The organism is Fibrella musci (genome assembly GCF_041321105.1).
Classification (GTDB): Bacteria; Bacteroidota; Bacteroidia; order Cytophagales; family Spirosomataceae; genus Fibrella; species Fibrella musci.
Genome location: NZ_JBGGWD010000008.1, coordinates 115,344 through 230,686, shown reverse-complemented (window position 1 = coordinate 230,686; position 115,343 = coordinate 115,344). Strand labels below are relative to the sequence as shown.

The 115,343-nt window shown below is 57.2% G+C and carries 79 protein-coding genes (2 of these 79 cut by a window edge); 31 read left to right on the top strand and 48 right to left on the bottom strand.

All coding sequences use genetic code 11. From position 1 onward, the window contains the following. From ACAW74_RS25365 to ACAW74_RS25355, 3 genes are all read right to left on the bottom strand, one after another. Positions 1–463, bottom strand: the 5' portion of a protein-coding gene (locus tag ACAW74_RS25365; protein WP_370701067.1) for an NAD(P)-dependent oxidoreductase. It extends 161 nt beyond the left edge of the window; the window shows 463 of its 624 coding nt (coding positions 1–463); its start codon is at positions 461–463; its stop codon lies off the left edge, out of view. 66 nt (positions 464–529) lie between these two features. Next, positions 530–1,345, bottom strand: a complete 816-nt coding sequence (locus ACAW74_RS25360) for a helix-turn-helix domain-containing protein (RefSeq protein WP_370701066.1) — start codon at positions 1,343–1,345, stop codon at positions 530–532. A 26-nt stretch (positions 1,346–1,371) separates the two neighbouring features. Then, positions 1,372–1,806 (bottom strand): hypothetical protein, encoded by a 435-nt coding sequence (locus ACAW74_RS25355; protein ID WP_370701065.1) that lies wholly within the window; start codon positions 1,804–1,806, stop codon positions 1,372–1,374. Between the two features lie 285 nt (positions 1,807–2,091). Between ACAW74_RS25355 and ACAW74_RS25350 the strand changes: the two genes are divergently transcribed. Beyond that, entirely contained in the window at positions 2,092–2,541 is a 450-nt protein-coding gene (locus ACAW74_RS25350; RefSeq protein ID WP_370701064.1) for a PPC domain-containing DNA-binding protein, read from the top strand. Between the two features lie 127 nt (positions 2,542–2,668). On the opposite strand, the gene ACAW74_RS25345 is transcribed toward ACAW74_RS25350, so the two are convergent. From ACAW74_RS25345 to ACAW74_RS25295, 11 genes are all read right to left on the bottom strand, one after another. Next, positions 2,669–2,965, bottom strand: a complete 297-nt coding sequence (locus ACAW74_RS25345; RefSeq protein WP_370701063.1) for a hypothetical protein — start codon at positions 2,963–2,965, stop codon at positions 2,669–2,671. Between the two features lie 127 nt (positions 2,966–3,092). Then, the gene (locus ACAW74_RS25340; RefSeq protein ID WP_370701062.1) at positions 3,093–4,430 is read right to left on the bottom strand and encodes a Gfo/Idh/MocA family protein; all 1,338 of its coding nucleotides are present in this window, start codon (positions 4,428–4,430) and stop codon (positions 3,093–3,095) included. A gap of 54 nt (positions 4,431–4,484) precedes the next feature. Continuing rightward, on the bottom strand, positions 4,485–5,339 hold the full coding sequence (locus ACAW74_RS25335) for a TIM barrel protein (protein ID WP_370701061.1): 855 nt from the start codon (positions 5,337–5,339) through the stop codon (positions 4,485–4,487). A gap of 115 nt (positions 5,340–5,454) precedes the next feature. Beyond that, the gene (locus ACAW74_RS25330) at positions 5,455–7,146 is read right to left on the bottom strand and encodes a S41 family peptidase (protein WP_370701060.1); all 1,692 of its coding nucleotides are present in this window, start codon (positions 7,144–7,146) and stop codon (positions 5,455–5,457) included. A 108-nt stretch (positions 7,147–7,254) separates the two neighbouring features. Next, positions 7,255–9,393, bottom strand: a complete 2,139-nt coding sequence (locus ACAW74_RS25325; protein ID WP_370701059.1) for a hypothetical protein — start codon at positions 9,391–9,393, stop codon at positions 7,255–7,257. Between the two features lie 42 nt (positions 9,394–9,435). Continuing rightward, entirely contained in the window at positions 9,436–10,341 is a 906-nt protein-coding gene (locus ACAW74_RS25320) for an NADP-dependent oxidoreductase (protein ID WP_370701058.1), read from the bottom strand. A 151-nt stretch (positions 10,342–10,492) separates the two neighbouring features. Further along, a complete protein-coding gene (locus tag ACAW74_RS25315; protein WP_370701057.1) occupies positions 10,493–11,035 on the bottom strand; it encodes a hypothetical protein in 543 nt (180 codons plus the stop codon). Positions 11,036–11,062: 27 nt separating this feature from the next. Continuing rightward, positions 11,063–11,401 carry a YrdB family protein gene (locus ACAW74_RS25310; RefSeq protein WP_370701056.1) on the bottom strand — a complete coding sequence of 113 codons (339 nt, stop codon included), beginning with the start codon at positions 11,399–11,401 and terminating at the stop codon, positions 11,063–11,065. Between the two features lie 35 nt (positions 11,402–11,436). Further along, the gene (locus ACAW74_RS25305) at positions 11,437–12,288 is read right to left on the bottom strand and encodes a ThuA domain-containing protein (protein WP_370701055.1); all 852 of its coding nucleotides are present in this window, start codon (positions 12,286–12,288) and stop codon (positions 11,437–11,439) included. A gap of 189 nt (positions 12,289–12,477) precedes the next feature. Further along, positions 12,478–13,536, bottom strand: coding sequence for an endo-1,4-beta-xylanase (locus ACAW74_RS25300; RefSeq protein ID WP_370701054.1), 1,059 nt, complete (start codon positions 13,534–13,536; stop codon positions 12,478–12,480). Positions 13,537–13,707: 171 nt separating this feature from the next. Continuing rightward, a complete protein-coding gene (locus ACAW74_RS25295; RefSeq protein WP_370701053.1) occupies positions 13,708–15,249 on the bottom strand; it encodes an alpha-N-arabinofuranosidase in 1,542 nt (513 codons plus the stop codon). Between the two features lie 270 nt (positions 15,250–15,519). On the opposite strand from ACAW74_RS25295, the gene ACAW74_RS25290 reads away from it, so the two are divergent. From ACAW74_RS25290 to ACAW74_RS25275, 4 genes are all read left to right on the top strand, one after another. Continuing rightward, positions 15,520–18,732, top strand: a complete 3,213-nt coding sequence (locus ACAW74_RS25290; protein ID WP_370701052.1) for a SusC/RagA family TonB-linked outer membrane protein — start codon at positions 15,520–15,522, stop codon at positions 18,730–18,732. Between the two features lie 69 nt (positions 18,733–18,801). Further along, positions 18,802–20,241, top strand: a complete 1,440-nt coding sequence (locus ACAW74_RS25285) for a SusD/RagB family nutrient-binding outer membrane lipoprotein (RefSeq protein ID WP_370701051.1) — start codon at positions 18,802–18,804, stop codon at positions 20,239–20,241. A gap of 54 nt (positions 20,242–20,295) precedes the next feature. Beyond that, positions 20,296–21,675, top strand: coding sequence for a sodium:solute symporter family transporter (locus ACAW74_RS25280; protein WP_370701050.1), 1,380 nt, complete (start codon positions 20,296–20,298; stop codon positions 21,673–21,675). Continuing rightward, positions 21,641–22,486: a metallophosphoesterase family protein gene (locus ACAW74_RS25275; protein WP_370701048.1), complete on the top strand. Its 846-nt coding sequence runs from the start codon at positions 21,641–21,643 to the stop codon at positions 22,484–22,486. The genes ACAW74_RS25280 and ACAW74_RS25275 overlap by 35 nt, the downstream gene beginning before the upstream one ends. A 42-nt stretch (positions 22,487–22,528) precedes the next feature. Here ACAW74_RS25275 and ACAW74_RS25270 read toward each other — a convergent pair whose 3' ends face one another. The 10 genes from ACAW74_RS25270 to ACAW74_RS25225 all read right to left on the bottom strand — a co-directional run bounded on the left by ACAW74_RS25270 (position 22,529) and on the right by ACAW74_RS25225 (position 35,948). Then, positions 22,529–23,578: a glycoside hydrolase family 43 protein gene (locus ACAW74_RS25270; protein ID WP_370701047.1), complete on the bottom strand. Its 1,050-nt coding sequence runs from the start codon at positions 23,576–23,578 to the stop codon at positions 22,529–22,531. Between the two features lie 56 nt (positions 23,579–23,634). Next, positions 23,635–24,486 carry a pirin family protein gene (locus ACAW74_RS25265; protein WP_370701046.1) on the bottom strand — a complete coding sequence of 284 codons (852 nt, stop codon included), beginning with the start codon at positions 24,484–24,486 and terminating at the stop codon, positions 23,635–23,637. A gap of 24 nt (positions 24,487–24,510) precedes the next feature. Continuing rightward, positions 24,511–24,915 carry a Dabb family protein gene (locus ACAW74_RS25260; RefSeq protein ID WP_370701045.1) on the bottom strand — a complete coding sequence of 135 codons (405 nt, stop codon included), beginning with the start codon at positions 24,913–24,915 and terminating at the stop codon, positions 24,511–24,513. Positions 24,916–24,970: 55 nt separating this feature from the next. Beyond that, a complete protein-coding gene (locus ACAW74_RS25255; RefSeq protein WP_370701044.1) occupies positions 24,971–25,774 on the bottom strand; it encodes an SDR family NAD(P)-dependent oxidoreductase in 804 nt (267 codons plus the stop codon). After that, positions 25,774–27,876: an alpha-glucuronidase family glycosyl hydrolase gene (locus ACAW74_RS25250; protein ID WP_370701043.1), complete on the bottom strand. Its 2,103-nt coding sequence runs from the start codon at positions 27,874–27,876 to the stop codon at positions 25,774–25,776. The genes ACAW74_RS25255 and ACAW74_RS25250 overlap by 1 nt, the downstream gene beginning before the upstream one ends. 36 nt (positions 27,877–27,912) lie before the next feature. Continuing rightward, positions 27,913–29,169 (bottom strand): mannonate dehydratase, encoded by a 1,257-nt coding sequence (gene uxuA / locus ACAW74_RS25245; protein ID WP_370701042.1) that lies wholly within the window; start codon positions 29,167–29,169, stop codon positions 27,913–27,915. Between the two features lie 123 nt (positions 29,170–29,292). Further along, on the bottom strand, positions 29,293–30,669 hold the full coding sequence (locus ACAW74_RS25240) for a glucuronyl esterase domain-containing protein (protein WP_370701041.1): 1,377 nt from the start codon (positions 30,667–30,669) through the stop codon (positions 29,293–29,295). 14 nt (positions 30,670–30,683) lie between these two features. After that, entirely contained in the window at positions 30,684–33,614 is a 2,931-nt protein-coding gene (locus ACAW74_RS25235) for a glycosyl hydrolase 115 family protein (RefSeq protein WP_370701040.1), read from the bottom strand. Between the two features lie 70 nt (positions 33,615–33,684). Continuing rightward, the gene (locus ACAW74_RS25230) at positions 33,685–34,977 is read right to left on the bottom strand and encodes a mandelate racemase/muconate lactonizing enzyme family protein (RefSeq protein WP_370701039.1); all 1,293 of its coding nucleotides are present in this window, start codon (positions 34,975–34,977) and stop codon (positions 33,685–33,687) included. Positions 34,978–35,003: 26 nt separating this feature from the next. Next, positions 35,004–35,948: an RraA family protein gene (locus ACAW74_RS25225; RefSeq protein ID WP_370701038.1), complete on the bottom strand. Its 945-nt coding sequence runs from the start codon at positions 35,946–35,948 to the stop codon at positions 35,004–35,006. A gap of 687 nt (positions 35,949–36,635) precedes the next feature. Between ACAW74_RS25225 and ACAW74_RS25220 the strand changes: the two genes are divergently transcribed. The 15 genes from ACAW74_RS25220 to ACAW74_RS25150 all read left to right on the top strand — a co-directional run bounded on the left by ACAW74_RS25220 (position 36,636) and on the right by ACAW74_RS25150 (position 60,192). Then, positions 36,636–37,673 carry a LacI family DNA-binding transcriptional regulator gene (locus ACAW74_RS25220; protein WP_370701037.1) on the top strand — a complete coding sequence of 346 codons (1,038 nt, stop codon included), beginning with the start codon at positions 36,636–36,638 and terminating at the stop codon, positions 37,671–37,673. 105 nt (positions 37,674–37,778) lie between these two features. After that, entirely contained in the window at positions 37,779–38,288 is a 510-nt protein-coding gene (locus ACAW74_RS25215; RefSeq protein WP_370701036.1) for a cupin, read from the top strand. A 244-nt stretch (positions 38,289–38,532) separates the two neighbouring features. Beyond that, on the top strand, positions 38,533–39,177 hold the full coding sequence (locus ACAW74_RS25210; protein ID WP_370701035.1) for a response regulator: 645 nt from the start codon (positions 38,533–38,535) through the stop codon (positions 39,175–39,177). Positions 39,178–39,181: 4 nt separating this feature from the next. Beyond that, complete coding sequence (locus ACAW74_RS25205) at positions 39,182–40,930, top strand: ATP-binding protein (protein WP_370701034.1); 1,749 nt, start codon at positions 39,182–39,184, stop codon at positions 40,928–40,930. Positions 40,931–41,019: 89 nt separating this feature from the next. Then, on the top strand, positions 41,020–44,226 hold the full coding sequence (locus tag ACAW74_RS25200; RefSeq protein ID WP_370701033.1) for a SusC/RagA family TonB-linked outer membrane protein: 3,207 nt from the start codon (positions 41,020–41,022) through the stop codon (positions 44,224–44,226). A gap of 126 nt (positions 44,227–44,352) precedes the next feature. Further along, a complete protein-coding gene (locus tag ACAW74_RS25195) occupies positions 44,353–45,924 on the top strand; it encodes a RagB/SusD family nutrient uptake outer membrane protein (protein ID WP_370701032.1) in 1,572 nt (523 codons plus the stop codon). Between the two features lie 161 nt (positions 45,925–46,085). Then, a complete protein-coding gene (locus tag ACAW74_RS25190; RefSeq protein ID WP_370701031.1) occupies positions 46,086–47,162 on the top strand; it encodes an IPT/TIG domain-containing protein in 1,077 nt (358 codons plus the stop codon). Between the two features lie 90 nt (positions 47,163–47,252). Beyond that, a complete protein-coding gene (locus ACAW74_RS25185) occupies positions 47,253–48,971 on the top strand; it encodes a glycosyl hydrolase (protein ID WP_370701030.1) in 1,719 nt (572 codons plus the stop codon). 19 nt (positions 48,972–48,990) lie between these two features. Beyond that, positions 48,991–50,541, top strand: coding sequence for a TolB family protein (locus tag ACAW74_RS25180; RefSeq protein ID WP_370701029.1), 1,551 nt, complete (start codon positions 48,991–48,993; stop codon positions 50,539–50,541). A gap of 160 nt (positions 50,542–50,701) precedes the next feature. Continuing rightward, complete coding sequence (locus ACAW74_RS25175; protein WP_370701028.1) at positions 50,702–51,358, top strand: RNA polymerase sigma factor; 657 nt, start codon at positions 50,702–50,704, stop codon at positions 51,356–51,358. An 81-nt stretch (positions 51,359–51,439) separates the two neighbouring features. After that, the gene (locus tag ACAW74_RS25170) at positions 51,440–52,579 is read left to right on the top strand and encodes a FecR family protein (protein ID WP_370701027.1); all 1,140 of its coding nucleotides are present in this window, start codon (positions 51,440–51,442) and stop codon (positions 52,577–52,579) included. Between the two features lie 187 nt (positions 52,580–52,766). After that, complete coding sequence (locus ACAW74_RS25165; RefSeq protein ID WP_370701026.1) at positions 52,767–56,135, top strand: TonB-dependent receptor; 3,369 nt, start codon at positions 52,767–52,769, stop codon at positions 56,133–56,135. A gap of 22 nt (positions 56,136–56,157) precedes the next feature. Beyond that, positions 56,158–57,780, top strand: coding sequence for a RagB/SusD family nutrient uptake outer membrane protein (locus tag ACAW74_RS25160; protein WP_370701025.1), 1,623 nt, complete (start codon positions 56,158–56,160; stop codon positions 57,778–57,780). A gap of 200 nt (positions 57,781–57,980) precedes the next feature. Beyond that, a complete protein-coding gene (locus ACAW74_RS25155; RefSeq protein ID WP_370701024.1) occupies positions 57,981–59,315 on the top strand; it encodes a Gfo/Idh/MocA family protein in 1,335 nt (444 codons plus the stop codon). Positions 59,316–59,328: 13 nt separating this feature from the next. Next, positions 59,329–60,192 (top strand): sugar phosphate isomerase/epimerase family protein, encoded by an 864-nt coding sequence (locus ACAW74_RS25150; RefSeq protein ID WP_370701023.1) that lies wholly within the window; start codon positions 59,329–59,331, stop codon positions 60,190–60,192. Between the two features lie 76 nt (positions 60,193–60,268). Here the strand turns inward: ACAW74_RS25150 and ACAW74_RS25145 are convergent, their stop codons facing one another. The 7 genes from ACAW74_RS25145 to ACAW74_RS25115 all read right to left on the bottom strand — a co-directional run bounded on the left by ACAW74_RS25145 (position 60,269) and on the right by ACAW74_RS25115 (position 70,666). After that, on the bottom strand, positions 60,269–61,579 hold the full coding sequence (locus ACAW74_RS25145) for a ComEC/Rec2 family competence protein (protein ID WP_370701021.1): 1,311 nt from the start codon (positions 61,577–61,579) through the stop codon (positions 60,269–60,271). Further along, on the bottom strand, positions 61,579–62,484 hold the full coding sequence (locus tag ACAW74_RS25140) for a glycerophosphodiester phosphodiesterase family protein (protein ID WP_370701020.1): 906 nt from the start codon (positions 62,482–62,484) through the stop codon (positions 61,579–61,581). Before ACAW74_RS25140 ends, ACAW74_RS25145 begins: the two co-directional genes overlap by 1 nt. A gap of 29 nt (positions 62,485–62,513) precedes the next feature. Continuing rightward, positions 62,514–63,917: a RagB/SusD family nutrient uptake outer membrane protein gene (locus ACAW74_RS25135; protein WP_370701019.1), complete on the bottom strand. Its 1,404-nt coding sequence runs from the start codon at positions 63,915–63,917 to the stop codon at positions 62,514–62,516. 11 nt (positions 63,918–63,928) lie between these two features. After that, positions 63,929–67,417, bottom strand: a complete 3,489-nt coding sequence (locus ACAW74_RS25130; RefSeq protein ID WP_370701018.1) for a TonB-dependent receptor — start codon at positions 67,415–67,417, stop codon at positions 63,929–63,931. 241 nt (positions 67,418–67,658) lie between these two features. After that, complete coding sequence (locus tag ACAW74_RS25125) at positions 67,659–68,687, bottom strand: FecR family protein (protein WP_370701017.1); 1,029 nt, start codon at positions 68,685–68,687, stop codon at positions 67,659–67,661. Positions 68,688–68,761: 74 nt separating this feature from the next. After that, a complete protein-coding gene (locus tag ACAW74_RS25120) occupies positions 68,762–69,292 on the bottom strand; it encodes an RNA polymerase sigma-70 factor (protein WP_370701016.1) in 531 nt (176 codons plus the stop codon). Positions 69,293–69,544: 252 nt separating this feature from the next. Then, a complete protein-coding gene (locus ACAW74_RS25115) occupies positions 69,545–70,666 on the bottom strand; it encodes a redoxin domain-containing protein (protein ID WP_370701015.1) in 1,122 nt (373 codons plus the stop codon). Positions 70,667–71,153: 487 nt separating this feature from the next. On the opposite strand from ACAW74_RS25115, the gene ACAW74_RS25110 reads away from it, so the two are divergent. The 4 genes from ACAW74_RS25110 to ACAW74_RS25095 all read left to right on the top strand — a co-directional run bounded on the left by ACAW74_RS25110 (position 71,154) and on the right by ACAW74_RS25095 (position 77,028). After that, positions 71,154–71,936 (top strand): NIPSNAP family protein, encoded by a 783-nt coding sequence (locus ACAW74_RS25110; protein WP_370701014.1) that lies wholly within the window; start codon positions 71,154–71,156, stop codon positions 71,934–71,936. A 47-nt stretch (positions 71,937–71,983) separates the two neighbouring features. After that, a complete protein-coding gene (locus ACAW74_RS25105; RefSeq protein ID WP_370701013.1) occupies positions 71,984–73,807 on the top strand; it encodes a glycoside hydrolase family 9 protein in 1,824 nt (607 codons plus the stop codon). Between the two features lie 63 nt (positions 73,808–73,870). Further along, a complete protein-coding gene (locus ACAW74_RS25100; protein WP_370701012.1) occupies positions 73,871–75,820 on the top strand; it encodes a sialate O-acetylesterase in 1,950 nt (649 codons plus the stop codon). Between the two features lie 38 nt (positions 75,821–75,858). Further along, positions 75,859–77,028, top strand: a complete 1,170-nt coding sequence (locus ACAW74_RS25095; protein ID WP_370701011.1) for a glycoside hydrolase family 26 protein — start codon at positions 75,859–75,861, stop codon at positions 77,026–77,028. Positions 77,029–77,045: 17 nt separating this feature from the next. Here the strand turns inward: ACAW74_RS25095 and ACAW74_RS25090 are convergent, their stop codons facing one another. From ACAW74_RS25090 to ACAW74_RS25080, 3 genes are all read right to left on the bottom strand, one after another. Continuing rightward, positions 77,046–78,551 (bottom strand): amidase, encoded by a 1,506-nt coding sequence (locus ACAW74_RS25090; protein ID WP_370701010.1) that lies wholly within the window; start codon positions 78,549–78,551, stop codon positions 77,046–77,048. Between the two features lie 107 nt (positions 78,552–78,658). Beyond that, complete coding sequence (gene lacZ / locus ACAW74_RS25085) at positions 78,659–81,949, bottom strand: beta-galactosidase, LacZ type (protein ID WP_370701009.1); 3,291 nt, start codon at positions 81,947–81,949, stop codon at positions 78,659–78,661. A 182-nt stretch (positions 81,950–82,131) separates the two neighbouring features. Beyond that, complete coding sequence (locus tag ACAW74_RS25080) at positions 82,132–82,401, bottom strand: hypothetical protein (protein WP_370701008.1); 270 nt, start codon at positions 82,399–82,401, stop codon at positions 82,132–82,134. 43 nt (positions 82,402–82,444) lie between these two features. On the opposite strand from ACAW74_RS25080, the gene ACAW74_RS25075 reads away from it, so the two are divergent. Continuing rightward, positions 82,445–84,136, top strand: a complete 1,692-nt coding sequence (locus ACAW74_RS25075; RefSeq protein WP_370701007.1) for an NFACT RNA binding domain-containing protein — start codon at positions 82,445–82,447, stop codon at positions 84,134–84,136. Positions 84,137–84,232: 96 nt separating this feature from the next. On the opposite strand, the gene ACAW74_RS25070 is transcribed toward ACAW74_RS25075, so the two are convergent. The 4 genes from ACAW74_RS25070 to ACAW74_RS25055 form a co-directional block, all read right to left on the bottom strand. Next, positions 84,233–85,471, bottom strand: coding sequence for a glycosyltransferase family 1 protein (locus ACAW74_RS25070; RefSeq protein ID WP_370701006.1), 1,239 nt, complete (start codon positions 85,469–85,471; stop codon positions 84,233–84,235). A 254-nt stretch (positions 85,472–85,725) separates the two neighbouring features. Then, on the bottom strand, positions 85,726–86,241 hold the full coding sequence (msrB, locus tag ACAW74_RS25065; protein WP_370701005.1) for a peptide-methionine (R)-S-oxide reductase MsrB: 516 nt from the start codon (positions 86,239–86,241) through the stop codon (positions 85,726–85,728). A gap of 64 nt (positions 86,242–86,305) precedes the next feature. Further along, the gene (locus ACAW74_RS25060; protein WP_370701004.1) at positions 86,306–86,749 is read right to left on the bottom strand and encodes a DMT family transporter; all 444 of its coding nucleotides are present in this window, start codon (positions 86,747–86,749) and stop codon (positions 86,306–86,308) included. Positions 86,750–86,784: 35 nt separating this feature from the next. Then, on the bottom strand, positions 86,785–87,819 hold the full coding sequence (locus ACAW74_RS25055; protein ID WP_370701003.1) for a zinc dependent phospholipase C family protein: 1,035 nt from the start codon (positions 87,817–87,819) through the stop codon (positions 86,785–86,787). Positions 87,820–87,921: 102 nt separating this feature from the next. Here ACAW74_RS25055 and ACAW74_RS25050 point away from each other — a divergent pair, with 102 nt between their 5' ends. Continuing rightward, the gene (locus tag ACAW74_RS25050; protein WP_370701002.1) at positions 87,922–88,320 is read left to right on the top strand and encodes a Dabb family protein; all 399 of its coding nucleotides are present in this window, start codon (positions 87,922–87,924) and stop codon (positions 88,318–88,320) included. 117 nt (positions 88,321–88,437) lie between these two features. Here the strand turns inward: ACAW74_RS25050 and hemH are convergent, their stop codons facing one another. Continuing rightward, positions 88,438–89,514, bottom strand: a complete 1,077-nt coding sequence (gene hemH / locus ACAW74_RS25045) for a ferrochelatase (RefSeq protein WP_370701001.1) — start codon at positions 89,512–89,514, stop codon at positions 88,438–88,440. A 133-nt stretch (positions 89,515–89,647) separates the two neighbouring features. Further along, positions 89,648–90,403: a hypothetical protein gene (locus ACAW74_RS25040; RefSeq protein ID WP_370701000.1), complete on the bottom strand. Its 756-nt coding sequence runs from the start codon at positions 90,401–90,403 to the stop codon at positions 89,648–89,650. 105 nt (positions 90,404–90,508) lie between these two features. Between ACAW74_RS25040 and ACAW74_RS25035 the strand changes: the two genes are divergently transcribed. After that, a complete protein-coding gene (locus ACAW74_RS25035) occupies positions 90,509–91,408 on the top strand; it encodes a hydrogen peroxide-inducible genes activator (protein WP_370700999.1) in 900 nt (299 codons plus the stop codon). A 21-nt stretch (positions 91,409–91,429) separates the two neighbouring features. Here ACAW74_RS25035 and ACAW74_RS25030 read toward each other — a convergent pair whose 3' ends face one another. Beyond that, the gene (locus ACAW74_RS25030) at positions 91,430–92,077 is read right to left on the bottom strand and encodes a hypothetical protein (RefSeq protein WP_370700998.1); all 648 of its coding nucleotides are present in this window, start codon (positions 92,075–92,077) and stop codon (positions 91,430–91,432) included. A 138-nt stretch (positions 92,078–92,215) separates the two neighbouring features. Continuing rightward, positions 92,216–93,427, bottom strand: a complete 1,212-nt coding sequence (locus tag ACAW74_RS25025) for a pyridoxal phosphate-dependent aminotransferase (protein WP_370700997.1) — start codon at positions 93,425–93,427, stop codon at positions 92,216–92,218. 275 nt (positions 93,428–93,702) lie between these two features. Between ACAW74_RS25025 and ACAW74_RS25020 the strand changes: the two genes are divergently transcribed. Both ACAW74_RS25020 and ACAW74_RS25015 read left to right on the top strand, forming a co-directional pair. Continuing rightward, a complete protein-coding gene (locus ACAW74_RS25020) occupies positions 93,703–93,888 on the top strand; it encodes a hypothetical protein (protein ID WP_370700996.1) in 186 nt (61 codons plus the stop codon). Between the two features lie 244 nt (positions 93,889–94,132). Further along, positions 94,133–94,390 (top strand): hypothetical protein, encoded by a 258-nt coding sequence (locus ACAW74_RS25015; protein WP_370700995.1) that lies wholly within the window; start codon positions 94,133–94,135, stop codon positions 94,388–94,390. 111 nt (positions 94,391–94,501) lie between these two features. Here the strand turns inward: ACAW74_RS25015 and ACAW74_RS25010 are convergent, their stop codons facing one another. The 3 genes from ACAW74_RS25010 to ACAW74_RS25000 form a co-directional block, all read right to left on the bottom strand. Next, complete coding sequence (locus tag ACAW74_RS25010) at positions 94,502–95,554, bottom strand: AAA family ATPase (protein WP_370700994.1); 1,053 nt, start codon at positions 95,552–95,554, stop codon at positions 94,502–94,504. Between the two features lie 5 nt (positions 95,555–95,559). Beyond that, positions 95,560–96,483: a PorP/SprF family type IX secretion system membrane protein gene (locus tag ACAW74_RS25005; RefSeq protein WP_370700993.1), complete on the bottom strand. Its 924-nt coding sequence runs from the start codon at positions 96,481–96,483 to the stop codon at positions 95,560–95,562. A 206-nt stretch (positions 96,484–96,689) separates the two neighbouring features. Continuing rightward, positions 96,690–97,259, bottom strand: a complete 570-nt coding sequence (locus ACAW74_RS25000; RefSeq protein ID WP_502918615.1) for a Riean_0653 family protein — start codon at positions 97,257–97,259, stop codon at positions 96,690–96,692. Between the two features lie 287 nt (positions 97,260–97,546). On the opposite strand from ACAW74_RS25000, the gene ACAW74_RS24995 reads away from it, so the two are divergent. Together ACAW74_RS24995 and ACAW74_RS24990 are read left to right on the top strand one after the other, a co-directional pair. Next, positions 97,547–98,887, top strand: coding sequence for a sugar porter family MFS transporter (locus tag ACAW74_RS24995; protein WP_370700992.1), 1,341 nt, complete (start codon positions 97,547–97,549; stop codon positions 98,885–98,887). A 75-nt stretch (positions 98,888–98,962) separates the two neighbouring features. Further along, complete coding sequence (locus ACAW74_RS24990; protein WP_370700991.1) at positions 98,963–99,820, top strand: dienelactone hydrolase family protein; 858 nt, start codon at positions 98,963–98,965, stop codon at positions 99,818–99,820. Positions 99,821–99,901: 81 nt separating this feature from the next. On the opposite strand, the gene ACAW74_RS24985 is transcribed toward ACAW74_RS24990, so the two are convergent. From ACAW74_RS24985 to ACAW74_RS24975, 3 genes are all read right to left on the bottom strand, one after another. Then, a complete protein-coding gene (locus ACAW74_RS24985; protein ID WP_370700990.1) occupies positions 99,902–102,334 on the bottom strand; it encodes an OmpA family protein in 2,433 nt (810 codons plus the stop codon). Positions 102,335–102,432: 98 nt separating this feature from the next. Beyond that, a complete protein-coding gene (locus tag ACAW74_RS24980; RefSeq protein WP_370700989.1) occupies positions 102,433–103,410 on the bottom strand; it encodes a PorP/SprF family type IX secretion system membrane protein in 978 nt (325 codons plus the stop codon). 128 nt (positions 103,411–103,538) lie between these two features. After that, positions 103,539–115,343 carry the 3' portion of an SdrD B-like domain-containing protein gene (locus ACAW74_RS24975; RefSeq protein ID WP_370700988.1) on the bottom strand. Its footprint extends 4,737 nt past the window's final position, so the window shows 11,805 of its 16,542 coding nt (coding positions 4,738–16,542); the start codon falls outside the window, past its right edge; the stop codon is at positions 103,539–103,541.

Below are 115,343 nucleotides of genomic sequence, written 5' to 3'. Positions count from 1 at the left end.
CGGCGGGCCGAACGATCGTCCAGTCGAGCGAACTGCGCCGGATGTACTGCTCCTGCAACTCGTGGTCCTGCATGGCCTGTTTCAGCAAGAGGCCAAACATCAGGTGCTTCCAGAAGAAATTCAGATTTTCACGGCTATTACCAGCGCCCAGCGTGGTCTGGCAAATGAGGCGATCAATCCCTTCGCGTTCCATTGCCTGGATGATGTGTCGGGTACCTTCGGCACGTACAGTGCCTTTACGCCCTGCCCCTAGCGCACACAATACGGCATCGTGTCCCCCAATGGCCTGCTCAACAGCCGCGTAATCCAGCACGTCGCCTGCATACACCTGAAGAGCAGGATGCTCAACCTTTAGCGCTTCAGGCCGGCGGCTGAAAGCGGTGACGGTATGCCCCTGATCGAGTGCCTGACGAACAAGCTCACGGCCGATGCTGCCCGTTGCTCCAAAAATGATGATTCGCATATCGTTTTTTTAGGCAAACGTACCCGACGGCAAGGGGGTAAAATAGAACAAAACCGACAGGAACACCTACGTACCCAGGCGAACGAAGGGCTTAGCGTCTACCCGATGCTGACGAAACTGAAGGGGCGTACTCCCCGTGAACTCCTTGAACGAGCGAATAAAGTGCGACTGATCGGCGTACCCATTATCGAACGCAATGTCCGACAGCTTCCCGTAGCTGCGGCTTTCCAGTTGACTTAGTGCCGACTGAAACCGGCAAATACGCGAAAACAGCCGCGGCGAAATGCCAACGTACTGCTCGAACCGGCGCTCAAACGTGCGCTCTGAGATGTTCAGGTACTGCTGCAACGCAGGTAACTGGGTTAGTCCATTCGTCATCCGAATGCGCCCGAGTGCGTAATCCAAGGCTGGGTCGGCGCCAAAGGCAGTGGTCCGAGCGAGCTGGAGTAGATAGGCTGATAGCCGACTGATCTGTTCAGCTGCCGTTCTGTACCAAAGCTGATCCTGCAACGACTCGATGTGGTGCGTTGGCAATACACTCAGATCATAGCAGGTATCCGTCAGTTCATTCGCCCTAACTGCCAGCAACGGCCTGATCGCCTGCGGATGTAACAAGCCGACAATCAGCCGAAAGGGACCTTCGGTAGTGATCTGAACAGGCTTAACCGGTTGGCCATACACAAACAACGACGCCAGCGTATCGGTCTTGTTGGCCAGCATCACCCCGGCGCGTGCCGATTGCTGAAAGACCAGGCCGGGAAAGCCATCCGCAAAAAACGAAAACGACTGCGCCGGTGCCGCCGGATCGATAGTTTCCAGCACCAGCCACTCCTTGACAAACGACCGCAGCGCAGCCGATGGCGCAATACGTTGAGGAATCATAGTAGTCAGGATACGTAATGCACCGTTTACCGGCGCAGTAAAAATTGATAGTTCGTCTCTACGCCCTGGTCGTTAATCGTTCCGGGATGCCAGCGAGGCATGGCAACACCCACCCGCGCCAGTTCCTTTTTCAACGTCGGATCGGCGTCATACGTCGGTACCAATTCGATGACCTTACCAGTCTTATCAAGGGTGGCTGTTAACCAGGTTTTCCGCCCTAGTTTGACAGGGTTCTCTGCGTCGTCAAGTTGATTGAGCACAAAAGTGTTCAGTTTTTCGTCGCCACCAGGGAACGCAGGTGGAAACTGCGTCTTAATCTGAGGCAGAGGGCCGTGGGGGTTATAGGTGATAATTGGTTTACCGCTATTCATACCACTTTGCGCCTGTGAATCGGAGCCGGTAGCTGCCCAAACTGTAGCGGCCAGGAGAATGGGCAAGATCAGGTTTGAATACATCGTCATGGTCTTTTCGGCGAAGATGCAACGCTAGCCAGATTGGTTGCATAGCCGCTCGTAGTCTGTTTGAGAGCCACTGCTTACGTGGCCTCGCCCGGCCGGAAACCATCCCCTCACCTATTGCTTAATCGCTGTTATGATAATGCCCAAATGCAGCTTAACAACCGTTCCCCGCGTTCTTTACATGACTTATCTGAACAACGAAGCAACGGCCAAGGTCTTAGGAGTACTCGATCATCGACACACCCTATGCGCCGTCTGTTTCTTTATTTACTACTAGCTATACTCTTAATGAGCACCCCTACGCTGGCCCAACCCAAACGCTATACCAAAGTACCCGCTGGCTACTTGATGGTTTTACAGCAGGGAGACAATGTCTTCGAGCAGTTGGAGACACTGGCCCGGCAGGAATCCATTCCTTCGGCTACGTTCACCGGACTGGGTTTCGTCACGATTCAGTTTGGCTTTTTCGACTTCAAAAAGAAAGAATACAAGCCAAAAACATTTACCGATGTCGAGCTAACCAGCCTGACCGGTAGCCTGGCCTGGCAAGAGGGTAAGCCGTCGATCCATGCGCATGGTGTGGTCGGCGATGCACAGTTCAAAGCACACGCCGGTCATATTCTTTCGGCCACGGTGAGCACAGGTTCGGTCGAAATTATGATTACGGTACACCCGCAACGGCTCGAACGAAAAATGGACGAAAAACTGGGAGCCAATGTGCTTAGCCTGGACGAGTAAACTTCTGTGTACAGAGTTGGGTACGTTGCTAATTGTGCTCCTCAAGCACTAAAACAACGTACCCAACAGTAGCTGCCATAGCGGTCTAGTGTTGGGTACGTGCCAAGCGAATGAAAAATCGAGAATCCTACCAGCGCCGATAGACCCGGCGGGGCGCGACGTAAACGGGACGCGGACGGGCATAATAGCGGCGCGGGGCATAGTACCGGCGTGGGGCAACATAGACCGGACGGGGCCGAGCATAATAGCGGCGTGGGGCGACGTAAACCGGACGGGGCACTACATAAACCGGGCGAGGCGCCACATAGACCGGGCGAGCATAGTAGCGATAGTGGTGGCGGTGACGAAACCGCTGGGCTTCAGCAAATGGGCTGATAAACAGGCTTAGACCAATCAGAAGCAGGGCAAATTTTACCGTTTTCATGAGTTCTTTCTGTTAACGTTGCACCATACAGTGGGCCGCTTTTGAGCTACCCACCTCTCCTACGACTACCGAAGCAGCCTATATGTTTAACGACGAACGTTGGTTCAGATTGGCTCAACCGGTGTTTTTATGCCGAATAAGCCCAGCCTTTCTCGTAGTCCCGGCTCCACAACTTCATGGCTTCCTTGTCTTTAATGTGCCCATTTTTGGTGTCGACCTCAAACGGTTTATTTACCCGGTACGAGATATTCGCCAGGTGGCAGAGCAAGGTACTCTTGGCTCCTTCATCGATGGGCGACGCCTGTTTTTCCTTGCCACGGATGGCCTCAAAGAAGTTCACCACGTGCCGGGTCGTCATGTCGCCTCCGCCGCCAAGCGCCGTACCCGCCTCTGAGCCAGCCGATTTGCTGTCTTTTACGAGTTTACCATCGCGGTTATACAGTTTGTAGCCGTCCCGGTCGACATAGACGCTACCCGTCGATCCGAAGATGACCGTGCCCCGGTCGGAGCCGTAGGTTTTGTAGCCATTGCGGCTCTTGCCATCCCACTGAATGATCTTGTTGCCCGGAAACCGGAAGGTCGCTTCCATCGTATCGTATACCGCCCAGCCGTCGTTCATAAAATGCCGCTTGGCCGCTTCGGTCGATACAAATTCGGGGTATTCGACCTGCAACGCCCACCGCGCCACGTCGAGTTCGTGGGTGGCGTTGTTGCCGCTTTCGGCCGTGCCGTAATGCCAGCCATACCAGTGCCAGTTGTAATCCCAGGTGTCGTGCGTGTAGGGCATGCGTGGGGCCGGTCCCTGAAATAAATCCCAGTCGAGGCCGTCGGGCACGGGCGCGGCTTTGGGAATGGGCACCTCGCCGCGCTGCGCCACGTAAAAGGCCACCGCTTTGTAGGGCGTACCGATCACCCCATTATGAATCTGATTGACGATGTCGATCGACTCGACGGCCGAGCGTTGCTGATTGCCCATTTGAATTACCTTGCCGTAGCGGCGCTGGCACTCCATCAGGATTTCGCCCTCGCGGGGGTTATGGCTACACGGCTTTTCGACGTACACATGCTTGCCGCCCTGCGTGGCCAGCCACGTACCTGGCGCGTGCCAGTGGTCGGGCGTGGCGATAAACAGCGCATCGACGTTCTTATCGGCAATGACCTTCCGGATGTCGTTTTCCAGCTTGGGCTGGTAATTGATGTGTTTGGCGAACTTCTGCGCCCCGGCTTCGCGCTGCGACTTCATCACGTCGCACAGGTACATCAGTTCGACGTTGCTTTCTTTTTTGCCGATGGGCTCATAATAGGCACCCAGCCGCCGACCAAGCCCGGCAATGGCTACGTGGATACGCTCGTTGGCACCCAGAATACGGGCATAGCTTTTGGCCGACATGCCGTAGCTGGCGAACGTTAAACCGGCGGTGCCCAGGGCTGCTTTTTTGATAAAATCACGTCTGGAATTTTCCATGAAACGCTAGAGAGTGAGGGGTGAACAGGGTAAGACAATAAAATCTGGAGCGATTCAGGAGCGGCGTTTGCCGGAGCGGGTGGCCTCGCAAACACCCCGAAAATACCCCACCGACTCGGCAATACCGGCTAGCGGGTCTTTCATGTCTTTCTCATATTCGAGGCTGCACGAACCCGAATAGCCGATTTTGCGGAGCATCTGCACAAACGCCGGAATATCGATCACGCCGCGGCCCAGCTCGCAGGTTTTGCCTTCCTTGGTCGCCGCCGACACGTTTTTCAGGTGAATATCGAAAATGCGTTTGGCGTAGATCTGCAAATCGGCAACGGGGTCTTCGCCGAAGCGTTTGTCGTGGCCCATGTCGAAGCAGAAGCCGATGCGCGGGTCGAGGTCTTTGATTTCCTTATAAATTGACGCCGGGTTTGGGTAGAGCGCAATGTCGGGGCCGTGGTTGTGAATGGCCACCCGGAAGTCATATTCTTTCACCCGCTTATCCACCAGCGGCAGCAGTTCCACGTTGGGCACGGCCACAATCAGCTTCACCCCTACCCGCTTGGCATACGCAAACGCCCGATCGACCTCGGCTTCGGTTTTCATGTAGATGGGCCCCACGGCGTAGCCCGTCACGTTCGACTCTTTGAGTTTGGCGTGAAACTCGGCGATCTGCTCGGGGGTGCTGTCGAGTGGCAGGTGGAAATCCTTGATGCACAGGTAATGGACATCTACTTTGCGCAGCATCTCGAGCGCCTGATCGAGCTTGAAATGGACAAACGTATAGCCCGCCATACCCAGTTTGAACTGATCGTCACTGGCGGGGGCAGGGGCGTCGGCCAGGGCCTGCGTGGCTCCCAGGCTGCTCAGGGCGGCCAACCCGCCGGTACTTTTCAGAAAGACTCTACGTGTTGTCATGCAATTACGTCTTGATTCGTTCGGTTTGAGACAGTAAAAGCAGTGGGCCAACCGTACTTAACATACAACGGGCTGGTTTTGCCGAAAAAGGCTCATTACCACCAGAATCGGCCGGTCAGCGTAGCGGCTCGTCGGTGCGCTGAAGCAGTTGGAGCGCGTGTTCCAGCACCTCGTCGCGCTCCGCCCGAATACCGGCGAGGGTTGGGGTTACCAGTACATCGGGCACAATACCGACCCGCTGGGTTTCGCGTCCGTCAGGGTAGTATACGCCTATGCCGCTAAAGGCCGTCCGATAACCGCCCGGCAGGGGTATCCACGCAATATTGCCATCGGCACCGGCCGTGGGGCTGCCTACCAGCAACGTACCCGGCACCGCCCGGAATGCCATCGCCGTGAATTCGGCCTGACTCTGCGTGTCGGCGTCGACCAGCACGATCACTTTACCGCGATAGGCGGTCCCCTTGAAGCGGGGTAGCCCGGTCGGTTTTTCGCTGATGAACGTACCCGGAAACCGCAGGTCGGCGCGGGTGAAGCGCACAAACGGACTTGGTCCATCGGTCAAATACCGGCCAATGAGCCAGAGGGTGCCTTTTGGGTACGTTCGTAAGTCGAAAATCAGGGCGCGGGCGGTTTGCAGCGGTTTCATGACACTGTCGACCTGGGGCGTTGTCAGCTTGCCCATGTTTACGTACCCAACGCTGTCGGCGAGCCATTGGCTCAGTGGATATCGCTGCTCGGTAGCCGTAGCCGCTATAGCCCGGCCTAGTTTCGGGTAGGGATACCGAGGCACCAGCAGAACCGTGTCGCGCCCATTGTGCCGGATGGTGAGTCGGGCCTCGTTGGATGGCCCAGCGCCAATCAGCCACCGCAGGTCGCGCAGCAGCGCCCCCTCATTTGAAGCCGCGATAAACGGGCGCAGTCGCTCAACACGAGCCGTGATCGGTTCGCCGTCAATAGCCTGAATGACGGTGCCAGCGGTTACCAGGGCCGGTACGTTCAGCGAATCGTTGAAGCGGCGGGCAACCACGAGTTGACGGTCCAGAAACGTCGTTTCAAACGGGAGCCATAACGCACCCAGTTCACAACGCAGGCAGCGCGTTTTGTCCACGTTCTGCATAAAAGCATGGCTGTCGTTGATACGGTTGGTCAGTTGATAAAGCGCGCGTTGATAGGCTTCCTCCGTCGTGGCCTGCCGAAAAACGGGGATCAGATCGGTCAGTACCTCGTTCCAGTTGCCATCGACGGCGTATTTGTAGGGAAAGAAATAGTGGATGATGTTCCAGTAGCGAAACAGGGCCAGCAGGCGGTAGGGCTCGGTAACGGTCCCGCCTCCGGGTTGGCGTTGTGTTTCGTAGAGTTTTTCGTTGTCGAACGACAACGCGAATCCCGACTGCGGAGCCGAGGGTTGTACATAATACGGTTTCCCCTGATAGCGATTGCTCACCAGATTGGCTAATGCCCGTTGCAGATCAGGCGTTAACGTCAGCGAATCAGCCAGAAAAGCCAGGTCAAGATTCCGCTGACTCGAACCACTGACCGAGCAGTTCCGGCACGGCTTCACCGGACCTAACTCAGCCAGCAGTTGGCCGTAAATTGCGGACAGTACCTGTTTGTCGGTCGCCTGTTGCACCGCAGGCAACAACGTCATAAGCTGCTGATCCCAATCGCGTTTACCCGGCGCCACGGCGGGATGATAGTACTTGAGAAACCCCCATACTTTGGCCAGCGAAGCCAGTTTTTGGGTATCGGTGAGCGGCTGAGCCAATGAAACAGACGACAACAGGCAAAGGAGTAGCAACGTGCGCATACGTAGCGAAAGAAGAGTCTGACCACACTGACCCCGACGGCATCAGGCCGTTGCAACGACAACTGATAAGATATGTTAAAATGGCTCCGAGTAGCGCGCCACGGCTCCCTACGGCAGGGGGCGCAGACCTTCCCAACGTACCTGCCAGCGGCCATTCTTCGGGAAGCCGGGCGTGGGCGTCTGGTTACCGTCGTAACCCGCGCAAAGCAGAGCCATCGCCGCCAGCAGCCCACCGTTGCCGGGTAAATACAGCGTCAGGCGGGGCGTCTGGTAATTGTGTCCGTTGATCAGGTACGTATTGGTCGTAACGTTCCGCAGCAGCGCGTCGATGGCTTTCTCGGGCTGACCGAGGCGGGCGGCGGTCATGGCCACTAGCGGAAAATCCCAGCCCCAGGTGTGGTCCCAGTGCCAGACCTGCTCTACCCGGTCGTAGGTACGTTGCATCACCGCCGGGTCGACCACGCCGTTGGGTGGTAGTGTGCTCATCGCGGCCAGTACCGCCGGATGGTCGATGGTGTACGCGCTGTTGGGGCCGTAGGAATCGGCCACGTTTTCGGCGGCTTTATAGAGGCCATCCTGTTGCGCCAGCGGAGCCAGCCCGTCGATCACGCGTTGCCAGTCGGGGTTGGGCGGCAGGCCAAGGCGTTGCCGCCAGCGCTGCGCCGTTTGCAGTCCCCAGCGCCAGTAGGCCAGTTCGTAGGGTGGGTTCACCGTCTGCACAGGATCGAAACATTCCTGCGCCGGAATCACGCCTTTCCCCAGATCATAGCGGCCCGTGGCTGGATTGAGGTGCGCAAACGATGCCATGAAATCGGCGGTAGCAAACAGGACGTTCCGGTAGCGTTGCAGCACCGCGCGGTCGGGTTTGTTGCGGTAAATCAGCTCGGCTAGGTAGATTGGGTGCGGTTGCTGCCAGATAAGAAATGATCCCACCGACGACGCCGTTTCGCCCCCATTTGGGTCAGTCATTTTGGGCCAGCGCACGCCGGCATACTCCTGCCGGGCAGCGATTCGTTTGGCGGTGGGCAGGGCGCGCTCATACCAGCCCATGCTGTTTTCGAGGGGTTCGGTCCGGCCCCAGAGCGCATAGTGAGCGGCGTGCCACCAGTACATCTCCATATGTGGTTTACCAAACCAGCTGTTGTAGGTCAGGCCGGTCTCCTGCGGGGGCGACGAACCGGCGCATTGCACACGGGTGAGGTATTGCGAGAGCACCACGCGCCGCTCCAGTTCGTGGGCGCGCGGGTCGGTGCTACCGCTTACGTCCACTGCCCCACCCGACTGCCAGAACGCCCGCCAGCCCGCGCGGCTGCTTTGGGCCACGGCCGTAAAGTCAGGTACGTTGGTAACAGGTTTGGGCGAAAACTGAACACTTATACCGAATGCGGTTCCCCCGGCGGGCGCGAGCGTGTACTCGTGGGGGGCATTGTTCCGAAGCGTGACCGCGCCGAGCCAGCGGGCCGTAACCGCGTAGCTATCGGCATCGAGTTGTCGACTGAAACGGGCCGAATTGAGCGTCGGCAGGGTCAGTTGCGTCTGGTGGTCGGCGGGGTGGGTATAATTGACGCCCATATCCGAAAAGGCGTTGGTCGGATACGGAAACCGGAAACGTACCTGAATGCGCTTGTCACGCAGCAACGGCGAAACCACGCGCACGGCAACCACATCCTGACTCGCGTGAGCGCAGGTGGTGACGCTGACGGGCGAACCCTCAACGACGAATGAGCTGCTGATTTCGCCCGTCCACAGATCGAGTTGTTGACGTACCTGTTGCAGATCAGCCAGTTGGGCGGGTTTTCCGTCGCGCTTCAGAATCACCAGCCCCACGTTACCCAGTTGCAGGCGGTGCGGATTTTGCCGGAAATAATCGGCGGCTCCCTGCGCCCGGCCGCGTTCGCGGCTCTGCACGGCATAGGGCCGGTCTTTTCCGTTGAATGGGTACGTTTTCAGGCAGTCATCGAACTGGTAGTTTTCGCGGTTGGGGAATCGATGCCAGCCCCAGTCGGACTGCGTACCCAGCGGAATGCCGTGGGCGTAGGCTTCGGGGAATGATTGCAGACCCGTGGCGTCGACCGTGAAGGCAAAGCGCCCGTTCCCCACCGTTAGTGAACCCAGCGTGTCGGGTCTGGTGAGCACAACCCGGTGCCGATTCACCACGGCCTGCCGGTCGATGGGCGTTTCGCGAGGTTGGGCGGGGGAGCCAAGCGCGCTTAGCGCCAAAAAGAACATCAGGGGTAAGCGGCACATACGGGCTTTTTTTGCCTGCATAAGGCCGCTTACCCCGTTTGGTTACTGAGTGAGCAGCACGTTCTTACCTTTGGAATGGCCTAGTTTCTGGTACGCCAGCGCCTCTTTCGCATCGGTGAGGGCAAATTGCCGGTCGAGCACCACCTTAAGCGTCCCCTGCTCGATCAGCCCGACGAGTTGCGTCATCTGGTCGGCGTCGGCATGAAACAGAAAATGCTGGGCCGTAACGCCGTGTTGCTCGGCCAGCCCTTCGGCGGGTTTGGCGGTGATGGTCACGTAGCGGCCACCCGGTTTCAGCAGCGGAATCGTCTGCGCCGACGTACCCATGCTGTCGAAGACCGCATCGAAATCGGCGGGCAGGCTGTCGTACCCGTTGCGGTAGTCGATCACCTCGTCGGCACCGGCTTCGCGAACAAAGGCTTCGTTTTTCTCCGACGCCACAGCGACCACCCGCGCGCCTTTCCACTTGGCCAGTTGCACGGCAAAATAGCCTACGCCGCCCGCCGCCGCCTGAACTAACACTTTCTGGCCGGGCTGGATCATCAGTTTGTCGAACAGCCCCTGCCAGGCCGTCAGCCCCGCCAGCGGAATAGCCGCCGCCTCGGCAAACGACAGGTTAGTAGGCTTGAGCGCCAGATGCTTTGGTTCGGTAACGATGTAGTCGGCAAACGCACCCTGCGTGGCCCATTCGAGTGACCCAATCACTTCGTCGCCCACGGCAAACGTCGTTACATCGGCGCCAACCTGCTCCACCACGCCGGCGATGTCGGTGCCGATGATGTAGGGCATCTGGAAAATGCCGTTCATCACGCCTTTCCAGTCGACAGGGTTAATGCCACAGGCATGTACACGCACCAGCACCTGACCGGCGTTGGGCGTGGGTACGTCGAGGTCCTGCACCTGAATGTTGTCCAGCGACCCTCTTTCACTAATGGTAATGGCTTTCATTGTATCGAGCGGGCCGCGTTACACCGACCCTACCCGTTCGACACGAAACCCGCTTTTATGGTTCTCACAGCGGGTGGATTTTGTAACGTTTACTTCCCTGCCGTCACGTTGACAAAGTGCATTCCCAGTGGTTCAGTCTTGCTATCTGACCCTAGTCGTCGCCGTAGATCAGCTTGCCGGTGATGGGCAGGCGTTTGCCGCGCAGGTCGCTCATTGGCCCCTCCACAATACCGCAATCCAGCAGGTTATCGGGCGACGACCGGCGACCGCTGTAGACGTTGACGAGCAGGCGAATGTCTTTATTGGCCAGCGCGTCGTAGTCTTTTCGGGCGAATTTGAGGTGTTCGAAGGTGGCCACCCGGCCCGTCGTTAACTCGATTTTCTGATCTTTTACCCCCATTTCTCCCGATTCCAGAAACTCCTGACTCGTGGTGTCTTTGGGCGTGCCGCTGAAAAAGGCCGCCACGATGACCGTTTCCTTGTGGGCTTTCAGCTTCGCCTCGGCTTTCGGGCTCAATTGCACCGCGATGGTCACGGGGGGAATCACAACAGAGTCGCCTTCGAGTTGATAATAACCCATCGTAGAAGCAGCGGGGGCCGTCTTCGGGCTGTCGGTGGTCGTTTGTTGCTCGGTGCGTGTTGAACAGGCGGCGGCGAAAAGGGCTGTGATGAACAGGAACCGGTGGGCGGTCATGCGCAGTTGGGGAAGACTTGGGGTGATTTACTGCTTGTAAAGAAACGCAATCAGCACGCTGACGAGGACCAGGCCGGCAAAAAGTAACCCGGCGGTGTGGCGTCCGGTCAGGTACAGCAGCCCCGCGCCCGTCAGGAACAGAATCAGCTCAAAAACGAGCCGCCCCGCAAACGGCAGCCGGTAGGCCGACCGGGGCGCGGCGAGAACACCCCACAGCGTTATGCCCAGCAACGTCAGCCCGATGGCATAGGCGTATCTGGTGAAGGTGGTGCGGCCCTGCTGAAAGCCCCACAGCGCCAGGCTGGCAAACAGAGCCAGTTCGAGCAGGAAAGCCAGCGCCAGATTGATCGTTTTGAGTGCGTTCATCGGAAATCGTGGCGAATGCCCAGTTATGGCTATTCCTACCGTTTACGACCCAGCCACAACAAGCTATTCAGGATCAACTGATTCTGTTCAGGGCTTTGGAAAGTCGACGACAGGTCGGCGTTGGTTTTGTGTTCGTAATCGATGTCGTTATGGCCCATGTTGACGTACAGCATCCGGTATTTGCGGTTGGTCCAGACGACGGGATAGTAGCCACTGTGCCAGATTTCGTGCGGCTTTGGCCCGGTGCCCAGCGGGAAACTCGTCGAGTCGATGGCCAGCAGAATGTCGATGTCGGGGTTCTGGCGCAGGTCATTTTGCCAGCGATACCACTCGTTGGGTGCCGACCGGAACGTTCTGGGCAACCCCTTCGTGACGGGGTGCTTCGGATCTTCGACGCGCAGAATGGCGGCAGTGGGTCGCCAGGTATTGCTGCCGTATTGACCCGATCCCAGCAGCTGGTTGTGGTACCAGTCCCAGTTTTGTGGGTACGTAGAGGGCGTCAAAGCGAAAGCCGCGAAGTGGAAGCCCAGCCAGGCGCCGCCCCGCTCCAGGTACGTTTGAAACGCGGCGCGCTGCTCAGGATTGTCGGGGCGGGTATCCAGAAAAACCACAACCTGATAGTTGGCCAGGAACGACGCGTTCAGGTCATTCCAGTTACTGGTTGAATCGTAGCGAAAGCCGTGTTCGGCCCCCAGTTTGGCCAGCCAGCGATTGGCTTCATGCACAAAGCTGATGTGCGCCTGATCGTTTTTGGCCGTGTAAAACCCAACGACGCTAAACGGCTGGGTACGTCCGTACCGCCCGACTCGGTGGGTACGTTGCTGTGCTTGGGTAGTGGTGGTGATTAGGAACAGGCTAAAAAGGACGAGTAGCCAACAGCGGGTCATGGGAGCAGCGAAAACGTATCTGTTTTCTAGAGACGGCTAACCGAGATCTTTCTACCCGGTTTTTTGACTTTTTGTCATGCCGGGGCACGATGAATCTTGCGTTATCGCGACTTTTGAGTCAGGACGCATCAAGATTCCTCGTCCCTCGGCATGACAAAAAAGACGATTATAGCATGCGTTACGTCCCAATCAGAATTTCACGACGCCCTCGTAGGCCGTTTTGGGTTTGCCGTCTTTGTCGAACAGCAGCGGGTAGTCTTTCCGACCGGGGACGGGGAAATTATCGAGCCACGAGTAGCGATCAGAGAGGTTCCAGAACGTGACGCCGGTGATGGTTTTGCGGTGCTTGCGAAACACGTCGAACAGCATTTTGTAATGCGCGGCCTGTTTGTCATTCATGTCGGGCGTGAACTCGCTCTTGTCGGTGTCGCGGCGCTCCCGGCGTTCGTGTTCTTTGGGGTATACCGATACGTCGAGTTCGGTAATCTGCACCTTCAGGCCCAAGCCAGCGAATCTGGTGATCGACTCTTCCAGCTCCTGCCGGGTCGGTTCGAAGATCGACCAGTGCGCCTGCAGCCCAACGCCGTTGATGGGTACGTTCCGGGCTTTGAGTTTTTTCAGCAGCTGATAAATTTTCTCCCGTTTTGCGGCGCTCTCGGTGTTGTAATCGTTGTAAAAGAGCTGTGCCGACGGGTCGGCCTCGTGGGCATACTGGAACGCTTTTTCGATGTAGTCCTCGCCGATGATCTCGTAGAATTTCGACTTTCGGTAGATGCTGGTACCGGTATCGGGCACGGCTTCGTTGACCACGTCCCAGGCGTAGATTTTGCCTTTATAGTGGCCCATCACGTCTGTAATGTGCTGTTTCAAGCGGGCGAGCAGCACCTCGCGGCTCACCTGTTTACCCGTCGAGTCGGTAAAGAACCAGCGGGGAGTCTGGTTGTGCCAGCAGAGCGTATGACCGCGCAGTTTGATGTTGTTCTGCTGGGCAAACTCAGCGATAGCGTCAGCATCTTTCCAGTAATAGCGGTTCGGCTCCGGGTGAATCGGCCCCATCTTCATGGCGTTTTCGGGCGTCATGCTGTTGAACTGAGCCTTGATCAGGTCGGCGTCGGGGCCGGGCTGCACCATGCGCTGATTCACCGCCACCCCAATGGGGAAGTAGTTTTTGTAATAGTCTTTCAGCCCTTTCTCGGGGGCAATAAACGCCGATATCAGCGTGAGCAGGGCAAGTGAAACGATGCGCATAGTTGAGTTTGTTTACCCCACCCCCTGCCCCCCTCCCCTTAAACAAGGGGAGGGGGTGTTAGAAGGCGATAGCTCATTTTACTGAACTTGACTCATTGGCTGTATCGGAAAGCCTCCCCTCCCCTGCTTTCAGGGGCGGGGCCGGGGGCGGTCCCGCGTCCGGGTAGGGTATTACTTCACTTCCAGCACGACCACCGAGAACGGCGGGAGCGAAACGGTGAGTTTATCGCCGTCGCGTTTGAAGGCGGAGAAAGCAGTCGGTGCCACCTTATTGGGCTGGGTAAAGGTGTTGTGATCCTGCAATTTCGTCGACGTCAGTACTCGGCCGGTGATAGAACCCGCAGACAGGCCGTTCAGGTCGACCGTTACGTCGTTGGCTTTCTGGGCGTCGATGTTCACCAACGAGACGTGCACGCGGTTTTGCCGGTCTTTCGAAGCCGATACCGATACAGCGGGGAGTTTGTCGCCACCCAGTTTGTAATCCTCTGACTTCACCTCCACGGGCAGCAGCGTAGCATCGTGGTGAACGGTGTACATCTCCATCACGTGGTAGGTCGGCGTCAGCAGCATCTTATTCCCTTCGGTCAGGATCACGGCCTGCAACACGTTGATCGCCTGCGCCAGGTTGGCCATTTTTACCCGATCGCAGTGGTTGTTGAAGGTATTCAGCGTGGTGCCCGCAATCATGGCGTCGCGCAGGGTATTCTGCTGGTACAGAAACGCGCTGTTTGTCCCCGGCTCCACGTCATACCAGCCGCCCCATTCGTCGACGAGCAGGGCCACTTTTTTCTTCGGATCGTACTTGTCCATGATGGCCGAGTGCTTCGTCACCAGTTCTTCCATTTGCAGGGCCTGCTTCATGGTTTTCATGTATGTTTCCTCATCGAAAGCGGTAGCCGAGCTTTTCTTATTCCAATCAATAACTGAATAGTGATGCAGGGCGACGGCGTCGAGCAGCGAGTGCGGGATGTTCTTCATCAGCGTTTCGGTCCAGTTGTAGTCGCCGTCGCTGGCCCCCGACGCAATGCGAAACAGGCTATACTGCTTGCTGCCGTTGCTCATGAACGTAGCAAACTGCCGGTAAAGATTGGCGTAGTAGTCGGCGGTCATGTTGCCACCGCAGCCCCAGGCTTCGTTGCCAATGCCCCAGTATTTGACGTTCCAGGGTTTGGTACGCCCATTTTGCTGGCGCAGTTCGGGCATGGGGCTGCTGCCGTTGGGGTGCGTGGTGTACTTGATCCAGTCGGCGAGTTCCTGCGGCGTTCCGCTGCCCACGTTGCCCGAGAGGTAGGGTTCCGTGCCCAGCAGTTCGCACATATTCAGAAACTCGTGCGTACCGAAGCTGTTGTCTTCGCGCACGTTGCCCCACCAGATATTGAGCATCGACGGCCGCGATTTTTTCGGGCCGACGCCGTCGCGCCAGTGGTAGGTATCGGCAAAGCAACCGCCCGGCCAGCGCAGGTTGGGAATTTTCAGCTTTTTCAGCGCCTGCACCACGTCGGTCCGGACGCCGTTGATGTTGGGAATGGTTTTGTTGCCTTCGCCCACGTAGAACCCGTCGTAGATGCAGCGGCCGAGGTGCTCGGCGAAGTGTCCGTAGATCTGACGGCTAATGGTGTCTTTGCCCGTTTTGGCAATTGAGACGCGGTTTTGCGCCTGACCAGACGACACCGTGAAGGCGCCTATGACCAGGGCTGGTAAAAGAAATTTCATGTACGGAAAGTTAGAATTTTGATCAACGAAAGCGCCCGGTTTTGCGACCAGGGTTAGTCTGCCAGCTGTTCGCAGGTGGTTATCCGGTAGACTCTGATAATAAAGGAAAGGGATCGTGTTCTCTAATAGCTAGTATGATTAAACCAGCGATTTATACCCGGTCTGATTGCCTTTTTCTACCAACCTACACAAAGTATAGACTATATTGCTGAGTTTCTGGCCGAATCCACGGCCGCCTGTATCTCTTTTTTCGTTTTCACTATACACTCTATGAGGCTATTTGTACTCGCTATTGCTTTGTCTTTCAGTACGCTTTCCGGTTTAGCTCAGGTGCTGACGGGTCAGGTCACCGATAAAGCGTCGGGACAGGGAATTGCGGGCGTGAGCGTCCTGATCAGAGGTACCCAATCGGGTACGCTCACCGACGCCTCCGGGCAGTTCAGTCTGGCTCGCCCCCCGCAAAACTCCGTATTGGTTATTTCGTATATAGGTTACCGTACGCAGGAAGTCCCTTATACGGGTCAGTCGACCGTGGCAGTCACCCTGGAAGAAGGACTGTCGCTCAATGAGATTGTGGTAACGGCCCTGGGGCTGGAACGCAACGCGCGCAAGCTGGGCTACAGCCTCCAGCAGGTAGAGGGTAAGCTGCTGAGCGAGGTCAAAGCGCCGAACTTCCTCGACAATCTGGCCGGTAAGGTGGCCGGGGTCAACATCTCGGCGGGCTCGACCGGTGTGGGGTCGTCGTCGAAGATTACCATCCGGGGCGAGTCGTCGTTTACCAACACCAACCCCCTGTTCGTCGTCGACGGTATTCCCATCAACAACGCCACGGTGGTCAATAATGTCAACGACGACGCCAACGGTTTTATGGAGGTCGATTTTGGCAATGGCGCGATGGACATCAATCCCGACGACATTGCCACCGTTTCTGTGCTGAAAGGACCCAGTGCGGCGGCCTTGTATGGCACCCGGGCGTCCAACGGGGTCATTCTGGTAACGACCAAAGACGGCTCGTCCAGCAAAGGAGTGGGCGTCAGTTTCAACAGCACGTTTTACACCGAGCGGCCATTTCAGCTGCCCCGTTTCCAGAATCGCTACGGGCAGGGCAACAGCGGGGCTTTCAGGTACGTCAATGGGCTTGGCGGGGGAATCAACGACAACATTTCGTACAGCTACGGCCCTCAGCTGGATGCGGGCCTGCTGATTCAGCAATACGACAGCCCGGTGTCTCTGCCCGATGGCAGCACCGTGCGCGGGGGCGACATCAACCTGTATAGCGGGCTGCCCATCACGCCCACGCCGTTCATTTCGCACCCCGACAACCTGAAGAATTTCTACGAAACCGGGCATACGTTCATCAACAACCTGGCTATTTCGGGGCGTTACGACAAAGGCCACTACCGGCTGTCGTACACCGACCTGAACAGCCAGTCGACCATTCCGGGGGTCGATCTTAAGCGAAAAACCCTGGCGGCCCGGCTGCAATTTGCGCCCGTCAACTGGCTGGCCATCAGCTCGTCGATCAATTACATCAACAGCAACAGCGACAACCGCCCCGCCACGAAGTACGGCTCCGAAAATACCAACTACGCCATGAGTGCCTGGCTGGGCCGACAAACCGACGTTGAGCCGATGAAGCAATACTGGCAACCGGGGCTGGAAGGCGTGCAGCAGTTCTCCTACAACTACACCTATTTCGACAACCCGTATTTCACGCTCTACGAAAACCGGAACTCGTTTAACCGCGACCGGCTCATCGGGAACGTAGCCATCCGGGCCGACCTGACCAGCCACCTGAATCTGATGATTCGGAGTGGCATGGATTTCTCAAATGAAGCCCGGCAGTTCCGGCGGGCCTTCAGCAGCAACCGGTTCCGAAACGGGGCCTACGCTGAAAACAACGTGTTCTTCCGCGAAGTCAACACCGACTTTCTGCTGAACTACGTGCGTGAACTGGGGCCACTTTCGCTGGACCTTTCGGCGGGTGGCAACCGGATGGAGCAGCAAACCTCCTTCGATCAGTTTCAGGCGCTGTCGCTGGCTCAGCCGGGTGTGTTCAAGCTCACCAATGCCGCGTCGCCGGTCGAGGTGTATCAGCAGGCGGGCCGCAAACGCATCAACAGTCTGTATGCGCTGGCCAAACTGGGGCTCGGTGACGTGCTGTTTGTCGATATCACGGGCCGTAACGACTGGTCGAGCGCGCTGGCCACGCCAACCAGTACGGCCAACACCTCGTTCTTTTACCCATCGGTATCGGCGAGTTGGGTCGTGTCGAACCAGTTCCGCCTGCCCGACGTGGTGTCATTTGCCAAACTGCGGGCCAGCGTCGCCAACGTAGGCAACGACACCAGCCCTTACCAGACGAGCGGGGTGTTCAACGCCCGCACGCCGGTGTTTTCTCAACCAGCCTTCAGCGGACAAAACAGCATTGCCAACACCAACCTCAAACCCGAGTCGACCACGTCGCTGGAAGTGGGGGCCGACCTGCGCTTTCTCAACGACCGGCTGAGCTTCGACCTGACCTACTACGACGCCCGCACCAGCAACCAGATTCTGTCGCTGCCCATTGCCGTGCCAACGGGCTACAGCGAGCGGGTTATCAATGGCGGGGCGGTGCAATCGCGGGGCTTCGAAGCCGTGGTGACCGCCACCCCCATCCAGACGAGCCGTGTGCGGTGGAACCTCGCCCTGAACTTTAGCCGGAACCGGACGACCGTGGTGTCGTTGCCCGACGAGGTGGGTACGCTCACGCTTGGGTATAACCGCATCTACGACAACGTCAACCAGACGGTCTGGTACCAGGTACGTCAGGGCGATCGCATGGGCGATATGTGGGGAACCGGCTACCAGCGCACACCGCAGGGGGATTTCATCGTGGGGGCCAACGGGCAATACATTGCCGACAACACCCTCCGTAAGCTGGGCAACTACAACCCCGACTTCATGGTGGGGCTTTCCAACCAGCTGAATGTGGGGAACTGGAGCCTGGGCTTCCTGCTCGACTGGCGGCAGGGCGGCATTCTGGTGTCACGTACTCTGTCGCTGGCGGCCGTGGCGGGGCAGTTGATCGAAACGGCAGACCGGCCCGAAACCGGCATCATCGCCAAAGGCGTGGTGAACACGGGCACTGCCGACAACCCCACGTACGTGCCGAATACCAAGGCGATACCCGCCGAAACCTACTACCGCATGTATTACGACCGCAACCATGAGGAAAACAATACCTACGATGCGTCGTATGTGAAGCTGCGGGAACTGAGCCTCGGCTACTCCCTGCCCGCCTCGGCCTGGCTGGCGCGGACCTTACGGATGCAGAACCTGACCGTGGCGCTGGTGGGGCGCAACTTGCTGGCGCTATCGCACATCCCGCATTTCGATCCGGAACAGACCTCGTTCCAGCAGCAACAGTTTCAGCGCGGGGTCGAAGACATGACGTACCCCACCAGCCGGAACCTCGGCCTGAAACTAAGCGTGACCTTTTAAAACAGACCGTCTTTTTGCCGCCGGTTTCTTCGCTTCGCAGGCGGGATACTGGCGGCAGGTTTTCAATTCATGAAACGAACGTTATTCCTTTTGCTCCTGCTGCTCGGGAGCTTCCAGAGCTGTACCGATGGCTTCCGGGAAATCAATACAAACCCCAATGCACCGGTCGATGTGCAGCCCGCGCTGCTGCTGCGCAAGGTGATTTTCGATTACGGCGAACAGATGTCGTATGAAGGCTTCGTGGCCGGTAACCTGCTGGGCCAATATTTTACGGCGATCGACTTCAATCTCTTCGACCGGCACAGCCTGTCGGAACCGCAGTATGGGGGCAACCCGTGGCCTTTTCTGTATACCAACCTGCGTGACAACGAGCTGGTCCTACAGAAAGCCCGCGCCAATGCAACCTATGCCGTGTATGAAGGTCCGGCGCTCATCCTGAAGGCCTACATGGCGGCGGCACTGACTGATATCTACGGTGACGTACCGTACAGCGAAGCCCTGCAGGGACAAACCGGCGTGATCACGCCCACCTACGACGCTCAACAGGCAATCTATACGGCCACCGGCGGTATTCTCGATAACCTGACGAAAGGGATTGCCTCGATCAACGCCTACAAAGGCACTACGGCGCTGGACGGCGACCTGCTCTTCGGCGGCAACCGAGCCAAGTGGATACTCTTTGCCAATGCCCTAAAGATCAAAGCGCTGATGCGGATATCGGGCAAGATTGACGTCAAAGCCGAGTTGCAAAAGGTGGTTCAGGAAGGCAATTACATCAAGGCCAATGCCGATAACGCCGTGTTTCGCTTCGGGACGCAGCCAAACAATTTCCGCATGTCGACGGCCCGCGTTGGCGATTACAACCTGTTCATCATGTCGAAAACGAGTGAGGAAATCCTCACAGAACGCAACGACCCCCGTATCCAGACGTATTTCCGGGCGGCTTCGGCCAAACCGGGTACGTACCGGGGCCTGCTTAATGGGCCCGATGCGTCCAAGCTGTCGATTTCCGTGGCCGATTATTCGCTCACGGGCACCATCTTCCGGGAGAATGCCGACCGGCTGTCGGCCAATTTCATGACCGCCGCCGAAACCAGCTTTCTGCTGGCCGAAGCCGCCGAACGCGGGCTGATTGCGGCTTCAGCGAAAGACCATTACGAACGCGGCATCACGCAGGCTTTTGAGTACTGGCAGACAGTCCTGCCCGCTACGTACCTCAGCGGTAGCAAGGTGGCCTACAACCAAAACGGACAAAACCCGATCGAGCAGATTATCACGCAGAAGTGGCTCGCCAACATCATCAACGGCTACGAAGGCTGGATCGAGTGGCGCCGCACCGGCTTCCCGCGCCTGAAGTCGATTTCGGCTAGCCTCAACAACGGCCTGATCCCGACCCGGATGCCCTACCCGAACTCGGAAAGTGCCCTCAACGCCACCCAGTACCGGAAGGCAGCCGACAAGACCCAGAACAACAGCGTGAACGTACCTGTGTGGTGGGCGACGAAGTAGCGGCGCTGGCCTGTTTGTTGCAACCCGTTTCGTCTACCCGTCAATTTTCCTTACATGAGTGTTACTGCCTTACAATGGGCGCTGGTGCTGGCGTCGAGCGTGGTCCTTTTCGTGGCTTCGCCCCTGGCCCGCACCGTGCCTGAGTTTTTCAGGGGAGCCCGGAAAAACCACAGCCCAAATACCCTTTACCTGACCAGCAGTCTGGTGATTTCCTGGCTGTTTGCCAAATCGATTACCAACTCGGCCAACCTGGGGCAACGCTTTGGTCTGGTAGGAGGCATCGCCTACGCGGGTTATTACCTGTCGTTTCTGGTGGCGGGGTTCGTGCTGGTGGCCATGCGCACCCGAGGCGGCTACCGGAGCATCCATCATTTTCTGGAATCGAAATTTGGACGGAGTGCCGTGGTGGTGTTCACCCTGCTCATCATGATTCGGCTGTACAACGAAATCTGGTCCAACACCATCGTGATCGGCTCGTATTTCGGGGAATCCGGTACCACACCCTATTATGTGGCTATCGTGGTGTTCACCCTGCTGACACTAGCCTATACCCTCAAGGGTGGCATGAGCAGTTCCATTATGACCGATGTGATTCAGATGACGCTCTTTATCGGGCTGCTGACGGTCATTCTGGGCTTTATCCTGCCCGAATACGGCGGGCGACTCACTCCGTTTCTGCGCAGCGGCTCGTGGGAATTGGGGCAGGGCGTCGATCTGCTGCTGGTGGCCCTTGTGCAATGTTTCAGTTACCCCTTCCACGACCCGGTGCTGACCGACCGGGGGTTTATCTCCGATCCGCGCACCACGCTGAAATCGTACGTCTGGGCGTGGGCAATTGGGTCGCTGTGCATCGTTTTCTTTAGTTTCGTGGGCATCTTCGCGAACCTGAAAGGCCTGTCGGGCGAGGCGCCGGTCGCCGTGGCGCGCTATTTTGGCGTTCCCATGCTGCTGCTTATGAACCTCATCATGGTCACGTCGGCCTCGTCGACGCTCGATTCGGCGATGGCGTCGTTTTCCAAATTGATCAGCATCGACCTGGGCCGGACCGACGTACCCAAGCTATCGACGGGGCGCTGGGCGATGGTGGTGCTGACCGTGCTGGGTACCATCCCCGTTTTCTTTGATCCGGCTATTCTGTCGGCCACGACCATCAGCGGTACGCTGGTGCTGGGACTGGCTCCGGTCTTCCTGTTTTGGAACAAAGCAGTGCCCCGCTTTGCCTTCCATCTCTCGGTGGTAGGCGGGCTGGTGCTGGGCGCCCTGCTGACGTTCCTGCCGTTGCCCAAAGCCCTGCTCCTGACCGACGGTAAGTATGCGCCGCTGCTCAGCGCGAACCTGATCACGACGATTTACTGTTTTCTGGTTTTTCTGGCCAGTTCGTTCTTCGCCCAACCTACGCATGACAACCCGTCCAACGATCCTCAACCCCGGTGAGCTCAGCGGCCCGCTGCTGATTTTCGGTGGCCCCTATTCAAACCTGCAGGCGCTCGAAGCCATGCAGCGCATCGCCGAACAGCACCGAATCCCCCCCGGCAACGTCATCTGTACGGGCGACATCGTTGGGTATTGCGCCCAGCCGGAAGCCTGTATTCAACTAGTGAATCAGTGGGGAATATGGGCCATTCAGGGCAATGTGGAGCAAAATCTGGTGGACGGTGAGGCCGACTGCGGCTGCAACTTCAGCGAGGGCGGGCGTTGCGACACGCTATCACGTACTTGGTTCCCGTACGCCGCCCGCTCGGTGTCGGAAGCCTCACGGCAATGGCTGGGTACGTTGCCCCTTCAGTTGCGCTTTACGTATGCGGGCCGGGTGGTGGCCGTGGTGCACGGTTCGGCGCAGCACATCGCGGAGTTTATTTTTGAATCGACCCCCTGGGCAGTCAAGGACGAAACATTTGCGGCCACCGGGGCCGATGTGGTACTCGCGGGCCATGCCGGCCTGCCTTTCGCCGACGAGCGGGGCCACGCCTGCTGGCTGAATGCGGGCGTTATTGGAATGCCAGCCAACGACGGCACCCCGCGCGTGTGGTACCTGTTGCTCGACGACGCGGACGGTCAGTTTAGCTATCGCTTTGTGTCGTTTACGTACGACAACCAAACGGCCCACCAGCAGATGGTAACCAACCAGTTGCCCCTCCCCTACGCCCAAACACTGCTTACCGGCCTCTGGGACAACTGCGAGATTTTGCCAGAAACCGAAAAGCAGGCACAGGGCGTGGCGCTACTGCCGGCTGAGCCGGTTTAGAGGCTGCGCTCACCCCAACGTGGGGCAAGCGCAGCCATTCCGTTACCGGTATGCATCAATCGTTTTGATGGTACCGTCGGGGTTGTAGGTCAGTTCGGTTACCTTCACGTTACGCAGGTGCGTTTTGCCCGATAGCTGTACGTCGTGGTAGAACAGGTACCATTTAGGGCCAACCTGCACAATCGAATGGTGGTTGGTCCAGCCTAATACGGGTTTCAGCACCACGCCTTTGTAAGTAAACGGTCCGTAGGGGTTATCGCCGATGGCGTAGCAGATGTTGTGCGTGTCGCCGGTCGAATACGAGAAGTAGTATTTGCCGTTGTATTTGTGAATCCAGGCGGCTTCAAAAAAGCGTTTGTCGTTGTCTTTTTCCGTAAACGGCTTACCGTCAGCGCCAACCAGCTTGATTTCTTTCACGGGTTCGGCAAACTCCTTCATGTCGGCACCCAGACGAGCAACGCGGGGCAGGTACGCCAGTTCATTTGGCTTTTTCAACGCACCTTTGGCGTTGTACTTGTTGCCGGTCCAGCGCTGCAGCTGACCGCCCCAGATGCCCCCAAAATACAGATACGCTTTCCCGTCGGAATCCTGAAATACGGTGGGATCAATGCTGTAGCTGCCTTTAATGGGCGCGGGTTCCGGTTTGAAAGGACCATTCGGGGTCTTGCTGGTTGCTACACCGATGCGGAAAACGTCCTGCTTGTCTTTGACGGGGAAATACAGGTAATACGTGCCGTTTTTGTAGGTCGCATCGGGCGCCCACAGTTGCCGTCCCGCCCAGGGAATGTCTTTAAGGCTGAGTGCCACGCCGTTGTCTTTCACCGGCCCGCCGATTTTATCCATCGACAGGATGTGGTAATCTTTCATGGCGAAGTGCCCCCCTTCATCGTCTTCCTTGACGGCCGCATCGATGTCGTGCGACGGGTAGATGTAGATCTTGCCGTTGAACACGTGCGCCGAAGGGTCGGCGGTGTAGATGTTCGAGACCAGCGGCTGTGAAATCGGTTTTTTACCCCCGTTCGTTTGCGCCAGAGTGGTCAGCGAGCAGCCCAGCAGGGCTACGAGCGCGAGTGTAGTTTGGGTACGTTGCATATGTTGTATTAGATAGTGGTTCGATGATCGGCCGAGGCATCCGCCGTAGCGGTGTGTTACTCGGTCCAGGTGCCAAATTTGCCCAGTTGGTAATCACGGTAGGCGTCCATAATTTCCTGCTCTGAATTCATGACGAAGGGGCCACGCGCCACTACCGGCTCGTTGAACGGTACGGCATGCCCGAAGAGCAGCAGCGCGTCGGTGGTGGCCGTTACCGCAAGGCTATCGCCGTCGGCGTTGAACGTCACCAGTTGACGCTGATCAACGGGCTGCCCGTTGACGGTAAGGCTCCCGCGGATGACGTAGAACAGGATGTTGCGATCGGCGGCTACGGGCAGCGTCACCTGCCCACCCGGCTGAAACGCGATGGTGCTGAGAAAGATATCGCTCAGCGTTTTGAACGCGCCAGGCTGCCCTTCCCACGTACCCGAGACCAGATTAAGGGTAACCCCGGCACTGACCGGAATGGCCGGAATCTGCTCTTTCTGGAGACCTTCATAAGCGGGTTCCGTTAGTTTCAGGCGAGCCGGTAAGTTGACCCACAGCTGCAAGATTTCGAGCGGTCCACCGGCCTGCCTGAACCCTTCCGACGACACTTCGGCGTGGATCAGACCCCGGCCCGCCGTCATCCACTGCACGCCCCCGGCCGTAATCACGCTCTGGTAGCCCTGCGAATCTTTGTGCATGATGTCGCCCTCCACAATGAATGTCACGGTTTCCATGCCCCGGTGCGGGTGCGGCCCAAATGGCAGGCCGTTATTATGCGGCGGGTACGTCTGGTAGCCGTGGTGATTCAGAAATAGAAATGGATCGATCTGCGCCAGTTGCCGGGTAGGCAGGGGCGAATAGGTGATGAGGTCGGCAATGGGGCGGTATTCCGCCGGATGGATGTTGTTGATGCTGCGCATGGGTATTATGGGTCAGGCGTTGGGTTACGCCGTCACCGAATCATAAACAACGACCTTGCTCCAGAGGTGCTTGTTTTTCTCGACAAACTGGAGGTGAATGGGGTGTTTCTGGTACACCTCTTCTTCCTCCAAACTATCGAAGAATAGCAGCCACGACACTTGATACGACCGCTCGATAACGTCGCGGTTAGTAGTGGCGGGCGTACCGATGTAGTGCTGCCGGATCACGGGCACTTTGCTCAGTGCCTGCAATGCACTCACCAATTGCTTTTTATCGGCTTCGCTGTCGGGGTTGGTAAGCCAGAAATACACGTGGTGCACAAACGGCTTCGCGGGAATCTTGTCAGGTACGTTGCCAGCCTGCGTGGCCAGTAGCCCACCCGCTGCAAGCGCCTGCGGGGTCTGTTCAATAAACTGTCGACGATTCATTATAGGGAGATACTTGATTAATTAGTAGTCATTTGCCCTCGGCATAGCCAATTCCTTAAAAGCCAATGGAGTTACCGCCATCGACGGGGAGCGACACGCCGGTGACGTATTTGGCCGCTTCGGAGGCGAGGAACACGGCCGCCCAGCCTATGTCTTCGGGCTGGCCGAATTTACCCATCGGAGTGCGGCGCATGGCACGGGCGAAGCGGTCGGGGTCGCCGCCCATGGCGGTTTTGCTCATGGCGGTTTCGATGAACCCCGGCGCAATGGCGTTCACCCGAACGCCTTTGCCCGAAAACTCCGACGCCAACACTTTCACCATACCTTCGACGGCCGATTTGGAGGCCGCATAGGCTACCACCCGGTCGATGCCGTAGTAGGCGGCCATGGACGAAATCATAATGATAGAGCCGCTGCCCCGCTCGAGCATGCGGGCGGCGCAGGTACGTGTCAGCGAGAAAACGGCGTTCAGGTTGGTGTGCACAATCCGGTCGAAATCGGCGTCGGTGACCTCCAGCGCGGGCTTTTTCATGTTGATGCCCGCATTGTTGACCAGGATGTCGATGGGGCCCTGGGTACGTTCGATGTCATCGACCAGCGCCTCCAGCGCGTCGCGTTCGGTGACGTCGTTGACCCGGTAAAAAGCCGTTTCGCCGAGTGTAGCAACGGCATCACGCAGGGGTTGTTCGCGCCGCCCGGTGATGATTACTTCGGCCCCGGCCACCACCATGCAGCGGGCAATGTCGAACCCGATGCCACTGCCCCCACCCGTAATAAGGGCGCGTTTGCCCGCCAGTGAAAACACCGTCTGAAGCGCGGTGTCGCCCAAGGGTCCGGCGGGTTGTTCGTTTGAATGCATTAGCGTAATAAATAAATGTCAACTGATTTTTTTACGTCGGTCAGCGTGCGGTCTGGCTTCTTGAACGGAGCCGGGATGGGCTGCCGGGCGAAGGTCTGTAAATACAGCACCCAGGCATCGCGCCACCAGATGGCCTCCTTATATTGGGTATCGAACCGCCCCGCTACGTCAGCGAACAAAGCCGGATCGATGGCGGGCTTTACTTGCGCCCACTCACGCCGCATCCACTGCACCGAGTCGGCCCCGGTATAAAAGCGGGTGCAGAGTTCGTTCCAGAGCGTGCGGCCCGAGCTGAGCTGCTTGGTCCAGGGTACATGGTGGAACCAGAGCAAGTAAGGAAGCGGGCAGGTCTCGGGGTTTTCCCACTGCCGCCGCACCTCGGGCCGGTATTGCGCCAGCGCGTTGCTGCCGGTAGCGGTTCGGTCGAAGCCCAGGCCGATGGAGTCGGCGCGGTGGTAATACACGGCGGTCCAGTCGGGGCGGGAACTGTTGTTCTGCCAGGGTTCGGGGGCAAAGTGCACGCCCGTCCAAGGGCGCGACAGGCCCAGCGGCGTGTTGTAGTCGACGTAGATGTCCCGCGATTTCAGCAGCAGGTTCGTGATTCGCTTCACGGCCTGCGGTTCGTTCGTCAGCGTCATGCGCGTCCATTCGTTGACGATGGCGTCCGACGATAGCGTGTGGTCCCAGGCCAGCCGCCCGAAGGCATACCAGTTGGCTTGCGCCAGCGGATTGCCGGTCCAGTTGCGGTCGGCACCCGTGTTGGCCACACCCGCCATCAGCGTTTGGCTATAATCATGTACGCTGCCATCAACCACCTTCGCCACCGTCGATCCTTTGCCGTTTACGTAGGTATCAGCTTCTAGGCATTCTTTGAACAGCGGCGCTTCGTAGACGGTATGCGTAGCAAAACCGAGGTATTCCTGCGTGATCTGAAACTCCATGCCCAGCGGCGTTTTAGGCATGTTGCCAAACAGCGGCGAGAATGGCTCACGCGGCTGGAAGTCGATCGGGCCATTTTTGACCTGCACGATCACCTTCGGATCGAACTGACCATCGAGCGGCGTAAACTCCTCGTGGGCGGCTTTGAAGCGGTCGGCTTTGGGGTCAGCTTTATAGACAAACGCCCGCCAGATGATCAGGCCGTTGTAGGGTTTCATGGCCGCCGCCAGCATGTTCGCTCCGTCGGCGTGGGTACGTCCGTAGTCCTGCGGGCCGGGCTCGCCTTCCGAGTTGGCTTTGACCAGAAACCCACCGAAATCGGGAATGTACTGGTGGATTTCTTTGACCTTATCGGCCCACCACTGCCGCACCTGCGGGTCGAGCGGATCGGAGGTTTTGAGGCCGCCCAGCGTTTTGGGTGCCGCAAAATAGACCGACAGATAGACTTTAATGCCGTAGGGCCGGAACACGTTGGCCAGCGCAGCCACCTTTTGCAGGTACTCGCCGGTGAGCAGACGCGGGCTGGCGTTGACGTTGTTGACGACGGTGCCGTTGATGCCCAGCGACGCGTTGGCGCGGGCGTAATCGCGGTAGCGCGGATCAACGGTTTCTGGCAGTTCGTACCATTTCCAGAGCGTGCCGCCCGCGTAGCCCCGTTCGATGGTGCCGTTGGGATTATCCCAGTGGTTGAGCATACGCAGTTTCACCTTCGGGTTGCTTGTCAGCGCTAGTTGGTCGATGGGTTGACCCGTTTGCAGGTGGCGCAGCAGGGCAAAAGCTCCATAGAGTACCCCCGCGTCGGTTTTGGCCGAAATAACGATATTGTTCTGCCGACGGGCGATCCGATACCCTTCGTCGTTGAGTTCCTGCACATCGACGCCCGATTGGGCCACGATTAGCACAATACCGCCCGTTCGGCTTCCTGATTGAGCGACAACCGGCACGGCTTTGCCCAACAGGCCCTGCAAGCCCGTCTGTAGTTCACCCGCCGCCGATTGCAGGACAGGCGATGGCTTGTTTACGGCAATGAACTGCGCCGAGCGGGCATAGGCCGTTCGTTTGGGTACGTCGTTGATGAGGTCATATTTCAGCCAAAGCCGGTAGCCGTCGTCGGCGTGGGCAAGCTGGGTCACTAGCAAGAGGCAAAGGAGTAATCTGTACATAGTCGGTACGTTGTCGCGGGATGGGTCAGCGTCAGCTTATGCCATTTCGGCGCGGTGGTTAATCGGTTTTGTTTTCTGAATCATCCGTTCGATGCCCAGTTCGAGGCCGCGCAGTTCGGCCAGACCGCGCAGGCGACCGATGGCCGAATAGCCTGGGTACGTTGGTTTGCCCGAATGCAGGTCGTCGAGCATCTGATGGCCGTGGTCGGGGCGCATCGGGATGGAGGGTTCGCCAATGCCCGTCTGGGTACGTCGCTGCTGTTCGAGTACGATGGCTTTCACCACGGCAACCATATCGACATCGCCTGCCAGGTGGTCGGCTTCAAAAAAAGCACCGTACCAGGGGCCGTCGGACTGCTCGGATTTGGTGGTGCGCAGGTGTACAAAATGGATGCGCTCGCCAAACCGCCCGATCATCCCCGGTAGGTCGTTGTCGGGCCGGATACCCAGCGAGCCGGTGCAAAACGTGATGCCGTTGGCGACCACGTCGCAGGCGTCCATGAGTTGCTCCAGATCGGCCTCAGTGCTCACCACGCGCGGCAGCCCCAGCAGCGGACGCGGGGGATCGTCGGGGTGAATGCAGAGGTTGACGCCTGCTTCCTGCGCTACCGGGGCTACCTGCTGAATGAAGTAGTACAGGTTGGCGCGCAGTTCGGCATCACCGATGGTGGCGTAGTTGTTCAGCAGCCCCTGAAACGTATCGAGCGAAAAGGCTTCGTTTGAACCCGGCAGCCCCAGCAGTACGGTATCACGCAGGGTAGCGATTTCGTCGGGCGTCATCCGGCTGAACCGGTCATGGGCGATCTGGATGACCTCGGGTTCGTAGTCGGCTTCGGCTCCGGGTCGTTTCAGAATACACAGGTCGAAAACGGCGAAATCCTGCCAGACGAAGCGCAGGGCCAGCGAGCCATCGGGCATTTCGTAGTGCAGGTTGGTACGCGACCAGTCGAGCACGGGCATGAAATTGTAGCAGACCGTTCGGATACCACAGGCCGCCAGGTTACGAATCGACTGTTTGTAATTCTCGATATAGGACTCGCGCTCGGGCAACCCTTTTTTGATGGCTTCGTGCACGGGCAGGCTTTCGACCACGGCCCAATGCAGCGGCACGTAACGGTCGTTATCCTGCTCGACCAGCCGGATACGCTCCTGAATAGCCTCCACGGGCCAGACGTCGCCCACCGGAATCTGGTGGAGCGCCGTAACCACGCCGGTACAACCCGCCTGCCGAATATCCATCAGCGACACCGGATCGTTCGGCCCGAACCAGCGCATCGTTTGTAACATTGACATACGTAAACTCACTTTACTGTTCACTGTTGGCTGTTCGCTGTTCGCTGTCCACTGTCTTTTATTGGCTAACGCCGGAACACGCTTGCGCCAGCGAACAGAAGACAGTGGACAGCGAACTGTGAACTATTTCTTCTTCATGTATCGGTCGGCATATTGGAGGAAGGTAGGCCAGTTGGGGCCGGTGGTGTGGCCACCGCTATGCTGCCGGAAAGCAATTTCGCCACTCACCAGCGCCGTTTCCTGCGGTGGGTACTCCATCGTGCCCATTCCTTTTTTGCCCAGCAGTTCATAGACCGGGCTGGCGTAGGCCCCACCCAGGAACATTCCTTTCGCATCGACCCAACGGCCTTCCACCTCGGGGGAGCCGGAACTGATAAAGACCGGCCGGGGGGCGCAGAGGGCTACCAGTTCGTGGGCATCGACGGGCATATCGGTGGGCTTGAGGGGCCCGGCGTATTTGATGAAGTTGCCCGCCATCCAGTGGTATTCGGCTGATGAAGCGACGTTCTCGACCTGCTCGCCGTAGGTACGCCGGTGCAGTTTCACGCCCCCTTCGCCCGACGATCCGATGAATCCGATGGCGAAGCGCGGTTCGTAGGCCATCGTGACAGCCGTCGCTTTGCCGTAGCGCGACAGGCCCTCGATACCCACCTGCCTGGCGTCGACGTCTTTGTCGGTTTCGAAGTAATCGAGCGCCCGGCTCGCGCCCCACGCCCAGGCCCGGAGCGCGCCCCAATCGTCGGGTTTACGAGGTTGGCCTTTGTTCACCAGCCCGATGATACCCTCCGTTAGGCCCGCGCCGTTGTCGGCCTGGTAGCTGGTCGGGTAAATGACGGCGTAGCCCCAGCCTTTCTGGAGTAACTGCTCCTGCCAGCTTAGTGGTTGGGGGGCAGTATTCGACGTGGGCGGCTGCGGCATGCGGAACCCGGCGGGAAACCGGAAGCCGTAGCTCATCATCACCGGCACGCCACTTTTAGCGTTGGCGGGCGTGGCCAGCATCAGTTCGATGTCGACCTTGATGGCTGGGTAAGTTGCATTATCGACGTGGCCCACCAACTGCTTTAGTTTGATGGGAAACGCGCCGTTGACGGTGTCTTTCGTGCTGACGACCTCCCAGCGCACGCCAGGTACGTTGGCGGGCATCCGACCGTAGATTTCCCGGTCGAAATCCTCCACGATTTCGGGGCGACGTTTCTGCCACCAGTCTTTTGCCGATTTCACTTTCTGCCCATTTTTCAACGTCAGCGGGTCGGGCAGGCTGGTGTAGGTTGTGGCTTTGCTTTCGTCGGCGTTGGCGGCATTGGGCGCTTTTGGGTTGCCCGACGGCCCCGGCCGTAGCTCTTTGATGGTCAACTGGGCCAGCATGGTCTGGTGATCAGCCTGCGTTTTGCGCTGCTGCCGGGCCATCAGACTGTCCTGCTCGGGCGTGCGGGGACCAAACTGGGCCAGCAACCAGGTTGGAGTCGCCAACAGCAGGGTACTCAACACGAGTGATTTCATGGGATTAGGTACGTTTAGCGTCCGGTTGATTCGTTGAGAGCATCCGCTTCAAGTCGGAAACTTTCGGGGGGACCAAGGTAGCTGGGTTTTAGCCCGCCCCGGTCGATGACTAGTTTCTGTACCACTACGGCCGGATCGACCAGCCAGACTTTCAGCGTGTGCTCGCCCGGTTGGGTAAGCCGGTGCCGGGTTGTCAGTATACGAATGTTGTTGGCGACCGATTGTTCCCAGACGCGCTGCGTTTCGTTGGCGTGAATATCCACGAGTTGCGGCGCTTCGTCGTCGAACGAAATGGCGTATCGTAAGCCTTTGTTATCGTTGAAATTGAGGGTGGGCGACAGGTACGTCTGCACCTGAACACTACCGCTGTCGGCCAGAAAAACGGTGTATTCTAACCGGGGCGATGCACCACCGGGTTTGTCGACGGCAGGCGTCGTGACGGGCCAGCTGGTCATACCCGATGCGGTGCGACCAATGTCGGGAATGCGTATCCAGTTGGTGGTCGCCGTCGCAACGGTTCGGCTGGCGTGCTCGGCTTCGATGGACACGTACCCACCACTTTCCACAAACCCTTTCGCCAACGCGGGCCGCGCTGCCGGTTTGTCGATGATCGCCTGCACGACCACCTTCTGCCCATTCGGACCGCTGATCGTGATGGGTACCTGCTGCCGACCAACGGGCGCCTGTTTCCAGTCGACGCGGACGAGCAGCCGGGTTTCTTTGTCGACGGTGCCTTTGGGAGCCGACAGGCTAAGCCACGGCACTGTGGTTTCGGCCGTGTATGTCGCAGGCACCGAACCCCGGTTGAACAACTCGATGTAATGCGATTGCACCCCATACGGGTCGAAAACCGGCAGGCGAGCCTCGGCCGTTGAACCACCCGGCCACCACGCCGTCGAGCCTTCTACGGCTACGCCCAGCTCAGCGGTGTTGGGTACGTCCAGCGTTTTCACCTCGGGCATTTTGTTCTTGTCGGGTTGCTGCCAATAGGTGTAGCCGATATGGGTCTGATCCATCATGTGGTTCCATTTGCCACCAGCCAGCGTATCGTTGTAGTAGCGCGTAATCTGCGCGTCTTTCTCGAAGAGGGCTTTTACCCGCTCGGCCAGTTCGTTAGTTGTAGCCCGCCCCTGTTCGGCATACCAGCGGTTACGGCCCGCCGTTACGTAGAGTTCATTGACGGTCGCACAGGCTTTTACCGGGTGCAGCACTAACTGGAAATAAGCGGCCTGGCAGGAAGCGGGCAGGTAGTTGCCGATACGTTCGGCCTGGGCCATCAGTTTGTTGTACTCGTTGACGACCGTTTCGGCCTCGTGGTAATTAGTGAGGCTATACGTGTTGGGGGCCAGCAGTTCGGGCTTCCGGCGGGCGTTGAATCGAGTGTATTGGGTCAGCACGTCGGCAATGGCGGCGGCGTGTTTAGGTCCAAACTGCCGCTCGGCCCACAGGCGGGTATAGTCGGGGAGTTTGTCGGCGGGCCAGTTGTTGGGATTCCAGGCGTAATCGAGGAAGAATTCGATGGGGAACTCCATCGGTTTGATATCGCCGACGTTGACGATCCAGATCTGGTCGACGCCATGTTCGTAGGCCAGGTGCATCTGTTCCCAGGTGCGGGCAATTGGATTGGTGTTCAGCCATTTGTAGTTACGCGGTCCACCCACGTAATCGAAATGGTAATAGATGCCGTAACCGCCTTTGCGCCGGGGGGCGCCCACGGCGGGCAGTTTGCGGATATTCCCCCAGTTGTCGTCGCAGAGCAGCAGGGTCACGTCGTCGGGCACGCGCATGCCTTTGTCGTAATAATCCTGCACCTCTTTGTAGAGCGCCCACGACTGCGGCGTTTCGGACGCGGGTTTGCCCGTTACGTCCTGAATAATCTTGCGCTGATCGGCCACGATCGTTTCCAGCAGCGTGGTGGCGGTTTCGCGGCTCATGGGAGCATCGCCGTCGCCGCGCATGCCCACGCTCAATATGCTTTCGTTGTTACCCATCCGCTGCACGCTGCTGCGCCAGAACGCCCGGAGCGTGGAGTCGTTGGTGGTGTAATTCCAGGGTCCTTTGCCGTAGCGACGCCATTCGTCGTGTGCCCGCATGAGCGGCTCGTGATGCGAGGTGCCGATGACGACGCCGTATTCATCGGCCAGTTTGGGGTTTAGCGGGTCGTCGTCGTAGAAGGCGTTGCCCCACATGGCGGGCCAGAGGTAGTTGCCTTTCATGCGCAGGATCAGCTCAAAGACATGCTCGTAAAACTGGTGGTTGAACCCGCCAAACTTTGCCTTGGTCCAGCCGGATAGCGCCGGGGCTTCGTCGTTGATGAAAATACCCCGGTACTTTACGGCAGGCGTTCCCTGCGTATGACGACCCGGCAGCACGTACAAAGCCGACTGCGGTTGCACAGGTACGTCGGCCCACCAGTTCCAGGGCGAGACACCGATCTGCGCCGAGAGATCGTAGAGGCCGTAGATGGTGCCGCGTTTATCGCTGCCCGCAATCACCAGCGCCCGGTCAACGCCCGGCATGGGTTTCTCCACGACCTGCGTCACAAAGGTCTCCCACTTGCCCGCCAGGTCGTTGAGGTCAATCTTCTTCTCTTCAACCAGCTTATCAATCAACGGATTCTTGCCCAACGTACCCACCAAGATCATCGTTTTGGGACTTTTCACGGATGGATCGGCCGCGGCTCTGGCACCTGTTACGCGGATCAGATCGGCTTCCACGTTTTTCATGGCCCGCCGCACTCCCGGATATTCATCTTGGCCGGTGAGCATCAGCGCAATCATCCCCTTCTGCACCAGCGCAAAACGACCTTTGCCGTTTTGGTCCGACACGTACCGATTGGGGTCGATGGCGAACGTCGTTGCCGAGCCGAGCATCAATATGAGCAACAGCGCGGTTCGGATTCGCCCAAAAAGAGCGGTTGGCCGGGTCATGGGTACATTGTTCATGCGGAGTCGTTATGCAATTAATCTACTATCGTCAGACCGGGGTAGTACGCCACCCCGATCTGACGACACGCTAGACGAAGAAAGGCACGTCTTTGGGGGCGTATTTCTTCATGCCTTCTTCGTTGATTTCCACGCCGATACCCGGCTTTTCAGAAAGCGGGATGTAGCCGTCTTTCACCATCGGGCCGTCGAAGGTGACGATCTCTTTGAACATCGGTTCTTCGTGGAAATAAATCTGCCACTCCAGAATCAGGAAGTTCGGCACGGTGGCGCAGACGTGGCTCGACGCCATCGCGCCCAGATACGAGGCCACCATGTGGGGCGCAAAGGGCACGTAATACAGATTAGCCAGGTTGGCAATGCGCTGCCCCTCGCCCAGCCCACCGGCTTTTTGCAGGTCGGGCATGATGATGTCGACCGCCCCGATTTCGAGCAGCCGCCGGAATCCATGCGCCAGGTAATGGTTTTCGCCCGCACAGATGGGTGTGTTCGACGCTTCCCGAATTTGCCGGTAGGCTTCGGGGTTTTCGGCCGGGATGGGCTCTTCCAGAAAAAGCAGGTTCAGCGGCTCCATCATCTTGGCCACGCGACGGCCCGTCGTGACGTCGTAGCGGCCGTGCATGTCCACGCAGATGTCGATTTTTGGCCCGACGGCCTTCCGAACACCCGCAATCTGGTTATACATCCGTTCCAGCTCGCCCTGGCTAGCGGTCCAGTTGTAGGCGTCGAATTTGTTGGGGTCATTGCGCTCATCGATGTCGTATTTAACAGCCGTAAAGCCCATATCGACCGCTTTCTTGGCGCTTTTACCGAAAGCATCCGGACTGGTATCAGTTTCACGGTACGCGCCTGTATCGCAGTACACCCGCACTTTATCGCGGTATTTACCGCCCATCAGCTGATAGACGGGCAGGCCCAGCGCTTTGCCGACGAGGTCCCATAGGGCGGTTTCGATGGCCGACAGCACCGAGATATAAATGCCCGACTGCGCGCCCTCGAAGAAGCCCGACTTGCGTACGTCTTCAAACAACCGGTTGACGTTCAGCGGGCTTTTGCCTTTGATGCGCTGCGCCATCATCTTGACCAGGTGATACGTACCCACCGAGGCGTCGACGGCTTCGCCGCAACCCCAGATACCCTGGTTGGTGTGCACTTTCACAAACAGGCTGTGGCCGTTGCGGGTATAGCCACATTTGATGTCGGTGATTTTCAGGTCCGACGGGGCTGATGACAGCGGGGCGTTGTGCACGGCAGTTTCGAGGCCATTGCCGAAACTGGGAATGGATGTGGCGGCCAATGCGCTGGCGATGGCGCTTTTGGTCAGGAACGAACGCCGTCCGATCCCGTTTTGTGTGGTTTTCATTGAATTGGCAGGGTTTAGGAAGTCAGTTACCAGGTACGGGTTTTCAGGTAGTCCTGTATCTGTTCTTTGGGTACGGGCAGTTCGCTGATGTGGGCATTGAGCCACTGCGAAAAGTCTTTTTCGATCTCCGGCGACCAGCGGGTGTCGATCTGACCCGGCGTGTATTTCTGTTCGCGCAGGCGCAGGTGCCCAAACATGTCGCGCAGCCGAACGATCTCGGAGGTTTTCACCACCTTCTCGGCCAGGTGAGGCGGGATAAACGACACGGCCCCATCGCGCCCCAGCACAATATCGCCGGGCATCACCAGTACTTTACCGATCCGGGTCGGCTTATTGATCCCGATCAGTACCGTGTTCAGATCACCCGGCGGGTTGTGGTGCGACGGGTGGTAACTACGAAAATACGACGTGAAGCCGCCGATCTCTTTCAGCCCGGCCACGTCGCGAATGGCGCCTTCGTAGATAATACCGTTGCCTGTCTTGGCGAAGATTGAGTTGCCAAGGTTATCGCCAATGGTGGGGCCATCTTCGTGCATGCCGTACTGATCCACCACATATACATCGCCTTTTACGAGCAGGTCGATTGGCCAGGAATTCTGCCCTTTTACGCGGCCGTCTTTGTCGTGCCCTTTCTGGTCGATCACCTTGTGCACATCAGGCCGGCCGGGCATGAAACAGGCCGTTACGGCCCGGCCTACCAGCACGCTATCGGGGTTAATGGTTTGCCAGCCTTCGGCATACTGATACTTGTAATTTTCGCCTTTCATCACCGCCCAGGCTTCTTCGTGTGTGACGAGTTTCATACGTTTCAGCAGGGCGTCGGGCACTTTGGGGCGGCCGTCGGGAAAGCGATCCCCTTTCCATTCCGGCGTTAGGAAGAGCAATTCCTCGCGGGAAATTTGCTGTCCCCGCGACACCGTTCGCTGGCCCAACAGGCCCAACAGCAGGACGGTAACGAAAACCAGTTTCATAAGTTTTTAGACGTGTTTAGAGGGTTTACTCATACGGAATGCATTTTCTGTGTCTTTATACCCTTTTCTATACACTGACTTCCTGATTCCGAATCGGTTAGTTGCCCCACGTTCTCTTTTTAAAAACATATCCTGCCTATAAGGCAGGACATGTCGATCTTAACAAACCTATGTGAAACGAAGCAATGCAAAGTAGACCGGCCGGGTGCTGACGTACCTGACCCGGTTCGTATAGCTCGATTATGTACTGACACCGACGAATGCAGCGTACTCGAGGGCTGGCTGTAGCCACAGCCTGATAGAGCGCCGTCGCCCTCACCGCTGTCGGTGCGTCTCAATCAGAGCCTAAAAATCCTGCTGATTTTTATATTTTGCAACCGATTGCAAAAACAGTTTCAAAAAAAGTGATTATTTGTCTAATAAAGGGCCTCCTGAGCTCTTTTTAAGTGATCAACCGATTACCAGAGTCATTTATCATTCCGTAGTTGAGTTGTATGAAAAAGTCTGCGTAGTATACAGTAAGGAGCAGTTATATGGCTATAGAAACACTAATTGTTTCCGCTCTTGTTAGTAGCTTAGTCGCCTGGCTACGTGGAAAAACGATACATTTGTTAGGGTTAACCCAAGGCAGCAGACTGCTTTACTTACCGCTTACACTAGCCACCAACGACGATAGCCTAACGCTGCATGGAGAAGGAGACAACTATTTATGATATTGCCGAACGCCTTAAACTGTCCCCTGCCACCATCAGCCGGGCGCTGAATGACCACCCCGCCATCAATCACGACACCAAATCGATTATTGCGGCGACGGCGCAACAGATGGGCTATCGGGCCAATATGTTCGCCAGTAACCTGCGGCGGCAGCGAAGCAACACCATTGGGGTTATTGTAGGCAGCCTGACCAGCAGCTTTATGTCATCGGTGCTGGCGGGGATGGAGCAGGTAGCCAACGAGGCGTCTTACAACCTGATTATCAGCCAGTCGCTGGAATCGGCCAAGAAAGAGATTGCCAACGCGCGCACTATGTTCGACAGCCGTGTCGATGGGTTGCTTGTGTCGGTAGCCTACGACACCGACTCATTCGACCACTTTGAGCCGTTTATCCGGAAGAAAATTCCGCTCTTGTTTTTCGACCGGGTGCTGACGCACAAGCAGTGTACGAGCATCACCATCGATAACGCACAGGCCGGCTACGAGGCCACGTCCCACCTGATCGAGCAGGGCTGTCGGCGCATCATGCACGTGACCGGGAGCCTGAAACGAAACGTATATGCCGACCGGTTGGCGGGCTACCGGCAGGCGCTCATGCAGCACAACCTGCCCATCGACGAATCGCTGATTCTGGTTACGAACCTGGATCGGGAGGCGGGTTTTGATGCGGCCCGGCAGCTTCAGGCCATGGACAACCGCCCCGACGGTATGTTTATTACGAATGATTTCTGCGCCGCCAGCAGCATCATCGCCCTTCAGAAGCTCGGACTCTCGGTGCCAAACGACGTCGCGGTCGTTGGCTTCAACGACGACACCGTTGCCCAGATCGTAGCGCCGCAACTGACCACGATTCATTACTCGGGTATTACGATGGGCGAAGTGGCCGCCAAGAGCCTGATTAACCACCTGACGGGCGTACAGGATATTCTGACGACCAACCGCATCATCCTGCGGTCGGAGTTGGTGATTCGGGAGTCGTCGCTGCGCTCGGCAGGCGGGGTACGTTCCTGAAAAATCGATACAACTGCCTTCGTAGCCAGATCAAACCCTCGGCCATGACCACTCTTCAGGCTGGGGTGAAGTAGAAATTTTGGCCCGATTTATTGGCTCAACCGTATGGCACAACAGGTTATCCCAGACCGGTTTCTCCTGCCCGACAACGGGGACATTCCCAACAGTCGGTTGTCCGTGCTGTTGTATCGGGGGGTGGTGCCCGCCATAGCCAACGCAGCCGACTGGCTCGAACAGACCTTCGTTGCCCACCATTGGACCAACAACTGGCGCGACGGTATTCTTACTTATCATCACTACCACAGCACCACCCACGAAGTGCTGGGCATCAGTGCCGGATCGGCCACGTTGCAACTAGGTGGCGAGGGCGGTCCGCTCGTTGAGGTGCAGGCGGGCGATGTACTGGTTCTACCGGCCGGTGTTGGCCATTGCAACCAACGGCAGAGCACCGACTTTGGCGCGGTGGGTGGCTACCCCGATGGCCGCGACTGGGATCTGCTTCGCGGCTATCCGGGCGAGCGCCCCGATGCCGACCAAACCATTGCCCAACTGCCGCTTCCCGATTCAGACCCCCTTTTTGGCCCGCAGGGCCCGTTAGTGCAGCTCTGGAAATAAGCCTATTGTATCTTTGTTAAAATCTTATTTGCCGGATACCCCCAGCGATTCCGTTCGTTATAGGGTAAACCCTAATGTTTTAAATCTATGGGTTTTCACTATTCTATTTGGCTACTGATAAGTCCTAATTTTGCTATATAAAGTTCTACTTCGATTCGGCATAAAAGCTGTCTTAGTTAACATACGATACAGAAAGCAGCCAAACCAGCTGTTGCGTACCGATCCTCTTTTTTAACCGACCAGAATGATACGCGTGTTAATTGCCGATGACCACAATGTCTTCGTGGAAGGGATTGAGTCATTGATCTCCGGCTCGTCAGAAATCGAAGTAACCCAGCGATGCTACGATGTATCGTCGGTGCTTGAGTCGATGGCTCAACACGTTGCCGATGTCATTCTGCTCGACATTTCGTTTCCCCACGTCAATGATGGTCTCGGCCTCTGCGACCACCTTACCAAATTGTACCCGCAAACGAAAGTGATCGCCCTGACCATGCACGACGATGCCAGCCTGATCAAGCGGATGGTAAAAAAAGGGGCGAAAGGGTACCTACTGAAAAATACGTCGAAAACCGAACTGTTGCAGGCCATTCGGATGGTGCATCAGGGAAAACAGTATTTCAACGAGGCCATTACCAATATTCTGCTCACCGACGTACCCAAGGCCCGGCGGCAAACGGCCGAAACCGGCATGCGCCCCAACCTGACGCCGCGTGAATCGGAAGTACTGATGCTGATTGCGCAGGGCCTGACCACCCAACAGATGGCTACGCAGCTATTTGTTGGCGTGAAAGCCGTCGAGTTTCACCGCAGTAGTCTGCTGCTGAAGTTTGGCGTACCCAATACGGCTCTGCTGGTGAAAACGGCGATGGAACTGCAATGCATTTGAGCGCATGAACTGGGGCAAGGCTGTTCTTTTCGTTCTCGTTGTCGGCTGCCTGGGGCGGTCGGGCTACGCTCAGACCGATACGTCGGCCATCGAGCGCGAGAAAGCAGCGCTTGATCAACTGTTGAGTGCCGAGCAGTATACACAGGCGGCGCGGTCATACGAGAAGCTCGCCGACCTCTATCATCAGGTCTACGGCTACAACAAATACACCATCGACGCGTACCTGAACGCCATTTCGCTCTATACCCGTCAGGGCGATTCGCTGGGCAGTTACAACTTCCACATGAGCGTTGGCAACTACTACACGCAGGATTACTTCATGCAGTCGTATGCCGAAGATCATTTAACGAAGGCGCTTGTCTTTTTCCAGCGCACCAACAACAGACCCAAGATTATCGAGTGCCGGCTGGGAATTGCCAACATGGTTGCCAAGAAAGAGCCGACGCCCGTTTCGCTGATTACCGAACTCAAGGCCATCGAACACATGAGTGCGCAGTATAAGCAGGTTTATTTCCAGACGTACGCCCAGAATCTGCTGGCCGATACGTACCTGCGGCTCAAGCGCCCCGATTCGGCCTATCACTACGCTGGCCTCAGTCTGGAGAGCGCGAAACAGATCAAGGTTAACTGGCTGGTAGCGCTCAACTACTTCTATCTGGGCATTGTGGAGCAGTTTCGGAATCAGCACCGCAAGGCCATCGATTACTACCAGAAAAGTTACGCCATTGCCGAAGTCGAAAAAAACCTGACCACCCTGCGGCAGCTTTCGCGCCACACGGCCGAGAGTTATGCCTACCTGAACGATCACAAAAAAGCCTATTTCTTCGCGCAGCGGGCGTTGGATTTCACCAACCAGTTCTACTACTCGGAGCAGACCAAGAGCATCCGGTTGCAGGAACTGAACAGCCAGATCAAATCCCTGGCCGTTGAAAAGCGCCTCGCCGAAGAACAGAGTCAGCATCAGCGGATGGTGAATTACATGCTCATCGCCGTGCTGATCGTGAGCATTCTGGGCGTGGTAGCGCTGGTGTTTATGCGTCGGCAGCAGAAGCTGATCACGCACCAGCAGTCGGTGATTGCGCAGCAGCAGATTCGGCAACTGGAACTGAAATCGCTGCGGGCGATGATCGAAGGGCAGGAAAGCGAACGCAGCCGCATCGCCCGCGACCTGCACGACGGGCTGGGTATTCAGCTCTCCCGCATCAAGTTGTTTGTCGAAGCACACGACGAGCAGCTTCCCCATGCCATCAAAGAACCCTTAAACCAATTCCTCGACGAAGCCTGCACCGAAACCCGCCTGATTTCCAATGATCTGCGCCCCTACGCGCTGTCTACCTTCGGGCTGATTCCTGCTCTCGAAGACCTGGTTCAGAAGCTGAATCTGGTCGAAGGCCCCCGGTTGACTTTCGAGCACTACGGTGATTTGCCCCCACTGGGCGATGAAGCGTCGGTGATGATCTACCGGGTAATCCAGGAGCTGCTTAACAATGCCCTCAAACACGCTCAGGCCGATGCCATTACCATTCAGTTGATGGCCAACGACGAAACCCTGCTCATCAGCGTCGACGACGACGGGCGGGGTGGTGATTTCGCCGAAACGGCATCGCGGGGCAACGGCATTGCCAACATCCGGTCGCGCATTGATTACCTCGGCGGCCAGGTCATGTGGCAAAGCGAATCCCAACGGGGTACGTCGGTCATGATTTCGCTACCGATGCCCCGACTCAGCCAATTGCTTACCCAGGAGGTGTAATACTCAACCAGCTGGCTGGTGGCCAGCCCGGCCGAAAGCCAATTCTCTACTCCTCTATTTTCTTACTATAACAATCAAACTCTACCACAATGATTAAACGTTTGCTTCCAGTAGCCGTCCTGCTGAGCGGTTGGTTGACAACCAGCGCGGAAGATCGGCCAACAGCAAAGTCGGTTAACGTACCCAGCCGGGGCCGGGTGTCGCAGGTGGCCGCACCGGCCGACGCGAAGGCCCTCATCAAGGGGACGGTATCCGACGAGAAAGGCAACGGCCTGCCGGGCGCTACGGTATCGGTAAAAGGCACCCAACTGGGTACCACCACCGACGTCAACGGGAATTTCTCGATCAATATGCCCGATGGGGCCAAAACGCTGGTGATTTCGTTCATCGGCATGACCTCGCAGGAAGTGGAAGTGGGCACCCGCACCACCCTCAACATCACGTTGCAGGCCGGTGGGCAGGCCCTCGATGAAGTGGTGGTTATCGGCTACGGTACGGCCAAACGGTCGGACGTAACCTCGTCGATCACGACGGTAAAAGCCGCCGAACTGAAAGACATTCCCGCGGCTGGTATCGACCAGTTGCTGCAGGGCAAAGCGGCCGGGGTAACCGTAACCAGCAATGGCGGACAGCCCGGCGGTGGGGTATCCGTAAAAGTACGGGGTGTTACCTCGATCAACAGCAATGACCCCCTTTTTGTGATCGATGGCGTTCCGTTTGTGGGCGGTAATACCTCGTCGAGCTCGGGCTATGCGGGTCTCGGAGGCAGCGACGGCCAAACGGGTAACTCGGTCATGGCCATGCTCAACCCGAACGACATCGAAAGCATCGACGTGCTGAAAGACGCCTCGGCGCAGGCTATCTACGGCTCGCAGGCGGCCAACGGCGTGATCCTGATCACGACCAAAAAAGGCAAAGTGGGCGAAGGCAAGATCAACTACGAAATGTATACCGGGGTGTCGGAAGTAGCCCGCCGCCTCGACCTGATGAAACTGCGCGATTTTGCCCGGTATCAGAATCAGGTACTGCCCGCCATCGGGCTTCCCGTTGCCGACGAGTTTAAAAACCCCGACCTGTTAGGCGACGGCACCGACTGGCAGGAGGCCATGTTCCAGCGCGGCAAGATCAATAACCACCAGCTGAGCTTCTCGGGTGGCCGCGACAAAACGACCTACTACCTTTCGCTGAACTACTTCGACAACCAGGGTATCATCCTGGGGTCTGATTTCAAACGGTATGCGTCGCGCTTCAGCATCGACAGCCAGTTGAAAAGCTGGGCGAAGGTGGGCATCAGTGCCAACGTGTCGCGCAGCATCCAGAACGTATCCCTGGCAGACGCCGCCGAAGGCACCATCTGGTGGGGGGCCACAACCAGCCCGCTCACGCCGGTGAAAAACATCGACGGCACCTGGGGTGGTGGCCAAACCGTAGGGGGCGTGCAGTATTATGGTTCCAACCTGGTGGGTAACAGCCAGTTCCGGGGCAATACCAAAACGACCAACAACATCTTCGGTAGCCTCTATGCCGAACTGTTCTTCACGAAAGAGCTGTCGCTGCGCAATGAAATATCGTACTCGCTGGGGCAGGACAACAACGTGGCGTTCCAGAAAGCCGGTAACGTGGGTAGCACGTCGTTCCGTAGTAAACTGATCGACTCACGCTCAGACAGCTACTACTGGTCGCTCACCAATTACCTGACGTACAACAAGTACATGGGTAAACACGGTATCCAGGGCACGGTGGGTCATCAGGCGCAGAACTCGTACTACCAGGGTATTTCGGGCTCGAAAGTGGATTTGCAAGCCAACATCTTTGACCTCAACACCGGCAACGCCGACCAGACAACCTGGGGCCTGAGCGGTGGCAAAGGTCAGTGGGCGATGGAATCGTGGTTTGCCCGCGCCAACTATACCTACGACGACAAGTATTCGGTATCGGCCAGTTTCCGCGCCGATGGTTCGTCGAACTTCGGCCCCAACAACCGCTGGGGTTACTTCCCCGGTGTATCGCTGGGCTGGACGATCTCGAACGAGAAATTCATGAAAGGCTCGATTGCCAACGTAGTGAACTACGCCAAATTCCGCGCGGGTTACGGGCTGGTGGGTAACCAGAACTTCCCCGGCGGCGCGCCCAACCCGGCCTACGTAGGGGCGGTGCAGTTCTTCTCGGGTCCGGTGGGTTTCGGCTCATCGAACATGATCAACGGCATTCCCAACCCGAATCTGAAATGGGAGTCGGTGAAAACGGCCAACGTTGGTCTTGACGTGGGTTTCCTGAACGGCCGCATCGACGCCACTCTCGACGTCTACAAGAAAGTAACGTCTGACATGATCATCTTCCTGACCGGCCCGAACCTCATCGGGGTGGGCGACCAGTGGGACGACCTGAAAGCACCGCTGGGCAACGCCGGCCAGATGACCAACACGGGTATCGACCTGAGCATCACCACGACCAACATCAAGAAGGGCAACTTTAGCTGGAAGACGAGCGGCGTGCTCACGCAGTTCACCAACAGCTACGACCGCGCGGCCTCGGCAGCGTCGGCCCTCGATGGTAAGGTGTACTACAACAACTACCTCATCACGCACACCACGCCGGGACGTCCGGTCGGCTCGTTCTGGGGTCTGCAAACCGACGGGCTGTTCCGTACGCAGGAAGAACTCGACAAATCGCTGCCGCAGTTTGGCTACAAGGTGAATCAGTCGGAAACGTGGCTGGGCGACATCCGCTTCAAAGACGTGAATAACGATGGTAAAATCGACGCCAGCGACTATACCTTCATCGGTAGCCCGCTGCCCAAGTTTACCTGGGGTCTGACCAACACGGTCAACTACGGCGACTTCGATTTCTCGCTGTTCCTGCAAGGCAGCCAGGGGGCCAAGGCCTTCAACTTCCTGCGCTGGCAGCTGGAGGGCCTGAACAACGCCTACACCAACCAGATGACGACGGTGAACGACCGCTACACGGCCGAAAACCCGAACGGTTCGCTGCCCCGCTTCACGAACACCAACAAGAACAATACGGCCATGTCGGACCGGTACGTGGAGGATGCGTCGTATGCCCGGATTCAGAACATCACGCTGGGCTACCGCCTGCCCAAGGCGCTGTTGAGCAAGGCCCACGTGTCGAACCTGCGTATCTACGGCTCGATCCAGAACCTGAAGACGTTCACGAACTACTCAGGTTATGACCCCGAAATCGGTTCGTTCAACAACAGCATCAAGCTGATGAACGTCGACGCTGGTCACTACCCGAACCCCCGCACGTTTACCATCGGCGCCAATCTTCAATTCTAACAAAGACCCCACCCCCGGCCCCTCCCCTGTTTTCAGGGGAGGGGGGCAATATTCCGCCTCCGGGCCGAGCGTCTCTCCTCACCTTGTTTAAGGGGAGGGGTTGGGGGTGGGGTAAAATCACAAGACATGAAACGCAAACTCATATATGCTGCCATGCTGGCTCCGGCTTTGTTCCTGAGCAGCTGCAAGGAAGATTTCATTGAGCGGCCTTCGCTGTCGGGCACGACGACGGGCAACTACTACAACAACGCCGACGAAGTGCGGGCGGCCACCAGTACGCTCTACAGCGGCCTACCCTGGCGCAACTACGAAAGCCGCGCGCAGGATGCCATCGGCGACGTCATGGGCGGCAACATGTTCACCTACACCGACACTGAATACCTGAACTTCACGGTATCGGCGGCGTCGGAGCGCGTAGGGGCTTCGTGGGGTGCCTTTTACAAGATCATCGGCTACGCCAACGTGATGCTCAAAACGTTTGAAGAGAAGAAAGCGAGCGGCGGTGGCGCTACGTACCTCGACCCGGCTATTGCTGAATGTCACTTCATCCGGGGCATGCTGTATTTCTTCATTGCACGTACCTGGGGGGCGGCTCCCATCATCACCGATCCGGGGGCTACGGCGCTCTCGGGCGACTTCAACATTCCGCGCTACATCCAGAAAGACGTACTGCGGTTTGCGCTCGAAGAGTTGCAGGCGGCCGAGAAAGGCCTGCCCGAGTCGGACGTACCTGGCCGGGTAACGAAGTATTCTGCAAAAGGCATGATGGCTAAGTTGTATTTGTACCAGAAAGATTACGCCAACGCCAAGACCAAAGCCGAAGAGGTGATCAGCTCAGGCAAGTACATGCTGGTGAGCGACTACACGGGCATGTTCACCAAGATGAGCATGAACAACAACGCCGAGTCGCTCTTCTCGATTCAGCACCAGTTTGCGCAGGACCCCTGGGGGACGGCCAACATCAAAAACCCCGACCGGGGCGCGGGTGCGCTGCGTACGTCGGAGGCTGATGCCTGGGAAATGTACGTCCCTTCGGTGGATATACTGAAAGAGTATGAGTTTGGCGATCTGCGTCGCAAATGGTCGGTGATGGAGCACGGCTGGACCAACCCCAGCTGGAAACCCCAACGGGCCAACGCCCCCGCCTACAACGCGTTCATGGCCAATGGCTTTAAATACGACACCCTACAGCCTGCAAACGACGGTGGTAGCCTCTCACCCACCCGCGCCAACATCGTGAAGTACTTTGCCGGACCGGGCAAAACCTACGGTGGTGAGCCGGTGCTGGGTCAGGGATCGGGCAACAACGTGGTGCTGCTGCGCTATGCCGATGTGCTGTTGATTTATGCGGAAGCCATCCTGGCTGGTCAGGCGTCTACCTCGGATGCCAAAGCCCTCGATGCGCTGAATCAGGTGCGGAAACGGGCCGGGCTGAACCCCAAAACGGTGATCACCAACGATGACATCCTGCACGAGCGTCGGGTTGAGTTTGCGTTCGAAGGCGACTATTGGTACGACATTCAGCGGCAGGGATACGCCAAAGCAAAGGCGATCATCGAGAAGCAGGACCGTGGCTCGAAAGCTTACGGCTCGTTCCTGACCAACTTCTCGGAAGATAAAATGTACCTGCCCATCCCGGCTGGTGAAGTGGTTCAGGACCCCGAGCTGGGCAAACCCGCCGTTCCGTACTACAAGTGATCATAGCTCACCCCTGGCCCCTCTCCTTGCTTTAAGGAGAGGGGGACAGAAGGGTTAACCTTACAGTAGTCCCCTGGCCGCTTCAAGGTTGACGTTTACGCCTCCCCTCTCCTTAAAACAAGGAGAGGGGCCGGAGATGAGGTCCAAACCAACGCATAGTCATGACTCTCTATAAATCAACTTACTTCGCAGGCGTAGCCCTGCTCGCCGGACTGGCCCTCACAGCCTGCCAGAAGGACACCGACGGCAGCCCGCAGATTGCCCCCGGTAACCCCGTCGCTACCAAAATATTCCCCGACTCGGCAGCGGGCGGGGTAGCCGTTACCCTCACCGGAACGGGCCTAGGCGACATCCGCACCATCATGTTCGAGAAGCAGAACGTACCTGCGGGCTTCCAGAGCACCCTCAACACCGACGGCGCCATCATCTTCCGCGTACCGGCCGAGGCTGCGGGCGGGGTGCAGAACGTTATCTTCACGAACAGCGCCGGACAATCGTTGAAAGTGCCATTTAAGGTACTGGCCTACCCGACCGTCAGCGACGTATCGGATTACAACTTCACGAAAGGCACGGTCATCACCATCAACGGCAACAACTTCGACGACGTAACGACCGTAGCCGTAGCCGATTCACTGAAGGGCATTTCCGACAACGCGACCATCGTATCGAAGTCGAAAAAGCAATTGGTGGTGCAGATGCCCGCCACCACCCTGAACCGGGCAACGCTGGCCATTACCAACGGCACCGGCCGGATTCGGACCAAGCAGGAGTTTGTGAACATCGACAAAGCCATGCAGGTCTTTACCGACGCCTACGGCACGTTCGTTGATAACTCATGGGGCGATGCGGGTACAGTGTCGACCAAAGAAGCGAAAGATGGCAAAGCATCGGCCACCAAAACCTTCCAGAAAGGTAACTGGCACCTGATCGGCTTTGCCAACTGGGCAGGTATGACCTACGATCCCACCTATACCTACGTATCGGGCTGGATCAAAGGGGCTTCGGCCGACTACTCGCTCTACCTGACTACCGACGCCGCCAAAGCGGGCTTCGGCGGGTTCGACGAGAAAAACCGGATCGACGTAAAAGCTGGAACGTGGACGTACTTCAAACTCAAGATCTCGGATATCGATTTCTGGTCGGCGGGCTCAACGCTGAAGCAGGTCGGTTTCCGCATCAAAGGCCCCGACAAGCAAGACGAAACGTTCTACTTCGACGACATTTTACTTGTGAAATAGTGCGCCTGAGTACTTAAACCATCATGGGTAGCCTTTCGCTACCTGTGGTGGTTTTTTTCTGCCCAACCGTTTGCCTTTTCAGCGCTGCCCATGCATAACTCTACGCTTTCCAACTATCGTCATTTTTTTACCGGCACCCTATTAATCAGTCTGTTATCTATCGCGACACGAACCCTGGGAGCCGATCCTATCCGTATCGAAGCCGAGTCAGGTACGTTGTCGGGCGTGGAGGTAGCTACTGTCGCGACGGGGTTCTCCGGCAAGGGGTACGTAACGGGCTTCGACAATGCCACCGACCAGCTGAGCCTGAGTGCCACGGTACCGGCGGGGCTTTACGAACTGACCATCGGCTACCGCTCCCCGTCGGGCGACAAAGGCATCGATTTCCAGGTTAATGGCAGCCCGGCCAGTGGCACCCTGAAGCAGGCCGCCGGATTTGGGCCGTTCAGCGGGGGTAAATTTCTGCTGACGGCGGGAACGGCGGTCATCACCATCTTTCGGGGATGGGGCTATTTCGACATCGATTATGTGCTGCTGACACCCGCCACCGTGAAACGCCCGACCAAACCGACCTCTCAGCTGAGTGACGCCGCCGCGACTCCATCGACACTCGGCTTGTATGCCTTTCTGGTCGATCAGTATGGCCAGAAGGTCATTGCCGGGCAGCAGGACGATGTAGAGTATATACTTGATAAAACGGGCAAAGAACCCGCCATTGGCGCTTTCGACCTCATCGACTACTCCCCTACCCGCGTGCAGAACGGGGCCAAACCGCTGCGCAGCAGTGAGGCCTGTATCGACTGGGCCAGGAAAGGCAACGGGCGCGGCATCGTTAGCCTGATGTGGCACTGGAACGCCCCCACCGACCTCATTAACCAGGCCCCCGACAAACTCTGGTGGCGAGGCTTTTATACCGACGCCACCACCTTCGACCTGAGCGCCGTCCTGGCCGACAAGAACAGCCAACGGTATGCGCTCCTGTTGCGCGACATCGACGCCATTGCGGTCGAGCTTAAGAAATTTCAGGCTGCCGACGTACCTGTGCTGTGGCGACCGCTGCACGAAGCCCCCGGCGGCTGGTTCTGGTGGGGAGCCAAAGGCCCGGCTCCATTCCGGCAACTCTGGCAACTCCTCTACGATCGGCTCACCAATTACCACAACCTGCACAACCTGATCTGGGTCTACACCGGCACCGACACGATCAACCCCAACTGGTACCCCGGCGATGCCTACGTGGATGTGGTGGGACTTGACATTTACAGCGTACCCAACGCCACCCTCAGCACCAACTGGGACAATGCGCTGGCTCAGTTTGAGGGTAAAAAGCTCGTTACGCTCTCCGAATCAGGCAACCCGCCCACGCTCGACGCCATTCGCGGGCTGGCTACCTGGTGGTCGTGGTTTGCCGTCTGGACGGGCACCGATTACATCAAAAAACAACCCGTCAATCAGCTCCGCACCCTGTTCACGGATGCCGACATCATCACCCGCGACGAACTGCCCGACTGGCGCAAAGCCATCACACCCGTTATCACAGGCGTCGACCCCGACCCCGGTTTTCGCGTAACGGCGGTGGGCAACCCCATCGATGGCAGTCAGGTCGATCTGGATATTCAGGGGGCCGAGGGGCAGGCGCTGCGGTTCGTGGTGTTCGATACACGGGGCCGGCAACTGACCGAACGCGCCGTAACGCCCCGCACGGCCTCCCTGCGCTACTCGTTTCCGCTCGGTTCGCACGAGCCGGGCCTTTACCTGATACGTATATTCTCCGCCACGAACGCTTCTACCTTAAAGTTGCTTAAATCCTAAATTCCCACGTACCTGATTTATGAAATCCCCCTCTTACTCCCTGCTAGCCGTGCTGGTGTTGGGTTACCTGACCGCTTCGGTCGCCAACGCCCAGTCCCTCGGCCTCTTCGACGGCCATACCGATGTGGGTAAGGTCAAAAAGGCCGGTTCAGCCCGCTACGACGCCAAGAAAGATGAATACACACTCACCGGTGCGGGCTACAACATCTGGTTTGACCACGACGAATTTCACTTTCTGTGGAAACGCATGAAAGGCGACTTCATCCTGACGACCCGCGCCAGCCTGATCGGCACGGGTGTCGATCCGCACCGTAAAGTGGGCTGGATGGTCCGCAGTAGCCTCGACAGCAATTCGGCCCACATCAACGCCGCTGAGCACGGCGACGGCCTCACGTCACTCCAGTTTCGCCGCAAAACCGGCGCGCTAACCGAAGAAGTAAAAGCCAAAATAACCGGAGCCGACGTGATTCAACTGGAACGGCAGGGCAACAAATACATCATGTCGGTGGCTAAATTCGGCGAAACGTTCGTCACCGAAGAAGTTACCGACCTCGACTTGGGTGATGAAGTCTACGTGGGGTTGTTTATTGGCTCGCATAACAAAGACGTTGTGGAGCGCGGCGTTTTTCAGGATGTGCGGATGTACGTACCTGCTCCCGCCACCCTTGTTCCGTATCGCCAGTACCTGGGCAGCGACCTCGAACTGATGGACGTGGCTACCGGACACCGCGAAAAAATCTACCACTCGCCCGGGTCGATACAGGCCCCAAACTGGACGCTCGATAACAAAGCGCTCCTCTATAACGGTGACGGTAAAATTTACCGGTTCGACCTGAAGAAGAAAACACCGGTCCTGCTCAACACCGGCGAGGTCACCAACAACAACAACGACCACGTAATCTCGTTCGACGGCAAGATGCTCGGCCTCAGCAACAGCAATACACCCACCCCCGACGGGCCCAAGTCGATCATCTACACTGTTCCCATTGGCGGGGGTACCCCCAAACGCATCACGCCCATCGGCCATTCGTACCTCCACGGCTGGTCGCCCGATGGAAAATGGCTGGTTTACACGGCTCAACGCGATGGCGATTACAACATCTACAAGGTACCAGCCAATGGCGGGACCGAGGTGCAGCTCACCACGGCCAAAGGCCTTGATGATGGCCCCGAATATTCGCCGGACGGCAAATACATCTATTTCAACTCGACGCGCAGTGGGCTGATGCAGCTCTGGCGCATGAAACCCGACGGCAGCGAACAGGAGCAAATCACCAACGACGAGTTCAACAACTGGTTTCCGCACATCTCGCCCGATGGCAAACAGATGGTATTCCTGTCATTTGGCCAGGACGTAAAACCCGACGACCACCCGTTTTACAAGCGCGTTTACCTGCGTCATTTGCCGCTCGAAAACGGTAACCCGGTAAAGACCCGCCCCAGAGCTATTGCCTATCTGTACGGTGGTCAGGGCACGATCAACACACCTTCGTGGTCGCCTGACAGTAAAAAGATCGCGTTCATCAGCAACTCGGCACCGCTCACCGCCGTCCCCGCGTCGGGCAAATAGGCACACGCCATCCGTAACCAGCCGCCGCGTTCAGTATTCACTGACGCGGCGTTGCTGTTTCAGCCCGGGCAGCCGACCGGCGGGCCTCAACAAATCGATGCTAAAATATCTTGGTAATGTATAGTTTTGCAAAACGCCTTTGGTAAAACGCCCTGTCTCGATGCCTTTCTTCGTCATAAACCGCTCGCCTGACGTCACCGAACCGGGAGCCTCGCCCGAGCAATCGGTCGAACAGCGGCTGTGGGCCGGGTTCATTGCTGGCGACGAAGCAGCCCTCAACATCCTGATGACGACGCACTACCGGTCGCTGTTCCGGTACGGCACCCGTTTTTCTAAAGATCGCGAGTTCATCAAAGATGCTATCCAGGATTTGTTTTTGAACCTCTGGGAGCGCCGCCCCTTTCTGCGGAAAGATGTAGCCATCAAGCCCTACCTGATGGCGTCGCTGCGCCGGGCCATGCACCGGAACGTACCCAGCCCCCGCCCCAACCTCGAACTGGACGACGAGCAGGAGGCTTTTGCGTTTGTGTTTTCGGTGGAAGAACAGTTTATCCAGCACGAAGCTACGTTCCAACGTACCCAGCGCATGCAGCAGTTACTCGACACGCTGCCCCGCCGCCAGAAGGAGGTCATCTACCTGAAATATTTTCAGGAACTCGACCGGGAGCACATCGCACAGGTGATGGACATCGCTCCGCAGACCGTCTCGAATCTCCTTCAGCTTGCCCTCCGGCAACTTCGCCAACAAGGGGCTGCTCAGTTGCTTACGTGGCTGGCTACCACACTGATAGCCACAGGTACGTTGGCCGTCTGCTGAGAAAAATTAAAAATTTTCTGAAAATTTTGGTATCTGTCGGCCGTTGTTGTCTATCTGCTTATGAGCGGCTCAACTCCGGCTATGAAACGATACCTTCAGTACCATGTTGATGATTTTGTCTGGGATTTGGCCTTCCGGCAATGGGTGCTGACACCCACCCGCGAAACCGAAGCGCAGTGGCGGCAATGGCTGGTTACTCACCCCGACAAAGCCCCCCTGATCGATGAAGCCCGGGCGCTGGTGCTGGCCCTGCAACCCGGCGATCTTCCCCTTAGCGATCAGGAGATTCAACAGGCCGTTCAGCGAACCATCGAGCGTACGCGTCAGCGCGGCCAGTCGGTGAGCACTGCCGGATCGGCTTCGCGGCCTGTCCCGCTCTACCAACGGCCGTGGCTACGGGTGGCGGCAGCTCTGCTGCTCCTGCTGGGCATTACGGGCTGGCTTTGGCTCAACTACCTGATGACCGACGACGCCCGCCGCCCGGCGCTGGTTAGCTACGAACAGCTGGTAACGGCGCAGAAACAGACCCTTATGGAGCGGTTCAACCAGACCAAACAAACCATTCCCGTCAAGCTACAGGATGGGTCGTTGGTGCTGCTCAAGCCCGGTAGCCGCCTCAGCTACGTACCTGAGTTCCGGGGCACGCGGCGCGAGGTCTACCTCTCAGGCGAGGCCTTCTTCGAAGTAGCGAAGGATGCCAGCAAGCCCTTCCTGATTTACGCCAACGGACTCACCACCAAAGTACTGGGCACTAGCTTTCTGATCAAAGCGTACCCCAAAGATCCCAACGTGACGGTCGAAGTGAAAACCGGGCGGGTGGCGGTGTTTGCCCGGAAAGACCCGACCCACCAGCAAAAAGTAGCCGACCGCGACCTGACCGGCCTGGTGCTTATTCCCAACCAGAAAATTGTGTTTGAACGCGAGCAGGCCCGACTGGCCAAATCGCTGGTCGACAACCCGCAGTTGCTGCCCGGCCCGTCGCAGAAAAATCCGTTTGTTTTCGACGATACCCCTCTGCCCACGGTCTTCACGACGCTGGAACGGGCCTACGGAGTCAATATCGTCTTCGACAGCGATCTGCTGGCCAATTGCCCCCTGACGGCCGAGCTGACCGATCAGCCACTCTTCGAAAAACTCGACATCATCTGCCGGGTGATTGAAGCGCATTACGACGTGATGGACGGCCAAATCGTGGTGTACAGCCACGGCTGCAAACCCTAAGCGCTTATGCCCACCCCACCAACCAACCCGAACAACAACCAGACCACTGTCTAACGAAAAAGTCGGCAATGCGCCAACATTGCCGACCTGATTGCTCCCCCTGCTGAGTTGGAACCTGAGCTATCCCGCGTGCGGGATGCGGGGGATTGTTTTGCCTTATGTTTCACTAACAAAACGTACCAAAACTATGAAAAAATGGGTACAACGGAAATCTGTATTGGGTAAGCTTATGCACATCACCTGTACACAACTCCTGCTGGCGCTGCTCTTTGTGGGCGCAAGTTTTGCCCACGACGGAAAGGCACAGGCTATTCTGGACCAGAAGGTTACGCTGCAAGCGCAGTCGCTCGACGTCCGAACGGTGCTGAACCAGATCGAACAACAGACCGACGCCCGGTTTGTCTTCAGTTCGCGCCTCATCAAAACCAACCGAAAGGTGACGATCTCGGCCACCAACGAATCGCTCGGCGCGGTGCTAACCCGTATTCTGAAGCCCCTGCAAATCGACTACGAAGTGGTGCAACGGCTGATTATGCTCCGCCGGGGCGACAGCATGGGGCTGGCCGAACCGCCCACCGCCCCTACCGACGACATGCTGGCGGCGCTCGAAAAGAGTATCTCCGGCACCGTTACCGACGAAACCGGCGAAGGCCTGCCCGGCGTCAGCGTGGTGCTCAAAGGCACGCAGCGGGGCAGCACCACCGACGTGTCGGGTAAGTTCCGCCTCGCCATTCCCGATGATGCCGCCGCGCCCGTGCTGGTGTTTTCCTTTGTAGGGTACCTGCCGCAGGAAGTCGCCATCGGTAGTCAGTCGGTCGTCAATGTATCGCTGAAGGCCGACCAGAAATCGCTCGATGAAGTGGTGGTCGTGGGCTACGGCACGCAGTCGAGGCGCGTCGTGACGGGCTCGGTGGCGAAAGTCGACCTTGGCTCGCTGGAAACGACGCCCAATACCAATATTGCCCAGGCGCTGCGGGGCCGGGTGGCGGGCGTTCAGTTTACCGACAACGGTCGGCCGGGGCAGGGTGGCAACATCTTGGTTCGTGGGCAACGCTCCATCACGGCCGGCAACAACCCGCTGATTATTCTGGACGGTATTTTCTTCGAAGGTGCCCTGTCCGACATCAACCCCGGCGATATCGAGTCGATGGAGGTGCTGAAAGATGCGTCGGCAACGGCCATTTACGGAGCCCGCGCCGCCAACGGGGTCATTCTGATTTCGTCCAAGAAAGGCACGACCGAAAAGCCAACCATCCGCCTCTCGACCTTCTACGGCGTGTCGAGCTGGAGCCGCAAACCCAAGCTGCTCTCGCCCGAGCGCTACCTGCAAAAGGTGCTCGACTACCGCTTGCAGGCCGGTCTGGCCTCGGACCCAACCAAAGTAGCCGATTACCTGGATGCGACCGAGAAGAAAAACTACCTGGCTGGCAACGTCATCGACCCCTGGGACCTGATCTCGCAGCCGGGCAGCATCCAGAATTACGACCTCAACATTTCGGGCCGGTCGAGCCGCACCAATTATTTTTTGTCGGCCAATATCAACAAAGACAAAGGCCTGATTTACAACGATAACGCCAGCCGTACAAGCGTGCGGGTAAATGTTGAAAACCAGATCACCGACTGGATCAAAGTGGGCGTGAACGCACAATACGCCGAGCGCGATCTATCGGGGCAGGAAGGGAATCTTGGCGCGGCGTTCTGGACTACGCCCTTTGTGTCGCCCTGGCTCGACGAAGCCAAAACAGACCCCAACCCCTTCCCTACAGAAGACAACCTGGCCGGGCCGGTGCTGTTCAACGCGATCATCAACCAGAACGAGGAAAAACAGCGCAACCTGTTCGCCAATTTCTTCGGGATCATCGACGTGCCGTTTGTCAAAGGCCTGTCGTACCGGATTAATTACTCGCCCAACTATCGATGGTATGAGCTGAACAACTTCAGCCCGGTCTATCAGCGGAATGGCATCAACTCGACCGGCAGCGCCAACCGCCGTACCGATTTTAACCGCAACTGGGTGCTGGAAAACATCCTCACCTATTCGCGGCAATTCGGGCAGGATCACAACCTCGATCTGACGTTGCTCTACGGTCGCAATCAGGCCTATTCCAACTCACTGGTGGGGTCGGGCGTCGATTTCACCGGGTCGAGCGATGCCAACGGCTGGAACAACCTGGCCCTGGCCAAAATCCAGACTACCACGAGTACGGCCTCACAGGTCGACGCCATCTCGTCGATGGCGCGCCTGAACTACCGCCTGAAAGACCGCTACCTGCTGACGTTCACGACCCGCCGCGACGGAAACTCGGTATTCGGAGCGAACAACAAATTCGCCATTTTTCCCTCGGCGGCGCTGGGCTGGATCGTGTCCAACGAGTCGTTCATGAAACAGTTTCCGCTGTTTAATCTGCTGAAGCTTCGGGCCTCGTATGGCTCGGTGGGTAACCAGGCCATTGAGCCATACAGCACGCTGGTGCGGCAGGGACAGGGCCTGTATGTCTTCGGCGATGGCGGCACTACATCGGTGGGGCTCTTTCCCGCCAACATGGCCAACCCCAACCTACGCTGGGAAACGACCACCACGACCAACCTCGCCGTCGATTTCGAGTTGCTGAAAGGGCGCATTGGTGGCACCATCGAGTGGTACAACATGGATACCAAAGACCTGCTGCTCAACCGGCAGTTACCCACGCCAACGGGCTTTGCGAGTGTACTGACCAACGTAGGCGCCACCAACAACCGGGGTCTTGAGGTAAGCCTCAACACGCTTAACCTGAAACGCGACCGCCTTGAATGGACCAGCAACATCGTGTTTTCGTCGAACCGCAACCGCATTGTACACATCTACAACAGCGACATCAACGGCGACGGCGTTGAGGACAACGACATTGGTAACCAGTGGTTTGTGGGCCAGCCCATTCAGGTGCTTTATGACTACACCTTTGATGGGATTTACCAGGCTAATGATCAGATACCGACCGGACAACGAGCGGGCTTCGTGCGGGTCAAAGACCTGAACGGGGATGGTAAAATCGACGCCAATGACCGGAGCGTGATCGGCAACCGCGACGCGCGTTTCCGGTGGAGTTTCACCAACAACCTGCGTTGGGGACCGTTCAACCTGATGGTCATGCTCAACTCGATGATGGGCTGGCAGGGCATCAATACGCTTGCGGCCACCAGTGAACGTGTCAGCACGACCACCGCCGGTAACTTCCCCAGCCGCGTCACCAACTTTCAGGATCTGGGCTGGTGGACACCCGACAACATGTCGAACACCCGGCCGTCGCTGGTGTACACCAATCCGCTGGCCACAGCCGCCGGCCTCATCGAAAGCCGCGATTTTGTGCGCCTTCAGGAAGTATCGCTGTCATACGACGTACCCAAGCCTGTGCTGAACAAGCTCAAGATGGCGTCACTGCGGGTGTTTGTCAGCGGGCGTAACCTCTACACGCTCACCAACTGGAACGGCGTGGACCCCGAAACGGGCTATAACACTCGCTCTTCGATCTTCCCCACGCCCCGCACGCTTTCGGGTGGTCTCTCTTTCAGTTTCTAACCGTTTCGTCTGACACGTTCCTATGAAGTATATCGTCAAAAAACTGGTCACCGGCGCGCTGCTCGTCAGCGGTCTGCTCCTGACACAGGGCTGCGATGAGGCGGTCCTCAACGAAAAGCCCCTATCCTTTCTATCGCCCGATGTCACGCTGGTCAATAATGCGGGTTTTCAAAGTGCCATTGTGGGGCTGCATCAGGGCTTCCGCGAATTGTTCGGCCAGAATAACGACAACGCCGACGGCTGGTGGTCGCTCTATTTCGGCACCGACATTGGCACCATCGGCACCCGCGATACGCACATGCGTGACTATGCCACGCAGTTGACGCCCACCTTCTTCGGGGTGACGTGGTTCTGGAACTGGGGCTACCTGACCATGATGCCCCGCGCCAATCAGATCATCGAGTACGCCCAGCGCCCAACGGTAACCTGGACTAGTGACGCGCAGAAAAACGCCGTCATTGCCGAAGCCCGTTTCTTCCGCGCCTACACGCTCAATCTGCTCACGAACCTGTACGGCGACGTACCTATCGCTGATAAAGTCTTTACCGAACCCAAGGTCGATTTTCAGCGTGCACCCCGCAAAGACGTGCTGGCCTTCATCCGGGCCGATCTGGAGTTTGCTTCGCAGAACCTGCCCCTGACCACCACCATCCAGGGCCGGATCACCAAAGATGCCGCCGACCACCTGCTCACCGAGGTGGCTATTAGCCAGGGCGATTACGACCGAGCCATTACCGCCGCTACGTCGGTGATTTCGTCGGGACGTAACCAGCTGATGACCAACCGCTTCGGCAGCACACGTACCCAGCCGGGCGATGTCTATTCCGATCTGTGGAAAGATGGCAACCAGAACCGGTCGTCGGGGAATCTGGAAAATATCTGGGTGATGCAGTACGAGTTTCAGACGCCGGGCGGCTCACCCACGTCAGGTTTTGCCAAACCCTGGCTTCGGGCCTGGGGCGCGCGTTACTTCGATGCGCGTGATCCCAATAATGCCCCCGGTGGGCTGGTCGTCGATAGCCTCGGGCGGGGCGTGAGCTGGATGCGGCCCAACAACCACGTGCTGCACACGATCTGGCGCGAAGACGCCAACGACATGCGCAACTCGCCCAACAACATCCGCCGGCAGTGGTATTACAACAACCCCGCGTCGAAGTTCTTCGGGCAGCCCATTAAGCCGCACCAGTACCTCGACACGCTCTACCACATCTACCCGGCGTTCCGGAAAATAGAAGGGCTCTCGCTGGCCGGGGCCACCAACACCCGCACCTTCAGCGACTGGCCCATGATGCGGCTGGCCGAAACGTACCTGCTGCGGGCCGAAGCCTACCTGCTGAAAAACGACAAGCAGAAAGCCGCCGACGATATCAACGTGGTGCGCCGTCGGGCCAACGCCAAACCCGTCACTACCGACCGCGTCGACCTCGACTACCTGCTCGACGAACGCCTGCGCGAGCTGATCATAGAAGAACCACGCCGCCTCACGCTGAGCCGCATGGGCAAGCTGGTCGACCGCGCCAAGCGTTACAACGGCTTTCCGCTCACTGTCAACACCATTCAGGACAAGAACGCGCTGTTTCCCATCCCGCAGACGTTCATCGACGCCAACTTTGGGTTCAAAGTGGCTCAGAACCCCGGTTATTAATCGAGCGATTACGGGTAAACGCCTGGCTAATAACACCATAACCAATAGTACATTGTTGACGCAAAGTCCTTTGACTAGGTGTCCCCGACAGGCGCACAACCAATATGGTAAACCATTTTAATTAACTCCGTTAACCTCCTCCCAACGTACCTGAGCGCCTTTTGCCGACGCTGGGTACGTTGGGAGCCAACACAAACGCTATGACTTCGCTCAATCGTCGTGATTTTATCCGAACGGCTTCGGCCGCCGGCACCAGCCTGCTTTTATCGCCCTCGCTCTCGGCAGGGGGGCTTTACCAGGGGGCACCCAACGAAAAAGTTGTGCTGGCCATGATGGGCACCAACAGCCGGGGCGCGTTTCTGGCCAAAAACTTTGCCCGAACGCCCCATACCGAGATTGGGTACGTCTGCGATGTGGACGAAAAAGTGCTGGCCCGCACCCTCGACAGTCTGGAAAAACAGACAGGCAAACGGCCGCAGGGCTTCACCGACATTCGTAAGTTGCTCGAAAAGAAAGACTTCGACGCACTGGTGGTAGCCGCGCCCGATCACTGGCATGCCCCCGCTACCATCATGGGTTGTCAGGCGGGCAAGCACGTATATGTAGAGAAGCCGTGCAGCCACAACCCGCACGAGGGCGAAATGGCCGTTGAAGCCGCCCAGAAATACAACCGGCTGGTGCAGATGGGCAGTCAGCGCCGGTCGTTTTCCAACGTGCAGGATGCCGTCAAACGACTGCGCGAAGGCGTGATTGGCCGGGTGTATTTTGCCCGTGGCTGGTATACCAACTGGCGACCGAGCATCGGCAAAGGCAAGGAGGTGCCCGTACCCGGTCATCTCCACTACGATCTGTGGCAGGGCCCCGCCCCCGCCCGCCCCTACCGCGACAACTTGATCCATTACAACTGGCACTGGTTCTGGCATTGGGGCACAGGCGAAGCACTCAACAACGGCACCCACGAACTGGACGTCATGCGCTGGGGCCTCGGTGTCGATTACCCCACTAAAGTGGTGTCGTCGGGCGGGCGCTTTGCCTTCAACGACGACTGGGAAACGCCCGATACCCAGACCATTACGTTCAACTTCGCCAACAATACGGGCATGTCGTGGGAAGGGCGGAGCTGCAACGGCTACGACGCCGAAGGCACGGGCCGGGGCGTGGTGTTTTATGGCGAAAAAGGCACGCTGGTGTATCCCGGTGCCAACAGCTACAGCATCTACGACCAGAAAAACAAGCTGGTGCAGGAGGTCAAAGACAGCACGCCCTACGATGCCACCAACACCGTAAGCCCGCTGGAACAGTTGGATGCCCTTCACCTGCAAAACTTTGTGCAGACCATCCGGGGTGAGGCGAAATTGCAGGCACCCATCAGCGAAGGGCATAAATCGACGTTGCTCCCTCAACTGGGCAACATTGCCTACCGCGTCGGCCGGGTGTTGCAGTGCGACCCCACCAACGGGCACATCCTGAACGACAAAGAGGCCATGAAACTGTGGTCACGCGAGTACAACAAAAGCTGGAACGTCAGAGTCTAAACCGCCCTATCCGATGATCAATCAAGTTATTTCCCGCTTCCTTGTCGGGTTGGGGCTGGTTTGCCTCGGCTCGCCGCTGCTAGCGCAGCAAAAAGCGCCGCTACCGAACCTACCCGGCATGGTGTCGTACACGTACCGGCAGAGTTTCCAACGCAACGTGGAAGCCACGCTGGACACCATCCGGGCATTGGGCATCACGGATATGGAATTCTCAAACCTGTTTGGCAAAACGGCCGCCGAACTTCGGCAATTGCTCGACGAACGCGGCATGCGCTGCTCGTCGTTTGGCGTGAGTTACCCCGATGCCCTCACGAAAACCGATGAGGTCGGTGCCAATGCCAAAGCGCTGGGCGCGCAGTATGTACGCGTCGCCTGGATTCCGCACGAAGCGCCGTTCAATCTGGCCGCCGCGCAGAAAGCCGTGGCCGATTTTAACCAGATCGGCAAACGGCTGAAGGAGCAGTACAACCTTACATTCTGCTACCACAACCACGGCTACGAGTTCCACCCCGCCCCGGAAGGCACCCTGTTCGACTACATCGTGCAAAAGACCGACCCCAGGTACGTTAGCTTCGAGCTGGACATTCTCTGGACCATCTTTCCGGGCCACGACCCCGTGGCGTTGCTGCGCAAATACGGCAACCGGTTTGCGCTCATGCACCTGAAAGATCTGCGCAAAGGCGTGGTGGGCAATCTGTCGGGCGGAACGCCCACCGAGAACGACGTGGCGCTGGGCACCGGTCAGGCCCAATTGCCGGGCATCATCAAGGCAGCGCAGCAGGCGGGCGTCCGGCATTTCTACATCGAAGACGAAAGCCCCAACATCGCCACGCAGGTGCCGCAAAGCCTGGCCTACTGGCGACAACTAGCCCGCTAACCTACTCAAAACCAAAACCGCCGCGTCCATCGAAACGGAGCGCGGCGGTTTACGGTGAGAACGTACCCAGACCTGCTCAGCGGGACATGTAGGGTCCATGCCAGCGTTTTACGGTAAGCGTCGGGTTGGTATCATCCAGCACCCCAACCCAATACTGCCTGCCGCCGGGCAGCACCCGGATCAGCACGTGCCCTTCGGTGCTGCGGTAAATCTGGTTGAGCCAGAAACCCAGGTACGTTTTGCTTTCGGGTAGCAGGTGCAGCGCAAAGGCATCGCGTTTCTGACCCTTCGGCAACGTACCCAGCCGATGCATGACTTCCTGCCCCGGCTGATCGGAGCACCACGACTGCTGAACGGCTACCGTCGGGTTCAGGGTGTTCAGGAAGGTTTCGTTGCTGGCGTCGCGGTTGCCGTGGTGGTTCAGCGTCATCACATCCACGGGACCAACGGCTTTGGCCATAGGCGTTTCGGTGTCGAACCAGTGGGGCATGCCGTAGCCACGCAAACCGGTGTTGTCGGCTCCGGTAAAATAATCGAACGGGCCATAGCTGAACGTGAAGGCCATACAGAGCGGGTTCTCGTTGAATTTACCCTGCTTGTTCAGTACCGAATCGGCGGTGAAATGGGCAAACGTTTCGCTGCCTTTGCCCGTCCAGATGGTGCCGTTCACTTTCACATTCTGCACCCGGAAAGCTGGGTACGTTGCCGGTTGCTGCCGTAGCACAATCTGCTGACGGCTCCCCGCCTTCAGCATCTCGGCTTTGGCTCCCTGCTTCACTTTGGCATCCACAAACGCTACGTAGTTCAGGAACGTACTGCCTTCTTCGTTGTAGTAGTTACGCAAATCGACCGGAAACGCATAGGCCGGATACCCCCGGTCGATGATGGTTTTTACGGGCAATACATCACCGACTTCCGTAATACCCGTTCGCTGAAACGACCGCCCCGATTCGGGCTTGTTACGCTCGGTGAGGTCGCCGTAGTGATCGGCGTGGAAGTGCGACACCACGAGGTAATCCAGTTGGGGCGACCGACCGGCGGGCATGGTTTGTTTGACGTAGTCGATAATCCACTGCCCGGCCGTTTGGCTGTCGTTGGGGCGGGCTGGTGCTACTTTCAACGGGGCATTTTTTCGCAAAAATGGGGTCGCATTCAGGTCACCGGCGTCCAGCAGCATCGTTGTGCCATCGGGGAAAATGAAGAAGGTACTGTTGCCCCGGCCCGTGTTGATGTGGTGAATGTCCAGATAGCCTGCCTGCCACCGTAACGACGTATCAGCGGGGCTGGTTTGGGCCTGAGCCTGCTGAACGTAGCAAAGAAGTGTAAAGACAACCAGCTTGATTTTCATGGAGATGCGTGGGTACGTTACGACTAACGGCGTGTTCATTACCGGTGCAGCCCCCTGGCCCGAAGGTATTCCAGCAACTCTTTGGGGCGGTCTGTCTGAATCATGGTTGCGCCGTGGGCAAGGAGCCAACCCCAGCCCGCTTCAGGGTTGCCTTCTTCCTGGCTGAGTTCGTCGTCATGACCGCCGTTCTGATCGGCCCACAGGCTGTTGAACCAGATTCGTGAACCCGCTGGCGGAATGGTTTTGTAAAGCGACCGTTCTAACGCACTATCGGTCTGGAAAAGAAGCTCGTAGGCTACGGGTTTCATTTTCTCCTCGTAGGTGCTGATTTTGGCGTTGGCATCCGGTCGGTCCAGGTGCACGATGGGCATATACGCGAGTTTACCGCCGAGCAGGTCGCCATTTTCGGCTTTAGCCTCGTCGTATGATTTGCTCGATTTGATAATCGCGTGATCCACCGTGCCCGTTTTTTCCAATATCGCGTAGGCATCTTTGTAGTAATCGTAGCCTTTATCGATGTTGATCATGACCCGGCCTTTAGCCAGCCGCATACAGGCCTCGAAGGTCGGAATCCGCTGCCGGGTCGGGCCACCGTGCTCGTTTTTCAGCGTTAGTTTCTGGATTTCATCCCAGGTATACTCCTCCGGTTTGCCGTGGCCCGACGTGGTTCGGTCAATCGTTGCGTCGTGCATCAGAATCAGTACGCCGTCTTTGGTTTTTTTGAGGTCGATTTCAACGATGTCGACACCCATTTGTATTGCTTTTTCGATACACATCAGGGAGTTTTCCGGGGCACCCCGCCAGTCGCCCCGGTGTGCTACTACCAGCACCTGTTTGCTGGCAGGGTTGTGCAACTCGCGAATGATGGCCTCTACAGGTTCCGATTGCGCCCACGCCAGGCTGGTAATGAGTACCGAAGTAAGTAAGAGCAGGAATCGACGCATACATGGTGTGCTGGAAGGAGTTCGCTTCATCAGTAGCCAGGGTTTTGTTTGATGGCTGGGTCCGTGTCGATCTGGCTTTGCGGAATGGGCATCAGCAGGTCTTTGGCCGAGATGGTAATCAGGATATTATTCGCTTTGAACCAGGCATTCATGACCGAAATGGCCGTGCCGGTCCGTAGCAAATCGAACCAGCGATGGCCTTCGCCAACCAGCTCTAGCTGACGTTCGAGGTCAATAGCCGCCCGCATATCGACCTGCGACGTAGCCGTGGTGTTTGCCAAACCCGCCCGCGTCCGAATCAGGTTCAGGTTGGTAGCGGCTGCGGTGGTGTTCCCTAATTCGTTTTCCGCTTCGGCCAGCATCAGCAGGGCGTCGGCGTAGCGAAGTACCACTACGTCGCTACCGCCGTCGGTAATTACGGTTGGCTGGGCCAGTTTACGGCTCCACGGAATCCCCGTCGCTGTAGCCGTGATGAACGTACCTCGGCGTTTGTCGGCAGCGGTAAACAGGGCGTACAAACTTTTCGTGGGCAGGTTATGGCCTTTCGCGCCCGACACCGTGCCTGATGGCGCATTTTGCTGAAACATGGTGCTGCCCTCGGTGTTGCCGTTTACGTTCGATGCAAACTGGACCGCGAAGATTATCTCCTTGTTGTTTTCATTCGCGATGCTGAACACATCAGCGGGGTTGGGCTGCAGCGCGTGTTTGCCGGACGCTACCACCGCCTGAAGCAACGTGCGGGCTTCGGCGTAGTTTTTCTGCGTCAGATGCACCTTCGCCAACAAGGTTTGAGCAGCCGTTTTGACCACTTTTCCGGGTAGTGTGGTAGTTTCTGGCAACGTAGCAATGGCGTCGGTCAGGTCTTTTTTGATCTGGTCATACACCTGCGCCACCGGCGTGCGCCCCTGCCCAAAGTACGCGTTCGGGTTTTCGGTTTCCTGCGTCACCAGCGGTACGTCGCCGTAGAGTCGAACCAGGTTGAAATACAGCAGTGCCCGGATAAACTTCATCTCGCCGACGCGGGCCTTCTTGGTAGCCTCTACCGCATAGGAAACCTTATCGATCCGGTTCAGCACAACGTTGGCCCGTTGAATGGCCCGGTACGAATCCCGCCAGACCGTTGTTACCATTTCGTTGGCCGGAATAATGGCAAACTGATCGATCTGCCCATACGTACCGTTGTCGTTGGCCGGTACTTCATCGTACGTAACATCAGACTGGATTTCGGAAAAGGCCGGAAAGTACAGGCCATACAGCCCATTCGCCTGAAGTTTGGCATACGTGGCATTCACGTATTCTTCAACTTCAATTTCGTTCTGAAGAAAATTGCTGAGTTCTTTCGACGTAAGAGGGCTCTGAAACAACTCCTTATCGCAGGATGCCATGCCGAGCAAACCGCCCAGCCATAGGCAAATTGATACTATCTTTTTCATGTGTGATACGCTTAAAAGGTTACGTTAGCGCCGATGATAAATGACTTGGCAACGGGGTAGTTCGCCTGCGACAGCCCGTTGGTCAGTACGTTATCGGGCGAGGTGGCATCGGGGTTGAAGCCCCGAAACTTGGTGACGGTTACCAGGTTATTGGCCGTTACGTACACCCGCGCGTTCGAGAGTTTTACGGCCGAAAGCCATGTTTTGGGCAGGTTATAGGCCAATTGCAGGTTCCGTAACCGCAGATAATCACCATCTTTGAAGAACAGGTTCGACGCACGAGTCAGACGACGGGCGGCCGAGAAATTACCCAGGTTAGGCTGCGCCAGAAAACCATCGGGGTTGTCGATGGGGTGGTAGCGGTTCTCAAAGTAATACTTGTTGGGGACGCCAAACCCTTCGCCTGCTTCTTCCTGATTCGACAGCTGCGTATCCCAGATTTTTCGTCCCTGAATACCGACGAACGAAAAACTGAGTTCAAGGCCCTTGTAATTGAAATTGCTGGAGAAGCCGTAGGTGAATTTCGGGTTGAAGGTGCCAAACGTTTTGCGGTCGTTGAGGTCGATAACGCCATCGCCGTTCAGGTCTTCCACCACATAATCGCCCAGCAACGTACCTGCCAGTTTAGGCGTGTTGGTCAATTGCTCCTGCGTTTTGAATACGCCCGTTACGTTGTAGCCATACATTTCGGCAATGGAGCCGCCCACGCGCGTCAGGAAGTTGCTCGATCCGCCCGTAATGATCTGACTCTGACCGGGTGCCAGCGCCAGGACCTTGTTGGAGTTGGTGGCAATGTTTCCACTGAACCCCCATTGTACGGCCCCCAGGTTGATCGTGTTCCCACTGATTTCAAGTTCAAACCCACTATTCTGGATGCGGCCGATGTTCTGAATAGACGAACTGAAACCCGATTGTTCCGGCACAGGTACGTCCAGCAGCAGGTCTTTGGTAATGGATGAATAGTAATCGGCGGCTACCGTAAACCGGTTGCCCAGCCCCAGATTCAACCCGACGTTGGTGGACGTTTTAACCTCCCACGACAGGTTTGGGTTGGGTGTGGTGGTAGCCGCAAAGCCCGACGCCAGTGAGTTACCATATACGTAGCTATCGGCATTGACCAGTGCCTTGGAGCCGTAGTAGCCTATCTGATTATTGCCCGACTGGCCCCAGCTTCCACGAATTTTGGCAAACGTGATGAGGTTCGTTTTGGGGAAAAACGATTCGTTGCTGATGATCCAGCCACCGGTAACGGATGGAAAATTACCCCATTTCCGATCATCGCCAAAGCGCGACGACCCATCCCGCCGAATGGTAGCGGTAAACAGGTATCTGTTCAGGTACGAGTACTGAGCCCGTGCCAGATACGACACCTGGGTCCAGGCGTAGCGCGACGCTGAAGCCGTAAACGCACTGGCCCCGCCGATGTTCGTGATGTTGTTGTCAGCAATGCCGGAGCCGGTTACCGTAGTGCCCGAGCCGGTTTCTTTCTGAAACGTAAAACCCGCCAGCAGGTCGAGGCTATGATCGTTGATTTGGCGGTTGTAGGTAACGGTGTTTTCCGATAGATAACTGGCGTTAAAATCGCGGGATTCGGTGGCTACGGCCGGTTTGGGGGCCGTGATCCGATAGCCGCCCACATCCGATGGATTGTAGAAATCGAAGTAGTTGCTAACGATATCACCACCCAGTAATGTCTTGACGGTCAGCCCCTCTATGGGCCGGAAGGCCAGGTACGTATTGCCGAAGGTGCGGAAGAAATCGCGCTGATTCTTGATCTTCAACGCCAGGGCCACCGCGTTTTCACCCAGTGCGCCATCTTCGGGCGTGTTGGCACTAATCTGCTGACTGATAGCCAGCGATCCATCGGCATTGTAGGGCGCAAACATCGGGTACATAATGTACATGTTCGCAATCGGGTCGAACGACTGATTTCCGTTGTTATTAAAAAACGCCTGCGAGTTATACGACGGATTGATGCTCGCGCCCATATCGACTTTATCCGACAGTTTGGAGTCGACCTTAATCGTGCCGCTGTATCGTTTCAGGCCGTTGTTCAGCACAATGCCCTGCTGATTGAAGTAATTGAGCGATACGTAGTAATTCGTTTTGGCCGAGCCGCCCGAAACCGCCACGTTGTAGCTGCTCATCGGCCCATTCCGAAATAGTTCGTTCAGCCAGTTTGTATTGGTCAGGCCGGGCTGATTATCGAGCCAGGGTTGCAGGTAATTCAGGCGAAGTTCGCGCAGGCTGGCTCCTTTGGCAATGCGGGTAGCCCGGTCGTCGGTGATGCTACGGCCCGTCGGATTTTTCGATACGTATCCCCAGTCGCGGGCTTCGGTAAAAAACAAAGCGGACTGGTACGCATCGGCGTATTCCACCTTATCGGCCCGTTGCTGGATACCCGAATACACATCAAACGATACGCTCATTTTGTCGGCTTTGCCCTTTTTTGTCGTGATAATCACCACGCCGTTGGCCGCCCGTGAGCCGTAAATGGCCGCCGATGACGGGTCTTTCAGGATGTCCATTGTTTCGATGTCCTGCGGATTGATCGAGTTAAACGAAGACCCTTCCGATAGCGGGAATCCATCGACCACAATCAGCGGATTACGACCGGCGGTTAATGTCCCGATACCGCGAATCACAATCTGCGGATTCGACCCTGGCTGTGCCGAAGCATCGTTAATGACCACCCCAGCCGCTTTTCCGGCCAATTGCTGGGCGAAACTACTCCCGCTGTAGCGATTCAGTTCCTGCCCTTTTACCTGCGAAATCACGCCCGTTACCTTGGCTTTCGACTGGGCACCGTAGCCAATCACCACGACGTCGCTGAGCAGTTTCTGATCGGATCTGAGGGCCATCGTTACGGCTGTCTGCCCCGCAGCTACGGGTACTTCCTGCGATAGATAGCCGATAAATGAGAAGGTCAGCGTAACGGGGCCATCGGGCACGCCCAGCGCAAACTGGCCCTTCCCGTCGGTGGTAGTGCCGCGCGCCGACCCGTTGAGCAACACACTCACGCCCGGCATAGGCTCCTGACTGACGGCATCCACCACCGTGCCCGTTACCGTTCGCACGGCAACGTCAGCAGGAACGGCATCGTCGAGCAGGGTTACGTTTTTTGAGGGTGCATTTTCACTAGCAGGCTTAAGGATGATCTGCCCACCCAGCACGTCCCAGACAATGTTGGTTTGCCGGAACATGTATTCAAGCACAGCGGCCAGTGGTTTGTTACGGGCCTGGATCGATACCCGTTGTTTAGCCTGAATGACCTGCGGGCTGTACACGAAGCGGACATCGGCGCTTTTTTCGATCGTTGTCAGCACCTGTTCGAGCGGTTGTTTGTCAACCATCAGCGTAACGGGCCGCTTGAGCAATTCCTGCGCCGATACGGGCAGGGCCTGCGCCATGCCAACCAGCAGAGCCATCAGAATGAGTTGATAACCGGTAAATTTCATGACCGTCCACAGCAGCGCGTGGTAGCGTCGGTTGAATTGCATAATTTTGACTGTTTTGTTCACTCCTGAGAAAAGTTGGGCAAAAGCAAGTCCCTTCACCCGCAAAACGGGCGTTTCGAGACCTTCGACGAGGGGCTTTCCCGCCAAAAGCGGGCGATTCCAAAGCCATTGACGGGACCAGCGTCAATGGCTTTTTTAGTAAGTACGTTGTTCGTTTAGCGGCGATGGATCATACAGCGGCGGTTGGGTTGAGGGTTGGTTTCCGGGGAAATTGATCAGTAGTTTATTCAATAACAATGGTGGTTTCGTTCACCCGATACGTGGCGCCGATACTGGCGCAAATCATGTCGAGTTTCGTAAACAGGGGCTGATCGGTCAGTTTGGCGGTCAGCGTGCGGCTGGCTAACCGCTGCGCATCGTACTGGATGGTTACGCCATAGGCGCGCTCCAACTCACCAAACACATCGGCAACGGGCGTATCGGCAAATACAAACTGATTGACAATGGCTTTGGGGTTAACCACCACCGGCTGCGGCACCAGCGTTCGGGCCAGTTGCCCGTTTGCCACGGTGAGGGTGGCCTGCTCGTTGGGGGCCAGCACCAGCCCGGTTTTCCCGCTGGCCGGCGACACCGAGACCCGCCCCGTTCTGACGGCCACCTCGGCCGTTTTCTGCCGGGCAAAGGCGCGCACGTTAAAGCTCGTGCCCAATACCCGCACCAACACCGACGGCGTTTGCACCACAAACGGGTGCGCCTTGTCGGGCGTGACCGAAAAAAACGCTTCGCCCGCCAGCTGAACCGTCCGAAGCGATCCCGAAAAGACCGCCGTGTAGCGCAACTGACTTTTCGGCTGCAACGACACCACACTGCCATCTGCCAGCGTCAACCGTTGTACAGCGTTGGTGGTATTGGTCGTAAGTAGCCATTTGGGCTGTTCGGGGCGGGTAGCTACATCCCCTACTGCCTCGGAGCCCCAACGCTGGTTCCAGACCAGCCAGCCACTGCCTGCCAGCAATAGCAGCGCCACCGACGCCGCCACGGCCCATTGCCAAACCGGGCGAACCGGTCTGCTCGGCAAGGTGCGTATAGGCGTTTCTTCGGCCTCCAGTTCACCCTGCAAGCGTAGCCAGACACGCTGCTGGGCGGGCGCGGTTTCTGCCGGTGGCCTTGGTACGGCTTGCTGCCAGTCGTCGGTCAGTCGCTCAGTCAACGCCGACAAATCGTCCTGCTGGAAGTAGGTCTGCCAGTGGGCCAGTTCGTCGGGTGTGCAGCGGCCTTCCCGCAGTTTGGCAAGTTGTTCGGGCGTAATCATCAGTCGCGTTTCTACAGACCAATACAAACAACTCCGCGCCTACCTTGACGCGGAGTTTTAAGAAATTGTTAAAATCAGAGAAATAATAGAAAAATTACGGCGAGTTTCTCCCGTAACGTCTTGAGAGCCTTCACCATCTGGCTTTCGACGGTAGCGGGCGAGATCCCGAGTTGCTGGGCGATCTCGGCATAAGACAGGTGCTCGAATCGGCTTTTTTCGAAGATTTCGCGCCGTTTGGGCGGTAAGTTTTCCAATGCGGCCTGTAGGCGACTGGTTAGCTCTTCGGTTTGCAGCAGGTGTTCCGTATCGTCGACGGCAGTGGTTTCCGGGGTTTGTTGTTGCCAGTTGGCATAAACGCGCTGCCGGACGATGTCCCGTTTGTACCGGTTGATGAGCAGTTGACGCGCCATCGTAAGCAACTGGGCATCCGTCGGGATGACTTCGGAGAAACTCGCCCGATTTTGCCAGAATTTCAGAAAGACATCGTGGGCCAGGTCTTCGGCCTGTTCAGCATCTCGGGTATGCCGATAGGCAAAGGCATAGACTTTCGGAAAGAAGTCAGTATATACCTGCTGAAACCAACTATGCTCCCTACTGTTACCCACGTTAGTACTGGTCTTTCTAACTGCGCAAAAGTACTATAATTCTTTCGGCACGGATATTACGGAATCGTTATGGCGTCGGGCAGCGATATAGGGTGCCGCTACCGATGTTAATCAGCTTGCGCCGCGTTCGGCCCACAGGCACCTACTCTAAAAGCCATCAACGTAAAACCGCCGCGCCCCACTCAGGGACGCGGCGGTTTTACGTTGCGGAACGTACCCAGGGCCAGCCAGGTACGTTGTTGGGTACGTTGCTTATGGTTTGGCCACCAGCAATTCGCCGAGTTTTTTACCCAGCTCTTCGCCCCGGATGTTCTTCGCCAGAATCTTGCCGTCCGGGCCGATCAGAAAATTCTGCGGGATGGCCCGCACGCCGTAGAGTTTAGCCACGTCGTTGTCCCAGTATTTCAGGTCCGATACCTGCGTCCAGGTCAGCCCGTCTTTGTGGATGGCGCGCATCCAGGCTTCTTTGGCGTTGGGGCGGTCGAGCGATACGCCGAGTACGGTGAAGTTTTTGTCTTTAAACTGGTTGAAATTCTTCACCACGTTGGGGTTTTCCTGCCGGCAGGGGCCGCACCAGCTCGCCCAGAAATCGACCAGCACGTATTTACCCCGGAACGACTTCAGCGATACGGCCTGCCCCAGCGTGTCGGCCTGCGTGAACTCGGGGGCTACTTCGCCGATCGAGGTGGCTTTGAGGTTGGTCAGCACGGTGGCATATTCTTTACCAGCCTTGCTGTTCCTGAGTTCGTCGGAAAGGTCTGCGAAAAGCGGGGCCACGTCGGTGTATTCGGGCACACTGCCACCCGACGCTTTCACGGCGTCGAGACTAACCAGGCTGCGCGGATTGGCTTTGATGAAGTCGGCCCAGATTTTTTTCTGCTCCCCTTCGATGGCGTTGTACCGCTTTTCGATCGATTCGGTAAACTCGGTCGATTTGCGCTGTTCGGCGGTCGCTTTCTGATACTCCTGCATCAGGGCTGCCATCCGGTCGGTGGTGGGTTTCAGCACCGCCTTCAGCTTTTCATTATCGGCATTTAGTTTCGTCCCGGTCACCACGGCATGCAGCGCCGAGTCGGGGCTATTGACGGCGATGGTCCCCGGCTCCAGGTACACCGCTACGCCATTGGCGGCGCTTAACCGGCGCATGCCCACGCCCCGGTGGTCGATGATCAGCATCGCCTTGGTTGGGTCGGCTATGTTGCCTTTAAACGAAAAGGCACCGTTTGTCATGGCCGACGAGTCCAGATTGACGGTTCCGCCCGAAACCGTTCGCAGGTACGCTTTCGCGGGCGCGCTGTACGTACCTACCTTGCCGGTGAGCGTGTAGGTACCACTTTGGGCCAACCCCGCCAGTGGCAGGAGTGCGCAGGCCATAGAAACCAGGTTTTTCACAATCGTTATCAGGCTTGATTTGACGTAATAATAACGGTTACAGACAGCCAGACCATCTGTTTTGGCAATTTTTTAGTCAGAAAGTCACCTAAGACCCAACTGGTGTCTAACTAACCAAGTGGGCACATCAGGCCGCCCGAGCATGGTTTTTACACGTCCGCCAGGCAGGCCGCGGCCGGGTACCTTAGGGTTTTCCCTGAATTATGGAGCATTGGGGTTTCCGGTAGCACTGAAGGCCCGTAGCAATCCTAATTTTGCTATCAATAATTCTATTTGATCACTATTCAATCGAACGACATTCACCGTAACGCCACTACAATCCGCCATCGGCTCGACGGAGCTTACGCCTATATTACCACACGGGCGTTAGGTAGGGCGGTGATTTTGGTTTGTACTAGGTAAGCACTGTTCAGAGCCGGGATGGCTTCATTTGTCCAACGCCTCAGACAGCCCTTGCCCTTAAACGCACATGAAACGCAGACAATTTGTAACGGCCTCATTGGCCGCTTCCGCCGCCCTGACCACCGCTCAGGCGAACCCGTTGACCGCCCCGATAGCCCCGGCCCGCAAACAGGTCTATGAACTCCGGGTCTATGAATTTCGCTTCAACCTCTCGCAGGCGGGCCTCAACAGTTACCTCACCGAGGGGCTGATTCCGGCCCTGAACCGGATGGGGGTGAAAAACGTGGGCGTCTTCACGGAGATGGGTAAGCCCGAACCGGCCAAAACGTATGTGCTCATTCCCTACGGGTCGTGGGAAGACTACGGCATGGCTGCCACCAAGCTCGCCGCCGACACCATTTACGGGCAGGTGAAAGCCAAATACGACGCCCTCGCGCCCGAAAAGGCCCCGTTTGTGCGCTACACGACTACGCTGCTCAACGCCTTCGACGGCCTGCCCACGCTGACGGTACCCAAGGCCGAAGGTCGGCTGTTTGAACTACGTACCTACGAAGGCTACTCGGAAGATGCCGTGCGGCGGAAGGTGAAGATGTTCAACGACGAGGAAATCAAGGTTTTCAACAAGACGGGCCTGCACCCGGTCTTTTTTGGCGAAGTGGTAGCCGGCGAGCACATGCCTTGCCTCACCTACATGCTCACGTTCAAAGACATGGCCGAACGCGACGCCAACTGGAAACAGTTCAGCGCCGATCCTGACTGGAAGCGCGTTTCGACCGCGCCCGAATACGCCAATACGGTGTCGTATATCCACCGGGTTTTTCTGGAACCGGCGGCCTCGTCGCAGATCTAACGGCATCCCTCAACTTACCTTCCTCTCTTTTTAATCCAGGCTGGCTCATGCACCTGACACTCTCGGCCCTGCGCCTTCGCTGCCTGTTGGGCGGTCTCTTTTTCGTGGCCCAAACCCAGGCTCAGTCCGTTTCTGAATCGATTCGGCTCAATCAGATCGGGTTCTATCCCAACGCGGCTAAGGTCGCCATTATCGTAGCCGGGTCAGACGCCGACGGCTCGGGGGCTCAACCGTTTCAGGTAACCACGCCCGACGGCAAGCAGGTGGTTTTCTCAGGTACGTTGAGTGAGGCCCGCAAAAATGCCATTTCGGGCAAACTGGCGCGCACGGCCGACTTTTCGGCCTTTAAGAAAGCAGGCACCTATGTTGTGAACGTACCTGGTCTGGGGCGCTCCTACCCCTTTTCGATTGCCGCCAACGTGCACCGTCCGGTCGCCGTGGGGGCCCTGAAAGGGTTTTATTATCAGCGCATGAGCACCGACCTGCCCGAACGCTTCGCCGGACAGTGGCACCGCCCCGCCGGGCACCCCGACGATCATGTGCTGATTCATCCTTCGGCGGCTACGGCCACGCGCCCGGCCGGTAGCACGATGGCTTCACCGCGCGGCTGGTACGACGCCGGTGATTACAACAAGTACATTGTCAATTCGGGCATCACGATGGGTACGTTGCTGTCTCTCTGCGAAGACTTCCCTGACTTCTGCCGCACGCTCAACACCAACATTCCCGAAAGCAGCAACCGCCTGCCCGACCTGCTCGACGAGTCGCTCTGGAACCTGCGCTGGATGCTCACCATGCAGGACCCCGCCGACGGTGGCGTGTACCACAAGCTGACGAACCCCAAGTTCGACGGGATGGTGATGCCCGACAAAGCTGGCTCGCCCGATCGGACGAGCGATCGTTACGCCATTCAGAAAACGATCACGGCAACACTCGATTTTGCGGCCGTAATGGCGCAGGCCAACCGGGTGCTCAAGCCCTACAACCGCGAGCTGCCGGGCTTGGCCGATTCGTGCCTGGCGGCAGCCACCAAAGCCTGGCAGTGGGCCAAACAGAACCCCAACGCGCTCTACGATCAGGAAGCGATGAACCGCGCTTTCGACCCCGACGTGACCACGGGAGCTTATGGCGACCGCAGTGCCAGCGACGAGTGGATCTGGGCCGCAGCGGAGCTTTACCTGACCACCAAAGACGAGGCCTATTACACCACTGTCGACCTTTTCCCCGATACCAAAACACAACTCCCATCGTGGGCGCAGGTACGTCCGTTGGCTTATTATTCGCTTGCCCGCCTGAGCAACCAACTGACGGCTCGCGGTCAGCAGGATCTGCCGAAGGTGAAAGCCCAGATTCTCCAACTGGCCGACGGCCTGCGGCAGGATGTGGCGAAACACGCCTTCCAGACGCCGATGGGTAAGGTAGCGAGCGACTACATCTGGGGTAGCAGCGCCGTGGCCGCTAATCAGGGGATTGCGCTCATTCAGGCCTACCGGCTCACCAACGACGCCACGTACCTGAACGCCGCTCTGGCCAATCTCGACTATTTGCTGGGCCGCAATGCCGTGGGCTACTCGTTCGTGACGGGCTTTGGCCACAAAACGCCCATGCACCCGCATCACCGCCCGTCGGTCGCCGACGGTATCGACGCACCCGTGCCGGGTCTGCTATCGGGAGGGACCAACGCCAACGCCGCCCGGCAGGACAAATGCCCAGGTTACACCACCACTGTGCCCGACGAGGTTTTCCTGGACGCTGACGGCTCGTATGCCTCCAACGAAATTGCCATCAACTGGAATGCGCCGCTGGTGTATCTGGCCGCCGCCGTCGAAGCCCTTCAGCAAAAAGCCACGCCCATTCCGGCGCAACCATAGCCTGAGCGGGCACTGTTGAGCCAGACACTCCCGCTTATCGTTGATCAATTCCTCCTTTCACCCATGAAAACTCGTTTTATCTGTTTCGTGCTCCTGCTGGTTAACCTGACCACCTACGGTCAGGTACGTATGGCCCGCATCTTCTCCGATCATGTGGTTTTGCAACGGCAACAGCCCATTCCAGTCTGGGGCTGGGCCAAACCCCGCGAGGCCGTGAAAGTGACGCTGGCGGGGCAGACGCAGCAAGCCAAAGCCGATGCCAACGGCAAATGGCTGGTGCGGTTTACGCCCCTCGAAGCAGGTGGGCCGCATACGCTGGTCGCTACGGCCAAATCGGGCAGTGCGCAGGCGACCGACGTGCTGATTGGCGAAGTATGGCTCTGCTCGGGACAGTCTAACATGGAATGGCCAGTACGGCAAGCCAACAATTTCGCGGCGGAAAAGAAGAACGCCAATTTCCCGACTATCCGGCATTTTCGGGTGGAGCATGAACTGGCGCTGACTCCGCAAACCGACCTGAAAACAGGCGAGTGGAAGGTGGCATCGTCGGAAACGGTGGGCGACTTTACGGCCGTTGGGTTCTTTTTTGCCCGCGAACTGGCCAAGAAACTGAACGTACCCATCGGGCTGATGCACTCGTCGTGGGGCGGGTCGCAGGTCGAGGGCTGGATCAGCAAAGAAGGCATGTTGAGCAACGACGAGCTGCGGCCCACCGTACAAAACCTGCCTACCAACTGGCCCGCTGCCGATAGTATCGTCGACCTGAAACTTCGCAAGCAGCTACAGGTGCCGGTGAACCTTACCCCCGCCGACGAAGCCAATTACCTCAAGCCCGACTATACCTTTGCGGGCTGGCGAAAAACCGACCCCATCGGGCAGTGGGAATGGAAAGACATGCGCGGGTTCACCGGGCGCGGGTACATGGCCCGGATCGTCGACATTCCCGACGAAATGGTCGGCACGCAGACCACACTGGCGCTGGCCGAAAACGACAGCCCGAATCAGCTGTATATCAACGGCAAACTCGTCGCCGAAGGCACGATGCAGGGCGTCCGGAAATTCACCATTCCGGCCAACACCTGGCAAGCGGGCCAAAACCGGATTGTGCTGAAGCTGGGCAACATGGTGAATCCCAACTGGTATGGACCGGGGCTGAAAGGCTCGGCCACCGACCTCTACGTGGAAGACGGGTTGCAGCGCATCAGTCTCGGTAGCGACTGGCTGATTATGCCCGCTTTCGCCGAAAAACACGAGTACAAGCGGTTCATGAACAACGTGGCCATCAGCCTGTACAACGCCATGATCGCGCCGCTGGAGCCGATGGCCATGCGCGGGGTGCTGTGGTATCAGGGCGAAACCAATGCCGGGCGGTCGTATCAGTACCGGCAGTCGTTTCCGCTGCTCATCAACGACTGGCGGCAGAAATTCGGGCAGACCATGTCGTTCTATTTCGCTCAACTGTCGAGCTATGGGCCTAGCCAGAGCAGCAATCAGGGGAGTGGCTGGGCCGAACTGCGCGAAGCCCAGACCATGACCCTCGGCCTGCCCAAAACCGGCATGGCCGTGATCACCGACATCGGTAACCCCAAAGACATTCACCCGACCAACAAGCAGGATGTGGGCCACCGGCTGGCGCTGAACGCCCTCAAACTCGACTACGGGCAGAATGTGAATTACAGCTCGCCGATGTACGACAAGATGACGGTTGACGGAAACAAAGCCATTGTGTGTTTCAGGCATGCCGACGTTGGCCTGACGGCGCACGACAAATACGGCTACCTCAAAGGCTTTGAAATTGCGGGCGACGACAAAGTGTTTTACTACGCACAGGCGACGATCAGCGGCAACACGGTGGTGGTATCGCACCCGAAGGTCGCCAAACCGGTATCAGTGCGCTACGCCTGGTCTGACTCACCCGACGAAGCCAACCTGTTCAGCACCGACGGCCTGCCTGCCAATCCGTTCCGTACCGACGACTGGCCCGGCGTCACGCTGAAAACCCGCTTCGAATAGCAGGGCTTCACTCACTTACTCACCGTTATCAACTCGTTATGTTTTCCAATGTCTTCTTTTCATCCATTTTAGCCTTTAGTCTGGTAACGGGGGTTGTTACAAGCTCTTCAACCATTGCCGGGCCCCGGCCGAAACTGATCGACGTCCACGCCACGAAAGAAACCAAAGCGCTGTACCACAACCTCGACAAGCTGTCGCGGAAACACGTTCTGTTTGGGCATCAGCACGCCACCGAATACGGCCACGGCTGGACGGGCGACGCCAACCGCTCCGACGTCAAATCGGTGAGCGGGTCGCACCCCGCCGTGATTGGGGTCGACTTCAGTGGCTTGTCGGGGCGACCGGCGGCAGCCATCGAGAAAACGAAAGCGGAGTTGCGGCGGCAGATTGCCGACACCTACGACCGGGGTGGCGTGACCACCGTGGCCTGGCATTTTTCCAACCCGGTAACGCCCCGAACGGGCTTTTACTGGACCGACTCGGTGTCGGCCCCGGCGGTAGCCAATCTGGTGCCGGGCGGCTCGCACCACGCGCAGTACAAAGCCATTCTCCGAACGGTAGCCGATCTGGCCAACACGACCAAAGGTAGTGATGGTAAGCTGGTGCCGATGCTGTTCAGGCCGTATCACGAGCTGGACGGCGGCTGGTTCTGGTGGGGCAAGCCGCATTGCTCGCGCGACGAGTTCACGAGCCTCTGGCGCTTCACGGTAACGTACCTGCGCGACAGCCTACAGGTGCACAACTTCATCTATACGTTTTCGCCCGACTGCCTCTACAAATCCGAAGCCGACTATACCGACCGTTACCCCGGCAACGAATGGGTCGATGTGGTGGGGGTCGACAACTACGCCGATTTTGGCCGAAATGGGCGTTACAACGTATCGGCGGGCATTGCCAAGCTCAAAATCATGGCTGATTTCGCCGCGAAAAACGGCAAACTGGCTGCCTTCACCGAAACCGGGCTGGAATCCATCCCCGACACAACCTGGTGGACTAACACGCTGCTGAAATCGCTGAAAGCCGAGAAGCTGAAACTAGCCTACGTGCTGGTGTGGCGTAATGATACGCGCAGCCCAACGCACTACTACGCCCCCTACCCCGGCCAGGCGAGCGTTCCCGATTTTATGCGGTTTTATCAGGACCCATACACCCTCTTTGAAACCGACCTGCCCAAGCTCTACCGGCGCAAACGACTGCTGTTCTTTTAGCAACGAAGGCAGGCTCCTTACAACGAAGGCATGTTGCCGACCCAGGGTTGTGCCTGTTCCAGCTGCCCCGCCACGCGGAACAGCAGTGCCTCGTTGCCCAGCGCCGCGGTGAACATAGACCCAATGGGCAAGCCATCGGCCGTCCAGTAAAGCGGCACCGACATCGACGGTTGGCCGGTCATGTTGGCGATGGGTGTAAACGGGATGTAGCCAAACGATTTTTCGGCCAGTTGGTCGATCTGCCGGCTGCCTTTCATGAACCGCAGCCCACCCACTTTATCAACCATCTTGAGCAACTGCGTTTCGGAGGCGCTATTTTGTAATTCGCCAATCGTGATGGGAGGGCGCGCCATCACGGGCGTCAGCAGCAGGTCGTAGGTTTCGTGGAGCTTGCCCATGACCCGGCTAAGCGCATTCCAGCGGTGGGTCTGGTAGGCAAAATCGGCCGCCGAATAGCCCTCGGCCAGCCGGGCCAACGCCCAGGTATTCAGCTCAACGTCGTCGCGGCGGGTGGGGCGTTTGAGGTAATCAGCCAGTTCACGCAGGGTCGCGCCCGTTTCGCCAATCACCATCGTCAGAAACAGTTCGCTCAGGGCGGTGTGGTCATACGGCAGGGCAATTTCGTCGACGGCATAACCCAGACTCTCCAGCAATTTAGCGGTATGCTGCACCGCCCGGATGCACTCGTCGTGGGTACGTTGCCCCGGAAACGGGTGCTGCGTCGTCATAGCGATTCGGAGCTTTCGAGAGGCCGACTCACCCGGTTCACGCCCCACCTGACTCAGAAACGAATCGGCGGGCCTGTCAAACGCATAAGGATCGCCAGCCGCCGGGCCAGCAATCACGTCCAGCAAGGCGGCACTGTCGCGCACCGTGCGGCTCACCACGTGACTCCGCACACAGCCCTGCCATAGCTCACCGAAACCGGGCCCCATGCTAGCCCTGCCGCGCGACGGCATCAGGCCAAACAGCCCGCAACACGAGGCCGGAATACGGATGCTCCCGCCCCCGTCTGACGCCGTTGCAGCCGGCACGATACCCGCCGCCACGGCCGCTGCCGAGCCACCACTGCTCCCCCCCGGCGAGTGCGTGGGCTTCCAGGGGTTACGGGCCGGGCCATACAGCGCCGATTCGGTGTAGGGCGTGAGGCCAAACTCAGGCGTATTCGTTTTCCCGAAAAACACCAGCCCAGCCTGTTTATAGCGCGATACGCTGTAGCTGTCGTGCGATGATACGTACCCGGCGTATGCCTTGCAGCCCATTTTCAGGGGCGTACCCGACCATTCCAGTTCCAGATCTTTCAGCAGAAACGGTACGCCCCGCAGCGGCCCTTCGTCGGGCAGTTGGTCGAGCATCCGGCGCCCCTGCTCATACAAAGGCGTCACGATGGCGTTCAGCGTGGGGTTAACGCGCTCAGCCTGTGCGATGGCCATATCGAGTAACTCGATGGGCGTGGCCTCGCCCCGCTGCACCAAATCGGCCAGCGCCAGAGCGTCGTGTTGCGTGTATTCGGATGGAGTCATGGCGATGAACCGCTATCAGGTGACCGGGATCGGGCGTTTTACAATCGGTTGTTATATACAATAGTAAAACGGAACCTCGATACTTGGTAGCGGTTCATACTTCCTTCTTAGCGCGGCAGAATCATATTGGCTACGGTTTTCCGGTCGGTACGGCCATCGGTGGGTCGCAGCCGGAAACTATACGTGTAGGTTTTGGCGGGCGAAAGCAGGAATTCAGGGTGGGTACGTGGTGTCCAGCTATCGTCGCCACCGAGGCCCATTTGCTGAAAGTCGATGTTGACCAGCGTGGTATTGCCCCGCTCTACGGTCTGGGCGTGGGGGTTCTTGGCCGCCAGCAACGCCGCATCGGTGTAATCGCGGGCGTTGATGTTTAGCCAGGCCATATTGCCGTTGATTGGCTCGGCCACGATCAGCAGGCCGGTGTTGCCGGTGGCGTCGGTCAGGTGCGCCCAGCGAACGTCTGTCTTATTGCCGTTTTCCTGCGCCATCGTGTACGGGAAAAACTGATCGGCCACTTTACCGGTGTAAACGCCCACAAACGCGGCGTCTTTCCGATCGGCGTAGCTTTCAAAGGGACCGCGGCCATACCAGGTCAGGGTATTCAGCGCGGCGGGCAAGGCCAGTTGCATCCCTACACGCCCCAGCGACGGTAGCGCGGCAGCGGTGGCACTCTTGGGCTGCGTCAGGCTGCCCGGCGAATAGGTCGTCGTCACCAGCACATCGCCTGTGCCGTAGACCAGATACTCGGTGCTTTGCCGGATACTGCTACCTTTCAGTACCGATTCGCTGGTACAGGTTATTCTGACCCGCTGCCCGTTACCCAGTTTTTCAACCACCATATCGACCGGCGAAAATGTGGGCCGATCCAGCCCGACGCGCCGCCAGTGGGCCGCAAAGGACTTATCCCCGCCCCCTTCGTCGTTGTCGGTAGGTACGCGGAAGAACGACGGGCGCAGCAGGCCACTACCGCCGTTGTTAGGGTCGAGCAGCAGGTCTTTGTCTTTAAATAGCCACCGGCTGATGCCACCCGCCGCCTTGTTGAACAAGAGCATGAAATTATCGCCCCGCAGTTCGACGGCTGTGTTGGTTTGCGTTACCTTCAGCAGTGGAATCCGGGCTACGCCAATCACCGGCGGCATCACCACGTCGGTCTGAATGGGAAACTGTTCGGCCGCCACCTCATGCCCGGCAGCAGCCCAGGGCGTCGCTTCTTTCAGTTGCAGACTCAGCACCAGAAAATACTCGCTGCCGGGCTCCTGCGTCGACGGTATACTGTACGGAACGGTAACCTGAATGGTTTGGCCGGGCCGGGCCGTCAGCGTTGGCACGGTGCCCTGCTGCACGACGTCGCCGTTGCGAACCAGTTTGCAAATCAGCTTGAGGTTGTCGAGGCTCTGGAAATCGTAGGTGTTCTTGATGTTCACCTTTGTCTGCGTGGCCGATAGCGGCGCGGGCAACATGAATTTGACGTAGCTGTAGGCCCGTTTTACCTCGTTTAGTTCGGGTTGTGGTGTCCGGTCGGGGTTTACCAGCCCGTCGCAGGCGTTGGCGCCATCGATGTAGTTGATGTGGTCAATGTACGACTGGCCTTTCTTGTCGCGCAGGTATAGGCCCTGATCGACCCAGTCCCAGATGAAGCCGCCCTGCATGCGCGGGTATTTGTCGATGGCGGCCCAATAGTCTTTCAGGTTACCCACGCTGTTGCCCATGGCGTGCGCGTATTCGCAGACGATGACGGGGCGCGTCGGGTCTTTTTCCATCAGCCGGATCATATCATCGACCGACGGGTACATGGTGGTGATAATATCAAAACTGCTGAGCGACGTAGCGATGTAGGGTTTACGGCCTTCGTAGTGAATAGGGCGGGTTGGGTCGACCAGTTTGATGATGTTGGCCATGTCCTGAAAATTCTGCCCCATGCTGGTTTCGTTGCCCAGCGACCAAATGATGATCGACGGGTGGTTTTTGTCGCGCTCCACCATCGCGCGGCCCCGCGCCACAAAGGCATCGCGCCATTCGGGCCGTTCGGCAATCTCGTAGCCTTTGTACCACAGGTCGTGGCTTTCGACATTGGCCTCGTCAATCACATATAACCCGTATTCATCGCAGAGGTCATACCATTCGGTCACGTTCGGGTAATGGCTCGTCCGGACGGCGTTGATGTTGTACTGCTTCATCAGCTTGATATCGCGAATCATGCTTTCGCGGCTGATAACGCGCCCGGTTTCGGGGTCAAACTCGTGCCGGTTTACCCCTTTGAACGTAACAGGCTGCCCGTTAACGAGCAATTGACCGTTGCGCATTTCCATTTCGCGGAAACCGACTCGTTGGCTGATCACCTCCTGCACCTGCCCGTCGTTGGTAATCAACTGAATCGTTAGGGTGTAAAGGTTGGGCACCTCGGCCGACCAGAGCAACGGGTTGGTCACGTAACGGCTCAGGCGCAGGACTTTCTCCTGATCGGACCCTACGGCGTTTTCAGACAGCAGCGTTTCGGTGAAAACGGGTTGTTTTTGAGGATCGTAGAGCGTCGTTTTCAGCCGGTAAACGGGCATCAGTTGCCCAACCAGGTTCCGAACGTAAGTGGTCAATTTCAGCGTCCCGTTGCGGTAAGTGGGGTCTTCCAGATCGGTCGTGATCTGCACGTCGCGTAGGTGCAGGCGCGGGCGGCTTACCAACGTGACGTCGCGAAAAATGCCCGCCAGCCGCCAGAAGTCCTGATCTTCGAGGTAGCTGGCATCCGACCAGTTGATCACCTCGACCGCCAGCACGTTTTCGCCGGGCTGCAAGGCCTCGGTAATCCTGAACTCGGCGGGCGTCATGCTGTCTTCGTGGTAGCCAACGTACCGGCCATTTAGAAATACCCGGCAGGTCGACTGCACTCCGGCAAAGTGCAGGTACGTTTCGCGATTGCTCCAGTCGGCAGGGACTTTAAATCGCGTCCGGTAGAGACCTACCGCGTTGGTATCAGCCCGGATCAGTGGGGGTTCGGCCGGAAACGGATGTTTGATATTGGTAAAAATCGGCCGGTCGTAAGGCCGCCCTTCTCGGGCGCCCACCACCTGCCAGTTGGACGGCACGGGCATATTATCCCAGCCCACATCGTTCGTCGACGGCGCACTGAAATCGGCGGGAACCAGCTTGGGATGCTTCAGCCATTTGAACTTCCAGACTCCGTTAAGGGACTGAGTCAGGGTCGAGGCCGTACGTTTGTCGTCCAGTGCCTGGGCTTCGGTCGCGTAGGGCCAGAAGGTAGCGTGATGCGGTTCGGTATACTGACTACTGATCTTGGGATTCTCGTAGAACGGAACGTCAGTCGACTGGGCAACGGCCGTTTCAAGAAATACGAATGAAAGAGCTGCCTTACAGACAAGTGAGTAGATATACGGTATGCGCATTCGGCGAGGCTAAGTTTCCACAAAGTAACAAAGCCGTAAGATAGCAGCCAAAGGATTAGAATCGTGCAAAAACTGCCCATTTGGAAGCATCAGACAGACCCGAGGGCCGGGCTTACGACTTGAGTAGTGGTAAACCCGGCCCCCTGGCCTGTTGCGTATGTATACGGACAAATCCTGACCGGTTAGCTGTTCGAATCGCTTCCCGACCGGCTGCTGCTGTTTCCAGAATGGCCACTGCCACCGCGTTCGTCGGCCAGCTCGGTTTTGGTTTTACCACCCGGTGTTTGCTGGCGCCCCTGGGGCGTGTGGTCATCTTCTTCGCTTTGCTTGCTTTTATGCACTCCACGCGACGTTTTGCCTTGTTTTTCGTCGGGCAGGTTGGTGTTTAGTTCGTGTTTTTTGGTATCGTCGGCAGTCTCGCGGACAGTCGGCTGGGTTGTTTGCTTGCTCATAACAGTTGATCGTTTATGTAGTAGCAACACCCGCTACGCTCCGTTGTTTACCTTTGTCGACTATCTGGCTGGCGGATTTACTATGCACACCAATTATTATTTTCTGCGCCAACTGGCTCCTGCCCTGGCTACCCGGCTGGAGGGTCTCTACCTGATGGAATGCTTCAGTCAGGATCGCGACGAAGTCGTGCTGGCCTTTGCGCAGGCGCGGGGCAAGGCCAATTATTACAAACCGTTCTTCATCAAAGCCACACTCCGCCCCGACTTTTCGGGCCTGCTCTTTGCCGACGACGTGCGCCGCGCCCGCACCAACAGCGTCGATTTGTTTGACGACCTTACCGGCAACGACAGTGGCGAAGACCCCGATCGCCCCGGGATGGAACAGCCGGGCAAAGCCGTATTGGGGGTACGTTCCTTCCTGAACGAGCGGTGTCTGGGCATCGAACTGGCCGATGGCTACACGCTGGTTTTTAAATTTTTCGGCAACCGGCCCAACCTGCTCATTTTCCGCGACAACGACGTCGTCGACCTGTTCAATCAGAAACTGGCTGCCGATCAGACCCTGCGGCTCGACGGACTAGACCGACCTATCGACCAGTCGGAAGCGGCGTTCGAGGCGGCCGGTCGCGACTACCGAAAGCTGTTTCCAACCTTTGGCAAGCTCGTCAGAACGTACCTGGAGCAACGTACCCAGGAAACCGGTACGGGCATCACCTGGCCGCTCCTGCAATCGGTGGTTCAGCTATTGGAAAACCCCACGTATCGGCTCGTGACGTTTGAGCACCGGCCGACTCTGGCTCTGGTGCCCATTGGCGAAACCCGCCCCCGCCCTGGCGGGGCAGGCTCCATCTACGACGACCCGATGGAAGCGGCCAATGGCTTTTTCATCTCGTTCAACGGGCAAAACGTGGTGGAGCGGGAGCGCGCCGAGGTGCTGCGGCTTCTCGACAAACGGCTCAAACGAGCCCAGACGTTGCTCGACGCGAATCTGCAACGGCTCATCAGCCGCGATGAAGGACCAAGTCACGATGAGTTGGGCAATCTGCTGATGGCCAATCTGCACAACGTACCTACGCTGCCCGGTGGGCGCTCGCCTGAGACGATCACAGTCGAGGATTTTTACCGCGACAATCGCCCCGTTACGATTCGTCTCAAACCCGATCTGTCGCCGCAGCGCAACGCAGAAGGGTATTACCGGAAAGCCAAAAACGAGAAAATCGAGGCTGAGCATTTGCAGCAGCAGATCGACGGGCGCGAGGCCGAACTGACGGAACTAGCCGCGCACCGGGCGGCCATCGAGCCCATTCAGTCGCTCAAGGAATTGCGGCGCTACGTAAAACAGCACACCCTGCTGACCGACAACGCGACCTCCACCGATCCGGCGGAGTTGTTTAAAGAGGTGCAGGTGGAAGGGTTCACCATCCGGATTGGGCGCAATGCCAAAAACAACGATTTGCTGACACAACGCTACACGTACAAGGAAGACCTGTGGCTCCATGCCCGTGACGTGAGCGGATCGCACGTGGTGATCAAGTATCGGGCCGGTAAATCGTTTCCCAAAACGGTGATAGAGCGGGCCGCCGAACTGGCCGCCTGGTATTCTAAACGCCGCACCGACAGCCTGTGCCCGGTGATCGTTACCCCCAAGAAATTCGTCCGCAAGCCTAAAGGCCTCGCCGAAGGGCAGGTCGTAGTCGACAAAGAAGATGTCGTGCTGGTCGTGCCGAGGGGCTAATTAATGAATAATGGACAATGCACGATGTACAATGGGACTACCGCAAGACTATGCATCTGGTAGTCCCATTGTGCATCGTACATTATTCATTGTGCATTAATTATTCTTCACGATGCAGCTTTCCATGCCCTCCCAGGTTTTATCCCACGAGTGTTCGCTCAAAAACTGATCGATAGCGGCCCAGTTGGTTGGGTGCGCTTTGTTGAGGGCTTTTTCAATGGCCGTGTCGAATGCGTCGACGGTCGCTGCGATCTGCACAAAATCAGGTTCTCCGTAGGTACGTACCACGTCGCGAATGGGCGTCGATACCACAGGCAATCCCGCCGCCAGGTATTCGGGTGTTTTGGTCGGGCTGATGTAGCGCGTCGATGCGTTGAGCGCAAAAGGCAACATCGCTACGTCCCATCCCCCAAAATAAGTGGGCAGTTCTTTGTAGTTCTTCATGCCCAGGTAATGGATATTATCATTCTTGGGCAGCGTAGCCGGGTCGATTTTTACGATCGGGCCCAGCAACACAAATTGCCATTCGGGGCGCCGGTTGGCCAGTTCGCGCAGCAACTGCACGTCGAACCGCTCGTCGATTACCCCCGAGAACCCAATACGCGGATGCGGGATATGCGCCTGATCGGTCGGGTCGGCCTGCGCCGAGTCGGTGTCGCGTTGGCGGGCTTTCGCAAAGTGAGCGAAATCGATACTGCTCGGGAAAGCATGGGCGTGGTCGTGGCGCGTCCGTTTGGCTTCGTAGAGGCTGTAGCCCCCCGTAAACACCTGATCGGCGCGGGTCATCAGCTTCGCTTCCATATCGATTAGTTCGCGTGGCGCACCCAGAAACGCCGACAACTCATCCATGCAGTCGTAGACGGTGTAGGTCGGTGTCAGGTGATCGCTGAAATCCAGCGCCATCGGCGTGTAGTACCAGGCTACGTATTCGGCAATGCGCTCCGACTCGATCAACTGATCGACCGTCCGGCGCAGGTAGGCCAATACCTCCTGATGCGGCGTTCCGTGCGGAATGTGAGGCACTATCACTTTAAGGCGCTCGTCTTCCTGCCGCACTTCAACGCGCAGTTCATTTCCCCAGATCGGTTCTTCCAGAAAATAGACGTTCATCTGCCGACTGGCGCGGCTCATCAAATGCTGAGGCCGCTGGTAAACGAAATTCCAGCGCAGATGCGAAAAGCAGATCAGGCTCTCGGGCGACGAGGCTGGTGCTTTGGTTGAGGCGGCGGGCAGTATGCTTTTGGGCGAGTGGTTCTCGGAAACAGACGCCGTTGACGACAGTTCACTGGATGTTACATCATTCGATGATGACGAAGGGAAATCACTGACTTTCATGTAGGGGTACCAATAAAGATGGCTAATAAGAGGTCAACCTATTGCAGACAGGCACAAACAGGCTTCGATCAAAGCAAGGCAATTGCCCAGCAAGACCTCTACACTTACCCGCACGTATACTGATTGACAAACGGCCAACTGGCAACGTTTATCAAAACAACAATTCATCAACTAAAATGTTGACTTCCCCCCGGTAATAGTTAGGCAATGGCCCGGCCCCCAACTGCTTACCATTGGAGGCCAGGCGAGCCTTTTTATTTCTTCTGGAATGTCATAGCTACGCCGTTCATGCAGTAACGCAGACCGGTTGGCTTGGGACCATCATTAAACACGTGACCGAGGTGACCATCGCAGACAGCGCAGACAACCTCGTCGCGTTCCATGCCGTAGCTGTTGTCTTTGGCCACTTTCACGGCATTTTTCGAGATGGGCTCATAGAAACTCGGCCAGCCGGTACCCGACTCAAACTTCGTTTTGTAGCTGAAGAGCGGGTTTTTGCAAGCCGCGCACAGGAACGTACCATCTTCGTGGACGTTCAGCAGGGGGCTGGTACCGGGGCGCTCAGTGCCGTGTTTCCGCAGCACTTCGTACTGATCGGGGGTGAGTTGTTTCTTCCACTCAGCGTCTGATTTTACCACCCGGCGACCACCCGGAGGGGTCTGCCCCTGTTCATATAGGCTGGCGGTTTGCTGAGCCGAAGAGGTGTTGGTCTGGCAGGCCAGCGAGGCCACCATCGCTATAGCTAAAGTACTGTTTATGAAGTAGTTCATGTCGTGTATAGCAGGTTGAAAACGCGTTCATTACCGCTACACTATATACGCAAAAAAGGGCGCTTCAGTTTCGTACAACCAGCCATACGCCCGCCAAGATCAGACCGATGCCCAGTAGCCGCCAGGCGTTGGCAGGGTGGTGCGCAAAACCCAGCAATCCATAATGATCAAGCACAACAGCCGCAATCAGTTGCCCTGCTACACTCAGGCTCACCAGATTGGCCGTGCCAATGCGTGGTACTGATAAAATAACGGTGGTGACGTATACGGCGCCGATTAGCCCACCGGTATATTTCCACCAGGGCAACGACCGCGCAAGTGCCAGCGGCGGCACACCCCCACCCGACGACAGGTGCACGATCAGCAGCGTCAGGAAGCCCGTTCCAAACGAGATCAGTGACGCCAGCACCGGGTTGTTGAGGGCCAGCCGCAGATTGGAGTTAACTGCCGCCTGCACCGAGATAGCCGTGCCCGTCAGGAATGCCAAAACCAGAAAAATGTAGTACATAAGGAGGTGACGACGACCCTAGTCAGGTCATTCTGTTATTCATCGCGGGCCGAAAATAGCCGTTTAAGCCAGCTTTTCTTCTCGGTCGCCTCCATTTCCTGCTCGGCTGCCGTGGGTAACTGAGCCGCCAGCTTTGCCAGATCGGGTTGCCCGGCATCAACCCAACAGGTGTACCAGAAGTCGCCCACCATCTTCACCGACGCCCGCATCTGTCGCTCGACCTGCCCGCGTAGCCGCTCGTGATACAGTCGGGCAAAGGTTGCCGAATAGACTTTCACGGTTTGCCCGTTACGATCATCAAAATTCCATTTCTGGCTTTCGCCGAGCTGCTGGGTGAGTTGCTGCTCAATGGCCAATACCGAGTCGAGGGCAGCGTGAGCCGAGAAAACGGCCTGCCAGGCGCGCCGCTGCGGATGCTCCACATAGGTGGCCGCGCCCACGATCATGTCATACTGCCCGGCAAACAGCTCAGGCAGCCGCGACTCCCAGAATCCGTGTATGCCTGTTTGGTTGGTGAGTTGGCCATTGTAGTTGCGCGTGGTGTGCAGGGGTACGTTGGCATCGGCGATGTAATGCCCGATGTCGGCCGAGAGGCGTAAGATCTTGGGTACGTTCCCCTCTTTGAACGCCTCGGTCAGTTGGTATTTGGCCAGTTGGATATGCCAGGGAACAATGCCGTGAATCGCCAGTGTGTCGGCTCCGTATCGTTCGGCCGCCGCCGACCACGATCGGGGCAGCGTTTCGCGGGTGGTGTCGGCGTACACATCGAGGTCGATGAAATGGCGCGGTGCCTCGCCCACCACCGCATAGCGCCGCTTATCTGGATTCACGGCGTTGTCGGTTAGGTACTGAATACGGCTTTTGTAGAGCGGCATCATCTCCGGCGGCAGCGTAAACACCGCCAGCCGGTTGATCTGCTGGTGGGCATAAAAACCCCAGGTTGGCGCAGTGCCAGGTACGTTCGTAGCGGTGGGTCGAGCGGGTGTTTTAGCAGGACTGGCAACAGCCAGTAGGCCCACAAGAAAATTTTTTCCCAGAAAAACACCCAACCAAATTCTATAGCTGTACATTTGTCCAGTCGTGGTACTATTTATAGAGCAAGTTAAACTATTTAAATAAAACCTCGACCCAAAGCGAATAATATTTTCCAAAACGACATAGTTACCAAATCAATGCAACGTGAATCTAAAGGATACGCCCTCATTGTAGGTCTGTTCTGCATCCTCGGTTTATTAATCTACGGGGCCTATTCACCGGCCCGTAAAGCCCAGAAACAGCAGATTTTCTGCTTTTCTTTCGTCAAAGATGTAAAAACGCAAGCTGTCGAGAAGCACATGCGCGATTTTGCCGCCTTGAAACACGAAATTCCGCAGGTCGTGGGGTACACGGCTGGCAAGACGTTTATCGCGGGTGAAAGCACCAACGAGTACGATGCCATGCATTACCTGACGTTCCAGAACGAAGACGACATGAAGGCATTTATCAAGAGCGCCCCGTATCAGCACTTCGTCGACGAGAACAAAGCCAACTGGTCGAAAACACTGGTTGTCAACGCCGATATTCAGCCGTAGGCTGAATGAATAGTGAATAGTGTATAGTGTATAGTGTATAATGAATAATGGGGGCTGACGCTAGAGTAAATGCGTCAGCCCCCATTATTCATTATACACTATACACTATTCATTACTCTAACTCTTCCTCACCAGATCAGCGATCGTTTCGACCCAAAGCGGGCTGTCGTTGAGGCTTTCGACGAGTTGCCAGTGTTCGCCGCCCTGCTCTTCGAAGAGCTCTTTGTACTCCTCGCCGACTTCAATCGTGGTTTCCAGACAGTCGGCCACAAACGCGGGCGAGAATGCCAGCACGCTCTTTACGCCCTGCCCGGCGAGTTTTTTGATCGTATCTTCGGTATAGGGCTGAATCCAGGGATCTTTGCCCAGACGCGACTGAAAACAGGTGGTGTACTGCCCTTCGGGAATGCCTAGTTCGCGCACCAGCCTCCGGGTGGTTTCGAAACACTGCGCCCGGTAGCAATGCTGATTGTCGGCCCGGAGTGAGGCACAACAGTCACCTAGTTTACACACCGTTTTCGTGACGTCGCCCTTGCGAATCTGGCGCTCGGGCAGACCGTGGTAGCTAAACAGGTAATGGTCGTAGGTACGTTCGGCCATGTATTTTCGGCCTAGCTGTACGAAGCCCTCGATGAACTTGGGATGCTCGAGAAAGCGATTCACGAAACGTACCTGCGGAATCACCTGCCACGTTTTCAGCACGTCCATTACCTTTTCGTAGACCGAGCCGGTCGTTGCCGACGCATACTGCGGAAAGAACGGCACTACCACAATGTCGGTGAGGCCAAGGCGTTGAAATTCGGCCAGACCCGCGTCGATGCTGGGGCTCTGATAGCGCATAGCCAGCCGAACCACATAGTCGTCGCCCAGTTGCGCCTGCACCATCTTTTCGACAACGTACCCATAGTGTTTAAGGGGTGAGCCGTTTTCGGTCCAGACTTCGCGGTAGGTCTTGGCGGATTTGGGGGCGCGGAATGGCGCAATGATGCCATTGACCAGCAAGAAACGGGGGATATATGGAATGTCGATGACCCGCCCGTCCATCAGAAATTCGCGCAGGTATTTTCGTACGTCGGGCACACTCGGGCTGTCGGGCGTACCGAGGTTTACGAGCAGCACGCCGGTTTTACCCAGCGAACCAACGGCCTTTCCGGCGTCCGTTGTATGGGGAGATTGTAAAGCAATAGCTTCCATAGCTGGTTAACGGGAAACGTTTAGTGCAAGGTTCAAGGTGGTTTTAAAGTCTGATGGTTAAAGTTTAAGGTTAGCTGATACAAACAGAGAACGCATCAGCTACCGCTAAACCTTAACCATCAGACGATATACCTCATTTTGGTCGCTCGAATGAAGTGTAGACCGCTTTGGGGAGCTTGGTGAACACCCGGATGTCGGAGAGCTCGCGGGGGCCACGCTTACCCGACAGTTTGATCTGTCCGTAGGTTTGGTAGTCGGTCCAGGGTAGCGTAAACCCCGGTTTTTCGTCGGTGAATTTGGGGTAATAAGCCCATTGTGATACCAGCCGCGTAGCCTTGTCGACCCAGACGTGGTACTTGTTGTCGGGGGTGTTGCCCACTCCCTTAAACGTCAGTTGAATCAGGTCGGCGGGTTTGCCATCTTCGGTTTTGGCCTCGCCCAGGTCTTTCAGCGTTACGCCCGAATCTTTCAGTTTAAACGGCATCAACAACCAGTAAGCATCATTGATCCAGGCACCCTTACCCTGCTTCACATACTTGGCAACGCTGTCGGGGTTGGTTTCTTCTTTGCCATTCCGAAACACACGCCCTTTTTCCGTATTGATGTTGACCAGAATGGTCTGATCGTTACGCAGGTTGTCGATCCGAACGTCGCCGGTCCACTTGTCCCAATGCAGCCGCCGGAAACCCAGAAACGTCCAGGCGATATGGTGCGTGTTGTCCCAGGCTTTACGGCCTCCCTGCGCAGCCATTACCTCGTCGGCGATCTGCACAGCGCGGGGGTCTGAGCCAGCCATATCAAAACCCTCGGCGGGTGGGTTGTCTGTCTTTTGAGCCAGAAGGGGCGTTGCCAGCAGCAAAAGCCCGAACAGAAAGTAGCGCGTTAGCATAGGATTGAAGTTAGACTACAAAGCTAGGCGACGGGCGTCATTTAGCTACACGAAGCGATTAAAATCATCAATATGATCTAGATTTGCATCGATACTAGTTATAACATGACACTCACTCAACTTGATTATATCGTCGCCATCGATACGCACCGTCATTTTGCAACCGCTGCCGACCATTGCCACGTAACCCAACCCACGCTGAGCATGCAGATTCAGAAGCTCGAGGATGAGCTCGGCGTGCTGCTGTTCGACCGTTCGAAGCAGCCCGTTGTGCCTACCGAAACCGGGCAGGTGATTGTGGCGCAGGCTCGTGAGGTGTTGCAGGCGGCGCGGCGCATTCCCGAACTGGCGAAAGAATCGCGCGATGAAGTGGGCGGCGAGTTGCGAGTAGGCATTATCCCGACGCTGGCGCCCTACCTGCTACCGCATTTTATTGGTGAATTCATGAATCGCTACCCCAGCGTAACGATTCAGATGCAGGAGTTGCTGACCGACCAGATTGTGGAACGCCTTCGCAGTGGCCTGATCGACGTTGGCATTGTGGTGACGCCCCTGCGCGAAGGCAATTTCACAGAGCTCCCTCTGTTTAATGAGCCGTTCATGATCTACGCCGCCGATGGGCATGACCTGCTTAAAAATCCTGCGGTGTTGCCCGCCGATCTTACCCAGACTACCGATTTGTGGTTGCTATCGGAAGGCCACTGCTTTCGCGATCAGGTGCTGAACCTCTGCGGAGGTCGGCTTTCGGGCCGGTCGTCGTTGCGCTACGAAACGGGTTCGCTCGAAACGCTCGTCAAACTGATTGAGCGGCAGGATGGCTTCACCCTCCTGCCCTATCTGGCTACGCTCGACTTTGACCCGATTCGCCGGGCGCGGCTGCGGCCGTTTGCGGGGCAGGCCCCCAAACGCGAGGTCAGCCTGGTGATGCACCGGAGTTTCCTGAAACGCAGCCTCATCAACGCGCTGCAACGGGAAATTATGGCCCACCTGCCCAGCATGGCGTAGCGCGCCGATGGACTTGGCTACTTAGCCTTTAACCCGCCAGTTGAAGATGCCCCGCCGGACTTTAAAGCTTTTTTTGAGGCCACGGATCAACAGAAAGGCACCGATGATGCCGAAGACCAGCGTGAGCGCAAGAATCTTTAGGAGCGCAAACGCCACCGCCACCAAGATGACCACTATTGCCGCTTTCAGTTGCCAGGGAATCTTTTGCCACCAGTTGAGTTGCTTGCGTGGTGGCAGGCCCAGAATTTCGCGCAGGGTCTTCCGTTGCTTGTCTTTCGGGCCGGGACCAGTCTCTACGGCCTCAGGTACGTTCTGCTCTGCATCGGCAGCAGAGCGGGCGGGCGAAGTTGGGCGGGCGGGTGTTTCGCGGGCCGGGTTAGTCAGTTGCTGGGTACGTTGCTGATGGGTTCGAATACGCTCACTCGCCGACTCAGGCAGGCGGGTGGGGCGGGCATCGGCATACGCAACCGGAGCCGCAGCTGGTTCGTCTACAGGCGTTGTCGGGGCCTCAGGGGCTGACTCAGCAACTGGCGCGGCTTCAGGGGTAGCCGGTTTAAGTGGAGAATAGAAAACTTCGCGGGGGCTGCGCTGAAAAGTGGCTACGGGACGATGACAAGCCGAAAACGACGCACTCAAACAAACAGCCAACAGGCCGACGGATTTACGCATGTGTGATGGAAAGCGTTTTTCCATCAACGCCCATGCCCGGCCCGGCAGTATAAATAAAGAGTGAAAGGGATAAGAGTGAGAAGGCCGACGTAAGCCTAATTGCCGTGTCAGCCTATTCACTCTTACCCCGTTCACTCTTTATTTTCGCCGGCTTTCCAGGAAGGCCTCAATGCGGTCGAGGGCGATCGTTAGTTCATCGACCGTAGGCAGGCAGACAATCCGGAAATGGTCGGGCGTTTTGAAATTGAAGCCTTGCCCCGCAACCACCAGCACCTTCTGTTCAACCAGCAGGTCATACACAAACGCGTTGTCGTCGGCAATATTGAACTGGGTGAGGTCGATGCGCGGGAAGATGTACAGCGCGCCTTTGGGTTTCACGCAGCTGATGCCCGGAATAGCCACCATCCGCTCGTAGGCGAGCATAATCTGCCGGTATAGCCGCCCACTGGGTAGCACCAGATCGTTGATACTCTGATACCCGCCCAACGCCGTCTGAATAGCGTATTGCGTAGGTACGTTGGCACAGAGACGCAGACTCGCCAGCAGCGTAAGCCCCTCGATGTACGACTTTGCCTTGTGTTTGGCCCCCGTCATCACAAGCCACCCACCCCGGAAGCCGGCACCCCGGTAATTTTTCGACAGGCCGCCCATCGAGATGCAGAGCGTATCGTGTACGAAGCGGGCCATCGGGTTATGCGTAGCACCATCATACAGAATCTTGTCGTAAATCTCGTCGGCAAAGACAATCAGCTTGTGTTTTTCGGCAATGCGCGCGATGCCCTCCAGAATGGCTTTATCGTAAACAGCGCCAGTGGGGTTGTTGGGATTGATGATAACCACTGCCCGCGTTTTCGGTGTGATTTTACTTTCCAGATCAGCCAGATCGGGGTTCCAGGCGTTGGCTTCGTCGCAGGTATAATGCACGGGTTTACCACCGCAAAGCGCCACCGAGGTTGTCCAAAGCGGGTAATCGGGCGAGGGCACCAACACTTCGTCGGCTTCGTTGATCAGGGCCTGCATCGAGAGCAGAATGAGCTCACTGACGCCATTACCAATGTAAATATCCTGAATGGTTACGCCCGGAAGCCCCAGGTTCTGCGTGTAGTGCATCACCGCTTTTCGGGCCGCAAACAGCCCCCGCGAGTCGGCATACCCCTGCGCATTCCGAATATTCAGGATGATGTCGTGGACAATTTCGTCGGGCGTGTCGAAACCAAACGCCGCCGGATTACCAATATTGAGGCTGATAATCTTGTATCCCTGGCTCTCCAGTTCCAGCGATTTCTCATAGACCGGCCCCCGAATATCGTATTTGAGGTGCGTCAGGCGGTCAGATTTGCGGATCTCCATCGTATAAAAAACCCGCATGCCGGCTTCGGGCAATGCGGGTCGGCAAAAATACATATAAATATACTTGTGGCGCGCGCCTGTCGAATTCGTCTAAAGGGTACCCCCATTTGTGAAATCGACTTATTGAATGAATTTCCCTTTCCAGACTCTGCTCCCCGCCGAGTCTCTTAGCAGTGGCGCGCGCAATTGGTTACGCAGCCAGCTTCCAGCCGTAGCGGCCCCTTTTTTCTGGCAGAACTGCCACTCCAGGCGCTGCCCTATCAGCACTCGATACGATGGCCCCCCACCTGGGTTTCGCCACCTGCCAGTTCATTAAGGCGACTCAACACCACCTGTTGCCCCGCCCCGACCGGTTCGTTTGGAAACAGAACAGTCGGCTAACCGTTTCACGAGTGTATTTTCTATCAGCAAGCCTGCTTCTGTATGGCCTGACAGTGCGCACCTGTTTCGGGCTCTGGTAACGAAGAGACTTACCGAAAGTGGTCATACGGTTTATCAACATCTATGCCGTCTTTTCGTCACACCCTGTTTACGTCAATGGTGCTTAAGCTAAAAACAAGGCTACTCCACCAGAATGGGAGAATAATTGCGGTTTAATAAATTTCTGTAAGGCATTTGCCTAATTTCGCGCCAATAGGCAAGGTTTTTGTTAGGTATAAAACATACACTATAACGATCTGGCCGGCATCCCAACCCATAATTACTATGCTCACTATCAATCAAGTAAGTCAGAACATTACGAGCCAGACCGTATCAACGCAGTGGGCTATGTCGTCGACGCGTTTTTCAACCAACTGGCAGGTAACAGCCACGTTGCTGATGGATGATCTCGACAACGAACTCGAATATAATTCGACGTTTGGCCCCGTCCCCAGCAAGCCTGTTGCCCCGGCCGTACCTTCGTTTTTTGCCATGCTTGAGGCCGAGGGCAAAACCGAAGAAGCGGTCAGTTTCTTAGACTAATTCAGCCCATTTATAGAAACGAGCCGGGGCGGCCAACGGAGTTGATCATGCAAATGCACGTTCGACTCCGTTGGCCGCCCCGGCTCGTTTTGGTTAGCGTGTGGCTTGTTGCTAAAAGCCCACGCGCATGCCTTCGATCCGCTCGCCAGAGATCGTCTGCTGATCCATATTGAAAATATCGGCCAGCGTCATCGGGTCATTGGTATGGTGATCGATGCCCAGACTCGCCATCAGCGTATTGGCTTTGGCGGCGGTCAGTTTTCCGAATGCATAGTCGATCATAAGCCGCCCTTTGCGAAGCAGCGCCTTATCGAGCAGGCTTTTATTGGCGTTGAACGTTGCTATAATCTGAATATGCAGGCAATCGGCCAACAGGCCATCCGTTAGGTTCAGAATGTTCGACACGCTGTTGGTATCGCCCCCGGCTTCGCGCGCCTGCAAAATTCGCTCGGCATCTTCAATGAGTAACACCGAATCGCGCTGTTCGAGCAGAAACGGAATCAGGTCGGGCGAGGTCAGGTAGTTGGTCATGTAGGGCGGCAGAATCAGCATATTCTTCCGCACCAGCGAGCTGAGGTATTTGATGTAGGTGGTCTTGCCCGTACCCGGCTCCCCGTGCAGCAAGATCAGCCCTTTGTATTTAGGCCGGTTCAGCACCGATACCAGCCGCTCGTGCACCTCGGGGAAGCCGTCGTTGTAATACAGCGACAGATCGATGGTGGGCGGTTCAATATCGACCCGCTCGGTATGCAGCCCACCCAACCCACTCTGAATGAGATAGATGTGCGTTTGCTCGGGTTCGTGTTCGTAAACAAGCTGTTCAATGCCAGACAGGCAGCTGTGCAGTACCTGCTCAGACCGGTAATAACCCGAAAACCGGCAATATGAATCGGCCATGAATTCGCCGTTCAGCATTACCCCGTCGGGGTGGTGATACATGCGCTCGTTGGTCCGGAAGCCATCGCGACTCAGCCGCATCGAGGCATTGATCACCTGAAAGCCACGGCCCAACAACCACTCGTGCAGATCAGTTTTGTAGTCTTCGTGCGAGAACAAATAATTGGGGTACTCGCCGTAGGTCTGAACAAAATGAGCCGCTAAGGGAAACTCGCGGTCTAAATCGTGGGTAATAAACAGGTCCTGAATTGTGCGTTGATTGGGCATACGCCTTAAAAATAAGAAAACTTCAACGGATTGGGATTGGGCGTAAACCGAAAGGTCAATTCGTGAATGGTCGGCTGGAACGAACTATACGGCGCTTCGGGCGCTGTTGAGTTAAACTGATACCCTACCCGAATGTTAGTAGATAGCTGATAATCAAGCGAAGCCTGCACATAATTATACGTACCCACAAAGAATGTATTGTTCTGCCGGACCGATACACCCACGGCTGCTTTGTCGTGATACCAGAGGCGGGCGTTCAGATCAAACCCCAGCGGTTCGCTACCCGCTCGCGACAGCACGACCGAAGGCATCAGCAGCAGGTCATCGGCCAGGCGGAGTTTGGCTCCTGCCTGTGCGTAGACCGGATTCCGAAACGGTAACCCCGTGAATTTCTCGGTCCGAACGCTGATCTCGGGCATCGACAGGCCAACAAACAACTTCTCGGCATCATAATATAGGCCCGCTCCGGCACCAAACAGCGCACTTGTTCCGCCCACATTGGTGCCTATGCCAATCACCGGAATGAAACTCACGCTCCCCTGCACCCCTACAAAGAGGCGGGCCAGATTGGGCAGATCGATACGGTACGACAGAGCCGGGCTGATGGCGACCGTGCCGAGCGTGCTATTGCGGTCGTTGAGCACCTGAAGACCCAGCCCAAACGGCCCCGTGCCCAGTTGGCCATCGGCGGCAAATGTCTGCGTGATAGGCGTGGCAATCTGTTGCGAATTCTGGCTTAGAAAGCTGAACAGCCGCCCCCGAAACGCGAGCGTCATGCTAAAGTCTTCGCGTACGCCCGCGAAGGCCGGGTTAATGGCCATCGGGTTGAACATGTATTGCGAATACAGTACTTCCTTCTGAGCCAGAGCCGATTGGGCCATACATAGCCCGATAAGGACGTACCGCAGCAAGCGAAAGCGATTATTCATGAGTCAGGGAAATCGACAAAGGCGGCAATTTCCCCTATTTCAAGCGCATTTCCTATGCCAGAACAACGTCCGCCCAACAAGCCGTGAACGGCCCGCCTCCTCTCTGATCGTCGTTTTGGCTTGCTCCCTGTTTCCCCAACACAGGGCCTATCAACAACCTAACCGCTCAGAGTTGAGGGATAGTGAGTAAGCTGTTGTCAATGTCATTACTGCGTCCGGGCGTTGACGTCAAACCGGCCGTTGGTGACTGTAACGGTACGTCCCCCAGCCGTTGCCGCTGTGAATTCGAACGTACCTGCCACTATGCCTGTGGTAGTATCCGCTTTAACCAAGTTGATCCAGCCTGTGTAGTTGGTTGATGTGACATATTCATCGCCGTTGCTGGAAATATATAAGCCGTAATCTTTTGGAGAAACGGCGGCAGGGATAACGCTGGTGTCGAAGTTCAGGGTGTGCTTCCCTAGTTTGAAACTATTCAAATAAAGGTTTACTTTCTGCCTGTCTTTTTTATATGTATAAACATAGATGCCAAGCTTATAAGGATTGGGTTCAATAACCAGAAAACCACCATAAATAGGCTTTATGCCCGAAAAAGCGGGACCGCCATCGGGTACGTATGTGTTACCATTGATCAAACAGCCAAACGTATTCTCCCCACTTTGACTGGGTTTAGGTAGCGGGTCCTGGCTACAGGTGCTCAGCATAATCCCTGCAAGTGCCAGACCTGTCAACCGTAACAAGACAACGCACGAACGTATAGGGTTGGTTGATCTCATTTTTATACTGAATGCCCAGCAGAAGCGCAGCTTTGTAAAACCATGATAAAGATGTCCGCAAGTGTAGGCATATAAGTCGCTCCTGTAAGTATACACAATAGCAAAATCTATTAAACGAGCCCCTCAAGTCGATGTAGTCATCCATCCCTGCTGACCGTGGTAGTCAGGAGGGTATCGTAGGGCAGTTCAGCGGTTTCATTACCTTTGTCTAAAGCCGTTTTTCTGACAAATGGCTTCGTAATCATCCGGTTTGCGGGTGTCTTTACCGTTTACTATTCCTATCCTTTATGGCTAACCGTACTGTACTTTATTGGTCGATTGTGGTCGCCCTCGGCGGCTTCTTATTTGGCTTCGACACCGCCGTGATTTCGGGGGCCGAGCGCGCCATTCAACAACTTTGGCAGCTTAGTTCCGTTCAGCACGGCTTCACCGTTTCCATCGCGCTGATCGGCACCGTCGTTGGCTCGCTCGTCGGCGGCATTCCGGCCGATCGCTTTGGCCGACGAGCTACTTTATTTGGCATCGCGGCCCTCTACTTGATTTCGGCGCTGGGTTCGGCCCTGGCCACCGACTGGACCGTCTTTCTGGTCTTCCGGTTTCTGGGCGGGCTGGGCGTAGGGGCCTCATCGGTGGCCGCACCGCTCTACATCGCCGAAGTATCACCGGCGGCCTCACGGGGGCGGATGGTAGCCATGTTCCAGACCAACGTGGTGGCCGGGATTCTGGTCGCCTACCTGTCGAACTACCTCTTACAGGGTATTGGCGGCGACGATTCGTGGCGTTGGATGCTGGGTGTGCAGGCGCTGCCGTCGCTGGTGTTTTTTCTGGCTCTTTTTGGCGTCCCCGAGAGTCCGCGCTGGCTGGTATTGAACCGGGGCGACAAGGCGGGCGCGCTGACCACCCTTCAGAAAGTTGATCCGGCCACGGCTTCCGATACGCTGGCGGCCATTGTAGCCTCGACCCAACAGCCCAACACTGTACAGGCTGCGCCGCAGCCATCACTGTTTAGCCGTGCTTATCGCCTCCCCATCATGCTGGCAGTATTGTTTGCGGTGTTCAATCAGGTGTCGGGCATCAACGCCATCATCTATTATGCACCGCGCATTTTCGAACTGGCCGGGCTGGGTACGTCGTCGGCGCTGCTGTCGTCGGTTGGGATTGGGGTAGTCAATTTTCTGGCCTGTGTACTGGCGCTCAACTTCATCGACCGGTTTGGGCGGCGGGTACTGATGCTCATCGGCTCGGTGGGGCTGGTCATCACGCTGGGTCTGGTCGCCTACGCCTTTGGCGGTGAGGGCCTTGGCGGCAACACCGTACCACTGCTCCTGTTTGCCTATATCGGCTTCTTTTCGTTCTCGCAGGGGGCAGTCATTTGGGTATTCATTTCCGAGATCTTCCCCAACGAGGTGCGGGCCAGCGGGCAGGCATTGGGCAGTTTCACGCACTGGTTCATGGCTGCGCTCATTGCCTTCTCGTTTCCGTATCTTACCGAGCAATTTGGCCCATCGACACTCTTTGCCTTTTTCTGCCTAATGATGGGCCTGCAGGGTCTGTTTGTGTGGCGACTCATGCCCGAAACCAAGGGTACGTCGCTGGAGCAGATGGACTCGGCTATCGTATTACATTAGTTTCGTTGGAGTATACTGTTATACCAAACGCTAAATCTTGATCATCGAACGTTAAACCCTAAATACCAACCCCTTATGGATCAGCGAATTATTAATCTTTTCGACGAGTACACGCACAAGCCGCTCCCCCGTGACGAGTTTATGAAGCGGCTGGCCAAGCTGACGGGTGGCATGGCCGCGGCGATAGCGACCCTGCCCCTGCTGGAAATTAACTACGCCCATGCCGAAACGGTCGCTCATCAAGACGACCGGCTGGTTACGGAAACCATCACGTACCCCGGCGACAATACGACCATGAAAGGGTATCTGGCGCGGCCCAAGGCCAACGGCAAGTACCCGGCGGTGATCGTCATTCACGAAAACCGGGGTCTGAACCCGCATATCGAAGATGTAACGCGGCGGATGGCACTGGCCGGTTTTCTGGCGCTGGCCCCCGATGCGCTCTCAGGCGCAGGCGGCACACCCACCGACGACGCCCAGATTCGGGAGTTGTTCGGCAAACTCGACATGACCCAAACCAAGAACAACTTCGTCAAGGCGGTCGATTACCTGCAAAGCCGCCCAGATAGCACAGGCAAAGTTGGTTGCGTGGGCTTCTGTTGGGGTGGTGCGATGGCCAACCAACTGGCCGTGAACGTACCCAGCCTGAAAGCCGCCGTGCCGTTCTATGGCCGTCAGCCCGAGGTCGCCGACGTACCCAAGATCAAGGCCGCGGTTCAATTACATTACGGTGGGCTCGATGAGCGCGTCAATCAGGGCATTCCGGCCTACGAGGAAGCGCTCAAGAAAGCAGGTGTACCCTATGAGCTCTATGTCTACGAGGGTGCCCAACACGCGTTCCATAACGACACCGCCCCTACGCGCTACAACGAAGCCGCCGCTAAACTGGCCTGGAATCGCACGGTCGAATTCCTGAAAAAACGGCTAGCCTAACGAGGCTGAAAGCCTGGAAACGAAACAGCCCCGCCTTGATTGGACGGGGCTGTTTCGTTTCCAGGTACGTACCTGTATGATCTATTCAATGCGCAGAATCTTGATCTCGGTGCGCCGGTTCTGCTGGTGTTGCTCCTCGGTGCAGTCGACGCCATTAGCGCAGTCATTGACCAGGGATGTTTCACCGTAGCCTTTGGCTTTCAACCGCGATTTGGCAATTCCTTTCGACGCGATGTAATTGATGGCGGCTTTCGCCCGTGCACTCGACAGCGTTTTGTTATACGTATCGGATCCCCGGCTATCCGTATGCGACCGCAGTTCGATCGACATGTTGGGGTACGTCTCGAGCATCATCACCAGCTTGTCGAGTTCCTGGGCAGCATCCGAACGGATAATCGACTGATTTTTGTCGTAATAGATATCATCGACGCGCAGGACTACGCCAGAACTGAACATGGTCAGGTTCGGGTCACCGCTGCCATCCCGGTTGATGCGGCTGACTTTTGACGCCATGCGTTTGTATTTGCCTTCGAGGCGGTACTCGCAACCCGTTAGCGTCGTGAATGAGTAAGCCCCATTGCTATCCGACAGTAGCTCGTTCACCTCGTTCGTGCATTCGTTAGTAAGCAAAACCCGCACATCGCGCAGCGGGCGGCCATCAGCCTGACCAACTACGTGACCCGTTTGCCGTTTTACTGTACCGCTGATAAGTTCACCCGTTCGGGTCGTCACAGACGCCGTGTTGACGATGGGACGCTCCAGAGCCAGCTCAAGCCGCGAAGGCTGATCATCGTCCAGGTTACGGGTCGAAAAGCCCATCCTAGTGTCGACGTAGCCGTTGCGCATGGCCGTGAAATGAAAATCGCTTTCGGCATCCACACACAGCCGGATCGTTCCTTCCTCATCGGTAACCAGTTCCTTGCGCTCGTTGCCCGGTTCGCCACCTTCAATCATTACCTGAGTCTGGGGCAGGGGTTCCTTTGTGGCTTCATCATACACGCTGACAGTTAACTGCCGACAGGGATACAGCGACCCTTCCCGATCAAACCGATAGATGTCATCATCAGCCCCGCCATGTTTACGGTTGCTGCTGAAATACCCCGATTTGCGATTACCATCCGTGACGATGCCAAAGTCGTCGCTGGTTGAATTGAACGGCTCTCCCAGGTTTTTCACCACATTGGTGGGTTTGCCGTCGGGGGTCATTTTCGCGTAGAACAGATCCAGTTCACCTAAACCCGGCAACCCATTTGAGGCAAAATACAGGTTATTCTTTTCGTCGATGAACGGAAACAGCTCATTGCCTTTGGTATTCACCTCCGGCCCAAGGTTCATCGGAACCGACCAGCGGGTGCCTTCCCAACGAGAGATATACAGGTCGGTACCGCCGTAACCACCGGGCATATCCGACGCGAAATAAAGCCGAAGACCATCGCGGCTGAGCGTGGGGTGCCCCGTCGAGTAATCGTCGCTGTTGAAAGGCATTTCTTCGATCGTTCCCCAGACACCGTTGGTTTGGCGGGCGGTGTACAGCTTGAGTTTATTGACCCCATCGGCACTACGCCCGACTTGCCCGTTGTTGAAGTTATTGCGGGTAAAAATCACCTGTGAGCCATCACGACTAAACGTAGCGGGCCCTTCGTGGTATTTGGTGTTCAGCGATCGGCCAAAGCGTTCTGTTTCCGACACCGGCTCCAGTCCGTAACCATCACCAGCCGTAACCTGATTGCTGCCGAAAACGCCAACAGTGCGGCTATCATTGGCCGTACGGGGGGTGAAATCGTCGCTCCCCAGCACCGTATATGACTGTTTTTGGAGCAGGCGTTGCGCTGCCCGGCTACTTTTCTGGCTGGCCAGGGCATCGGTCGACCCTAAGGCGCTCAGTTCGGGCACAAAGTACAGATCGAGGTAAGACGCGGTGTTGCTGCCTTTAAAAACCTGCCGGTACCCTTTAGCACGCCCTCCTTCCGTTACGAACACCAGTCCGTTGCGATAATACATCGGGCTGAATTCGGGCTTTCGGGTATTAATATCCAGGAATTTGACCCGATACGTAGCCGCCGTATTATTCGTAAGGGCGCTCACATCGCGGAAGACTTTGGTCGATAGCTCAGGAATGCGGCCGTCGGCGTTTTGCTGAGCCGTATAGGTATCGTAAGCCTCCTGTGCTTCTTTGTATTTACCATTGCTGACGAGCGCCTGTGCATAATACAGGTAGGCATCCGCCTGATTGGCAGGTACGTTGCCATCACCGATGAGGTTCCGGTAAACGCGCTCCGCGTTCTGGGAGTCGCGAAGCTGACGGTAACAATAGCCCAGCCGGGATAACGCCAACCGGCTCGCGGCCTGATTGGGATAAGCAGCTTGCTGAAGGGCTTGTTCGTAAAGCGCGGCGGCCTCCGAGTAGGCCATCTTCGCAAACTGTTGATCAGCCTGCTGCGCCGGACGCTGGGCAAACGCTGTTACTGCCAGTAGCAGCAACAGTCCGATTTTTGGGAGAGAGCGAACAATCATACGCGCTAACGACAGGCAAATGAGTAAGTTAGCAAACAAAAGGGTATGCACTCAGACGAATACATACCCCAGTCAAGCAAATACTCTGCCGTTTTTTATTAGAAGTATCGCGGTGTAAGGATTTTGTTTTTGCCATAACCAAACTCATACCGCAGCATCAGTTCATGCGAGTTGGGTGAGAAACGGCCCAAGCTGTTCAGCATGTGGTCATACGCATAGCCAAAGCGAATCTGATCGCTCAGTTGAAACTCCAGCAGCCCCACAATGGCATCGTTGGTAAAGCTGGAAAAGGTGTAAAACTGGTTTTTGCGAAACGAGGTACCGATGGCGACGCGGTCGTTGAGCCAGAGGTTCAGGTTACCGTCGAAACCCAGCGGAGCGCCTTCCGAGTACTTCACCAGCATCGACGGCTTCAGTTTGATCGCCGGGCTCAACCCGATAACAAACCCTGCCATCGCGTAGCCAACTCGTGCCTGCCGCGACCGAATGCCCGGAGCGCTGAAATCAGTCAGGTTATTCCGGAGCAGACGCGGCGCCGAAATGCCGATGTACGAACGGTCGTTGCTGAGGTAAACACCCGTACCGAAGTTGGGCAGCATTTTGTTGATGTCGACCGCAAAAGCCGGATCGGATGGACCCGTCTGGCCCGGTGCCAATACCACGTCGGTCAGGCGGTTGCTGTAGGCCGACACCCCACCCGACAGCCCCAGCGACAGGGTTGAACGGTTACCCACCCGGAACCGGAAGGCGTAGGTCAGGTAGCCGCCCGTTTCGGTCTGGTTACCGATCCGGTCGTTGTAGAGCTGAATGCCTACACCAATCCGTTCCCGGTTCAGCGGCATGTCGGCGGTGAATGTGGCCGTTTGAGGAGCCCCCTGCAAGCCAATCCACTGCGCCCGATACAGCGCCGTCATGCTTAACACATCGCGACTGCCCGCATAGGCCGGGTTAAGGGCCATCGTGTTGAACATGTACTGCGAGAACATGGCGTCCTGCTGCGCCTGAACCTGAGCCGTAACTCCCAGTGCGAGCAGCGCTGCCGCTGCCCAGCCTTTGACTGTATTTCTTGTTGACATGGTCAGTTAGAGTGCACTAGTTTTCGTTTGTTGTTTAAACGTTTCCTGTTCAAGGTTGCCTAACGCGGACATGAATAAGGTGCGGTAGGCAACATCAGACAGGAAACGTTTAAACGTCAACCTGTTATTTACCGGCTCAGGGTCAGGTAGCGAACGAATTCACGACCGTCGCTGAGGCGCACTACGTAATAGTACGTACCTACCGGGAGAGCGTTTCCGCCATCACCAGAACTGATCTGTACACCCGTGTTCGACGTGCCATCCCAGTCGTTCTTGTAATCTTCGCTCACGTAGACGCGGTGGCCCCAGCGATTGAAGACTTCCAGCTTGACCGTAGTTCCCTGCGTGCCACGGATGACGAACAGGTCGTTCACACCATCACCGTTCGGCGAGAAACCTTCAGGGATGAACACCGTTTCGAGCGACAGCGGCAGGAACAGCGGCGTGGCTTCACGCTCGGTCAGATCCGTCGGGTTGTTGTTGCCATTCGGGTCTGGGTTCATACCGTTGGTCGACGCGTCGCGTACTGTTTCGGCACCGGCCTTCGCTACGGCGTAGACCGTGTTGAAGAACGTACCTGTCACGCCAGTGCTTGCCACGTTGATCCGTATCCGCAGGGTATCGGTAGCGCCAGCCGCGAGCGTGCTGGTTGAATCGCCCAGCACCAGCATCGGATCAGCCCCACCATTGAATCCCGGGTTCAGCTTCAGCTTACTACCCGCTGATGCAATTGGCATGCCAAGGACACTATAGCTAGCCCCCACCTGCTGATTAAATGTATTGGTGAGCGTATCCGAGAGCGCTACGTTGGTCAGCTTCACGGTGCCGTAGTTTTTCACCACCACGCGGTACGTTACGTCGTAGGTACCGTTGGCCTGACGAGCCGTGTCTTGTACCATCATGGCTACGCCGACATGCGGTGCGCCTGGCAGGCTGTTGAGCACGACGAACGTACCCCGGTTGTTGTTGCGCGGATCAAGGTCGTTGTCCGGGTCTACATTAGAGCCCGCGTTCGACGTATCGCGTACTGCAACCGAACCGTTCATGGCCGAACCAATAGCCAGGTTGGTAAAGGTCAGCGACGTAGCTTTCGACACATCTACCCGAGCCATCAGCTGCACGTACCGGATGGCTTTAGCAGGCAGGCTGCTGGCCGTTGTGTCGAGCAGGTTGGTGAGCAAGCCCACACCCGTGTAGTTCGGATTCACTTTCAACCCGGCATCAGCCGTTAGCGATACACTTACCACTTGTGCGCCACTGCCGAAGGTTGCCGACAGGTCGTCGACTACCTGTACCTGGCTGAGGCCAACCGAACCAAGGTTGCAGACTTTGATGATGTAAGGCACATCCCAAACGTTGTCGGCCACACGGATCGGCGTACCCACTTCTTTGGCGACACCCAGCAACGCGCTCGGCAGATCGAAGCGAACCATCGTTTTCGAGTTGTCGCTCGGCACAATCACACTACCCGCATTTGAACGGTCGCTCAGCGTCTCGGTGCTGCCTTCCGGCTTAGCCGTGGCGTAAATCTGGCTGTAGAACGGCCCGTTGCCATTCGGCTTCACGTTGATCACATAGGTGATCGTATCCTGCTTGCCAGCAGCCAGGCGGCTCACCATCCCGTTCAGGTAGTACGGCGCGCTGGTTCCGTTGAAGTCGCTAGAGATAACCAGTTCGCTACCAGCGTTGACGGTCGGAGCGCTCACGATCGAGAACGAAGCCGGTGCCGGGAAGGACACCCCTACGCTATCGATCAGGCTCACGTTGGTCAACGGCGTTGTGCCGAAGTTCTTCACATACACCTTGTAGGTAACGTTGTAGCTATCGTCAGCCTGCTTCGCGATGCCATCCACCGCCAGGGCTACACCCAGTTGGGCCGTTTGTGCACTCGGTACGGTGATGAAGAAGGTCGAGCTACCGCTGTTGTTGGTTGGGTCGCCATCTTTATCCGGGTCAGCATCGAGGCCGTCCACGGAGTCATCTGTCACCGTAGCCGTGGTATTGGTCGCAGTAGCGCGGGCCGTATTGCTGAACGTGTACGATTGTGACGGCGTCACGGCAGCAGTTACGTCCATGACGAAGGTCGTCGTCTGCCCGGCAGCCAGTGTCCCGTTGGCGCCCAGCAGCTGGGTGTCGGTGCCGGTTCCGCTATAGACAGGGTTGACCGTCAGCGTTGGGTCGGTTGCCGACAGACTTACACTGCGCAGGTTGGCTACACCAAATACAGCGCCCAGGTCATCCGTCACACCCACGTTGGTCAAGTCTTCGTCGCCGAAGTTGGTCAGCGTGAAGGCGTAACGTACCGCAACCGTCGAGTCGTTGACCAGTCGGGGCTGACCCACGATGTTCTTAGCCAGGCCAATTGTGCCGGGGCGGAACGGTGAGCTGTCGGTGACGGTCACACTTGCCGTGTTATTGGCGGTGCCCGGATCGTTCACGTCGCTGTAGGTGATGCTCGCTGTATTGACTACCGCGCCTTTCTTGCTCAGACGGGCCACGAAGACAATCGAGTCAGACGCACCCACGGCCAGGCTATCGAATCGTTTCAGGATAGACCCGTTAGCCACCGTGTAGTTGAGCGGTGAGTTACCAACGACCAGATTCAGACCAGTTGGCAGTACATCGCGGATATCTACGTTATACGCTTTATCAGGACCGTTGTTGGTCACCTTCAGGGTATACGTCAGCGCTTCACCTACTTTCGGCGACGTGTTATTAACCAATTTGGTCATCACGACGTCGGCCGATTGGGTACTGTTGGTGCAATCGAACACTTTCACCACTACCTGAGCAGGCAGGCTCACGCACTGCGCGGCTGTCTGTTCAAAGATGTAGTACGTACCTGCACCCGCCGTGGCCGGGTTCATCACCATTGGTGAGGTCGGCGTGTTACCCATGCGGAACTCGTAGGTGCTGCCTGCCGTGGTCATGCTCAGCGCGTTGCTCAGGTCAACCGTAGTCGCCGGGCAGGTATTCCGCAGGTTAGCGACTACAGGGGCAGCGACCGGCGCGGCTACATTAACAACCACAGGTGCCGAAGCTACTGAACTACAGCCGTTGGCATCAACCACCTGCACCGTATAGGTACCGCTGCTGGCTACTGTGATGCTTTGCGACGTTGCCGACGTACCTGTCCACTGGTACGTGTACCCGGCACCGGCAGGTGCGCTTAGCACTACCGAGCCACCAGCGCAGAGCTGCGTAGCACCCGCCACGGCAATGGTCGGCTGAACGGACGGGCCGTTCAGCTTCAGGACCATGGCATCGGTTTGAGGCGCGCACTGCGTGTTATTCGTTTTAGCCGACAAGGTCAGAGTCACCTGCCCGGCCTGTACATCGGCCGCGGAGGCCGTGTACAGTGCCGTTGGGCTGAAGGCGTTGTCGAACGTACCGGTACCACTGGTGGTCCACTGTACGGTCACGTTCTGACCCGTCGTGCTTCCTTTCAACTTATACGTCTTGGCCGCGCAGATCGCGTCGTCGACACCGGCGTTCACCGTAACCGGGTTGTTGTCGCACGGCAGGATGTCGCCGCAAGCCCGGATCTGCACCTGGATGGCCGTCGGGAGGCTGTAGCAACCACCGGTCGTTTTCTCAACCACGTAGTACGTACCTGACACAGTCACGTTGGTGTTGGCCAACTTGCTGGCCGGGTTCAGATCGGCCGTCGTGTAGTATTCGAACGAACCACCCGTTGTAGCTACCGCACCCACAGCACTGGTCAGGTTCACCGAAGCGAACGGACAGGTGTTGGTCAGGTTGGTAACCACTGGCTGCAGCACTTTCGACAGTACCGTAACCACGATCGGGTTCGAACGCACACTCTTACAGTTATCCGAGGTACAGCAGACAGCCGTGTAAGTCGCTGATAGCGCTGGCGTCACTGTGATGCTGCTACCCACCTGGTTATTGCTCCAGACAGTGTAAGCTCCATTGGCGCAACCGCGAGCGGTCAACGTGACTGGCGCACCGAAGCAGGTGGTAATCGCACCGTTCTGCGCACCAGCGGCGGCAATGACCGGTGCACCCGGCGAACCAACCGTCAGGCTAACCACTGGCGACCAGTCGCTGGCGCAGTTGCCCATCACACACTTCACGGCGTAGGTCGTACTTACCTGCGGCGTTACCGTGATGCTGCTCGTGGTGCTGCCGTTGCTCCAGAGGTAGCTGCCGTTTTCGCAGCCCTGAGCCGTCAGCGTAGCTTCGTCACCGGCGCATACCGACAGTTTGTTGCTGCCAATAGTCGGCACAGTCGGGGTTACCACACCTACGTCGAACATCTCTGAGTGCGCGCTTACGCAACCATCAATTTCGCAGGTGGCAGTCACCCATACATTGTAGTGACCCATTGTCAGTGACAGTACGCTACCGACGACCCCATTGCTCCAGACCACCTTGCCGTTGTCGCAACCAGTTGCCGTGATCGACACAGGCTCACCATAGCAACGGTAGATCACGTGCGGGCCAGGAATAATCGGCGGGTTCACGTACTTGATCGTCGTGCTGGCTCCGTTCACGTCGAGGTCGGCGCAGAGGTTGTTCGTCCGGATCAGGTTCAGCACCTCGGTTCCCGTTGTCACACCCGGTCGGATAACCGAGAGATCAAGCGCAGCCGGGTTGTAAACCAGCGTATGGATCGTGTAAAGACCTGCCGCTGTGGCTGGTACAGTGAACGACGCCGTTGGGCTGGTTTGCTGAATCACCAGGTTGTTACCTTTCGTCAGCACGTACACCGTCGAGAAGCCGGTCGGCACCACACGATCACCATTGTCGGTAGCCGTGAGCGTTACAGCGGTCAGGCTTGAGGCGCAGATTTCAGCAGCCGGAGCTACCAACGTACCTGCTTTGGCGTTGCAGTTCTCCGGTCCACGGTAACGAACCAAGATTCGTACCGAAGGCTCAGTCGTGCATGAGCGGTAGCGGCAGGTAGCCGTGTAGTAGTTCACTGCGGCCGTTGGCGTTACCACGATGCTGTTCCCCGTTTCGTTGGTCGACCAGGTAACCGTACCCGGGCAATTGTTCGTTACGGTCAGCGTCACGCTTTCGCCGGGGTTGATGGCTGTGCTCGAGGCCGAGATCGTCGGCACTGGTACAGGCACCACCGTGATCGTGTAGAGCGATGACGGCGCGCTCAGGCAGGTATTGGCACCACCACCCTGCTGGCAAATAGCCGAGTAGCTGGTCGTTACCGTCGGGAATACCGTGATCATCGACTTGCCGTCGTCCTGCGGACCTGTGCTCCAGATTGGCGTACCAGCGCAGTTCTGGATCGTCAGTTCAACCGATTCGCCCGGGCAGACAACCGATGTGCTGCAAAGTACAGTCGGTGCTGGCGGTGTGGTCAGGTTGATGCTGATTGTGTTCGAACGCGGGCTACCACAAGCGGCAGGCAGGCGGCAGATGGCGTAGAAGACTTCACCCTGCTGCGGTGCTACCGTGATCGACTGACCCGTCATCTGATTCGACCAGATCACCGTGCCGTTGCTGCAACCGCTGGCGGTCAGCGTTACGCTGCCTCCGTTGCAGATGCTCGGCGATGAAGCCGCGATGGTTGGTGCCGTACCCGACGTGCGCAGGATCACCCGTACCTCGTTCGACCGGCTGCTTTCGCAGTTGTCGACCAGACAGGTAGCTGTGTAGGTCATGTTGCTGCCCGGCGTCACCACGATGGTGTTGCCTGTCTGTACGGTATTGCTCCATTTCACGATGCCGTTAGCGCAGCCTTCCGTAACGGTCAGCGTTACCGACTCACCCGCACAGATAGCGGTGTTCGGGATGGCGCGGATCGTTGGTGCCGTTGGGCGACCTACCGAGATCGCTATAGCCCGCGACGGATCGCTTACGCACTCGCGCACTTTGCAGTAGGCGTAGAAGCTTTCGTTGGCTACCAGCGTCGTCGACATTACACGACCAACAGCGTTGTTGCTCCAGTAGATCGTACCGTCTTCACAACCCGAAGCCGTCAGGCTAACCGTGCCACCCACGCAGACTGAGGTCGTTGAGGCCACGATCGTCGGGTTGGTTACCGGGATCACGCGGATCGTGTAATCGCTTGAACGCGGGCTGGTGCAGGCGCCGTCTTTGCAAACGACTGAGTAAGTACTATTACCAGCCGTTGGCAGTACCACGATGCTGCTCGTGTTGTCGCCCGTGCTCCAGATTGGCGTACCGAGGCAGTTTTGTACTGTCAGCGTTACCGTTTCGCCTGGGCAAACCTGCGTTTCGCTGCATACGACAGTCGGTTTCGGCAGCTCACCCACGCGGATGGTCACCTCGCCCGACGGGCTGTAGCAGTTGTTGACGCGGCATTGGGCCGTGTAACGGGTATCGGCGTTGACCGTTACCGAAATCACGTTACCGATCTGGTTGTTGCTCCAGTATACGGTGCCGTTGCCACAACCCGTTGCCGAGAGGCTAACTACTCCACCGACGCAGGTACGTTCGGTGCTGGCCAGAACCACTGGCGCGGGTGTTTTCGTCACCGTTATCGTAATGGCGTTCGAGGCCAGGCTGGTGCAGCTACCTACTACGCAGCTAGCGGTGTAGGTTGTGGTTACACCCGGCACAACGATGATATTCGTACCAGTCATACCGTTGCTCCAGCGAATCTCACCAGCGCAATCGCGAGCCGTGAGGGCTGTCGATTCGGTTTCACCGCAAAGCGATGTAACGGCGCAGGCGATCGTCGGTGCTGGTATCGTGCCGCAATTGTCGACCGTGATACCTGCCGCAGACGTATTATTTTCCGGCTTGGTCGGGTCGTCGTTTGTGCCCGTGATCCGAGCCACGTTCACAATCGAGCTAGTTGAGTTAGTGCCTGTTACGCGAGCCTGAACAATCAGGCTGCGGTCAGAACCTACGTTCAGTGAACCAACCGACCAGACACCCGTCGTAGCGTTGTACTCGCTGGCAGGCGTTGCGCTCACGAAAGACAGGCCAGCCGGCAGAATATCGCTCACCGTTACACCCGTTGCCGGTACCGGCCCGTTGTTGATGGCTTTGATGCCGTACGAAACAACATCACCCACACGATACGACCCAGCCGTCAGCACTGACTTCTGAACAGCCAGATCGGCCAGACAGGTCGTCACCCGCACCACGACTTCAACCGTATTGAGGCTCGTGCAGCCATTGGCAGCTACAGCCTGTGCAACGTAAGTCGTTGTCTGCGTCGGCGAGATGGTCAGGTTGCGACCACTGTCAACGATACCGACCAGTTCGCCGGTAGCTTTGTTGGTCCAACGGATGCGTGCGTTGTCCGCAAAGCCGATCAGCTTGGTCATAGTTCCCTGGCAGATCGTAGCGTCCGGATCTTCGCAAGAAGCACCGTATACCGTCGTCGGCCGTGGGCTCAGCATCACGATTACCGTGCTCTGCGCTGGCAGGCAAACACCATTGCCGTCAGGGTCGTTAGTCGTTACTGTAAATTGTACCTGACCAGCCAGGATGTCGGCTGCCGAGGGCAGGTACGACGCCGTCAGGCTGTTGGCACCGGTGAGGGTACCCGCCGTGGCTGAATTCGATACCATCCAGGTTACACCCGTTGCCGAACCACCGATAGTAGCCAGCAGGGTGATACGATCACCAGCGCAAGCCGTACCTGAGGTCAGCGTGGTCGACACCGTTGCTACGTTGGTGCAGCGGCAATCGATCTGGTTCACCGTCAGTACACCCGGCACACTGTAGCAACCTACCTGCGAGCGCTCGAAGAGGTAGAACGTACCTGCACCCACAGCGGTTAGGTTACTCACCAGCGGGCTGGTCTCGCTGCTCGTCGTGTGCCATTCGAACGTACCTCCCGGCAGCGATGGGCTGGCAGGCTGCACAGTCGTCAGGTTATACGTTTCGTTCAGGCAGATCGTCGCTTCGCGCGGCGTCAGAGTCGGCGTATTCGGACGCGGATTGACGTTGATCACCACCGGTATCCGGTTGCTGACACAACCCTCTGCCGTTTCAGCTTCCACGTAGTAGGTCACATCGGCGGTCGGTGCTACCGTATACGATTGGGCGTTGGCTGTGGTAAACGAGGCGACACCACCTGTTGCCTGCTGGTACCAGCGGATAACTACGGCACCCGCGGCATTGGCGCTCACCGATGTGACACCGCCGACACAGATGCTGCTGTTGCTGACACCTGCTACCAGTACCACTGGCGTGAGGCACGAGGTGCTGTATACCCCGGCATCGATCGTCAGATTGTCACGAAGTTCACTGCCCAGCGGTCGAGAGGTATCAATAAAAATGTTATTGACCAAGCCTATATTAAACCCATCAGGTCCGGCATTTGAGTCAATAGCTCCAGCATCGCTACCAGCTCCAGCTGTCGTAAACTGGAAGCCCGTTGGAAGAATGAACCGAACTCGATAGAATCCAGTGATGAGGCTATCAAACAAGTATTTACCATTGATATCCGTCACTGTTTCACTCAGCGGGTTATCCAAATCAGATGCGCCGAAGAGTTGAACCGTTACACCTGCTATGCCATCATTCGGGCCGTCATTCTGGAGACCATCTTTATTGGCATCGATCCACACGAAGTCGCCGATTGAGCCGAACGGAACGATACCAGCGTCGACATTCGGGTTGTTGCGGGCTGTGCTCGAAATTGGCTGCGTCACGTCAATCGTAATGACATCCGTAAGACCGTTCTCATTTGCATCGCTATCCAGCTCGTCGCCTACGCCCAGTCTTTTTGGCGTCGCTAATACGGTGCCAGCCAAAGGAGTGAATTTCACTACATATTGACCACTTGGCAGGTTGCTAAACAGGTACGCTCCGGTGCTGCTGGTTGTCGTCGTCGCGATTGGCGTCGTGAGGTTGTTGGCCGCATACAGTTGCACCGTTACCCCTGATACGCCCGGCTCTACGGCCGGATCGCCCTGCGTACCATCGTTATTGTAATCGAACCACACGTAGTTCCCGATTGAGCCCGTATTGCCGCGGAAACCAGCGTCGATCGTCGTGTTGCTTTCGCCCGACGTCAATGTGAAGGTTGCCGTACGGCCCGTCAGCGGGTCAACGTTCGAATCAAGCGCTGGGTTACCACCCACCAGCGGCGTCACCGTAGTGAAGCCAACCGGCGTAGTAAAGCCGACTGAGTAGCTGTTGCTGCTGCCCGGCGTCAGACCCGTGAACGAGTACAGACCGCTGCCATCGGTTACCGTCGTGGCCACCGCCGAACCGTTCTGGTACAACGTCACCACTACACCCGGAATCGGCGTGTCGCCCGGCGTTTGTGTATTGCTATTGTCGGTATCGTTAAAAACGTAATCACCAATGCTGGCCAGTTTCACGTACCCAGCGTCGAGACGCGGGTTGTTCTCACCGGCAGCCAGCGTTACTGACCGTGTGCGGCCCGTTGCCGGGTTCACATCCGAATCAACGACGTCATCGCCGCCAACTTGCGGGTTGGTAACCCCATAACCCGTCGGGGTTGTGAAGCCAACCGAGTAGCTGTTCGACGTACCTGGGGTTAGCCCCGTGAACGAGTACAACCCGTTGATATTCGTTGCCGTCGTCGCCACTGCCGAACCATTCTGATAGAGCGTTACTACCACACCTGGAATTGGTACGTCACCGGTATCCTGAATACCATTGACGTTTTTGTCGTCAAAGACGTAGTCACCAAGGCTAGCCAGCGGCTGCGTGAAGCCAGCATCGATCGTCGTGTTGCTTTCACCTGATGAGAGCGTGATCGACGCGGTGCGGCCCGTGACAGGATCAGCATCTGAATCCAGCGCCTTATCAGTGCCACTCAGCGGCGTTGTCGCAGAATAACCTGTCGGGGTCGTGAAGCCAACTGAGTAGCTGAACGACGTACCTGGAGCCAGACCCGTGAAGCTGTAGAGGCCACTGGCATCCGTCGTGGTCGTCGCCACCGGATTACCATTCTGATAGAGGGTCACTACCACACCCGGGATCGGCGTATCGCCCGCATTTTGTACACCATTGCGGTCGTTATCCTGGAAGACGTAGTCACCAATCGACGCCGGGCGGATGAAGCCCGCGTCAACCGTCGGATCAAACTGACCCGCCGTCAGGGTATAGGTTCCGGTTTGACCCGTAAAGGAAATCAGATCGGAATCCAGCGCATCGTCGCTACCTGCGTTTGGCGTCGTAACTCCGAAACCAGCCGGTGTTGTGAAACCAACGCGATACACATTGGTAGGTCCTGATGCCAACCCTGTGAAGCTATAAGCACCGTTGATATCCGTTGTGGTCGTCATGACTGCCGAACCATTCTGGAACAGCGTTACGACCACACCTGAGATGGGTACGTCACCCGCATCCTGAATACCGTTAGCGTTCTTGTCTTCAAATGTATAGTTGCCCAAACCAGCCAGTTGCTGATAGAAACCAGCATCGACTGAGGTGTTGCTCTCCCCTGATGACAAGGTATAGGATCCCGTGCGGCCCGTGATGGGGTCCGCATCCGAATCCAGTCCGTCGAAGCCCACGTTGGCCGAGGTCGCATCGAAGCCCGATGGCTTGCCGAAGCCAACTGAGTAGCTAATGCTGCTGCCCGGCGTCAGGCCTGTGAAGCTGTATAGACCGCTGCCATCGGTCGTGGTGGTGGCCACCGCTGAACCATTCTGGTACAACGTCACCACTACACCCGGAATACCCGGCTCACCTACGTTCTGCGTGCCGTCGCGGTTCTGGTCGTTGAACACGTAGTCACCCAGCGAGGCTGGCCGATAGTAGCCCATGTCCACCGTCGGGTTGAACTCGTTGGCCGTCAGACTGTACACCCCCGTCAGACCCGTCACCGCGTTACCATCCGAGTCCGCGTTGTCAGCCCCCACATTGGCCACCGTACCCTGATAGCCCACCGGCGCCGCAAAGCTCACCGAATAAGGCACACCCGGGGTCAGACCCGTGAAGCTGTACAACCCGCTGCCATCGGTCGTGGTGGTGCGAATCACCGCGCCGTTGCTCAGCAGGCTCACCACCACGCCCGGGATGGGTACGTCACCCGCGTCCTGAGTACCGTTGAGGTTCTTGTCTTCGAAGACGTAGTCACCCAGCCCCGCCGTCAGCGGCGTGTAGCCCGCATCCAGCGTGGTGTTATTCTCACCCGAGGCCAGCGTCACACTCTGGGTGCGGCCCGTGATGGGGTCCGCATCCGAGTCCAGACTGCGGTCGGTGCCCGACAGCGGACTGGTGGTGGTGAAGTTGGCCGGCGGGGTGAAGCCTACCGAGTAGCTGTTGCTGCTGCCCGGCGTCAGACCCGTGAAGCTGTACAAGCCGGTAGCGTCGGTGGTAGTGGTCGCCACGGCCGAGCCATTCTGGTACAACGTGACTACCACACCCGGCAGGGGCGTGTCGCCTGTGTTCTGGATGCCGTCTTTGTTGGTATCCACGAAGGCGTAGTCACCAATCGAGGCCGAGCGCACGAAGCCCGCATCCACGGTGGGGTTGAACTCGTTGGCCGTCAGGCTGTAAGCACCCGTCAGCCCGTTGGTCCCCGCGTCTGAATCCAGCGCGTCATCCGAGCCCACGTTGGCCACAGTCCGCGTGTAGCCCGTCGGGGTGCCGAAGCCCACCGTGTAGGGTACGCCTGGGGTCAAGCCCGTAAAGCTGTAGAGACCGCTGCCATCGGTGGTGGTGGTGCGTACCACTGACCCCGATTCGTAGAGGCTAACCAGCACACCGGGGATGGGTACGTCGCCCGCATCCTGGATGCCGTTGGCATTTTTGTCCTCGAAGACGTAGTCACCCAAGCCCGCTGTTTGACGAATGAAACCGGCGTCAATTGTTGGATTATTCTCCCCTGATGTCAGCGTATATGACCCTGTGCGGCCCGTTGATACGCTGGCATCCGAATCGATTGCATCATTGCTACCTACGTTGGCCGAGGTTGCCTCGAAGCCTGAGGGTTTACCAAACCGCAATGAGTAGCTGTTGCTGCTGCCCGGCGTCAGACCCGTAAA

What these genes read in the sequence shown, in the direction of transcription:
- ACAW74_RS25130 (WP_370701018.1), bottom strand. Translation starts at nt 67,417, where the DNA reads ATGCAATTCAACCGACGCTACCACGCGCTGCTGTGGACGGTCATGAAA.
- ACAW74_RS25260 (WP_370701045.1), bottom strand. Translation starts at nt 24,915, where the DNA reads ATGAATCGTCGACAGTTTATTGAACAGACCCCGCAGGCGCTTGCAGCG.
- ACAW74_RS25170 (WP_370701027.1), top strand. Translation starts at nt 51,440, where the DNA reads ATGAAACGATACCTTCAGTACCATGTTGATGATTTTGTCTGGGATTTG.
- ACAW74_RS25140 (WP_370701020.1), bottom strand. Translation starts at nt 62,484, where the DNA reads ATGCGTCGATTCCTGCTCTTACTTACTTCGGTACTCATTACCAGCCTG.
- ACAW74_RS25265 (WP_370701046.1), bottom strand. Translation starts at nt 24,486, where the DNA reads ATGCGCAGCATCAACAACATCCATCCGGCGGAATACCGCCCCATTGCC.
- ACAW74_RS25320 (WP_370701058.1), bottom strand. Translation starts at nt 10,341, where the DNA reads ATGAAAGCCATTACCATTAGTGAAAGAGGGTCGCTGGACAACATTCAG.
- ACAW74_RS25270 (WP_370701047.1), bottom strand. Translation starts at nt 23,578, where the DNA reads ATGCAACGTACCCAAACTACACTCGCGCTCGTAGCCCTGCTGGGCTGC.
- ACAW74_RS25250 (WP_370701043.1), bottom strand. Translation starts at nt 27,876, where the DNA reads ATGTACAGATTACTCCTTTGCCTCTTGCTAGTGACCCAGCTTGCCCAC.
- ACAW74_RS25115 (WP_370701015.1), bottom strand. Translation starts at nt 70,666, where the DNA reads ATGGCCTGCGCACTCCTGCCACTGGCGGGGTTGGCCCAAAGTGGTACC.
- ACAW74_RS25125 (WP_370701017.1), bottom strand. Translation starts at nt 68,687, where the DNA reads ATGATTACGCCCGAACAACTTGCCAAACTGCGGGAAGGCCGCTGCACA.
- ACAW74_RS25100 (WP_370701012.1), top strand. Translation starts at nt 73,871, where the DNA reads ATGAAAACTCGTTTTATCTGTTTCGTGCTCCTGCTGGTTAACCTGACC.
- ACAW74_RS25190 (WP_370701031.1), top strand. Translation starts at nt 46,086, where the DNA reads ATGACTCTCTATAAATCAACTTACTTCGCAGGCGTAGCCCTGCTCGCC.
- ACAW74_RS25240 (WP_370701041.1), bottom strand. Translation starts at nt 30,669, where the DNA reads ATGAAATCACTCGTGTTGAGTACCCTGCTGTTGGCGACTCCAACCTGG.
- hemH (WP_370701001.1), bottom strand. Translation starts at nt 89,514, where the DNA reads ATGGAAGCTATTGCTTTACAATCTCCCCATACAACGGACGCCGGAAAG.
- ACAW74_RS25160 (WP_370701025.1), top strand. Translation starts at nt 56,158, where the DNA reads ATGAAGTATATCGTCAAAAAACTGGTCACCGGCGCGCTGCTCGTCAGC.
- ACAW74_RS25090 (WP_370701010.1), bottom strand. Translation starts at nt 78,551, where the DNA reads ATGACTCCATCCGAATACACGCAACACGACGCTCTGGCGCTGGCCGAT.
- ACAW74_RS25330 (WP_370701060.1), bottom strand. Translation starts at nt 7,146, where the DNA reads ATGCGCACGTTGCTACTCCTTTGCCTGTTGTCGTCTGTTTCATTGGCT.
- ACAW74_RS25290 (WP_370701052.1), top strand. Translation starts at nt 15,520, where the DNA reads ATGAGGCTATTTGTACTCGCTATTGCTTTGTCTTTCAGTACGCTTTCC.
- ACAW74_RS25155 (WP_370701024.1), top strand. Translation starts at nt 57,981, where the DNA reads ATGACTTCGCTCAATCGTCGTGATTTTATCCGAACGGCTTCGGCCGCC.
- ACAW74_RS25135 (WP_370701019.1), bottom strand. Translation starts at nt 63,917, where the DNA reads ATGAAAAAGATAGTATCAATTTGCCTATGGCTGGGCGGTTTGCTCGGC.
- ACAW74_RS25285 (WP_370701051.1), top strand. Translation starts at nt 18,802, where the DNA reads ATGAAACGAACGTTATTCCTTTTGCTCCTGCTGCTCGGGAGCTTCCAG.
- ACAW74_RS25175 (WP_370701028.1), top strand. Translation starts at nt 50,702, where the DNA reads ATGCCTTTCTTCGTCATAAACCGCTCGCCTGACGTCACCGAACCGGGA.
- msrB (WP_370701005.1), bottom strand. Translation starts at nt 86,241, where the DNA reads ATGAACTACTTCATAAACAGTACTTTAGCTATAGCGATGGTGGCCTCG.
- ACAW74_RS25305 (WP_370701055.1), bottom strand. Translation starts at nt 12,288, where the DNA reads ATGACCCGCTGTTGGCTACTCGTCCTTTTTAGCCTGTTCCTAATCACC.
- ACAW74_RS25335 (WP_370701061.1), bottom strand. Translation starts at nt 5,339, where the DNA reads ATGACAACACGTAGAGTCTTTCTGAAAAGTACCGGCGGGTTGGCCGCC.
- ACAW74_RS25150 (WP_370701023.1), top strand. Translation starts at nt 59,329, where the DNA reads ATGATCAATCAAGTTATTTCCCGCTTCCTTGTCGGGTTGGGGCTGGTT.
- ACAW74_RS25345 (WP_370701063.1), bottom strand. Translation starts at nt 2,965, where the DNA reads ATGAAAACGGTAAAATTTGCCCTGCTTCTGATTGGTCTAAGCCTGTTT.
- ACAW74_RS25095 (WP_370701011.1), top strand. Translation starts at nt 75,859, where the DNA reads ATGTTTTCCAATGTCTTCTTTTCATCCATTTTAGCCTTTAGTCTGGTA.
- ACAW74_RS25070 (WP_370701006.1), bottom strand. Translation starts at nt 85,471, where the DNA reads ATGAAAGTCAGTGATTTCCCTTCGTCATCATCGAATGATGTAACATCC.
- ACAW74_RS25350 (WP_370701064.1), top strand. Translation starts at nt 2,092, where the DNA reads ATGAGCACCCCTACGCTGGCCCAACCCAAACGCTATACCAAAGTACCC.
- ACAW74_RS25230 (WP_370701039.1), bottom strand. Translation starts at nt 34,977, where the DNA reads ATGAAAACCACACAAAACGGGATCGGACGGCGTTCGTTCCTGACCAAA.
- ACAW74_RS25225 (WP_370701038.1), bottom strand. Translation starts at nt 35,948, where the DNA reads ATGAAACTGGTTTTCGTTACCGTCCTGCTGTTGGGCCTGTTGGGCCAG.
- ACAW74_RS25205 (WP_370701034.1), top strand. Translation starts at nt 39,182, where the DNA reads ATGAACTGGGGCAAGGCTGTTCTTTTCGTTCTCGTTGTCGGCTGCCTG.
- uxuA (WP_370701042.1), bottom strand. Translation starts at nt 29,169, where the DNA reads ATGTCAATGTTACAAACGATGCGCTGGTTCGGGCCGAACGATCCGGTG.
- ACAW74_RS25180 (WP_370701029.1), top strand. Translation starts at nt 48,991, where the DNA reads ATGAAATCCCCCTCTTACTCCCTGCTAGCCGTGCTGGTGTTGGGTTAC.
- ACAW74_RS25185 (WP_370701030.1), top strand. Translation starts at nt 47,253, where the DNA reads ATGCATAACTCTACGCTTTCCAACTATCGTCATTTTTTTACCGGCACC.
- ACAW74_RS25105 (WP_370701013.1), top strand. Translation starts at nt 71,984, where the DNA reads ATGCACCTGACACTCTCGGCCCTGCGCCTTCGCTGCCTGTTGGGCGGT.
- ACAW74_RS25210 (WP_370701035.1), top strand. Translation starts at nt 38,533, where the DNA reads ATGATACGCGTGTTAATTGCCGATGACCACAATGTCTTCGTGGAAGGG.
- lacZ (WP_370701009.1), bottom strand. Translation starts at nt 81,949, where the DNA reads ATGCGCATACCGTATATCTACTCACTTGTCTGTAAGGCAGCTCTTTCA.
- ACAW74_RS25010 (WP_370700994.1), bottom strand. Translation starts at nt 95,554, where the DNA reads ATGCCCAATCAACGCACAATTCAGGACCTGTTTATTACCCACGATTTA.
- ACAW74_RS25215 (WP_370701036.1), top strand. Translation starts at nt 37,779, where the DNA reads ATGGCACAACAGGTTATCCCAGACCGGTTTCTCCTGCCCGACAACGGG.
- ACAW74_RS25340 (WP_370701062.1), bottom strand. Translation starts at nt 4,430, where the DNA reads ATGGAAAATTCCAGACGTGATTTTATCAAAAAAGCAGCCCTGGGCACC.
- ACAW74_RS25300 (WP_370701054.1), bottom strand. Translation starts at nt 13,536, where the DNA reads ATGCGCATCGTTTCACTTGCCCTGCTCACGCTGATATCGGCGTTTATT.
- ACAW74_RS25310 (WP_370701056.1), bottom strand. Translation starts at nt 11,401, where the DNA reads ATGAACGCACTCAAAACGATCAATCTGGCGCTGGCTTTCCTGCTCGAA.
- ACAW74_RS25035 (WP_370700999.1), top strand. Translation starts at nt 90,509, where the DNA reads ATGACACTCACTCAACTTGATTATATCGTCGCCATCGATACGCACCGT.
- ACAW74_RS25195 (WP_370701032.1), top strand. Translation starts at nt 44,353, where the DNA reads ATGAAACGCAAACTCATATATGCTGCCATGCTGGCTCCGGCTTTGTTC.
- ACAW74_RS25060 (WP_370701004.1), bottom strand. Translation starts at nt 86,749, where the DNA reads ATGTACTACATTTTTCTGGTTTTGGCATTCCTGACGGGCACGGCTATC.
- ACAW74_RS25360 (WP_370701066.1), bottom strand. Translation starts at nt 1,345, where the DNA reads ATGATTCCTCAACGTATTGCGCCATCGGCTGCGCTGCGGTCGTTTGTC.
- ACAW74_RS25355 (WP_370701065.1), bottom strand. Translation starts at nt 1,806, where the DNA reads ATGACGATGTATTCAAACCTGATCTTGCCCATTCTCCTGGCCGCTACA.
- ACAW74_RS25000 (WP_502918615.1), bottom strand. Translation starts at nt 97,259, where the DNA reads ATGAGATCAACCAACCCTATACGTTCGTGCGTTGTCTTGTTACGGTTG.
- ACAW74_RS25025 (WP_370700997.1), bottom strand. Translation starts at nt 93,427, where the DNA reads ATGGAGATCCGCAAATCTGACCGCCTGACGCACCTCAAATACGATATT.
- ACAW74_RS24980 (WP_370700989.1), bottom strand. Translation starts at nt 103,410, where the DNA reads ATGTCAACAAGAAATACAGTCAAAGGCTGGGCAGCGGCAGCGCTGCTC.
- ACAW74_RS25015 (WP_370700995.1), top strand. Translation starts at nt 94,133, where the DNA reads ATGCTCACTATCAATCAAGTAAGTCAGAACATTACGAGCCAGACCGTA.
- ACAW74_RS25165 (WP_370701026.1), top strand. Translation starts at nt 52,767, where the DNA reads ATGAAAAAATGGGTACAACGGAAATCTGTATTGGGTAAGCTTATGCAC.
- ACAW74_RS24990 (WP_370700991.1), top strand. Translation starts at nt 98,963, where the DNA reads ATGGATCAGCGAATTATTAATCTTTTCGACGAGTACACGCACAAGCCG.
- ACAW74_RS25040 (WP_370701000.1), bottom strand. Translation starts at nt 90,403, where the DNA reads ATGCTAACGCGCTACTTTCTGTTCGGGCTTTTGCTGCTGGCAACGCCC.
- ACAW74_RS25315 (WP_370701057.1), bottom strand. Translation starts at nt 11,035, where the DNA reads ATGACCGCCCACCGGTTCCTGTTCATCACAGCCCTTTTCGCCGCCGCC.
- ACAW74_RS24995 (WP_370700992.1), top strand. Translation starts at nt 97,547, where the DNA reads ATGGCTAACCGTACTGTACTTTATTGGTCGATTGTGGTCGCCCTCGGC.
- ACAW74_RS25030 (WP_370700998.1), bottom strand. Translation starts at nt 92,077, where the DNA reads ATGCGTAAATCCGTCGGCCTGTTGGCTGTTTGTTTGAGTGCGTCGTTT.
- ACAW74_RS25020 (WP_370700996.1), top strand. Translation starts at nt 93,703, where the DNA reads ATGGCCCCCCACCTGGGTTTCGCCACCTGCCAGTTCATTAAGGCGACT.
- ACAW74_RS25280 (WP_370701050.1), top strand. Translation starts at nt 20,296, where the DNA reads ATGAGTGTTACTGCCTTACAATGGGCGCTGGTGCTGGCGTCGAGCGTG.
- ACAW74_RS25200 (WP_370701033.1), top strand. Translation starts at nt 41,020, where the DNA reads ATGATTAAACGTTTGCTTCCAGTAGCCGTCCTGCTGAGCGGTTGGTTG.
- ACAW74_RS24985 (WP_370700990.1), bottom strand. Translation starts at nt 102,334, where the DNA reads ATGATTGTTCGCTCTCTCCCAAAAATCGGACTGTTGCTGCTACTGGCA.
- ACAW74_RS25145 (WP_370701021.1), bottom strand. Translation starts at nt 61,579, where the DNA reads ATGAACACGCCGTTAGTCGTAACGTACCCACGCATCTCCATGAAAATC.
- ACAW74_RS25055 (WP_370701003.1), bottom strand. Translation starts at nt 87,819, where the DNA reads ATGTACAGCTATAGAATTTGGTTGGGTGTTTTTCTGGGAAAAAATTTT.
- ACAW74_RS25235 (WP_370701040.1), bottom strand. Translation starts at nt 33,614, where the DNA reads ATGAACAATGTACCCATGACCCGGCCAACCGCTCTTTTTGGGCGAATC.
- ACAW74_RS25080 (WP_370701008.1), bottom strand. Translation starts at nt 82,401, where the DNA reads ATGAGCAAGCAAACAACCCAGCCGACTGTCCGCGAGACTGCCGACGAT.
- ACAW74_RS25220 (WP_370701037.1), top strand. Translation starts at nt 36,636, where the DNA reads ATGGAGAAGGAGACAACTATTTATGATATTGCCGAACGCCTTAAACTG.
- ACAW74_RS25050 (WP_370701002.1), top strand. Translation starts at nt 87,922, where the DNA reads ATGCAACGTGAATCTAAAGGATACGCCCTCATTGTAGGTCTGTTCTGC.
- ACAW74_RS25005 (WP_370700993.1), bottom strand. Translation starts at nt 96,483, where the DNA reads ATGAATAATCGCTTTCGCTTGCTGCGGTACGTCCTTATCGGGCTATGT.
- ACAW74_RS25255 (WP_370701044.1), bottom strand. Translation starts at nt 25,774, where the DNA reads ATGCATTCAAACGAACAACCCGCCGGACCCTTGGGCGACACCGCGCTT.
- ACAW74_RS25295 (WP_370701053.1), bottom strand. Translation starts at nt 15,249, where the DNA reads ATGAAATTTCTTTTACCAGCCCTGGTCATAGGCGCCTTCACGGTGTCG.
- ACAW74_RS25275 (WP_370701048.1), top strand. Translation starts at nt 21,641, where the DNA reads ATGACAACCCGTCCAACGATCCTCAACCCCGGTGAGCTCAGCGGCCCG.
- ACAW74_RS25325 (WP_370701059.1), bottom strand. Translation starts at nt 9,393, where the DNA reads ATGTGCCGCTTACCCCTGATGTTCTTTTTGGCGCTAAGCGCGCTTGGC.
- ACAW74_RS25110 (WP_370701014.1), top strand. Translation starts at nt 71,154, where the DNA reads ATGAAACGCAGACAATTTGTAACGGCCTCATTGGCCGCTTCCGCCGCC.